A 112,668-nucleotide genomic window follows, 5' to 3' on the forward strand; every position below is an offset into this window, starting at 1 on the left:
CGCCGCCTACGGTGCCACCGACCCGGTGGAACTCGACGGGGTCGGCGGGGCCACCCCCACCACCTCCAAGGCCGCGATCGTCAGCGCCTCGCCCGAGCCCGGCACGGACATCGATTACCTCTTCGCCCAAGTCGGCATCGGCACCGGGTCGGTGGAGTGGACGAGCAACTGCGGCAACTGCGCCACCGGCGTCGCCCTGTATGCGGTCGCGAAGGGCCTGGTACCGATCACCGGGGACCGGACGCGTGTGGTGATGCGCAATTTGAACACCGGCGCGGTGCTCGAAGGGCTCGTGGACACGACCGGTGGTGTGGCGCACGACTTCGGCGAGCAGACCGTACCGGGCACCCGGGCCGGTGGGGTCGCGGTCGGGCTCACCTTCCGCGACCCGGCCGGCCGCACCACCGGCTCCCTGCTGCCCGCCGGGTCGGCCGCGCAGGAGCTGCGGGTCGGTGCCGCGAACCCGGTTCTGGTGAGCATGGTGGACGCCGGGGCACCGGTCGTCCTCGTCGATGCCACCAGTGCGGCACGCACCGGCTCCGAGACCCTGGAGCGGATGCGTGCGGACGCACCATGGCTGCGCACCGTCCGCCATGCCGCCGCACCGCTGATGGGCCTGCTCAACCCGGGCGAGGAACCTGGCGACGCGGTCCCCAAGGTGGGACTGGTCGGCCGGCCGGTGCCGTACACCACAACGCTCGGCGAACGCATCGCCGCCCAGGAGTACGACATCTCGGTGCGCATGCTCACCATGAACGCCCCGCACTCCGCGATCGGCCTGACTTCCGCCGTCGCGGTCGCGGCCGCGAGTCTGCTGGAGGACTCCGTGGTCTCCCGGGCCGCGGGCGGCCCGACCGGCGAGTGGCTTCGCCTGGGCACCCCCGCCGGCGTGATCGCGGTCCGCTGCTCGGACCTGAAGGACGGCCTGCCCGGCCGGGTCACCGTACAGCGGGCGGCACGCCTGCTCGCCGATGCCCGTATCTACGTACCGGAACCAGGACGACCGCAAGCAGCCTGAACCGGAACGGCTTCCGCACCCGGGGCCTGTTCGTACTCCTCCGCCCCGGGGTAACCTCGCGCCCTCGGGGCGCGCCATCCTGTCCCCACCGCACCAAGGACAATGATGTCTACTGAAGTGATCTCCATAGGCGCGCTGCTGGTCATGTTCGTGGTCGGCACCATTCTGCCGATCAACCTGGGCATCCTCGCCTTCGTCGCCACCTTCGCCGTCGGCACCGTCTCGCTCGGCCTCACCGAGGACGAGATCTTCAAGGGCTTCCCGGTGGACCTTTTCGTCACCATCGTCGGGGTCACCTACCTGTTCTCCGTCGCTCGCCGCAACGGCACCATCGACTGGCTCGTCGCCGCGGGAGTACGACTGGTACGCGGCAAAGTGGCGCTCATCCCCTGGGTGCTGTTCCTGGTCGCAGCGACGCTCACGGCATTCGGCACCTTCACCCCGGCCGCCGTGGCGATCCTCGTTCCCATCGCCATGAACTTCGCCTACCGCTACAAGATCAACCCGCTGGTGGCCGGCATGATGGTGATCAGCGGCGGGCACGCGGGGGCCTTCTCTCCCCTCGCCGTCTCCGGCGCCCTCGTACTGGGCCTGGTCGACGACACCACGCTGCACGTCTCACCCGTGACACTGTTCGCCGCCAGCTTCGTCATCAACCTGGTGCTGTCTCTCCTCACCTACGTGTTCCTCGCCAAGCGCCCCGCCCCGCCGGCGGACACCGCACACGAGACGGCTGACGACGAGAACCCCACCACGTCGTCCGGCAGACCCGACTGGCGTCAGTGGCTCACCCTCGCATGCCTGCTCGCGCTGGTGGTCGGTGCGCTCGGCTTCCGGCTGGAGATCGGCTTCCTGGCCCTGGTGGCCGGCGCCCTGCTGTCCCTGGTCGACATGAAACGGCAGGAGAAGGCCGTGGACGGCATCAGCTGGTCCACCCTGTTGCTGGTGGCGGGCATGATGACGTACATCGCCATGCTGGAGAAGGCCGGAATCATCGAGGACATCTCCCACCACGCCGCCGGCCTCGGTGCCCCACTCGTCGTGGCCCTGGTGCTGTGCTTCACCGTAGCCATCACCTCGGCCTTCGCCTCCTCCACCGCAATCCTCACCGCGATCATCCCCCTCGCCGTACCGCTGCTGCTCTCCAGCCACCTCAGTGCCGCCGGTCTCATCGCGGCCCTCGCGGTGTCCACCACGATCGTCGACACCTCCCCGTTCTCCACCAACGGCGCCCTCGTCCTCAGCAACGCCCGCGGTATCGACACCCGCCGCTTCTACCGCCAGATCATCGGCTACACCGGCGGCATCGTCGCACTCGGCCCCATCGTCGCCTGGGGAGCCCTCGTCCTCCCCTGGTCATAACAACAGCAGGGCGACGCAAGGCTGCACCGCGCTCGGCCGGACTCCGCTCGTAGCTCCCGGCCCAGCAAAAATCCGTTGGTGAACCACGGCGACCACTGTTAATCTCCCGGAGGCCGTGCGAGAGAACGAGGAGGTGGTACCCGTGAACGCAGTATCGACGTGGGTGCTCCCCTCCGGGGTCACGGTCGGGCGATAGGTCGTCCGGGAGCGCCGTTCAAGCGCACTCCCGAAAGGCACGGCCATGCACTTCACTTCTGAACAGCGTCTCGACGACGGCGTCCTCGAACGCGAATTCACCCTCGGCGAGATCCCCGGCGTCGTGTGGACGCCTGAATCCTCCGCCCCGGCCCCGCTGATCCTGATCGGCCACCCCGGCAGCTTGCACAAGCGGCTCCCCCGGCTGGTGGCCCGGGCCCGGCACTACGCGGCGGAGTACGGTTTCGCGGTGGCCGCCATCGACGCCCCCGGGTGCGGTGACCGGCCCCGTTCCGCCGCCGACGAGCAGTCCCGCGCCGGCCTCCGCCGGGCGATGCAGGCCGGCGAGCCGGTCGACGAGATCCTCAACGCCTTCATCGTCCCGCTGGTCGAAAAGGCGGTCCCGGAATGGCGGACCACCCTGGACGTCCTCCTTTCGCTGCCCGAGATCGGCGGCCCGGTCGGGTACGACGGGATGGTCGCCATCGGCATCCGGCTGGCGGTGGTCGAACCGCGCATCGCGGCCGCCGCCTTCTTCGGCCAGACTTTCGTGCCCGACACCCTGCGCGAGGAGGCCCGGCAGATCACCGTTCCGCTGCAGTTCCTGATGCAGTGGGACGACGAAGGGATGGAACGCCAGCCGGTCCTGGACCTGTTCGACGCCTTCGGCACCAAGGAGAAGACGCTGCACGCCAATCTGGGCGGGCACGCCGGCACCCCGCAGTTCGAGGTGGACGACGCGGCCCGGTTCTTCACCCGGCACCTGAAGTGAGGCCGGGCCGTCAGGCCGGCAGCACCCCGCGTGCTGCTGATGGCTCCTCAGACGCCGACCGCAGTCAGGTAGTTCTTCGCGGCGGCCGGGTCCATGAACCAGTTGAAGAAGTCGCGCGGGTCGTCGAAGCCGTTGACGAAGCGGGCGGCGATACGGGGGTTGGCGCTCGCCGCGCCGAAGAGCTCCAGGACGTGCTGCGGCGGGGCGCCGAGCATCGCGTTGGTCCAGGTCGTGGCGGACTGCGCGTTGTCCCAGAAGCGGCCGAAGGCCAGCTCCATGAACGCGGCGTCGTACGGGCGCTCGCCGTGGTCCAGGATGCTGGCGAGGTAGGAGGCCGCGCACTTCGAGGCGTTGTTGGAACCCTGGCCGGTAACCGGGTCGTTGAGGACGACGACGTCGGCGAGGCCGAGTACCTGCGCGCCCGAGGGCAGCGTGGCGACGGGCCTGCGGACGGTCGGCGCGAAGCGGCCCGCGAGAGTCCCGTGCTGGTCGGTGAGCGCGACATCGGTGCAGCGCTCGGCCTCCCACGGGACGTACGTCCGCAGCAGCTCCTGGAACTTCGCCAGCTGCTGGTCGGGGGTGAGCCCGTCGAAGCAGTCGAGCGGGCCACCCGGGATGCCCTCGAAGAACATGATGTCGCAGGGGCCGCTGGTGGTGAGACTGGGCATGGTGAAGTACTCGCCCGCACCGGGGATGACGTTGAAGCTGACACCGAGGCGATCGGGCAGCGGCGCCATGCCGGTGACGTACGCCAGGGCCAGTGCGCGCTGCGGAGCGTCGTACGGGGAACGCTCGGCGTCCCGCTCGAACAGCCCGGCGATCTCGCCCTTGCCGGCCGCGACGATCACCAGGTCGGACTCGGCGGCGTAGCGCTCCAGGTCCTCGACGCCGGCCTCCCGGATGTCCAGACGGCCGCCGCGGCGCGCGAACTCACCCAGCCAGATCGGCATTTTGACGCGCTGGTCGACCGAGCGGGCGGTGGCATCGAGGCGGGCATCGAAGGAGAGCGCCCGGCCGCCCTGGCCGTCGGCGATGTTCACGCCGAGCCCGGCGATCGGCGGGCAGGCGTTGCCCCAGAAGTCCAGGCCGAGGTCGCGCTCGTGGGCCAGCGCGGTGCCGAACATGGCCTGGCTGGACATGACCCGGCCCTCGCGGATCTGGTCCCCGGTGCGGTTGGACACAATGGTGACGTCGTAACCGTGGCCGAGGAGGCCGATACCGAGCTGGAGGCCGGCCTGGCCGGCTCCGACGATGGTGATCTTGCGCATGAGGGGGGACCTCCGGGGATTCGGGTTGTGCGGATTTGAGCGGCGCCGTGCGACGTGTGCGGTGCTGTGCGACGTGTGCAGTGCCGTGCGGCGCGTGCAGTGCCGTGCGCTGGTGCACGTTTCGGTGACGTGGCGGCGTCGACGAGTGGGGGTTCGGTTGTGGGGAATGCGGCTGCCCGCCGGAGGGGGGGGCCGGCGGGCAGCCGCGGGAAGCCGGGGCACCCATACGACCGGGGGATGGGTCCTGGGGGCACCCGGCCGGCTAAAGGGGCCCGGCCGCGCGCAGCACGCGCAGTACGCATGCGACGGGCTGTCCGATGGGCCCGGCTCCGCCCGTGACGAGCGGAGTCCGGCCCGGCACTCTCTGCATCGTTGATTCCCTGGCTTCTTCTTGGGTCCGCGGCGGTCGGGGTCAACCTTGGTATGCCATGATCATCTGCACTATCCGGATCACGCGGGTCGCTGTCCCGATCGCGCACCTCGGCGGTGGAGGTTTACATGCCCACTGAAGAGCTCCCCCTCGCAAACCACCAGCAGTTCCATACGGCGGACATTTGGGAGGCGCGGGCCGAGGTCGGCCGCGCCTTCTGTCCGCATGAGCTGCGCATCACCCAGCGCTCGGCGACGCTCGACGCCCGGCTGCACGGCGCGCCCTTCGATCAGACAGGTCTGTACTACCTCGATTACGGAACGGAAGTCCGGATCACACCGGGCGACCTCGAGAGCTTCTTCCTCGTGCAGATACCGCTCGCCGGTTACGCCGAAGTCACCTGCGGCCGCGAGCAGATCATTTCCACCCCCGAACTCGCTTCCGTCCCCTCTCCGACCGGAAAGGTGGATATGCGCTGGGGTGGCGGCAATCCGCAGCTGATCGTGTGGTTCGACCGATCGTCCCTGGAGTCGCACCTGGGAAGTCTGCTCGGCCGCACCGTGCGCCGCCCGATCCTCTTCTCGCTCGGCATGAACCTCACCACACCGAGCTCCCGCTCCTGGCTCAACATCGTCGACCTCATGCGCCGGGAGGCGGAGGGGCCTGACGGCATGACGAGCCAACCCATCGTGACCAAACAGCTCGAATCGCTCCTCATGACCCAGTTGTTGATGGCCCAGCCCAACAATTACACGCCGGCACTGCTCGGCGAGCAGCCACGCGTCGCACCGCCCACGGTCCGCCGCGCCATGGAGGTCATCGAGGGGCACGCCGCCGAGCCGCTCACCGTCGCGGAGATCGCGGAATGCGTCGGTGTCGGCGTACGGGCCCTCCAGGAGGGCTTCCGCCGGCACCTCGACACCACACCGCTCGCCTACCTGCGCGAGGTCCGCCTGGACCGCGTACGCAACGAACTCCTGGCCTCCGACCCGGGCGCCACGACCGTCACCACCGTCGCATCCCGCTGGGGCTTCTTCCACCCGGGTCGCTTCTCGCTCGCGTACCGCCAACAGTTCGGGGAATCGCCTTCGGAGACGTTGCGGTCGTAGGAGGCCCATGGGTCGTTGCCGCCACCGCAAGCAGTCACCCAGCCGGTGCCGGGTTGGCCAGCGCCGTTGTGACGCAGTAACCGATGGGGCCGGCCGTGTCGTACAGGGTGCAGTGGCCGACGGCGATGCCCTCGTCCGCGGTGTGGGCGCCGGCCTCCAGGCCGATCTCGTCGCTGAGTGGCAGTCGGCTCAGGCACAGGGTGTAGTCGGCGTTGATGTAACGAAGCCCCTCGTCGCTCGCGTGGGCCAGCGGGCTCGCGGTGTCGCCGGCGAGTACGGCCCGTACGAGTGGCGACAGCGCTTCCCCGGCCACGAGGGGATGGCGCTCGCGGGTCCAGGCGCGGCGTCGCCCGGCGCCCTGCCACTCCCGCACGGGTCGCAACTCCTCGTCGAACCGCCAGAAGCCGCGCTTCTTCCCGTCCGTGAAGGGCAGTTCGTCCGGCGGGGGCGCGTCCCACGAGCCGGTCGACGGTACGTGGCCGGGCGGCGGGGCGCTGGTGCGCAGCAGTACGGCGCGTACCTGGACGACTGGGACGCCGTCGGCGTGCACGACCGCGTCCGCGATCCGGATGCGCCGACCCTCGCGTATCCGCTTCGTCTCGACCCGGACAGGGGCCTGCGGAGCGGCGCGGAACATGTCGACGGTGAGCCGGGCGAAGTGGAGTCCCTCGTCGGCGTGTTCCCGTTCGAGGGCCCGGGCGGCGAGGCCGCCGAGGAGACGGCTGTGCACGGTGCCCGGTGCCCACCAGCCCCGGGCGTGCGGTGCGGGGACGAGGGTGTCGGGGTGGCGGGGGTCGGGTGCGAAGTACGCCGACCCTTCTTCGGTCTGCGCCACGGATGTTCCCTTCGGCTCGTGCGGAGGTCGTGCGGGCCGTGCCGTGCTCGCCGGCGGCGTTCAGTTGCGCGGGCCTGCCGTGCTCGCCGCGGCGTTCAGCGGATGGAGAGCGGATCGAGTCTGCGGATGAGGGCGATGGTCGTGTCGGCCAGCGCGTCGGCGTCGCGCTTGCGCGAACAGGCCGCGATCTCCCGGCCGGCCTCGCCGGTGATCGTCGTCATCAGGCTGACGACGAGCCGGTCGGCGGGGGCGTCGCCCGCCTTGAGCAGAATGGCGTTCTGCCGGATCCACTCACGGCCGCGCGCACGGCGCATCAGTGTGAAGGCGGGAGGCGCGTCGCCGTCCATCCACAGCCGGACGAGGTCGCGCCGGCGCCAGCAGTCCTCCAGGAACGACCGGGTGCCGACGAGGAAGAGCTCCAGCGGATCCGACTCCCCGGCTTCGCGGGCCCGCGCCACGGCATCGGCGGCGTTGCGTTCGCGGGTGCTCTCGTAGTCCTCCCAGACCGCCACGAACAGCTCGGCCTTGCCACCGAAGTGGTGGTAGAGGCTGCCGACGCTGGAGCCGGCGCGGCGCACCACAGCCGCGACGCTCGCTTCGGTGAAGCCCTGTTCGCAGAAGATTTCACGGGCGGCGTCGAGAAGCACTCTGCGCGTCTGCGCCGTGCGTCCCCACTGCCATGCGCCGCCCTCCTTGGCCGGAGTCTGCTCTGCCTTGCGCGGCATCGGATCGTCCCCTGCTTGCCTGAGTGCCTGAATCTCTGCCAAACCGAATCGGATTTTAGAACTTGCCACCTTTGAGCGCCATGCCCAGGACAGATGTTTTTCCTGGCCCTTGACCGCCTGCGCCGACGCCTCCACATTGAGCACATTCCTAGATTTCGGTTCTAGAAATCGTGTGCGCAGAGCCCGGGACAGGGCTCACGTGCCCAACGGCAGGAAGGGGCAAGCGATGGTCGACTTCTCGCTCTCCGATGAGGAGCGCCAGATCCGGGACACGGTCAGGGCGTTCATCACCAAGGAGGTGATGCCGCTGGAGCAGGAGGTTCTGCGCAAGGAGCGGGCGGGGCAGCCGGGGGTTGCCCCTGAGGTCATCGCCGAACTACGGGCCAAGGCCCGCAAGTCCGGCTTCTGGGGCGTCAACACCCCGGAGGAGTACGGCGGAATGAACCTCGGCGCGGTGATGTCGGCGATCATCGCCATGGAGACCGGCCGGACCTACGTCCCGTTCAGCTTCGGTGGCAGCGCCGACAACATCCTCTACGCCTGCAACGACGAGCAGAAGGAGCGATATCTTCTGCCCACCATCGAGGGTGCCCGCCGTTCCTGCTTCGCCATCACCGAGCCCGGCGCCGGTTCCGACGCCCGCAACATCCGCACCCGCGCCGTACGCGACGGAGACGACTGGCTGATCACCGGCGAGAAGACGTTCATCACCGGTGGCAACGAGGCCGACTTCGTGATGGTGTTCGCGGTCACCGACCGGGAGAAGGGCGCCGACGGCGGCGTCACCTGCTTCCTCGTCGACCGCGACATGGGCTGGACGTCCGAGCCGATACCGACCATGGGGCAGTGGGGCCCGGCCTCGCTCGTCTTCGACGAGGTGCGTGTCCCTGACCGCAACATCCTCGGCGAGGCCGGCAAGGGGTTCGAGCTCGCCATGCGGTGGATCGGCCAGGGCCGCTATCTCATCCCGGCCCGGGCGATCGGCTCCGCCGAGCGGATGCTGCAGATGGCGGTCGACTACGCCCGGACCCGGCACTCCATGGGCCGCCCCATCGCCGACTACCAGGCGATCCAGTGGCAGATAGCCGACTCCCAGGTGGAGATCGAGTCCGCGAAGTGGCTCACCCTCTACGCCGCCTGGCGGGTGCAGCAGGGCCTCGACGCCCGGCACGCCTCGTCCATCGCCAAGCTCAACGGCGCCGTGATGGCCAATCAGGTCGTCGACCGCGTCCTGCAGATCCATGGCGGCATGGGCTACACCAAGGAGCTGCCCATCGAGCGCTGGTACCGCGAGCTGCGGCTGCTGCGGATCTTCGAGGGCACCGACGAGATCCAGAAGCGCACGATCGCCCGCAACCTCCTCAAGGGGCACGTACGGCTGGGGGGAATCGGCGAATGAGTCCCCGGCGCCGCGCGGCGATCGTCGGTGTCGCCGAATCGGACCTCGGCAAGACGCCGCATCTGACCGTACTCTCCCAGCAAGCCCTGGCGAGCAGAGCCGCGCTCGCCGAGGCGGGCCTGTCGCCCGGCGACGTGGACGGGCTGTTCACGGCGGGCAACTGGTCCTGGGCCCCGGCCCTGACGCTCGCCGAGTACCTCGGTATGCGGCCCGACCACCTCGACGGCACCAATATCGGCGGCTCCTCCTTCGAGGCCCACCTCGGCCACGCGACGGCGGCGATCGAGGCCGGGCTCATCGACGTCGCACTGATCACCTACGGCAGCACTCAGCGCAGCGACCGCGCGCGCGGCCGTCCGCGGCCCGCGACGCTGACCGAGCAGTACGAGCAGCCGTTCGGCCTGCCGCAGCCCGTGGGCGCATACGCGCTGGCCGCCGCGCGCTACATGCACGAGTACGGCGTGACGGGCGAGGAGCTGGCCGAGGTGGCGGTGAGCGCGCGGAGGTGGGCGGCCCTCAACCCGCGCGCGTACTACCGCGACCCGATCACCGTGGACGACGTCCTTGCCTCGCCGCTGATCGCGGAGCCGCTGCACAAGCTGGACTGCTGCCTCGTCACCGACGGCGGCGGCGCGGTCGTGGTCGCCGCGGAGGACCGCTGGGCGGACGTGGCCACCCGCCCCGTCGTCGTCCGCGGCCATGCCGAGACCACCACCCACGCGTCGATCTCCCGGATGCCGGACCTCACCGTCACCGGGGCCGCCCGCACCGGGCCGCTCGCGCTGGAGCGCGCCGGGGTGACGCACCAGGACATCGACCTCCTGGCGATCTACGACTCCTTCACCATCACGGTGCTGCTCACCCTGGAGTCGCTGGGGTTCTGCAAGCCCGGCGAGGCCGGCCGGTTCGTCCAAGGCGGCAGTACGGCGCCCGGCGGGGAGCTGCCGATGAACACCAACGGCGGCGGCCTGTCGTACACCCACCCGGGCATGTACGGGATCTTCCTGCTCATCGAGGCCACCCGGCAGCTGCGCCACGACTACCGGGACCAGCACGGCCGCCAGGTCGAAGGGGCGGAGCTCGCGCTCGTCCACGGCACCGGGGGCGTGCTCTCGTCCACCTCGACCGTCGTCCTCTCGGGGAGCTGAGGAGTATGCCGGATATGCGGGACATGCCACTCCTTGTCATGGACGCGGAGTCCAGGCCGTTCTGGGAGGGCGTCGCCCTGGGCGAGCTGCGCCTGCAACGGTGCGGCGACTGCACGCGGGCCGTCTTCCCCGCGCGGGCCGTCTGCCCGCACTGCTTCGGCGAGGGGCTCGAATCCGTAGTCGCGGCCGGCACCGGGACGGTCTACTCCAAGACCGTCGTCCACCGGGCCTTCGGGGCCTTCTCGGAGCAGGTCCCGTTCACCATCGCTCTGATCGACCTCGATGAGGGAGTCCGCATGATGTCCAGGATCGTCGGCGAGGAGCCGGTGGCAATCGGTGACCGGGTACGCCTGCACGTGACGCGGCTCGGCGACGCGTCCGACGCCCCCGAACTCCCCTGTTTCCGCGCGGAGGTAGAGCTTTGATGGCCGCTGCGAAGTCCGGCAGCCCCACCTCGCTGCAGGGCCTGTTCGCCCCGACGTCCATCGCGCTCGTCGGCGCGACCGACAAATCGGGCTGGTCGCTGAGTACATATCAGAACCTGCTCAGCCAGGGCTTCTCCGGCCCCATCCACCTGGTCAACCCCCGCTCGCCGGAGGTGCACGGCCGCAAGGCGCACAAGAGCCTCACCGATATCCGTGAGCCGGTCGACCTGGCGTACGTCATGGTGCCGACGCCGGTCGTACTCGACGTGCTGCGCGAGGGCGCCGAACTCGGCATCCGCAACTATGTCGTGCTCACCGCCGGGTTCGGCGAGACCGGCGCTGAGGGGCGCCGACGCGAGGAAGAACTCCACGCCTTCGTCTGGGAGAAGGGCCTGCACGTACTGGGGCCGAACGGCAACGGCTACGTCAACGCCGCTGCCGGCATCACCCCGTACGGCCTGGCCATCACCCAGCCGCCGCCGGCCGGGCCGGTCGGCGTGGTGCTGCAGAGCGGTGCGCTCGCCAGCGCCGTACTCAACTTCATGCACGCCCGCAACGTCGGCCTGAGCCTGCTCACCTCGATGGGCAACGAGATGTCGCTCAGCGTCACCGACGTCGTCGACCACCTGGTCGACGACCCCGCGACCGAGGTCATCGCCCTCTTCCTCGAAACGGTGCGCCACCCCAAGGAGTTCGCCCGGGTGGCCCGCCGCGCGGCCCGCGCGGGCAAGCCGATCGTCGCCCTGAAGATCGGTGCCAGCCGGCTCGCCTCGCGTACGGCCCAGGCCCACACCGGTGCGCTCGTCGGCGACGACCGCGTCGTCGACGCCGCCTTCCGGCGGCTCGGCGTCCTCCGCGTGCACTCCCTGGAGGAGCTGATCCTCACCGCCGGGCTGCTCGCCCGGACCGGCCCGCTGCCGGGGCCGCGCATCGGAGTGGTCACCCCGTCCGGCGGCGCCTGCGAGATCATCGCCGACCGCGCCGAGCAGGAAGGGCTGGAGATCCCGTCTTTCGCGCCCGGGACCACGGCCCGGCTCAAGGAGGCGGTGCCGGAGTTCGCCACCGTGCAGAATCCCCTCGACGTGACCGGGTACGTACTGGTGGACCGCACCCTCCTCGCACGCGCGCTGGGAACCGTCGCCGCCGATCCCGGCATCGACGCGGTGCTCGCGCTCGTCGACCTGCCGCGCGTTCCGCCGGCCGACCCCGAGGCGGCCCGCGCGTACCTCGGGGCCTTCGCCGAGTCCATCCGGAAGACCGACAAGCCGGTCGTGGTCAGCGGCAACGTCCTCACCGACATCACCGAGACCGGCCGCCGCCTGCAGGAGGAGACCGGCTTCCCGTACATCGCCGGCGGGATCGACCACGCCATGAAGGCACTGGGCGCGGCCGTGCGCTGGTCCCGGTCGCTGCCCGACGTGCTCCGCGAAGAGCCGCCGGCGCCCGTCTCCGCGCATGTCATCCCCGGACAGCCCGGGGAGACGTGGGCGGAGCACAGGGCCGCGCAGGTCCTCGCCGACCACGGTGTGCCCGTCGTCCCCGCCACGCGCACCGCCGACGAGGACGAGGCGGTCGCCGCCGCCGAGCGCCTGGGCTACCCCGTCGTCCTCAAAGCGGCGGCCGACGGCCTCCAGCACAAGAGCGACATCGGCGGCGTCCGGCTGGGCCTTGACGGGCCCGACGCGGTACGCAGTGCCTTCCGGGACGTACGCGACGCCCTGCGGCACAACGGGTACGAGGCCGACCAGGCCGTTCTCGTCCAGCCGCAGCGGACGGGCGGGACCGAGCTCCTCGTCGGCGTGGTCCGCGACCCGGCCTGGGGGCTCACCCTCGCCGTCGGGCTCGGTGGCATCTGGGTGGAGGCCCTCGCCGACACGGCACTGCGGCTGCTGCCCGTCACCCCGGATGAAGTACGCACCGCCCTGGGCGAGTTGCGCGGCGCCAGGCTGCTCGGCGGCGCCCGCGGCACCGAGCCGGCCGACCTCGACATGCTTGCTGATGTGATCACGAGGATAGGCGAGGTGGCGTGCTCCCTCGGGTCGCGCATGGAGTCCCTTGAGGTCAACCCGCTGCTGGTGAAGGGCTCCCGGGTCGAGGCGCTGGACGCGCTCATCACCTGGGCCTGAACCGCCTGCCCCACCCGTACCGCCGCACAGCGCTCTCACCCCCGGGCTGTGCTCGGGGGTTTCCCGAAACGGAAAGGGCAGGAAGAGCAATGAAGCTCTCCTATGCGCGAGTACTCGACGAGTACCCCACCGGCAGACGCCGGATCCGCATCCTCGCCATGGCGGTACTCGCCGTCCTCATCGGCTCCTACGAGGCACAGATCGCCCCGGTGGTGCCGCTCCTCCTCGACGACCTGAACATTTCACTGGGCACCTACGGCACCGTCTCCGCCACGGCACTTGTCGCCGGTGCCGTCGCGTCCGCGATCGGCGGGCGGCTCACCGACACGGTGGGCCGGGTCAAGCTGATCGTGCCGTTGCTGATGCTCACCGCGGTCTGCTGCTTCCTGATGACCACGGTGCACTCGGCGGGTCAACTCCTCGCCGTGCGCGCGGCGTTGTCCGTCGTCGACGGCATGGCGATGGCGGGTACGGCGCCGCTGGTGCGGGACTTCTCACCGCGGATGGGCCGGGCGCAGGCATTCGGCTTCTGGACCTGGGGGCCGGTGGGGGCGAGCTTCCTCTCCGCGACGGTCGCCGGCGCCACCCTGCCGCTCTTCGACAACTCCTGGCGCTCGCAGTTCCTCATCATGGGCGTCGTCTCGCTCATCCTCTCCGTTGTGATCGCGTTCAACATCGCGGACCTGTCGCCCGAACTGCGGGCCCGAATCCAGCAGTCCGAGCAGGAGGCAGTGGTTCCCACCACCCGTGACGAGCCGCCGCGCGTCCGCGACCTGTTCGCACACCGCGCGATCTGGGCCCACGTGGTGGGCATATCCGCATGGCTGACGCTGTACGTCACACTCGTCCTGTACGGACAGACCATGCTCGCGCACAGCTTCCACCTCGAGGTCGCGACCGCATCCGAGGTCATGGCTGCGTTCTGGGTACTGAACATCCTCACCCTGGTGATCGCAGGGCGGGTATCCGACCGGCTGCAGCTGCGCAAGCCGCTGTGCGCCGGCGGCACGGTCGCGGCGGTACTCCTCACCGGATACCTGGCGAGCCTCATGGGCCGCACCGACGTCTCGCATCTGCACATCGCCGTCACCGGCGCGCTCATTGGGGGCGCCATGGGGTGCGCCTACGGGCCGTGGATGGCGAACTTCTCCGAGAACGCCGAGGACGTCGATCCGCGGCTGCAAGGCACCGCGTGGGGCGTGTTCAGCTTCCTGACCAAGGCCATGGCCATCGTGGTGCTCGTAGCCGTGCCCCATGTCGTCGAGACCAGCGGCTGGCGCAACTGGCTGCTGATCGCCGTCTGCTGTATGGCGCTCTTCATCCCCGCGTCCCTGCTCTTCCACGGCCCGTGGCGGACGAGCCACAAGAAGGGTCAGGAGCAGCCCCCTGCCCTCTCGCCGCAGACACCCCACGGGTAGCGACCGGTCGAAGCAGTGTCCAGTCGGACTTTCTCGCGACAGGGCGGCAACCTCAGCGGTCCGTGCGGCGACCAGGGCATGCAGGAGCACCCAGCATTCGATGACGAATGGGGAGACGAGCATGAGACGACCAGTCGCAGTGCGCCTCGGAGTGGCGACGGCCATGGTGGCCCTCGCGGGCGCGACCGGGGTGGGGATGGCCTTACCCGAGGCATCGGCGGCGACCGGCGGTGCCACCGGCTACGCGACCCAGAACGGCGGGACCACCGGCGGGGCGGGCGGGAAGACGGTACGGGCCACGACGGGGACCGCGATCCACACGGCCCTGTGCAACCGGGCCAGTAGCAGCACCCCGATCACCATCGAGGTCGAGGGCACCATCAATCACGGCAACACCGCCAAGGTGTCGGGCGACAGCTGCAACACCGCCGCCGGCGTGATCGAGCTCAAGCAGATCAGCAACGTCACGATCGTCGGAGTCGGCAGCGGAGCCGTCTTTGACCAGTTGGGCATCCACATCCGGGATGCCAGCAACATCATCGTGCAGAACGTGACCGTCAAGAACGTCAAGAAGTCGGGCTCCCCCACGTCCAACGGCGGGGACGCCATCGGCATGGAGAGCGACGTCCGCAACGTCTGGGTCGATCACACCACACTGGAGGCGTCGGGCGGCGAGTCGGAGGGGTACGACGGCCTCTTCGACATGAAGGCCAACACCCAGTACGTGACACTGTCGTACAGCATCCTGCGCAACTCCGGGCGTGGTGGCCTCGTCGGGTCGAGCGAGAGCGACGTCTCGAACGGCTACGTCACCTACCACCACAACCTGTACGAGAACATCGACTCGCGCACGCCGCTGCTGCGCGGCGGCATCGCGCACATCTACAACAACCACTACATGAGCCTCAACGAGTCCGGCATCAACTCCCGGGCAGGGGCACGCGCCAAGGTGGACAACAACTACTTCGAGGACTCCAAGGACGTCCTGGGCACCTTCTACACCGACGCGGCCGGATACTGGCAGGTCAGCGGCAACACCTTCGACAACGTGACCTGGTCCAGCCCCGGCGAGGAGAACAACCCCGCCGGTCCGAACCCGCAGTCCAACACCTCCGTCAGCATCCCCTACTCCTACACCCTCGATAGGGCCGCCTGCGTCCCGGACATCGTGAGCCGGACCGCGGGAGCCGGTAAGGGACTTCAGGTGTCGGACGGCGCCTGCTAGGCGTAGTCGCCCAAGGGCGGCCGGCCCTGGACGCAGCTGTCCGGGGCCGGCCGCACACACGTCAGCGAGCTGATCGACCGGTCACGTCGGCCACCCTCCACAGCTGGTTGGAGCCGGAGTTGGGCTGCCAGGTGGTGACGGCGGCACCGTCGTGGGTGGCCTGGCCGCCGACTTCGAGGAGCCTGCCGGTGGCGGCGTTGACGAGGGTCCAGTTGCCGTTACCGGTCGTCGACATGATCCACTGGGTGGCCGCGTCGCGTCGCCCGGTGTCGGGTTCGAGGACCGGGGTGTCGTCGCGCACGGCCAGTCGATCGCCGCCGGCCGCGTTGGTGAACACGTACCGCGCCTGGTTGTCCGCGCGGTCGCCGTTGATCTGTCGCAGCTGCCAGCGCCGTCCGGTGTCGGACGTACCGCTCCCGCTCTTGACGACGAGCCCGGTGCCGTCGTCGGCGGCGGTGAGCGCCTTGCCGCTCTGCACACCGGTCACCTCATACGTGTGCCCCTTGCGCAGCAGCGCCGCATCCGCCGCGACGCCGGACACCCCGTCGACGACGAACGACGTCACCGACTGCGCGGGCACCGTGAAGGTGGCCTTCTTGTCGCCGACCGGGACGGCCGCGTACCGCTTCAGCTTGCCGTCGGCGCTGGTCACGACCGGTGTGACGGTGGCGTCCGCGGCGATGCTCCGGAACTTCGACAGGTCGACGGTCACCGTGCGGGTGGCCGTGGTCCCGTTGACGTGGACGACGGTGGCGGCATCGCCGGACCGCGAGACGGCGGCGGCGCTGGACGTGTCGTCCGTCTTGATCAGCCGGTCCCCCGGCTTGATGAAGTGCGTGAAGTTACGGGCCGTGTCGAACTTCGTGTTCGTGCGGATCGGACAGCTGTCGAGGGTGTCCTTCGAGGTGCAGCTGAACGGGATCTGGACGCTGCCCCAGTTGCCGCCCTTGCCGGACTCGCCGCCCGGCTTCATGTTGTCGTAGTCCTCGACGGGCTGCCAGAACACCCAGGCACGCGGCTCGAGTTCGCGCAGGTCGTCGACGATGTGCTGGGCGAGGCCGAGTCCGGGCCGCATGTCCGTGAAGGACTGCCCGTCGCCCCAGTCGCCTTCGACCTCGCTCATCCACAGCGGCTTGCCGGCGGCCTTGGCGAGGTCGCGGACGGCGGTGCGGCCGCCGGTGCCGTAGGTGTGGACGTTCAGCTGCCCGACGCGGTCACGCACGTCGGAAGGGTAGCTGTTCCAGTTCGTGGCGAAGATGCCCGGATTGGTCTCGTCCATCGCGGAGATCTCGGCGCCGGCCTTTGCCTTCTTCAGGGCGGGGGCGAGGGCACGTATCACCTTCTTGTGCAGCTCAGGGCCCATGTGGGCGCCTTCCTGCCGGCCGCCGGTCGGTTCGCCGTCGGAGCCGAGTTTGGTGCTCCAGTAGCCGGTGTTGGGTTCGTTGAACGGGTCGACGGTGTCGACCTTGATGCCCTCAGCCTTTTCCAGTCGCTTGGTGGCGCCCGCCACGTAGGCGGCGAAGTCGTCGATGGAATCGGTCTTGAGCTGGTCCTTGTTCGCGTCGAAGCCACCGGAGACGTAACCGCTCTCGGTCATGAACCAGGGCGGTGAGTTGCTGAACGTCTCCCAGCGGTCGACGTCGTCCTTGATCCGGTCGACCCACCAGCGCTGTGTGGCGTCGGCGTCCGGGTTCCAGTCGGCGGGGTCGTCCGCGTTCCACCAGTCGGTGTCGTCGCGGGTGGTGCCCTTCGGCGCCTTCCACCAACCCTCGACGGCGCCTCCTGGCCGCAGGTAGTCCTTGACGTCCGGGGCGTTGCCGCCTCCGATGTTGTAACGGGCGATGTTGAGGGCGAGCCCCTTGTCGCCGAAGAGGAGGTCGGCGAGCTTCTCTCGGATCGGCTCGGGGTAACCGCCGGTGACGTTCGCGAACCAGGCGAGGCTGGTGCCCCAGCCCTGGAACGCCTGCTGCCGGTAGGAGGGGTCGGGCCGGACGGTGACGGATTCGGTCGCCGCGCCGGCCGGCGACGCGGTACCGATCAGTGCGGTTCCGGTGGCGAGTGCGGTGGTGGTGACGATGCCGAGCAGTCGTCTCGTGCGGGTACGGGTGGCCAACGTGTACTCCCAACGCATGGTGATGGGCAGGCGGTTGGTGCTGGGTGATGGTCAGGGTCAGGAGACGGGGAGCCGCAACACTGCGACCTCACGGGGCGGCAGTACGAGTCCGTCTCCGCCGGGTTCGGGGCCCGCGAGAACGTCACCGGTGACGCCCGGCAGCGGCACCGTCTCATCGGTCCGGTTGACCAGGAACAGGTAGCGGTGGCGGTCGTCACGACGCACGGTCAGCTCCACCGCACCACGCGCGGATTCGGGCAGTTCGCTCGTGACGTCCGCCGGGGCGAGCAGCTCGGGCAGGAGGGTCGACAGGCCGTCGACCCCCAGACGTGTGGAGACGTACGCGGCCGACCCGCGGCCCGTAATGCGACGCGTGACCGCCGGGCGGGTGGCGTACGTGCCGGTGCGGTAGCGGGCGAGTACCTCGACGTCGGGCGCGGCGGCGGTGATCCGGTCGGTCCACAGGCTGCCCGTGGTCGCGTTGTCGAGGTCGACGGTGTCGCCGTCGAGCAGCGGCCCGAACTCCTCGATCCGGATGCCGAGCAGCTCGCGCAGCGCCCCGGGGTAGCCGCCGAGCCAGATGTGGTCGTGCTCGTCGACGACGCCGGAGAAATACGTGGTGACGAGGTGGCCGCCGCCCTCGACGTAGCGTGTGAACTCCTTGGCCAGCGCCTGGGGCACCACGTGCAGGACCGGCGCGATCACCACGTCGTACGCGGCGAGGTCGGTGCCGTGGCGGGGCACGACGTCGGCACGGATGCCGAGCCGCAGCAGCGACGAGTACCAGTCCAGGGCCTCGCGATGGTAGTCGAGGCGTGAGGTCGGGTGGGAGTCGTGCTCGCTGGTCCACCACGAGTCCCAGTCGAACAGGACGGCGACGCGGGCGGGTTCGCGGGCGGCACCGGCGACCGGCGCGAGCGCCTTGATCTTCCCTCCCAGCTCGACAACGGAACGGAAGAGGTCACTGTCGGCCCCGGCGTGCGGCAGCATCGCCGAGTGGTACTTCTCGGCGCCGGCGGCGGACTGGCGCCACTGGAAGAAGCAGACGGCGTCGGCGCCGTGCGCGACATGCAGCAGCGAGTCCCGGGCCAGCTCGCCGGGCCCCTTGGGCAGGTTGACGGGCTGCCAGTTCACGGCGCTGGTGGAGTGCTCCATCAGGAACCACGGGCGGTGGCCCGCGACGCCGCTGGTCAGGTTGGCCGAGAAGGACAGCTCGTCGCGGTCCCGCGGCCCGGGCACGACGTAGTGGTCGTTGGAGACGAAGTCGACCTCGCTCGCCCAGTCCGCGTAGTCCATGCCCTTGATGCCGGGCATCACCATGAAGTTGGTGGTCACGGGCACGCCCGGGGTGAGTTCCCGGAGCACCTCGCGCTCGGCGCGCAGATGGTCCTTGAGCGCGTCGGACGAGAAGCGTTTGAAGTCGAGCTGCTGCGTCGGGTTGGGGTGCGATGCGGCCAGCCGCGGCGGCAGGATCTGGTCCCATTCGCTGTAGTGCTGGGACCAGAACGCCGTCCCCCAGGCGTGGTTGAGCGCCTCCAGCGTGCTGTAGCGGCGGCGCAGCCACGCGCGGAAGGCGCTGGCCGCGTCTTCCGAGTAGTCGTAGACGTTGTGACAGCCCAGCTCGTTGTTGACGTGCCAGGCCACGAGGGCGGGGTGGCCGGCGTATCGGGTCGCCAATTGCCGTACGAGACGCAACGCATGGGTGCGGAAGACCGGCGACGTGGGCCGCCAGTGCTGCCGCGCCCCCGGCCACACCGTCTCGCCGTTGGCGGTCACCGGCAGGATCTCCGGGTGCGCGGTGGTGAGCCAGGGCGGCGGGGAGGCGGTCGCGGTGGCCAGGTCGACGCCGATGCCGCCCTCGTGCAGCAGCGCCATGATGTCGTCCAGCCAGCCGAAGTCCCAGGTGGCGGCGGTCGGTTGGAGCCGCGCCCAGGAGAAGATCGCCAGGGAGGCGACGTTGACCCCGGCCTCGCGCATCAGTCGGACGTCCTCCTCCCACACCTCTCGCGGCCACTGCTCGGGGTTGTAGTCGGCTCCGTAGACGAGCCGCGGGGAGCCGTCACCGCCCGTCGCGTACGGGAAGCGGGGCGGGCGCGGAGAGGCGGACGGGATCATGCGGGTCCTTCCGGGGAACGGGACGGCTGACGGGGAGCGGCCTGCCGCTCCTGGTTACTTCTCGACGGTGAAGCCCTGCTCGGAGCCGTACTTGGCGGAGGCGTCGCGCCATGCGTTCAGGCCCTGCGACAGCTTTGTGCCGGAGATGTATGCCTTGCCGACGGTGTCGTTGAAGATCGAGTTGGCGTACACCTGGTAGGGCAGGTACTGCCAGTCCGTGGGGACGTTCTTCGCGGCCTCGGCGAAGACCTTGTTGGCCCGCTGCCCACCGAAGTACGGGAACTCGGTGTTCTGGAACTCCTTGGAGTCCAGGTCCTTCGTGGTGGCCGGGAACGCGCCGTTCTTGATGCGGGTCCGCACGCCGGCGCCGGAGTTGGCGTACTCGACGAAGGCGTAGCCGAGCTCCTTGTTGCTGCCGAGCTCGGGCAGGGCGAGCGAGCTGCCGCCGTTCTCGGAATGGGTGTTCGCGCCCTTGGTCCATTGCGGCAGCGGGGCCACGCGCCAGTCACCGGCGGCGTCCTTCACACCGGAGGCGAAGTTGGCCGGCATCCAGGCGCCGATGGGCAGGGTAGCGATGGTGCCGTCGCCGAGCCCCTTGTACCAGTCGTCTGTCCAGCCGGTGACCGGAGCGAGGAGGTTCTCGTCGATGAGCTTCTGCCAGGTGTCGGTGTACTTCTTGGCTCCGGGGTCGGTGAAGTCGATGCCGACCTTGGTGCCGTCGACCTTGTACGGGTGCGAACCGGCCTGCCACAGCAGGCTGGTGGCCAGCCCCGCGTCACCGACGTCACTGGTGATGTAGGACTTCGGGTCGGCCTTGTGCAGCTTGCGGGCGGCATCGACGTACTCGTCCCAGGTGGTGGGCACCGCGATCTTGTACTTGTCGAAGACCTTCTTGTTGTAGAAGAGGGCCATCGGGCCGGAGTCCATGGGCAGGCCGTAGATGCCGTCGCCGGACTTCACCGAGTTCCAGGGGCCCGCGGAGTAGGAGCCGGCGAGCTTGGCGGCCCCGTACGGCGCGAGGTCGGTGACGGACTTCGTCAGGGCGTACTGCCCCAGTGCGTAGTACTCGATCTGCGCGACGTCGGGGACGCCCTTCTTCGCCGAGATGGCGTTCTGCAGGGCCTTGTACTGATCCTTGTTGGTACCCGCGTTGACCAGCTTGACGTCGACGTTCGGGTACTTCTTCTCGAAGTCGGCGACGACCTGCTTGAGCGTGGGCTCCCATGCCCACACGGTCACAGTGCCGCCCTTCTTCAGGGCCGCCCGCAGGTCTGCCGAACCGACCTGCTTCTGAGCGGAGGTGTCGGCGGCGCCGCCGCATGCGGTCGCGCCGAGGGCCAGGACGCAGCCGACACCTGTGCCGCGCAGCAGGCGGCGGGTGTACTTGGGCATGGTGATGCTTCCGCTTCTTCGAGGTGGTGCACGGATTCTTCGAGGTGATGCGTGGACCGGGGTGAACTGCCCTGCTGCGCCTACTCCTTGACGCTTCCGGCGGCGAGCCCGGACTGCCAGTACTTCTGGAGCAGCAGGAAGGCGGCGATCAGCGGCGCGATGGTGAGCAGTGAGCCGGTGACGACCAGGTTGAAGACGGCTTCGCCGCCGGCCGTGGACGCCTGCTTGTTCCAGCTGTCGAGGCCGAGGGTCAGCGGGTACCAGTCGGGGTTCTTCAGCATGATCAGCGGCAGGAAGTAGTTGTTCCAGGTCGCGACCGTGGTGAAGAGGAGCACGGTGACGGTGCCGGGCGCGAGCAGCGGCAGGGCGACCTGGAAGAAGGTACGCACCTCGCTCGCGCCGTCGATGCGCGCTGCCTCCATCAGCTCGCCGGGGATCGCCTCGGTGGCGAACACCCACATCAGGTAGAGGCCGAAGGGCGAGATCAGAGAGGGGATGACGACCGCCCACGGGGTGTCGGTCAGGCCGAGCTTGCTGAACAACAGGAACGTGGGGACCGCGAGGGCCGTGGCGGGCACGGCGACCGCGCCGATGACGACGGCGAACACGGCACGCTTGCCGGGGAAGTCGAACTTGGCTAGCGCGTACCCGCCGAGGACGGCCAGGAAGGTCGCGCCACCGGCACCCACGACCACGTACAGCGCGGTGTTGAGGAGCCAGCGGCCGAAGACACCGTCGTCGTACGTGAACGTTTGCACGATGTTGTCCCACAGGGCGAAGTCCCCGTCGAACCACAGGCCGAACGAACGGGCCAGCCCCTGCTGGGTCTTGGTGGCGCTGATCAGCAGCCACAGCAGCGGCAGCAGGCTGTAGAGCAGGACGACGCCGGTGAGCACGGTCAGCAGGACGCTGCGCTTGGATCGCCCGGGCGCACGGCGGCGCGGCGGCCGCAGCCGAGGGGTGGCGGTGACCGGCTTCTGTGCGGGCCGGGCGACCGCGGGGGCGGTGCTGCTCATCGGATCACGCTCCCTTGCGCATGCCGCGCAGCTGGACCACATAGGCGACGATCATCGTGATCAGGCCCATGACGATGGCGACGGTCGCGGAGTAGTTCTGCTGTTGGCCGGAGAAGGACAGCGCGTACGTGTAGTAGTTCGGGGTGTAGTCGGTGGTGATCACGTTCGGCGCCAGCTTCTGGAGGATGCTCGGCTCGTTGAAGAGCTGGAAGCTGCCGATGATCGAGAAGATCGTGGCGATGACGAGGGCGCCGCGGATGGCCGGGAGCTTGATCGCCGAGATGACGCGCCACTGGCCGGCGCCGTCGATCTCGGCGGCCTCGTAGAGCGAGTGCGGGACGACGCGCAGCGCGGAGTAGAAGATCAGCATGTTGTAGCCGATGAACTCCCAGGTGACGATGTTGCCGATCGAGGCCAGGAGCAGATCGGGCGAGAGCGGGTCGGGCAGTTTCGCGCCGAACGCGTCGTTGATGTCGCCGACCAGTCCGAAGCGGGTGCCGTACATGAAGCCCCACATGAGCGTGGCGACGACGGCGGGCACGGCGTAGGGCAGGAAGACGGATATCCGGAAGAAGTCCTTGCCGTACAGCCGGCCGCTGTCGAGGGCGAGCGCGACGAGCAGGGCGAGGCCCAGCATGATCGGCACCTGGACGGCGAGGAAGAGCCCGACGCGGGCGACGCCGTCCCAGAACCGGCCGTCCTGCAGGGCCTGTTGGTAGTTGTCCAGGCCCACGAAGGTGGTGCCGCCGATGAGCTGGGTCCGGAAGAGGCTGAGGTAGCCGGAGTACGCGAGCGGCGCGAGGAAGACCAGGGCGAAGACAAGGACGAAGGGGCCGATGAACCCCCATCCCGTCCACGAGCGGCGCGTGCGGCGCACCGGTGGCCCGGCCGGGCGGGGCCGTGCGGCCGCCGGCGGTTGCATCGTTGTCATGTCGTGCCCCTCGCTGGTACTTCCCGGGCCAGTCATCCTCGCCATGTTTGCGTAAACATCGCGGCGCGCACGGTGCCCTGAGCTGGTATGTTTACGCAAACATTCGGACGGCGACATATCTACACCGCCTCGATGACGACGGTCAACAGTTACTGCAGGAACGGACGGCGCGACTGATGAGGGAGACGGTGGGAGCAACGGACAGCGTCCCGGCGCGCGGCGGGGCCGGAACCCGGCGTCGTACACAGAACGCTTCGATGGCGGACGTCGCCCGGGTCGCGGGCGTCTCCTCGCAGACCGTCTCGCGCGTCTCGAACGGCTTCCCCGGCGTGCACGAGGAGACCCGCGAGCGCGTACTCGCCGCGATGCGGGAGCTGGGTTACCGCCCCAACAGCGCGGCCCGTGCGCTCAAGCGCGGCGACTTCCGCACCATCGGCGTCATCACGTTCACACTCTCCACGACCGGCAACGTCCGCACGCTGGAGGCGATCGCCACGTCCGCGGCGGAGGAGGGTTACGCGGTCACCCTGCTGCCCGTGGCGGTGCCGACGCAGGACGAAGTACGCGGCGCCTTCTCGCGGTTGGGCGAACTCGCCGTCGACGCCGTCATCGTCATCATGGAGGTTCACCTGCTCGACTCGGCCCGCCTCTCGCTGCCGCCGCATGTGAAGGTCGTGGTGGCGGACTCGGACGCCGGGGACCGCTATGCGGTCGTCGACACGGACCAGGCGGGCGGCGCCCGCGACGCCGTACGGCACCTGCTCGACCTGGGGCACGACACCGTGTGGCACCTGGCCGGCCCCGAAGGGTCGTACGCCGCCCAACGTCGAACGGCCGCCTGGCGTACGGCACTTGAGGAGGCCGGCCGGGTGCCACCGCCGCTGGTGCACGGCGACTGGTCGGCGGAGTCGGGCTACCGCGCGGGCCTGCGCCTGGCCGAGCGGGACGACTGCACCGCGGTGTTCGCCGCCAACGACCAGATGGCGCTCGGCCTGCTGCGCGCGCTGCACGAGCACGGACGCCGGGTGCCACAGGACGTCTCCGTCATCGGTTTCGACGACATCCCGGAGGCCGGCTCCTTCCTGCCTCCGCTCACCACGGTCCACCAGGACTTCGCCGAGGTCGGCCGCCGCTGCGTCGAGGGAGTGCTGCGGCAGGTCCGCGAGGGCGGCACGGACCGCGGCACGACGCTGGTACCGACGCGGCTGGTACTGCGCGACAGCACGGCACCGCCGCCGGGACAGCCGGCGGCGTGAATTCCTCCGGAAGGACACGCCCCATGACCGGAAGGACACGCCCCATGACACGCCCCATGAGACGACGACGCTCCTCCCGCCCCCTCATTCCTCTCCTCACCGTCCTCGCCGCGCTCTGTGTCACCCTCCTGAGCGCACCGTCGGGCACGGCGCTCAACGCAACGCCCCAGGAAAAGCCTCGGCACATGGACGCGTACGCCGGCTACCTCTTCACCTACTTCACCGGCGAAGGCACCGCGGACGGCGAGCAGATCCGTATGGCCCTCAGCCGCGGCAACGATCCCCTGCACTGGCGGGAGTTGAACGGCGGCAAGCCGGTGCTCACTTCCGACCTCGGCACCAAGGGCCTGCGCGACCCGTTCGTGATCCGCTCCCCGCGGGGCGACAAGTTCTTCCTGATCGCCACGGACCTGCGGATGTACGGAGGCGAGGGCGGCAGCTGGGACCAGGTGCAGCGCACCGGCAGCAAGTCCATCATGGTGTGGGAGTCCACGGACCTGACCCACTGGACCGACCGCCGCCTGGTGCGGGTCGCCCCCGGCACCGCGGGCAACACCTGGGCCCCGGAGGCGTACTGGGACGACCGCCTCGACGCGTACGTCGTCTTCTGGGCCTCCAAGATCTACGCCGAGGACGACCCGGACCACACCGGCACGACGTACAACAAGATGCTCTACGCGACGACGAAGGACTTCCGCACCTTCAGTACGCCCAAGGTGTGGAACGACCCCGGCTACTCGGTGATCGACTCCACGGTCATCAAGGACGGCGACACCTACTACCGCTTCACCAAGGACGAGCGCGATCCCTCGTCAGGCACGCCCTGCTCGAAGTTCATCACCGCCGAGCGCTCCACCGAACTCACCGATATCTCTTACGACTTCGTGGCCGACTGCATCGGCAAGGGAACCGTCGACCGGGGCGAGGGACCGACGGTCTTCAAGTCCAACACAGAGGAGAAGTGGTACCTGTTCATCGACGAGTTCGGCGGTCGCGGCTACGTCCCCTTCGAGACCACCGACCTCACGTCCGGGAAGTGGACACAGTCCACGGATTACCAACTGCCCCCGAGCCCTCGCCACGGCACGGTGCTACCGGTGACCCGCGCGGAGTACGCCCGACTGCTCAGGGCCCTGCCGCCGCGCTCGTGACACGCAAGCTCTCCGCGCGGGCGCGCGCGATCCGCATCACCCGAGAGGCGGCAGTGAGGGGGCTCAACTGCGGGCGCGCTGGGTGACCGCGATGCAGCCGAGCACGATCAGGGCGGTGACGGCGGCGAGGGGAGAGAGCCGCTCCCCCATGAGCAGGACCGACCAGACCAGGGTGATCAGCGGCTGGGCGAGCTGAATCTGGCTCGCCCTGGGCACCCCGATCAGGGCCATACCGCGGTACCACGCGACGAACCCGCCGAACTGGGAAACGGCGGCGATATAGGCCATCCCGACGACCGCCTCGGTGGTCAGATGCACCGGCTCCACCGGCAGGGCCAGGGCGGTGACCAGGGCGGACACGGGAAGAGCAGCGACGACGCCCCAGGCGATGACCTGCCAGCCGGGCATGTGCGAGGCGAGCCGGCCGCCCTGCGCGTACCCGGCGGCGCACACCAGCAGAGCGCCGAAGAGATAGAGGTCGCCGAGGGTCGGCAGGCCGTGGTTCTGCTGAAGGGTGAAGGCGGCCACGGCAACGGCGCCGAGGATGGCGGCCGTCCAGAACATACGCGACGGGCGCCGGCCGGTGAGGGCGGCCGAGACGGTGGCGGTCGCCAGCGGCAGCACGCCGATCACAACGGCCGAGTGCGCGGTGGTGGAGGTCTGCAGGGCGAGCGTGGTCAGCAAGGGGAAGCCGAGGACGCAGCCGCCGGCCACCGTGAGCAGGGCCGGCCAGTGCTGCCGCCCCGGCACCGGCACCCGGGCCCCGTACAGGCAGGCCGCGGCGAGCAGCCCCGCCAGCAGACCTCGTACACCGGTCGCCGTCCACGGACCGAAGCCGTCCAGGGCCCACACGGTGGCCGGGAAACTGAAGGAGAAGGACACCACGCCGAGAGCGGCCAGGAGAGTACCGCTGCGGCGAGCACCACCGCGGGGAGTAGCACTGCTGACCGCTATCGACGAAGACTGAGTAGCGCTATTTTGTACTGTCATGAACAACAGTAGCAGTGTGGCTCAATTGGCCGCGACCTTGCGGAATGAGCTGAACCGCTATCCGGAAGGGGAGAAGCTCCCCTCCAGCAGGGCATTGGTGACGCGGTATCAGGTCAGTCCGGTGACTGTCTCCCGGGCGATCGCGACCCTCGCCGCCGAAGGGCTCGTCACCTCCCGGCCCGGCGCCGGCGTCTTCAAGGCCACCGCGCGCCGTGTCGCGGGCGCGCTCGGCGACGTCTCCTGGCAGGAGGTGGCCCTGAGCGCGGACCCGCCGCACGCCACCGTCGACACGGGCCCCCGCGGCACGGACGCCGCCGGCATCCTGGCCACCCTCACCACCCCGCCGCCCGAGGTCATCGACCTCAACGGCGGTTACCTGCACGCCGCGCTCCAGCCGGAACGGGCGCTGGCCGCCGCGCTGGCCCGGGCCGGCCGCAGGCCCGGCACGTGGTCCCGGCCCCCGGTGGAGGGCCTGACCGAGCTGCGGGACTGGTTCGCGCGCGACATCGGCGGGCCGGGCGGCTCGCTCAACGCCTCGGACGTCCTGATCACCGCCGGCGGCCAGAGCGCCCTCACCACCGCCCTGCGGGCCCTGGCAGCGCCCGGCTCCCCCGTCCTGGTCGAATCCCCCACCTACCCCGGCATGCTCGCCGTCGCCCGCGCCGCCGGGCTGCGGCCCGTGCCGGTACCGGTCGACGCCGACGGTGTACGCACCGACCTGCTGGCCGAGGCGTTCGAGGCGACCCGCGCCCGGGTCTTCGTCTGCCAACCCCTCTTCCACAACCCCACCGGCACCGTCCTCTCCCCCCAGCGCCGCACCGCCGTACTCGACACCGCCCGGGCGGCCGGCGCCTTCGTCATCGAGGACGACTTCGCGCGCCGCCTGGTGCACGCCGACTCCCCGCCCCTGCCGCTCCCGCTGGCCGCCGACGACCCGGACGGTGTCGTCGTCCACGTACGCTCGCTCACCAAGGCGGCCTCCCCCAGCCTGCGCATCGGAGCGCTCTCCGCCCGCGGCCCGGTACTGGAACGGCTGCGCGCCATCCAGGTCGTCGACAGCTTCTTCGTCCCCCGCCCGTTGCAGGAGACCGCCCTCGAACTGGTCGGCTCCCCCGCCTGGGCAAGCCACTTGCGGGCGCTCGCCGGCGCCCTGCGCGACCGCCGCACCGCTGTGCTCACCGCGCTGACCAGCGCGTTGCCCACCCTCGTACCGCACCGGACACCGCACGGCGGCTACCACCTGTGGCTGCGGCTGCCCGACGGCACCGACGAACACGCCCTCACGGCGACCGCCCTGCGCCACGGCGTGGCGGTCACCGCCGGCAGCCCGTACTTCACCGCCGAAGCCCCCGCCCCCCACCTGCGCCTGAGCTACGTCAGCACCCCCGGCACCGCCCAACTGGAGGAAGGCATCCACCGCCTCCACCGGGCCCTCCCCTAGCTTTCCCCCTCAATCAGCCCGGCGGGGGACACACCCTGCGTTCACCACCCATCTCGGTGGACAGGTGATCGCCGACTCACGTAGCTTCCCCAAGCGGCATGGACATGGATACGGGCCGTGCTGGTGGGGGCCCTGGGGAGGGACTCCTCTTCTGAACGGGGGGCGGACACGCCATGCTGTGCTCGAACTGCCACATGGTGACGGCCGTCACCGCGGACGGCCGGTGCGAGGAATGCGCGGCCACGGAACGGGAGCCGGGCGGCACCAGCGGTGCCCCCGCACCGCCGAGACCCGCGGCGAGGACGGCCCGTACGGGACGACTCGGCGCGCTGGCTTCGCCCCTCCGCTCGGCGGCGGTCGTGACCGTACTGCTGGCACTGTGCATCGCAGCGGACGCGTTCGCACTCGCCGCCGGCGGCCGCTACGTCGTCGTACTGAACGACCTGGTCTCCCAGCGATGGGTGTCCCCCGGCCTCCCAGCGGAGCTCGCCGCCGCCGATCGGGCGTACACCTTCTCCGGGAGCCTCTACATCGCACTGCTGCCGATGACCGCGGTGGCGTTCCTCGTCTGGTTCTTCCGCACCAGAATCAACGCCGAGGTCTTCGCCCCCGACGGTCACCGCCGGGGCCGGCTCTGGACACTCGGCGCCTGGTTCACGCCCCTCGTCAATCTGTGGTTCCCCCGCCAGATCGCAGGCGACATCTGGAAGGCCAGCACCCCACCCGACCGCCGGGCCCCGCTCACCTTGCTCAACGCCTGGTGGTGCCTGTGGGTCGCGTCAAAGACCCTCGCCTTCGTCGGCAACTCTCAGCTGGACAAAGCCGAGGAATACCAGGCCCTCAGAACGGCACTCCGCACGGTGTTCGTCTCCGACCTACTGGACGCCACCGCAGCCGCCCTCGCAATCACGGTCGTCTGCCGACTCACGGCCTTGCAGATCGCCCGGATGAGGGGGGTGGGGCTGCTGCCTGCCACCCCGCCACCACCGGCAGTTCAGCACCGGGTTGACGGCTGAGGGAGGCTGCCGCGGTGTTTTCCGACGCTGACGTTGCCGCGCTGTACGACCTGCTGAATCCTTGGGATCCCGATCGCCATGCCGGAGACCGTTTTTACGACGGTCTGGTCATGGCTGCGGATGATGTTCTCGATGTGGGTTGTGGTACGGGCGCGATGTTGCGTCTCGCGCGTGAACAGGGACATCGCGGTCGGCTCGTCGGGCTGGATCCGGACCGGGGTGCGTTGGAGCGGGCCCGGCGGCGGCGCGACGTGGAGTGGGTCGAGGGCACCGCAGCGGATGCGCCGGGCGGAGGCGGGTTCGGGCTGGTGACGATGACCGGGCATGCGTTCCAGTACCTCGTCACCGATGAGGAAGTACGTGCTTCGCTCGCCGCGATTCATGGGGCATTGGGTCCCGGTGGGCGTTTCGCGTTCGAGACGCGGCATCCTCAGGCACGGGCCTGGGAGGGGTGGGATCCGACCGATCCGGATGACGTTGTTGAACTCGTTGTTGAGCTCGTTGGCGGTGTCGGGCGGGGCTTGCGGGTGTGGCATGAGGTCGAGTCCGTCAGCGGCGGGGTGGTGACGTTCCGGGAAGTGGTGGCCGGGGCCGAAGGTGTGGTGCTTCACGTGGAGCATACGCGTCTGCGGTTTCTTGGCGTTGCGGCGCTCAATGGGTTTCTCGTCGAGGCGGGGTTCCGGGTTGAGGGGCAGTACGGCGACTGGCGGCGAGGGGCGCTCACGAGGGACAGCCGGGAGATCGTTACGGTCGCGCGCCGGCAGTGAGGGGTAGTGGTCGTTTGGCGCTGGCCAGGAACGTACGCGGTGCCGGGCGTCGCGGTCCTCCTTGTGCCGGCCGCCCAGTCAGTCACGTCGGGTCAGTGTGGCCTTCAAGGCGTAGACGTCGCTGTAGTTGGAGGGGCCGGTGCGGGTGTCGTTGTAGTGGGCGTTGGCGGAGAAGTAGCTCATGTTCACGGCCAGCGGGTCCTGGACGAGTTCGAGGCGGTACGTGGTGCCCTTCCGCAGGTGCGCCTTGGCGTAGGTCGAGCCGCGTACGGTGTTCCAACTGCCGGAAGTAGGCGGGTGTTGCGGGCGCGTCAAGGGTTACTGCGGCGATGGCCTCGCCCGTGGCGCGCGGGGCGGGACGGAGTGACCGTTCGGCCTACCCTTCGGGCCCCTGGACCGCCCGTCGCAGCAGGGTGAGGAACTGGTCCCGCTCGTCGGGGGAGAACGGTGCGAGCATCTGCTCGCTCACCGCGACGACCTCGGGCGCGAGGCGTGTGGCCAGCTCCCGGCCGCTGTCGGTGATGCGTACCAGCTTGCGCCGCCTGTCGTTGTCGTCCTTGGCGATGTCCACCAGGCCGCGCCGCCGCAGGCGGTCCAGCAGCGGCGCTGCGGTCGACTTGTCGAGATTGGCCAGCGCGCCGAGCGTGCCCTGGTCCATGGCGCCGCGCAGGTGCAGCAGGCTCAGGACCGTGAACTGCGGACCGGTCAGGTCCTGGTGCACCTGCTCGTACCAGAGCCGGGTGTGCACCTGGCTCAGCTGACGGGCCAGGGGGCCGAGCCCGCCGATCGCGGCGAGCAGCAGCCCGGCGTCCGCGTTCTCCTGTGCCATCGCTCGCCGCCGTTCCTCCGTTGTTGATTAGGACGTACACGTACTATACCGTCGGCCAGGTAGGACGTACACGTACTTACTGTGCGTGACGAGGAGGGAAGGTCGGGTCATGACACAACGCGGCAGCGCGCTCAACTTCCGGGATTTCGTGGCGGATTCGCTCGCCGTTGGCGATGCGGTCGACATCCAGCGGCCGGTCAGTCCCACGCTGGAGGTGGGCGCCGTCACCCGGCGCGTCTACGAGACGCGAAGCCCGGCGCCGCTGTTCAGCAATCTCACCGGGGCCGAGCCGGGCTTCCGGATCCTCGGCGCGCCCGCCGGCCTGAGCAGCCTCGACGAGGGGGCCTACGGCCGGCTCGCGGCGCACTTCGGCCTGGCGCGCGACACCACGCCGCGCGAGCTGCTGGAGAAGCTGATCTCCGCGATGCACGCGGAGCCGGTCGCCCCGCGCGTGGTGGAGACCGGGCCCTGCAAGGAGAACGTGCTGACGGGCGACGACGTCGACCTGGAGCGGTTCCCCGTCCCGCTGCTGCACCAGCAGGACGGCGGCAGGTACTTCGGTACGTACGGCTTCCACGTCGTCCGCTCCCCCGACGGGCGGTGGACCAGCTGGTCGGTCAGCCGCACCATGCTGCACGGACGCACCACCCTCGTCGGCCCGGCCATGCCGCAGCAGCACATCGGCATGATCCACGCCATGTGGCGCGAGAAGGGCCTGCCGACGCCGTGGGCCATGGTGCTGGGCGCCCCGCCGGCGGCGCTGGCCGCCGCGGGCATGCCGCTGCCCGCCGAGGTGAACGAGGACGGCTACGTCGGCGCCCTCGCCGGCAGCGCCGTCGAGGTGGTCCGCACGGAGCTGCACGACCTGTACGTACCGGCCAACTCCGAGATCGTGCTGGAGGGTTACCTCAGCCCCGACGAGACCGCCCCCGAGGGACCGATGGGCGAGTACCACGGGTACTCCTTCGCCGGGAGCAAGCAGCAGCCCGTCTTCCACGTCGAGGCGATCACCCACCGCGACGACCCCATCCTGCCGGTCTGCGTGGCGGGCCTGCCCCCGGAGGAGAACCACACCATCTGGGGCACGATGATCTCCGCCGTCAGCCTGGACCTGCTGCGCTCCAGCGGGCTGCCGGTCGACCTGGCCTGGTGCTCGTACGAGGCCGCGACCTGCTGGATCGTCGTGTCCGTCGACATCCGGCGGCTGGCGGAGAGCGGGCTGGGCGAGCGGGAGCTGGCCGACGCGGTGGCCGACGTCCTCTTCGGCTCGCACACCGGATGGCTGGTGCCCAAGGTCCTGCTGGTGGCGAACGACATCGACATCACCGACATCAACCAGGTGGTGTGGGCCATGGCGACCCGCTACCACCCCGGCACCGGCGAGTACGTCTACCCGGAGGCGCCGGGCATTCCGATGGTCCCCTACCTCACCCCGGAGGAGGCGCGCACGGGCAAGGGCGGCAAGTCCGTCACGAGCTGCCTGCTGCCCGAGCACTTCGAGGGCGTCACCAAGGGCGTCACCGCGTCCTTCAGGTACTCCTTCCCCGAGGAGACGCGGCAGCGGGTCGTGGAGAGCTGGGCCGACTACGGGTTCTGAGCACAGCCTCGGGGCAATGCCCGGCGTCGATGTCAGGAGTTGCGATGTCAGGAGTTGCGCGGAGTCACCAGGCCGGATTCGTAGGCGAGTACCACGAGTTGGGCGCGGTCGCGAGCGTGGAGTTTGGTCATGGCCCGGTTGATGTGGGTCTTCGCGGTCACCGGACTGATCACCATGCGGTCGGCGATCCGGTCGTTGGACAGACCCTGCGCGACCAAGGTGACGGCCTCGCGTTCGCGGCTGGTCAGCTCGTCCAGACCGGTGCCGGCGACGGTGGTGAGCGGCCGGGTGAGGTACTGGTTGATCAGCTTGCGGGTGATGGACGGCGCGAGCAGCGCGTCACCGCGGGCGGCGACACGCACAGCGTGCACAAAGTCGTCCGGCACGATGTCCTTGACGAGGAAACCGGCGGCACCGGCGCGCAGCGCGTCCAGGACGTACTCGTCCATGCCGTAGTTGGTGAGGATGACGACGTGCACGGGGGCCAAGGCCGGGTCCGCGGCGATGCGCCGGGTGGCCTCGATGCCGTCGACGACCGGCATCTGGATGTCGATCAGCACGACGTCGGGCAGGTGCTGCTTGGCCAGCGCCAGGCCCTGCTCGCCGTCGGCCGCCTCGGCCACCACCTCGATGTCGTCTTCGAGGTCGAGCAGTGCACGGAATCCGCTGCGAATGAGCGGCTGGTCGTCGACCAGCAGGACACGGATCATGAGGTGTGCTCCACGGGGAGTTCGGCCTGGACGGTGAAGCCGCGCTCGCTGCGCGGCCGCGCGTGCAGCCGGCCGCCGAGGGCGGTGACGCGTTCACGCATGCCGAGGAGCCCCAGGCCGGGCGTCGGCACCGTGTCCGGCGTGGCCTTGCCGTCGTCATCGACCTGGATGGCGAGTGAGTCGGCCCGGTAGTCGATGCGGATCGATGCGGTCGCGGCGCAGGCGTGCCGGGCGGTGTTGGTCAGCGCCTCCTGAACGATCCGGTAGGCGGTCCGGCCCACCGCGGCCGGCACGTCGGTCCGCTGTCCCTCGATCATCAGCGTCGCCTCCAGGCCTGCCCTGCTTGCCTGCTCCACCAGCTCCGGGATGTGGTCGAGCCCGCGGGGCGGGGTGGTGTCGTCATCGCGCAGCGCCTCCAGGGTGGCGCGCAGTTCCCGGGTCGCCTCACGTCCGGCCTCCTGGATCGCCAGCAGGGCCTCGGGTATCCGTTCACCCCGCCTGCGGGCCACGTGGACGGCGACTTCCGACTGCACCTTGATGATCGAGATCTGGTGGGTGAGTGAATCGTGCAGCTCCCTCGCTATGTGCAGCCGCTCCTCATCCGCGCGGCGCCGCGCGGTCTCCTCCCGGGTGCGCTCGGCTTCGTCCGCCCGTTGCTCGGCCTGCCGCAGTGCCTCCCCCGCGGCAAACGCGGCGATCAACCAGGCGATCTCGAGGACGTGTCGGGCCTGTGTCAATGCCTCGCCCGCGGGCCCCTCGTGGAAGACCAGGGCAGTGAGGTGAAGGACGGCCAGCATGGTCACGGATGCCGCCACCGTGACGGCGCGGTGCCCGGCCCGCACCGCGCCGTACACCGCGATCAGGTACGAGACGGCGAGCACGGCAAAACCTGCCGCCTGATATCCCACCGCACACAGTCCGGTGATGGCCAGGACGGTCAGCGGTACGCGGCGACGCGCGGCCAGCGCGAGGCCGCCGGCCGCCAGTAGCGCGTAGCCGAGCACGTCGGGGTCCGTGCCGGGGTGCTCCGTGGACAGCCCGGTGCCCAGCAGCAAGGCCGCCACGCCGAGGGCGATCGCCCAGTCTCTGATGCCGGGCGGGGCGCCGAACCGTCCTTTGGTCATGCGCGCACCTTAGCCGTGTGCCGCTGCTGGCAAGTCCCCCTCGTGGACGAGCGGGCGACTACCGCGCCCGCGGTATCCGCGCGGCTCCTGCCGCGTCCGCGGCAGGCGTCTGCGGCATCGGTGGCAACGCAAAGTGCCTGCGTCTGCGGGACGACCGGCGGTGCGGTCGGCAGACATGCTCAAGGCACAGCCTCAAGGGCACAGCGCAGCCTTGGAATCGCTCTGCGAGAAGAAGGAGAGAGGCATGAACGCATCAGACGTTTTGCTGGCGACTGCCGAGGGCGGAGTCATCGGCGCCGGGCGGACCGGGGCCAACCTGGCCCTCGGGGTAGGGATGGTCGGCGTGGCCCTCGGCCGGCTGGCCCTGGCCCGCGTCGCCGGCCGTATCCGCACCGGCAACGCGCGCACCGGCGCCCTGTCGGCCATGGCGGTGGGGCTGGCCGGCACGGCCCTCGCGGTGCTGCACCTGGCCACCTCCAGCGGCGGTCCCGGCACCGGTAACGGGCTCGTCGGAGCTATCGCGGCCGTCCCGTTGGGACTGATCGCCATCGTCCTCGGCCGCCGGGCGCTGATCCGATCGCGCCGCACCGTGCCGGCCGACTGACCGGCTGACCGGCTGACCGGCTGACCGCAGCGAATCCGGGCGCGGCCGGACGCGGTCAGCCGCGGGCCGCGAGACCGCTCCTGCTGCCGTGGGCAACGGCACGCCCGGCCACGCACTCGGCCCGCCACTGGGCGTCGGCGGCCAGGTCCAGGCCGGTCCAAGCCATCGCGAGCGCGCCGTCGAGCACCGCCTCGTCGGCGGCCGGGCCGGCGGTCTCCTCGGCGAACTGCCGGGTGTGCGGCATCCCTTGGGACCCCAGCACGCCGATCGCGGGGTGGATGGCGGGCAGGGCGTGGGTGATGTTGCCCATGTCCGTGGAGCCGCCCGTGCTCTGCGGTACCGTTCCCGGCTCGGGCACCTCGCGGCCGGCCGCGCCGAGGTTGCGGGCGTAGGCGGCCATCAGCGCGGCGTCGTGGCGCAGGTCCAGGTAGTCGGGCTGGATCGGCCGGACCTCCATCGTGGTGCCGGTGGCCAGCGCGGCGCCGCGGAAGCAGTTCAGTACCCGTTCGCGGAGCCCGGTCAGCTCCTCGCCGGTGGGGGTACGCACCTCGTACTCCAGTACCGCGCGCTCGGGGATGATGTTGGTGCGCTCGCCGCCGTGCCGGACGATGCCGGCGACCCGGTAGCCGTCGCGGAGCTGCTGGCGGAGCTGGCCCACCGCGACCTGGGCGACGACCGCGGCGTCGGCGGCGTTCAGCCCGCCTTCGGGGGCCGCGGCGGCGTGCGAGGCGCGGCCGGCGAAGGTGACCTCGAAGCGGGCCACCGCGTTGCTGGAGCCGCGCGGGTCGACGGCGTCGGTCCGGGAGGGGTGCACCATCATCGCCACCGTCACGTCGTCGAAGGCGCCGCGCTCCAGCATCAGTACCTTGCCGCCGCCCTCCTCCTCGGCCGGGGTGCCGAGCAGCTTCACCCGGAACCCGAGCTCGTCGGCGGCCGCGGCCAGGGCGATGGCCGCGCCCGCGCCGGCGGCGCAGATGATGTGGTGCCCGCAGGCGTGGCCGATCTCCGGCAGCGCGTCGTACTCCGCGCACACCCCGACCGTGAGGTCGCCGCTGCCGTACGTCGCGGTCAGCGCGGTCGGCAGGTCGCACGCCCCGCGCTCCACCGTAAAGCCCGCGTCTTCGAGCAGCGCGGCGAGCCGGCCGGCGGCCCGGGTCTCGGCGAAGGACGTCTCCGGGTCGGCGTGCAGCTCGTGGCTGAGCTCCAGCAGACGGTCCTTGTACGCGTCGAGCCGGGCGGCGACGCGGTCGCGGAGGGCTGGGGCGGCTGCGGGCATGGGAATCCTCCACCGTCGGGATGGGCGTACGGGATGGGCGTACGGGATGGGCGCGCGGGATAGGAAACGAGTCGTTTCCTTTTTGGACGACCCTCTGTGTACACGCTTCTCGTGTCGGTGAACAGGCCCTGGCGAGAAGAACGGCGGAGGGATCTCCGCACGGGGTTACGGCCAGGTGACGTATTTCAGGAACTTGTCGTTTCCTATTGACGGGGCGGCCGCCGTCCCCCGAAATGGGACGCCATGGCGAGCACGCAGCGGCCGGCCGGCCGACCCCGCAGCAAGGACGTCCACGACCGGGTCGTGGCGGCGGCCTCCGAGCTGTTCGCCGAGAGCGGCTACCTCGGCGTGACCATGGACGAGATCGCCGTGCGCGCCAACGTGTCCAAGAAGACCCTCTACCGGTGGTGGCCGCACAAAGCCGCGGTGATCGCCGAGGTGCTCGTCGCCCGCGCTGACGTCCGCACCGTCCCCGACCTCGGCGACACCCGTGCCGAACTGCTCATCGTCTGCGACTACATCGACGACTTCACCCGCGCCAACGACGCCTTCACGCGGCTGTGCCTGATCGAGGCGGCCGCCGACGAGTCTGCCGTCCTGCGGTCCTTCCTGGACATCGTGGCGCACCGCAGGGACCAGGCGCGGGCCGCCGTGCAGCGCGGGATCGCCCGCGGCGACCTGCCGCCGGACGTGGACGCCGACGCGCTGCTCGACCTCTGGAACGGATTCTTCGTCTACCGGCGTTCCTTCCGCCCCGCTCCCGTCCACAGCAACACCGTCGAACAGCTCGTTGACCTCGCCCTGGCCGGACAGGTGCCGCGGCTGCCCGCCGCGGACCCGGCGACCGGCTGACCCCTCCCCTCTCCCCTCCCCAACGTCTCTCCCCTCCTCACGGGCCGGGCCCCGACGGCGCCCCGCCCGTACCCCAGCACGCCTTGGAGACCCCGCCATGCCCAGAAGCGCCTCCCCAGGCAGTACTTCCCCGTCCACCGCCGCCGTCGTCGGCTTCCTCGTCTTCATCGAACTGTGCAGTGGCATCCTGCAGGGCTCCGTGCCCGTCGTGCTACCGCTCATCGGCAACGAACTCCACGTCGGCGCGGGCGACCTGAACTGGGTCAACAGCGTCTTCCTGCTCGTCGCGGGCATCTCCGTGCCGCTGCTCTCCCGGCTCGGCGACATCTACGGGCACCGCCGCATGATCCGCGTCACCATGGTCGCCGTCGCCGTCGGCTCGCTGATCGTCGCCACCGCCGACAGCTTCGCCGTGCTCCTCGTCGGCCGCGCCCTGCAGGGCGTCTTCGCCTGCTGGCTCCCGCTCGACTTCGCGATCGTCCGCGACCGGGTCCGGCCCGAGCGGGCAGGCGCCGCCATCGGAATGCTCGTCGGCGCGCTCACCCTCGGCGCGACCCTCGGCACCCTCGGCACGGGCCTGCTCTCCCGGGCGGTCCACGACGTGCACGGGCTGCTGATGCTCCCGGCCGTCGCCATCCTGCTCTGTCTGCCCGTGGCCTTCCGGCTGATCCCCGAGTCCACCACCCGCGCCCTGTGCCGCATCGACTGGGCCGGTGCCGCACTCCTCAGCGGCGGCCTCGCCGCCCTCATGATCGGCATGGCGCTGGCGAAGAGCGGGGGCCTCGCGCCCACCGTCGCCGCCGTCGGCCTGGGTCTCGTCCTCATCGCGCTGTTCGTCCGCACCGAACTGCGGGCGCCGCAGCCCCTGGTGGACGTGCGGCTGATGGCCCGCCGCAGCATGGCGCTGCTGTACGTACTGAGCTTCCTCACCGGCTGTGTGCTGTACGGGGCGCAGACCGCCAACCCGTCGTTCTTCGCCACCCCGCCCGGCCTGGGCTTCGGCTTCGGCATGGACGCCTTCGGCATCTCCCTGCTCGGCGCCGCGCACGTCATCGCCATGGCGGTCGCCGGTACCTGCGCCGACCGCGCCGTCCGCCGCTTCGGCCCGCAGCACACCCTCGTCGGCGGCTTCGTCCTGGTGACCCTCGGCTACCTCGGCATGGTCCTCGCGCACGGCGCGCCCTGGCAGATGACCGTGTCCGGGATCATCGCGGGCGCGGGCATCGGCACCGCCATCGCGACCCTGCCGGCGCTGCTCATCCGGCATCTGCCCGCCGACCAGACCGGTATCGGCACCGGCATGTACAACACTCTGAAGACGCTGGCCGGTTCGGTGGCGGGCGCGGCCTTCGCCGCCGTCATGAACCACCTCGTACTCGACGTCCCGGGCGCCCGCGTCGCCTCCGAGAGCGCCTACGTCACCGTCTGGGCCTGCTGCGGCGCGCTGGCCCTGCTCGGCACCTGCATCGCCTGGCGCGTGGGTACCGGGGACGGCACGCGGGCCCCCGCACCGAAGCCCGCCGTGGCCGCGGCGGACTGAGTGCGGGAGCCACGGTCGCCGACGTTGCTCGGAGCGGTCTCGCCCGCTTCTACTGGTCGGGCTTGGACCACACGCTTGCCTGGGCCATGACGCCGGTGTTGAAGTTGTTGCTCACCGAGGTAATGGTCAGCACAGCCGTGCGGCCCTCAATCGTGGTGAGGCAGACCACGGCTCCCTTGGTGACCTCGAGCTGCTCGACACCCTGGGTGGATGCGAGATCGGAGCACTCCTGCCGCGTGGGCATCCGCCGCTCCGGCCACAGGGCGAAGCCCGACGCGCTGCCGGTGAGCCGCGGCGGCTCGACGAGTCCCAGTTGGACGTCCGCGGAGTACCCGGGGGTGCGTTCCGGCGGTTTCTTGTCGAGCCGCAGTCCTTCCTCGTTGATCCGCACGGTCCCCGTCCACTGGATGCCGGCGGCCGATGAGGACAGCGACGCCGAGGGCGCCGGGGCTTCCGCGTCCTGCGCCGCCTCCGAAGAGGCGCCCGGCTCCCCCGACGCCGGTCGGGGACTCGTCGATCCGGCCGAGGAAGTCCCCTTCCCCGTGGAACCCGGCGAACCACCGTTCCCGGAGTCGACCAGCCACCAGCCGGCCCCGCCGATCACCGCCAGCACGAGAAGGGCGGCAACGATGAGCCGCGGCCGCCGTCGATCGCCTCGCGGTGGCTCCACGTAGTAATTGTGCTGCGTGTTGTTGTTACCGCTCTGTGCTGCGGCGGGCCCGTGGAAGTCGTTGCCGGACACCCCGCCGTCGCGGCCGCCTGTGTCCCTCATGCCGGTGGCGTGAAGTGATTGACCTGCTGGTTGCCGGTGCCGGCCTGGACCGCGGTGGGGCCGTTGAAGGTGTTGCCCGAGACCGCACCGTTCTCCTGGGTGGGTTCGGTGTACGGCTCCATCAGCGCACGGAGTTCGGCGACCACCTGCCTGCGCTCGCTCTCGCCGAGACCTTCGAGGAACCTGCGGAAGCGGGCCTGCCAGGACTGGCACAGCAGTGTCCGCTCTTCCTCGCTCAGCTCACCGGCCGCCAGATCCGAGGTCGTCCGGTCGAGGCGCTCCAGCTCGGCCTGCTCCCGCCGTGCGTCTCCGCCGCCCAGTAGCCGGGCGAGCCGCGCACGCATCGCCGACCAGGCGTCGGTCCCGGCCGCCTGCAGGATCCCCGTGGCAACCAGGCCTGCCACTTCGTTGAACATGTGTCTCCCCTCCGCGGGTGTGGCACTGCGTTCACACCGTAGCGCCGTCCGGCCATAAGTGACCGGGAAACGCGGGGCGTTGAGGGGAGCGCGCCTCTCGTCGTGCCCGACGAGCCGTTGGCTGCCATGGAACCGGGTGGTGTCATCGCGGATGGGCTGCCGCGCGTCGCGGGGTCGCTGTGGCAGGTGAGCGGCGCGTCATGAGCGCGTAGGCCGCCGATGCCACGACGATGCCGACGGGCAGGGCGAGGTCCACGCCGTTCAGGGCGCGGGCGAGTGGGCCGGTGTACAGGGTGTTCACGCAGAGCGCCGCCGCGGCGGTGCCGGCCGTGAGCGCGAGGGCGCCGGCCCGGTTGACGCCGGCTGTGAACCAGAACGGGCTGCCCGGGGTCTCGTCGGTCAGCCCGGGGCCGTCGTAGCGGTTGCGGCGCAGCAGGATGTCCGTGGCGTAGATCGCCATGCTGGGGCCGAGCAGGACGACGGTCAGCTGGAGGACGTTGCTGACGGTGTCCAGGAAGTCGGAGACGAGCAGCGCGTACAGGGTCAGGGCGACGCCGAGCACCCCGTCGACGAGGACGCTGAGGGAGCGGCGGATGCGGACGCCGACGGCCTGGAGGGCGAGGCCTGAGCTGTAGGCGGTCATGGCGTTGATGGCGATGGTGCCCAGTACCAGGGCGAGCAGGAAGAACGGGGTGAACCAGCCGGGCAGGATCTTCTCCAGGGCGGTCTGCGGGTCGGTCATGTCGACCGCGGTCGCGGCGAACGCGCCGAGCGAGCAGACCACGACGCTGGGCAGGAAGCCGCCGAGTGCGGTCCAGCCGACGATCGCCTTCGGGGACGTCGTGCGGGGCAGGTAGCGCGAGAAGTCGGCGCTGTTGGTGTACGAGAGCGGGCCCGAGGCGATGAGGGTGGTGCCGCCGATGAGGGCCGCCCACAGGCCGCTGCCGGTCAGCGGTTCGGCGGGCCGGTAGCCGAAGTCGGCGTGGCCGATGACGCTGACGGCCACGACGGCGAACGCCGCGGTGAGGACCACGGTGATCGGCAGGTAGAGCTTCATGATCGTGGCGTGGCCGTAGACGCTGATGGCCAGGGTGACCGCGGCGATGGCCATCACGACGGCGATCTTGACGCCGGTGTTCGGCGCGAGGCCGGCCTTCTCGACGAGGGAGAAGGCCGCGACCGCGGCCGCCGCCAGGTTGAGGGCGAGGTAACAGATGCAGATCAGCCAGCCGGTGATCGCGATGTTCACGCGGTTGCCGCGGACGCCGAACATCGCCCGCATGATGACTTCGCTCGGCGTGCCCGAGGCCGGGCCCGAGACGGCCAGCAGGCCGACGGCTACCCAGAACAGGTTGCCGATCACGATCACGGCGAGGGCCTGCCACAGGCTCAGGCCCATGAGTATCAGCGCGCCGCCGACCACCAGGCTCAGGTAGTTGACGTTCGCCGCCGCCCAGACGGCGAACAGCTCCCGGGCCCGGCCGTGGCGTTCCCCTTCGGGAATGTGGTCGATGCCGTGCGCCTCGATGCGGCCCGGCCGGTCCGAAGGCGGTGGTGTCTCATCGGCGCCTCGGGTGTCTGGGTGCGGATCGGGAAGCGTGGACGCCATGGAGCCCTCCGGGGTGCTGGTCATGCCCGCCTGCTTGCTTATTGGTCGCACACTCAATAGCATCCGGGATATGTCGTCAAGCGTTCAGCGCAAGCGAATTCGGAAATCGCCGGCCGACCGACGTGCGGAAATCGTCGGGACGGCGGCCTCCATCGCCCTGACCGAGGGACTGGAGTGCATCACGCTGCGTCGGATCGCCGAAGACCTCGACGTCCGCCCGGGGCTGATCAGTCACTACTTCCCGGCGGTGGAGGACCTCGTGGCCGAGGCGTTCGGTACAGCCGCGACCGCCGAACTCGACACGCTCATCCCGGCCGAGCGGCCCGAGGGAACCCCCGTGCAGCACCTCGCTCGCTTCTTCGCACACGCGACGGGAGAGGCGTTCGACGACATCACCCGGCTCTGGCTCAACGCCCGGCACCTCAGCCGGTACCGGCCCGTGCTGCGCGACCGGGTCGTCGAGCAAGGGACCGCCTGGTGCGGGCGCCTCGAGGGCCTCATCCGCGAGGGCGTGGAACGGGGCCAATTCCGCACCGATGACCCGTACGTGACGGCCGTGCAGATCCTTGTCGTCATCGACGGTCTGGGAGCCACGGCCAACACCCACACCGGCGACGACCCGCCCGCGGTGGCCCGGATGGCCATCACCACCGCGGAACGCGAACTCGGCCTGGAGCGCGGGTCCTTGACCCCGCATGCCGACCGGCCCGCCCACCCGAACTGACCACCTCCCGAGGAGCCGCTGTGCGCCCCCGTCTCGTCCTGCTCTCCGCCCGCCTGCTCGACCCGGTGACCGGCGCGTTCCTGCCGGACACCGCCCTGGCCGTGTCCCAGGACGGGCGGATCGCCGCCCTCGGCGACGACCGTGCGATACGCGCGCTCGCCGGACCCTCCACCACAGTGCTCGACCTGAAGGGCGCCGTGGTGACTCCGGGCCTGGTCGACGGGCACCTCCACCCGGTGTCGGGCGCCGAACTCACCCAGGGCCTGGACCTGTCGGGCTGCGCCGACCTGGACGCCGTACGCGAGGCCCTGGCCCGCGAGGTCCGCACGCTCGCGCCCGGCGCGTGGCTGCGCGGCTGGGGCCTGGACCCGAACGTCTTCGGCGACCGCCCCGTCGAGGCCGCCGCGCTCGCCCCCGTACTGGACGGCGTCCCGGCCCTCCTCCAGCTCTTCGACGCCCATTCCGTGCTGGCCAGCCCGCGCGCGCTCGAACTCGCCGGCGTCGATGGGCCGCGCACCTTCGCGCAGGCCGCCGAGGTCGTCTGCGACGACGCGGGCCGGCCCACCGGCCTGCTCCTGGAGGACGCCGCCTGCGAGCTCGTCGAGCGCGCGGCGCCCCGGCCCACCCACGCGGAGCGCCGCGACCAACTCGCCGCCACCCTACGGGCGATGGCCGCCACCGGACTCACCGGCGGGCACGCGATGGACGCCAACGGCGACAGCCTCGCCCTGTACGCCGGACTCGACGCGGCCGGCGAACTGCCGCTGCGGCTGCGGGTCGCGCCCTGGTGCCAGCCCGGCGCCGACGACGAGGCGCTGCGAGCACTCATCACGCAGCAGGGCACCGGCGGCCGGCTCTGGCGGACCGCGGGCGTCAAGCTCTTCATGGACGGCACCATCGACAACGGCACCGCCTGGCTGGAGCGCCCCGACTGCCACGGCGAGTCCACGCACGCCTTCTGGCCGGACCCGGCCGCGTACACCCACGTCATCGGCGAACTGCACCGCGCGGGCGTGCCCACCGCCACCCACGCCATCGGTGACGCGGCCGTACGGCACGCCCTCGACGCCGTCGAGAAGGCCCGCACCACGGGGGCCGGCCCGGTCCGGCACCGCATCGAGCACATCGAGACCGTGCCCGACGACACCGTGCGCCGCTTCGCCGAGCTCGACGTCATCGCGTCCATGCAGCCCACCCACTGCTGCGACTTCACCCGGGCCGATCACACCGACAACTGGTCCCGCCGGCTCGGCGAGGAGCGTGCGGCGCGCGCCTGGCGCTGCCGCGACCTGTGGGACGCCGGCGCCACGGTCGTCCTCGGCTCGGACTGGCCGATCGCGCCGTACCCGCCGCTCACCGTCATGGCCGGGGCCCGCCACCGCCGCCCCACCCGCGACCTCACCCGGCCCGCGCACGGCCCCGGCCAGGCGCTGACCGCCCTGGAAGCCCTCCAGGCCATGACCGTCAACGCCGCTCGCGCGGCGGGCGAGGAGCAGGAGGCCGGCCGCCTCGCCGTCGGCCACCGCGCCGACCTCACGGCCTTCGCGGACAGCCCGCTCACCACCCCGGCCGCCGACCTGGCCGGCCTCCCGGTCCTCCTCACGGTCCTGAACGGCCACCCGACCCACCGCGCCCCCACCCTCTGACCCGCCCACACGCAGCGGCCCCCGTCCCTCCCAGCGCGGAGGAACGGGGGCCGTGCTGCTGGAATGGGCACGCAGGCGCGCGGCTACAGTGGAATTCCCCTGTTGCGTTCCAACAGCCGGTTCAGCTGCGGTTCGTACTCGTCCGCGATGCGCATGAACTCGTGGTTGTCCTTGCAGAACCGCCGGCCCAATTCAACGACGCGAAGAATACGACGGACCGTGTCGTCCATCTCGTCTCCGGACAGCAGCGTCTCGCACGCATCCAGCCACTCGGTGCCCCGCCGGGTGATGACGGAGAACGCGTGCGGAGACGCCCCGCCGTACCGCTTCGCCACGCCTTGGAGTACTCCCACGGCTTCCAGGGCCCGAGCCCGCAGGGCGGCGTCACCGGCATTGACCGTCGAGCGTCGCAGCCGTATGGCACTCCACGCAGTCAGGACGAAGTGGTCGCTGGCACCGCCCTCGCAGCCCTGAGCCGTTTCCAGGTGGTTCTCGGCGATGCCGAGGTCTCCCCGCTCCAGTTCGTACTCGCCCCGCTGCAGCCAGTAGTGGAAATTGTCGCGCAGCAATTCGTGCACGGTGACGTAGATGTGGCGGACCACCTCAGGGGACAGCCGGAGGGACACCATCAGGGAGTGGTTCAGCAGCCTGATCATGATCCGGCGGTACGGGTCGTCGTTGTCTCGCGATTCGGCCGCGTACTGTGCATAGAACTTCAGCAGGAATTCAATGACGGAGCCCAGCCGGTCAGGGGTCTTCTTGAGTACCGTCTCGACCACCGTGTCGGCGATGGTGCGCTGCCGGCAGCGCAGTGTTCCGTCCGCTGCCCGGGTGAGCAATCGCATGGACACGAGCCGGTCGATCGCCTTCTGCAACGACGGCTTGGGAGCCGACCGCCCGGAGACTATCTGCAGCAGGTCCTCCTGCTCGATGCCGCGTTTCTTGAAGACGATGGCGGATTCGAAGACGCACACCGTCGAATACACCGCGACCTGGTCCTGGGTGAGCTGGCGGTACTCACTGGCGACCTTTTCCTCGAAACGCTCACCGGTGACCACCTGGATCATTGCCGCGAGCAGGCTGCGGTCGCACAGTTCCCGCAGCTTGTCGACCTTCTGCTGCCGCAACCCGTGCTGCTTGAGTATCCCCGGCAGGCCGTGCTGATGCAGTATGTCGACCACTCGCCCGAGATCCTGATCCTTCAAGGGCTCGTCTGCCGATATCCGCCGGGGCCGGAACGACACGTCCAGCTCGTCGGTGCGGGTCGTGCGGATCGCCGCAACAACCAGTGTCCGGCCGCCATTGCTGAGGTCTTTCAGCAGCGAGGCGCCCACTCTTCCGAAGATGTCCACGTCGTCCACGAAGACGGCGTCGGCGGACATGCCATGTGCCTGCGCCTTCAGATTCGGCAGCGGATCGGTCGCCTCACGGTCGATCCAGGCCACCGTTCGGCCGGTCTGGTGCAATTCATACGCGAACTGCATGAGCGCCGTGGTCTTTCCGGACCCGGCTCGGCCTTCCACCAGCACGATCCCATGCTTTTCGTCCTCCGCGGGCAGGGCACCGGCGCGGATGCGGTCGATGATGGAGAGCTTCGCGGCGAATCCGTCCTTGATGTCACCCCACGTCGGATCCTGGCCCTTGAGGAATTCGGCGCTGCCGGAGAGCGCGCTGTCGACGAGAGAGGAGACCAGCTTGATTCCGGAGCGGCGGGCACCGACCTGGAAATCCGCGAGCCGTCGTTTACCCATCTGGAGTACCTCCAGCCCTGGTTGCAATCGCTGGACTGCGAATTCGTGGGGCGGTGCCTGGATGTACGTCAGCCCTGCCTGCCGGAACCGGGCCTGGTCGGCGGCGCTGCCCGGAGAGGTGATGACGAAGCGGGGGAAACGCTCCGCGTCGGTCTGCGGCTGTGCCAGCTCCAGCGCCTGCCACAGCGACCGGCTGCGCGGCGAAGCGGCCATGAAGACCGTGGGGTGGCAGAGCAGCTCGGCCCTGAGTTTGCGGAACCACAGGCTTCGTGACGCCGGGTCCTCGTCCGCGGGAATGCCGAAATCGAGCGAGCCCGCACCACTTGGGTCCCCGTGCATGGCGACCGTCTCGACCGTGGCGTTCCGCGCCATGGGCTTGCTCACCATGGCGTTGACGAACCTGTTGGTCTCCGCCGCGCGAGGGTCGTGTGCGAGCACCGAGGAGAAGATGTCCGTAGCGGTGAAATCGTAGATGCGCCACCAGGGGGCGTGCAGAATGCGGTGCGCGGCCTGGGCGAATACGTCCTCGCTGGTGCGCAGTTCGCCGACGTACTGGTCGACGGCACGGGTGCCCAGACGCTCGAGGGCGGTGGTCCAGATCTCCGGCATGGCGGGCGGCGGATCAGGCATTTCGCCATAAACGGCCTGGGTCAGCCGCTGGTTGAATTCGTCCGTGTCGATGGGTGCACCGTCGCCGTGGATTCCCGAGACGGCGACCAGAATCATCCGGCCGGTGCCGACCTGCCGATAGAACTCATCGAGGACGGCCCCCTCGTCGTATGGTTCCGGCACGAGCGAGGGCGCGGCAGAGCCCGCGGGACGGTTTTTGGCACGCCGTGTCCTGGGCATCGGAACGGGCTGTTCGGCGGGTGGCGCAGCGAGGTCCCGCACCTTCGGGTCTCCGGCGGGAGTGGTTTCCAACCGCAGGAGCTTGTGCTGCCGCATTGCGCCGCGGGAGGGCACGAGCCATCGCTCACCTGACGCGGGCCGTGCGAACTCGCCATCGGCAGCGAGCAGCAGGGTCCGCGGGAGGGCGGTCGCGAGCGCGTCCGGTAACGGAGCGGTGTGACCCGCCACGACGATGGAGAGGTCGTTCGCGCTCGCCCACTGGCCGTAGTCCCCACCGACGGTACGGCTCAGCTGACCGGCGGTGCACGTGGCCAGGTCCGGGGTGGCGCCGGGTACGGCCATGCGGAACACGGTGTTCACCACGGCAATGCCCAGCGACATTCCGTCCTGCGCCAGCCGTACCGCTCCTTCGCCCGGCAGCAGGCCCTGCTGCCACCCGGGGAAAGTTTCGTAGCTCTCGGACCACTCGACGAATTCCGCGAAGGGCGCGTCGCGGATCGCGTCGACGATGTCTTCTTCCTCTCCTCTCCACAGCCCTTGTTCGGTGTCGCTCCAGTACCGCGTGAGCGCTTTGGCGAACATGCTCCGGCCGTCCCCGAGGGGGGCGAGGTCGCCCTGCCACGGCACGGTCACGACCGGGGGGAGGCGTTCGTCGCCGTTTTCCAGGCACTCCAGTAGCACGGTGTCGAGGACGTCGCCGGTCTCGTCACGACTCACCTGCCGCGGGTCGGCGGCACGCGTGCCGAGGACGAAGATGCCGTCGATCCGGTGGCCCGCCCCGTGCAGGGCGCGCACGCTTTCCAGCACGGCCTCCCGCTGGGCGAGTGGTGTGAAGCATAAGAAATGAAATGCCGTGCTCATGCTGTTTTCAGTCCCCTTCGACAGCGATGGCCCGAACGGCCTTCCTGGGTACCATCAACTCCGTTGCGGCGGTTCCGCTCCCGCACTCCTTGGCACTCACCGCGACGCGCACGAAGGGCTTTCCGAGCGAGCCCTTGTCGATGCGGCCGACGATGCGCTGCCCCTTGAGGTCACACACAGTCCGTGCGCTCTTCGCGTACGAGGGCGTGAGGAGTACCGAGCCGGGGACCAGCTCCTTCTCCGGGCCGGAAACGGCGGCCAGCCCGACGGTGACCACGCTGAGGCACAGCGCCGCGACCACCACCCGGTTCGCGTGCCGCTGCCGTTTGTCGACCTGCGCCGCCTCGTCGTCGGCCCGTTGCAGCAAGGCGTTCAGCAGGTCGAGCCGGTCCCGTGCGTGGCTCGGCCCGGCCAGCTTCGTCACCGGCTGCGCCACGGCCCGCAGGTAAAGGACAGCCGCGGACAGCCAGAGCGCCACGGCTACGACCCCCGCCCACCGCGTGAGCAGCGATCGGTCGGCGAGCTGGGTGAACGTCAGGGCCGCGACGATGCCGCCGGCGAACAGGGTGACGGTGGACTGGGCGGACTGGGCTCTGACCCGGGCTTCGCTCCCCGAGCGGACACGGTCGGCGTAGTACGCCTCGCTGGCCGGCCCCAGCACAGCGTCCAGTACGCGTTCGCGCTCGTCGGCGCCGTTCTGCTCCGCAGCGGATTGCGCTGACATCAATCCCCCCGTTGCGCATATGCCAGAAGAGCATCATAGGTGGCACAGCGAGAGGAGGGCAGAGCTGTGACAGAACTCGGGTGATGCCAAAGTCCCTATAGAGCCTCCCGGTTGGGGCTACGCTCCGGCGTCCCTCACTCCCACACCACCACGTTGCGGCGGACCGGGACCGAGCCCGTGTCTTTGGCGAAGAGTTCGGGGGAGCGGGCGCGGACGCGCTCGACGTCGTCGAAGACCGCTCGTAGGTGGGTGCGCATGGCCGAGCGGGCCAGGGTGGCGTCGCCGCCGAGTACCGCTTCGAAGATCTCGACGTGCTGGGCGGCGAAGCCCGTCGGGGTGGCGGTGTCGTAGAGGCCGAGCCGGCGCGCCCGGTCGAGGTGTCCCTTGGCCGAGACCACGGTCGCCCAGGCGCTGCCGTGTCCGCTCAGCCGGAGCAGGGCGTGGTGGAACGCCTCGTCGAGCTCGAAGAAGTCCTCCAGGTCCAGTCCCGGGCGCTCCTGCTCGGCGAGATTGCGCCGCAGCTCCTCGACGATGTCCGCGTCGAGGTCGGCGGGGAGGTCGTCCAGGGCCGCCAGCTCGACGGCCTCGCGCAGGAACTGCGCGTCGGCGACCTTTGCCGGGTCGACGCGCGAGACGAACGAGCCGACCTGCGGGAAGATCTGCACCAGGCCCTCCTGCGACAGCAGGATGAGGCTCTCCCGTACCGGCGTACGGCTCACCCCCAGAGCGGCCGCGAGCTCGTTCTCGGACAGCGCGGCGCCCGGGGGGAGTTCGAGGGTCAGAACCTTGCGGCGCAGCGTCTCGTAGACGGCGCGGCGGCTGGTTCGCTGCCGGTTCGATCGGGCCATGCGCTCATCGTATCGGGGCGCGCAGGCCCGGCCGCCCACGCTGGTCGATCAGTGCTTCCAAAGTATTGCGCACCTGTGCGACCAGTGCTTGTATACCAGTGCTGGTCGACCAGGTGTCGGGCGACGCATGCCCTCCCACCGGCGTGGTGCGTATCCGAAGGAGCGAGATTTCTGTGAGCAAGATCGAGCGTGTCGAGGTGTTCGTCGCCTCGCCGGGGCGGACCTTCGTCACCCTGCGCATCACGACCTCGGACGGCGTGACCGGCCTGGGCGACGCCACGCTGAACGGCCGCGAGCTCGCCGTGGCGAGCTACCTGCAGGATCACCTCGTACCGCTGCTGATCGGCAAGGACCCGGCGCGCATCGAGGACATGTGGCAGTACCTCTACCGGGGCGCGTACTGGCGCGGCGGGCCGGTCACGATGACCGCGATCTCCGCCGTCGACACGGCACTGTGGGACATCAAGGGCAAGGTCGCGGGGCTGCCCGTCTACCAGCTGCTCGGCGGCCGCTCGCGCGCCGGTGTCATGGTCTACGCGCACGCCAGCGGCACGGACACCGCCTCCCTGATCGACGACGTCGAGCGGTTCCTCGGCCTCGGCTACAAGGCCGTGCGCGCCCAGGCCGCCGTCCCCGACGTCGGCGGTACGTACGGGGTGCGCAAGGGCAAGGTCTACGAGCCGGCCGCCACCTCACTCCCCGACGAGCAGCCCTGGGACACCGAGGCGTACCTGCGGTTCGCGCCCACCTATCTGGAGGCGGTCCGCGAGCGCTGCGGCTTCGGCTTCCACCTCCTGCACGACGTGCACCACCGGCTCACCCCGATCGAGGCCGCCCGCTTCGGCAAGCAGGTCGAGGACTGCCGGCTGTTCTGGATGGAGGACCCGACGCCGGCCGAGAACCAGGAGGCGTTCCGGCTCATCCGGCAGCACACGACGACGCCGGTCGCGGTGGGGGAGGTACTGACGTCGATCTGGGACGTGCAGCGCCTGATCACCGAGCAGCTCATCGATTACGTGCGGACGAGTGTCGTGCACGCGGGCGGTATCACGCATCTGCGGCGGATCTTCGATCTCGCCGCGCTCTACCAGGTCAGGACCGGTTCGCACGGGGCGACGGACCTCTCGCCCGTCACCCTCGCCGCCGCCGTCCACCTCGACACCGCGGTGCCGAACTTCGGTATCCAGGAGTACATGGCGCACGCGGACGAGACGGCGGAGGTCTTCCGCAGCGGCGTGACGTTCGCCGACGGGATGCTGCACGTGTCGGAGGAGCCCGGTCTGGGCGTCGAGTACGACGAGAAGGCCGCCGAGCGCTTCCCCTATCAGGCCCGCTATCTCCCCGTGGCGCGGCGCCTGGACGGCTCGGTGCACGACTGGTGAGCGCCGTGACCACGCCTTCGCTGAACCTGGCCGCGCTCGGCCGGATCGCGCCGGAGCTGCGCCCGGCCGTCGACCCCCGCGAGCTGCGCCCCCGCATCGTCCACTTCGGCCTCGGCGCCTTCCACCGCGCCCACCAGGCGATCTATACCGAGAACGCCGCCGCCCGCTCCGGTGAGCCGTGGGGCATCGCCGCCGTCGCCCCGCGCTCGGCGACGACCGCGGCAGCGCTGCGGGCCCAGGACTGCCTGTACTCGCTGACCGAGCTGCGCCCGGCGGACACCGTGACCCGCGCCGTCGGGTCGGTGATCGACGCCCTGGGGATGCGCCCGGACGCCGCGCGGGTCGACGCGCTGCTCGCCGATCCGGACGTCACCGTGGTGACCCTGACGATCACCGAGAAGGGCTACCACCGCAGCCCCGACACGGGCGCGCTGGACGTCGCGGCGCCGCAGATCGCCGCCGACCTCGCGGCGGGCGCCACGAGCGCGCTCACCACCGTCGTGGGACGGCTCGCCGCCGGGCTCGCCGCGCGGATGCGCGCGGGCGGCGCCCCGCTCACCGTCGTCTCCTGCGACAACATGGCCGCCAACGGCGCCGCGCTCGGCCGCGTCGTGCGCGACTTCGTCGCGGCCGCGCCCTGGCCGGACCGGCAGGCCGTACTGGACTGGATGGCGGCCTCGGTCGCCTTCCCCTCGACCATCGTGGACCGCATCGTGCCCGCGACCACCGAAGCGGACCTGCGCGCGGCGCACACCGCGCTCGGCGTGCGCGACGCGCTGCCGGTCGTCGGCGAGCCGTACCGGCAGTGGGTACTGGAGGACTCCTTCGCCGGGCCGCGGCCGCCGTGGGAGCTCGACGGCGCACTGTTCGTACCGGATGTCGTGCCGTACCAGCTCACCAAGTTGCGGCTGCTCAACGGCTCCCACTCGGCGCTGGCCTACCTCGGCGCCGCGACGGGCTGCACCACGATCGCGGACACGATGGCGACCGGCTGGGGCGAGCGCCTCGTCCGTGCCCTGTGCGCCGAGGTCGCCCCGACGCTGCCCGCGGGCGGCCCCGACCCGGCGGCCTACGCGGGCGACCTGGTCGAGCGGTTCCGCAACCCCGGTGTGCGGCACCTGCTCCGGCAGATCGGCTCCGACGGGTCCCTGAAGATCCCGGAGCGGTGGCTCGACGCGCTGCGTACGCTGCGCGCCGCCGCCACCGCCACCCCGGTACTCGAACTCGCCCTCGCGGGCTGGGCGAACGCCACCCGCCCCGCCGACGACGGCGGTCAGCTCTTCGGTACGACGGACCCCTCGGCGGCCGCCCTGGGCCGCTGCTGGCACGAGGCAGCGGACGACGCGGACGCGGTCCGCCGGCTGCTGCGTGTCCTCGGCGCGGCGGACCTGGCCGGGGACGGCGCGCTCGTCTCCGCCGTCGCCGCCCGGCTCCCCGCGCTGCGGGCCGGCCGGATCGAGGTCTGACCCGCCCCGCACGTCCCGAAGTGCAGTAAGAACAACGGAGTTCACCCATGACGGACACCACACAGGCGGAGCCGGACGGCGCCGTCGGAAGAACGACGCGCGACCTCACCAGAGCGGCCGTCTCCGGCTGGCTCGGCACGGCCATGGAGTTCATGGACTTCCAGCTCTACTCGCTGGCGGCCGCCATCGTCTTCAACAAGATCTTCTTCCCCGACGTCAGCCCCGCGATCGGGCTGATCGCCGCCATGGCGACCTACGGGGTCGGCTACGTCGCCCGGCTCGCCGGCGCCCTGTACTTCGGGCGGATGGGCGACCGCATCGGACGCAAGAAGGTCCTGTTCCTCACCATCCTGCTGATGGGCGCGTCGACCACGCTGATCGGCGTGCTGCCGCCGTACGGCATGATCGGCATCCTCGCCCCGATCCTGCTGGTCGTCCTGCGGCTCGTGCAGGGCTTCGGCGCGGGCGCGGAGATCGCCGGGGCCACGGTCATGCTCGCCGAGTACGCGCCCGCCAAGCGCCGCGGCCTGATCTCCTCCCTGGTCTCCCTCGGCACCAACTCCGGCACGCTGGCGGCCTCCGGGCTGTGGGCGGTGCTGCTCGCCGTGCTGAGCGAGGACCAGCTCGTCTCCTGGGGCTGGCGGCTGCCGTTCCTGCTGAGCTTCGCCCTCATGGTCTTCGCGGTCTGGCTGCGCCGGAACCTCAAGGAGAGCCCGGTCTTCGAGGAGCGGGCCGACGTCGTGGACGGGGTGGCGATGTCCCGCACCGAGGCCGCCGCGGCGGTGGCGGAGGCGGCCGTCGAGCCGGAGCGCGAGAGCGTCATCGAAGCGGGCCTGCGGCAGCGCAAGGGCAAGGCGTTCTTCCTCGCGCTCGGCCTGCGGTTCGGGCAGGCCGGCAACTCCGGCCTGGTACAGACGTTCCTCGTCGGCTACATCGCCACCACGCTGGGCGCCGACCGGTCCGTGCCGACCGACGCCATCGTGTACGGCTCGCTGCTGGGCTTCGTCACCGTGCCGCTGGTCGGCCTGCTCGGCGACCGCTTCGGCCGCCGTCCGGTCTATCTCGTCCTCACCGTGCTGACCATCCTGCTCGCGTTCCCGGTGATGCTGCTCATCGCCTCGGGCAGCACGGCCGGGGTGATGGTCGGCATGATCGTCGGGCTCAACGTCGGCGTGCTCGGCCTCTTCTCGCTGGAGAGCGTCACGATGGCCGAACTGTTCGGCGCGCGAACCCGGTTCACCCAGCTCGCGCTGGCCAAGGAGATCGGCGGCATCCTCGCCACCGCCATCGGCCCGGTCGTCGCGGCCACCCTCACCGCCGTCACCGGCAGCTGGTGGCCGATCGCGGCGATGCTGGTCGTCTACTCGCTCATCACCCTTGTGTCCATCGTCCTCGCCCCCGAATCGCGCGGGCGTGACCTGGTGCGTCTGGAGGACGCGGTATGAAGTCGGTTGTCGTGCACGGTCCCGGTGACCTCCGGATCGACGAACGCCCAGAGCCGGTGCCGGGTGCGGGAGAGGTACTCCTCGCCATGGAGTGGGGCGGCATCTGCGGCTCCGACATCGGCTACTGGAAGAACGGGGCGACCGGCACGGCCGCGCTCAAGGACCCGCTCGTCCTCGGGCACGAGGTCGCGGGCCGGATCGCCGCGCTCGGCAAGGGCGTCAGCGGGCTGACGGAGGGGCAGCCGGTCACCGTCCACCCGGCCGAGCCGGTCGGTACCGACCCGCTGCCCGACAGGCTCGCCGGTCGCACCAACCTCTACCCCCGCGTCCGCTACTTCGGATCCGCCGCCCTCCATCCGCACACCGACGGCGGGTTCAGCGAGTACCGCGTGGTCCGCGCGGCACAGATCCGGCCGCTCCCGGAGAACGTGACCACCGAACACGGCGCCCTCGCCGAGCCGCTCGCGGTGGCGATGCACGCCGTGCACCGCGCCGGTGATGTGCGCGGGAAGACGGTACTGGTCAACGGTGCGGGGCCGATCGGCGCTCTGGTGGTGGCCGCCGCGAAGCACCGCGGGGCCGCCGCGGTGCTCGCCGCCGACCTCTCCGCCGCGTCGCTCTCCGTCGCGCGGGCCATGGGCGCGGACGAGACGGTCGACCTCGGCCAGGGCGGGGCCCTCCCGGAGGACGTCGAGCTGGTCTTCGAGGCGTCGGGCGCGGCGGCCGCGCTCGGCCCGGTCCTGCGCGCGACCGCGCGCGGCGGCACCGTCGTCCAGGTCGGCAACCTCCCCGGCACGGCCGTCCCCGCAGCGCTCGGGGACCTCGTCACGCGGGAGATCACCTGGATCGGCTCGTACCGCTTCGTCGAGGAGATCGACGACGCGCTCCTCGCCCTGCATCAGGGCCTGGACGTGTCACCGGTCATCACCCACCGCTTCGGCATCGACCGGGCGGCCGAGGCGCTGGCCGTCGCCGCCGACCGGACGAGCGGCAGCAGCAAGGTCATGCTGCGGCTGGACGCCACACCGCCCGGCTCCGCGTGACCGTTCCGGGCGTGCGGCACCATGGTGGTGCCGCACGATCCGGAACGAAGCGTGAGGAGGTGCGCGGCGGATGCCGCCGGACAGTACGGGACCGGCCCTGTCCGTGCTGGTCGGGCTCCAGGCTTCGGGGAAGACCACCTTCTACGAGCAGCACCTCGCCGGCCGCCACACGCTGGTGAGCAAGGACCGCTTTCCCCGCTCGGCCCGGAACAAGCAGGCACGGCAGATGCGCCTGGTGGCGGAGGCGCTGGCCGCCGGCCGGCCGGTGGTGGTCGACAACACCAATCCGACGCCGGAGGAGTGGGGACCGCTGGTGGCCGTGGGCCACGCCTACGGTGCGCCGGTGACGGCGTACTGGTTCCCCCCGGACCTCGCGGGCTCGCTGCGCCGCAACGCCGCGCGGGAGGGCCGGGACCGCGTCCCCGACGTCGGGGTCCGCGCCACGTGGCAGCGGCTGCGCAGGCCGTCGCCGGCGGACGGGTTCGACACCGTACTGGAGGTGCGGTTCGACGGCCACGGCGGATTCACGGTACGACCGGCCCCCGGCACCCCGCACCCGTGAGACCGCGTGCCGCGCGGGAGATCGCCATGGCGGTGGCCCTGACCACCTGCTCGTAGGCGCGGACCCTGCGGGCGTCCGCGGGGACGACGATGGAGACGGCCGCGACGACCTGCTCGCCCCGGCCCCGGATCGGTACGGCCACGGAGGAGACGGGCGCGGGCCGTTCCCGCTCGAACAGGGCGACGCCGGTGTTGCGCACCTCCGCCAGCCGCCGACGGAGCCGCAGCGCGGCCGACGGCGACTCGGCACGGGCGATCCGCTCCGCGCGTACGTCCGGATCCGCCGCGGCCAGCAGCACCAGCCCGACACCGGTCTCGTGCAGCGGCATCCGGCCGCCCACCCGATAGGCGGTCTCCACGGCGCCGTGTGCCGAGAGCCGCTCCACGAGCAGGGCCTCGTCGCCGTCCCGCACCGCGAGCAGCACGTGCTGGCGCGTGATCTCGTGCAGGTCCTCCAGGTAGGGCAGGGCGACCTCGCGCAGGCCGTGGCTGCGCGGCGCCAGCGAGGCCACCTCGAAGAGCCGCAGCCCGACGACATAACGGCCCTGTTCGTCGCGTTCCAGCGCGCCCCACTGGTGCAGCCGGGCTGCGAGCCGGGAGGCCGTGGCGGACGGGAGGCCCGCCCGGCGGCCGAGTTCGTTGAGTCCCAGTGCGCGGTGTTCGGAGCTGAAGGCCGCGAGCAGGGACAGCGCACGGTCGACGACCGGATCTCCGCTCCGGGGACGCTTGCCGCGCCTGGGCGCTTCACTGCCCTCGCTCACGTGACTCATCGGGTGAGTGTGACGGACCGCTCCACTCAATGGAACACCCGCAGACGCGGTGACGTCGCGTTCGCATGCTGGTGAACGTCGCGCCGCCGACGGCGGGTTCGGGCCGATGCCCGTCCTCGTACCGCCGCGCGGCGCCCCACCACCGAGAGGAGCAGCATGAGCGCGCACACGCCCCTGCCGTCCGGAGCGGACCAGGCACTCGACAGGTTGCAGGCACAGGTACTGGACACCATCGCGGCAGCGGACCCGCGGCGGGCCGAGGTCGTCCGCGCGGCCGTGCGGCATCTGCACGCCTTCGTGCGCGAGGTGCGGCCCACCGAGGAGGAGTGGCTGGCCGGTCTGGACTTCCTCGTCCGGACCGGACACGCGTGCACGGCCACCCGCAATGAATTCATCCTGCTGTCCGACATGCTCGGGCTGACCTCCGCGGTCGACGAGGTCAACCACGCCGGGCCCGCGGAGGCCACGCCCTCCTCGGTCGAGGGCCCCTTCCACTCCCCCGCGCCGCCGCGCCCGCTCGGTGCGTGGATCGCCGAGGGGCCGGAGCGCGAGCGGGGCCGCCCGATGGCCGTGCACGGCCGGGTGACCGACTGCGCGGGGCGGCCGCTGGCGGGCGCGACGGTGGACGTGTGGCAGGCCGATGACGCCGGGCGCTACGACACGCAGGACGCGGCGCAGCCGCCGGGCAATCTGCGTGCCCTGCTCACCACCGCCGAGGACGGGTCGTACTGGTTCCGCAGCGTGCTGCCGAGCAGCTATCCCGTACCCACCGACGGCCCGGTCGGTGAACTCCTGACGGCGCTGGGCCGGCACCCGATGCGCCCGGCCCACATCCACCTGCGGGTGGAAGCCCCGGGGCACCGCCCCGTCACCACCCACGTGTTCGTCGCCGGTGACCCGTACCTCGACTCCGACGCGGCCTTCGCCGTGAAGGACGCACTGGTGGTCACCCCGAAGGACATCAAGGATCCGGGAGCGGCGGAACGGTGGTCGCTCAGCGCGCCCTTCCTCGACTTCGAGTTCGACATCCGGCTCGTCGCCCGGCCGACGGGCACCGCGCAGGCGGAGCCGACGGAGGTGACGCGGTGAAGCTCATCGGTCTGCTGGACGGCCGCGACACGGTCGTCGGAGTCGTGGTCGGGGACCGGGTCACGCCGCTGGCCGAGGTCCGGGACTTCTACGCGGAGCTGCCGAAGTGGACCGCGCGGGCGGCCGCGGTGCCCCGTGGCGAGCGGCCGCTCGCCGAGGTCCGGCAGGCCCCGCCCGTCCCGCCGTCGGCCCGGGTGCTGTGCCTCGGCCTCAACTACCGCGCACACGCGGAAGAGGGGGTGTACGGCGTGCCCGACCACCCGACCCTCTTCGGCCGGTGGACGGCCTCGCTGTCGGTGGGCGAGGTGCCCGTACCGGTACCGGCGAACGAACCGGGGCTGGACTGGGAGGGCGAGGTCGCCGCCGTCGTCGGGTCCCCCCTGGCGGACGCCGACCCCGTGACCGCGGAGTCCGCCGTGCTCGGGTACGCGGTGTTCAACGACCTCACGGCTCGTACCGCCCAGAAGCTCACCGCGCAGTGGACGCTCGGCAAGAACGCCGACCGCAGCGGCCCGATGGGACCGCTCGTCACGGCGGACGAAGTAGGCCCGCTCTCCGCCGGGTTGCGGCTCACCACCCGGGTGAACGGTGAACTCGTACAGGACGGCAACACCCGCGACCTGATCTTCCCCGTCGGCGAGGTGCTCTCCCTGGCCAGCCGCACCTTCACGCTCCAGCCGGGGGACGTCCTGGTCACCGGAACCCCCGAAGGCGTCGGCTACACCCGCACCCCGCCGCGCTTCCTGCGCCCGGGCGACGTGGTCGAGGTGACGGTCGACCGCCTGGGCACGCTGCGCACGCCGATCGTCGGATCGGAGCGGCGATGAGTGAGCACCACTCTGTCCTGATCGCCGGTGGCGGGCCGAGCGGGCTCGCGGTCGCGATCGAGCTGGGCCGTGCGGGCATCCCGTGCTGCGTGCTGGAACCGCGGCGGACCGTGGCCACCGACCGCCCGCGCGCCAAGACCACCAGCGCGCGGACGATGGAGCTGTTCCGGCGCTGGGGTCTGGCCGACCGGGTGCGGGCCGCCGCGCCGCTGCCGGTGTCGTACGCGCAGGACGTGGTGTTCTGCACCGGGCTGACCGGCCGCGAGATCACCCGCTTCCCGAACGCCTTCGCGCTGCACCGTGAGCGCCGCGAGGAGTTCGCCGAGTGCGGCCAGCAGATCCCGCAGCCGGCCGTCGAGGCGGTACTGCGGGAAGCGGTGGCCGAGTTGCCGAACGTCACCTTCCTGGCGGGTCACCGCCTCGTGGCTGCTGAGGACGGGCCGGACGGGGTACGGGCGCGGGTCGCCGGGCCCGACGGCCTCACCCGCACGGTCACCGCCGACTACCTGGCGGGGTGCGACGGCGCGAGCGGCGTGAGCCGGGCCGCCATCGGCGCCCGGTACGAGGGCAGCAGCGGCGCGCTGCCCAACCTCAACATCACCTTCACCGCGCCCGAACTGACCGAACAGGCCCTGTGCGCCCGCGCGGTGCACTACTGGGTACTGGGCGCGGCGGCGGGCGGCATCGTCGGCCGGATGGACCTGGACGGCACCTGGTGGGCCATCGCGCACGGCGTGGACGTACGGACCAATACCGTCGAACCCGCGTCGCTGGTACGGCAGTTGATCGGCGCCGACCTGGACATCCACGTGCACGCCACCGATCCCTGGTCCGCGCGGATGCTGCTGGCCGACCGCTACCGCGGTGAGCGGGTCTTCCTGGTCGGCGACGCGGCACACCTCAACCCGCCCTGGGGCGGCCACGGTTACAACACCTGCGTCGGCGACGCGGTGAATCTGGGCTGGAAGCTCGCCGCCGTACTGCGGGGCTGGGCGGGGCCGGCACTGCTGGACAGTTACGAGCCGGAGCGCCGCCCGGTCGCCGAGCGCACCATCGCCGACGCCGCGGCCCAAGAAGCCCACCTGGCCCACGCCTTCGCCCATGGCGACATCGACGAGGACACGCCGGCCGGAGCCGCGCGCCGGACCGCCGTGGCCGACGCGCTGGAGGCCAAACGAGGCGAGTTCCACAGCCTCGGCCTCGTCCTCGGCTACCACTACGCCGGCTCCCCCGCCGTCGTGGACGACGGCTCCCCGGTGCCCGGTCACCAGCCCCTCGTCTACCACGGCTCGGCCCGCCCCGGCGCCCGGCTCCCCCACCGCTGGCTGCCCGACGGCTCCTCGCTGTACGACCACCTCGGGCCCGGCTTCACCCTGGTACGCCTCGACGAGGCCGCGGACACCGCACCGTTCGTGGCAGCCGCGGCCGCACGCCGCCTCCCGCTCACCGTGCTGGACCTGCCCGGCCTCCCCGATGCCGCCGCCTACGGGGCCGGGCTGCTGCTGGTACGCCCCGACCAGCACATCGCCTGGCGCGGCCCGGACGCCTCCCCGGCCGGGACGGTCCTGGACACGGCACGCGGCGCCACGCCTCAGCGCACGCGATAAGGCTCAGCGCACCAGCCGTTCGACGAACCCCAGCGAGCGGGTGAAGATCTCCGCCACCTGCTCGTCGGACGCCCCGTACCAGCCGTGGTCCGCGCCGGGGACCGTCCACAGGTCGACCGGTGCGCCGGCCGCCTCCAGGCGGGCGGCGAGGGCGTGGCTGTGGCTGCCCGCCACCATGGTGTCCTCGTCGCCGTGCACCAGCAGGAAGGGCGGGGCGCCCGCGTGGGCGTGCGTGACGGGGCTGGCCGCGCGGGCGAGATCGGGCACGGTGGCGGGCGCCGCGCCCAGGAGCGCCGCTTCGGGCGTGGCCGCGTCCCACGGGTCCCAGCCGCCGCGCGCGGTGGTCAGGTCGCTCGGCCCGTACCAGACGACGGCGCCGGCCGGGGCGGGGCCCGCGTGGCCCGGGGCCGAGCCGGTGAGGGCGAGGAGGGAGGCGAGGTGGCCGCCGGCGGACTCGCCCCACACCGCCGTCCGCGCGGTGTCGATGCCCAGCTCGGCGGAGCGCAGCGCGAGCCAGCGCAGGGCGGCGCGCAGGTCCTCCAGGGGTGCGGGGAAGTGCGCCTCGCCGGAGAGGCGGTAATCGACGCAGGCAACCGCGAAGCCGGCGGCGGCGATGCGGGCGAAGGGGCCGGGCTGCCAGTCCCGCAGCCGCATCCCCATGTCGTCCCGCCGGCCGATGCGCCAGGCGCCGCCGTGCACGTACAGCACCAGCGGCAGCGGACCGTCGGCCGGCTCCTCGGGCAGCCACAGGTCCAGCTCCAGAGGGCGGCTGCCCGCGGGGACGGCATAGGGGACGCCGCGCAGCAGCCGGACGCCGGGGGCGCAGTGCGCGGCGGGCGGCAGCGGGGCGACGTCGGGCGCGGGCGCCGCGATCAGCGCGCGCAGCGCGGCGCTCACCGGGTGCGCCACTGGTGGTCGGGCAGGAACCGGACGTCGAACTCCTGCGGGACGGTGCCGAACTTCTCGGGCGCGGGAATCACGGGCGCGTGCGGCAGGCCCATCTGCTCCGCGGGCGCGCCGAGGTTCTCGAAGAACCGCTCGAAGGTGCCGCCGGGGCCGGCCGCGACGCCGACGACCTGGCTGTGGTGCCGCTCCATGCGGTAGGCATGCGTGCAGTTCTTCGGTACGAAGCCGAAGTCGCCGGTGGTCAGCAGCTTCTCCTGCTGCTCGCCCTCGGTGTCCTCCACGAACAGCCGGACGGCGCCGGCGGTGATGTAGAAGACCTCGTGGGTGTCGGCGTGCACATGGGCCGGGATGATGTCGCCCTTGGGGCCCTCGACCGTGAAGAAGTTGAAGGTGTTCTCGGTCTGCTCGCCGCCCGTGTAGATGGTGATCAGGTCGCCGAACAGGTGGGCGCGGTCACCCTCGCCCTTCTCGATGAAGTAGGGCTTGCCCGGTTCGGCGGGAATGCGCGAGGCGCGCCGGTAGCGGGTGGCGTACTCAAAGGTCATCGGCTCTCCCGGAGGCGTACGACTTTCATGTCAGGCAGCCTGACATCGACTACGTCAGGTAGCCTGACATACGTCCGCGCCGGGCCGCAAGCGACCGGCCGCAGGACGCAGACCCACCCGCCACGCCTGCCGTGAGGTACCGATGGACACCAGCCGCAACCTCCCCCAACTGCTCGGCGAGGCCCGCAACTGGTTCGAACAGGCACTGCTGACGGCCATGAGCGAGACCGACGGCGACACCCCGCCGGTCTCCCCCACCCAGCTCCAGCTCTTCGCCGTACTGGACGAGGACGGCACCACCGTGTCCGAGCTGGCCCGCCGAATGGGCGTCACACGGCAGACCGCCCACCAGGCGGTGCACAGCCTGGTCGCCGCCGGCCTGCTGGAGCAGGCACCGCACCCCGCCTCCGCCCGGCAGCGGCTGATCCGCCGCACACCGCAGGGCACCCGCGCGCACCGCCGGGCGCTGCGCGTTCTGGAGCGACTGGAGGAGGAGCTCGCCGAGCGGATCGGCCGCGGAACGGTCGACGCGCTCCGGGCCGCACTGGAAATGCCCTGGGGGGACCCGCCCGCCGGGTGAGCCGGGCCGTCTGCGCGGGGGGGAATACCGGACAGCCCCGCCTTGCTGTAATAAATGCGGATATTGATGGAGCTGTGTCCCCGGGCCCAACATATAGCCCGTGGGGAAGATCGTTCGGCAGAAGCCCCACGGAGCCTTTCGCCGCGAGGCGACCGCCATCGGTATCCGCACCCAGCCGCCTCGGCCGGCCTCCCCCGACCGGTCGGGGCCCCCTCTGTGGCTCTACGCGTCGCCCGATGAGTTCGCGGGGCGTACGTACACCCCTGCCCGGGCCGCCGCCACGGCGGCTTCCGCCGCGCGCTCGGCCGCTCCCTCGTTCAGTGGGTCACCGCTGGCCAGCGCGCGGTAGTAGAGCGGCGCCGAGACCGCGCGGATGACCTCGTGCGGGTCGGTGCCGGCCGGCACCTCACCCCGCTCGACGGCCTGGTGCACACAGGGTGCCCACTCCTCGATGCGCGCGGCGTAGAAGCGGTGCAGCGCCTCGGCCGTGCCCGCCTCGCCGGCGGCCGCGGCGATCACCGCCTTGAACAGCGGGCCCTGCCGCGGATCGGTGAGAGTACGCCGCACGAGGGCGGCGTTGGCCTTGAGGTCGCCGAGCAGCGAGCCGGTGTCCGTACGCGGCAGGGACTGCTCCGCCATGTCGGCCAGCAGATCGGCCACCAGCCCGGCCGGGCTCCCCCACCGGCGGTAGACGGTCGTCCGGCCGACGTCCGCGCGGCGGGCGACATCGGCGAGGTCCAGCCCCGCGAGCCCCCGCTCGGCCAGCACATCACCGGCCGCCGCCAGCACGGCCGCCCGCACCCGCGCCGTGCGCCCGCCCGGACGCACGGTCCCCGGCTGCTCCGCACCCTCACCCGCCATAACGGCACTCCCGTTCCATTAGCTTCCGATCCCTGCTACGGTAACGCTCAGATTAACGGAACTCCTGACCCATTAATGGTCGTGCATCTCCGTTGCCTTCGTCATCTTCGTTGCCTTCATCGCCTTCGTTGCCTTCATCGTCTTTTGCCATCGCGAGAGGATCGATCATGGAATACCGACAGTTGGGCACCTCCGGCCTCAAGGTCCCGGCCCTGAGCTTCGGCACGGGCACCTTCGGCGGACAGGGGCCGCTCTTCGGCGCGTGGGGCACCACCGACGCCCAGGACGCGCGGCGGCTGGTCGACATCGCGCTCGATGCCGGCATCACCATGTTCGACACCGCGGACGTGTACTCGGGTGGCGCGTCGGAAGAGGTCCTGGGCCAGGCCATCAAGGGGCGCCGCGACCAGGTCATCCTGTCGACCAAGGCCGGGCTGCCCATGGGCGACGGGCCGCAGGACGCCGGCACGTCCCGCTCGCGCCTGATCAGGGCGACCGAGGACGCGCTGCGCCGGCTCGGCACCGACCACCTCGACCTCTTCCAGCTGCACGCCTTCGACGCGCACACCCCCGTGGAGGAAGTGCTCGCCACGCTGGACCAGTTGGTGCGGGCCGGGAAAATCCGCTACGTCGGCGTCTCGAACTTCTCGGGCTGGCAGCTGATGAAGTCCCTCGCGGCGGCCGAGAAGTACGGATATCCGCGGTACGTGGCACACCAGGTCTACTACTCGCTCGTCGGCCGCGACTACGAGTGGGAGCTGCTGCCCCTCGGGGTCGACCAGGGCGTGGGCGCGGTGGTCTGGAGCCCGCTCGGCTGGGGGCGGCTCACCGGGAAGATCCGGCGCGGACAGCCGCTGCCGGCCGGCAGCCGGCTGCACGAGACGGCGGACTACGGGCCGCCGGTCGAGGAGGAGAGCCTGTACAGCGTGGTCGACGCGCTCGACGAGATCGCGCGGGAGACGGGCCGTACCGTCCCGCAGATCGCTCTGAACTGGCTGCTGCGGCGGCCGACCGTGTTCTCCGTCATCATCGGCGCGCGGAACGAGGCCCAGCTGCGGCAGAACATCGGCGCCGTGGGCTGGGAGCTGACGGTGGATCAGGTGGCCCGGCTGGACGCGGCGAGCGCGAAGACCGCGCCGTATCCGCACTTCCCGTACCAGCGCCAGGAGGGCTTCGCCCGGCTCAACCCGCCGCCGGCCGGGCTCGCCGCCCCGTTCGCGGCGTGAAGCACCGCCGGGGTCACAGGGGCGCGGTGGGCTGCTCGGCGCGGTCCACCAGGCGCGCCAACTCCACCCGGGACCGCACGCCCAGGACCGCGAAGATGTTGCGCAGGTGGTGGTCGACGGTGCGCGGGCTCACGGACAGGCGCTGCGCGACCTCCCGGTTGGTGGCGCCCTCCGCCACGCAGCGCGCGATCCGCAGCTGCTGCGGGGTGAGGTCGGCGAGCGGTGCCGGGCGTCCGGCTGCGGGGGCCTCACCCGTGGCGCGCAGTTCGGCGCGGGCCTGCTCGGTCCAGGCGCGCGCCCCGCACCCCTCGAAGGCGACCAGCGCGTCCCGCAGCAGCCCTCTGGCCGGGCCGGGCCGGCGTCTGCGCCGCAGCCATTTGCCGTGCAGGAGCAGGGTGCGGGCGCGCTCGAAGTCGTTGGTGGTGTCCTCGTGGTGCGCGCGGGCCGCCTCGTAGTACGCGTCGGCCGCGGCCGCGTCGCGGTCCTCGGTCCCGGCCCCGGAACCGGCCCCGGCACCGGCACCGGCACCGGCTCCCGCGAGCAGCGCGCGGCAGCGGGCCAGTTGGGCGGGGGCCGCGGGGTCGGCGCCGAGAGCGGCCCAGACCGCGAACTCGTCGACGGCGGTACGCGCCGCGTCGGGCGTACCCGCCTGCACCACCGCCTCGGTGTAGCAGGGTACGGCCAACATGCGTACGGCGAAGTGGCCCTGCCGGGGCCCGGGTCGCACGAGGGGGCCGAGCCGGGCGGCGGCCTCGTCCACGCGGCCCGCTCCCAGGTCGGCGCGGGCCAGCGCCCAGCGGGCGAGCGTGGACACCTGGACCAGTCCGTGCGCGCCGGCGACGGCACCGGCCGCCGCCGCGTGCGCGGTCAGCGCGTCGGTGTCGCCCTCGACGGAAGCCACGAGGGCGAGGATCGCGTGCTGGTGGGCCGCGATGTTGGGCTGTCCGGTGAGGTGCGCGGTGCGCAGCCCTTCCTCGGCGTGGACGCGGGCCCGCGGGTGCCGGCCGGCGCGCAACTCCCCGTACGCCAGGTGCTCCAGCGCCTGCGGTACGAGTGTGGTGCGGCCCAGCGCGCGGGCGGCCGCGAGGGCGCGCGCGTTGACCCGGCAGGCCGCCGCGAGGTCGCCGACGACCAGCGCGGCGACCCCGGCCCGCAGCAGCACTTCGGGGTCCTCGGCGCGCCCGGTGCGCGCGAGCAGCCGCCGCAGCGGTCCGATGCCCGCGCCGAGCCGGCCGCTGAGCACGGCGGCCATGCCGGCGCGGTAGTCGTCGAGGGCGCCGACCTCCGCGCCCACCTCCGCGCCGACCTCCACGCCGGCCTCCACGCCCTCCGAAGCGCCTGCTTCCCCGTCTCCCCCGGCGTCGGCGATCGCCTCCACGTACGCGGCGGCGTCGCCCATCGCCCAGGCCGCCTCCGTGGCCGCGAGCCGGGCGGTCAGGGACGCGGCGGTGTCGTGGGGGCGGAGCAGGCCGGCCGCGAGGAGCAGTTCTTCGCGGGCGTCGGCGACCGGGCCGTCGCGCAACGAGAGCAGCCCGTGGACGAGTGCGGCCCGGCCGCGGACCGGCGCGGCGGCGGGCAGCGCACGGACCGGGGCGAGCAGGCCGCGCGCCCGGTCGGGCCGGCCGGCGAGGCGGGCGTGGTCGGCCGCCGCGGTCAGCCGGGCGGCGCGGTCGGCGCCGTGCCCGGTGAGACGCGCCGCGACGGCCAGGGCGACCGCGCGCTCCTCGTGGGAGACGTGCGGTCCGGCGGTCCGCGCGGCGGCGGCCAGCCGCCCGGCGAGGCAGGGTTCGGGCCCGTCGGCCGCCAGGGCGCGGTGCAGCAGGCCGGTCAGCGGGTCCCGGTCGGGCGCGCTCGCCGATGCCAGCAGCGCGTGGGCCGCGCGGCGCCGGGCGAGGGGTACGGCCTCGTACAGGGCCCGGCGCAGCGGCGCGCTGTCGAAGTGGATCCGCTCCCCCTCGGTGCGGACCAGGCCCGCCGTCTCCGCCGGTTCCAGGGCGGCCGCCCCGAGGCCGGCGGCCGCGGCGGCCCGCAGGACGAGGGCCGCGTCGGCGCCGGGCCCGTCGGGGTGCTGTTCCTGCGCGGCGGCGGCCAGCAGCAGGAGCCGGCGGGTGCCTTCGGGCAGGCCGGCCGCGGCGGGCCCGCCCAGCGGGCCGAGCGTCACGCGCGGCACCCCGGCGGCCGCGCGGCGCGGGGCCCGCGTTCTCCCGCACGGCCGCGCGCCGTCGCCGGGCACGGCCCGTACGTACGGCGCGCGACTCGCCGGGGCGGGGGATTCGTTCCGGGCACGGTCTTCGTTCCGGTCACGACCGTCAGGTTACTGGCGTGTAAACGTTCACGGAACCCCTCCGTCCCCTCTGCCCCACGGGGCGGGATCAGGACGTGTGCGGGCAGTTGCCCCGGTACTCCTCGATCGTCAGGCTCGGTCGGGGCAGCGGGCAGAGGAACTGCTCGTAGCGGGTGTCGTTGTCGATGAACCGCTTGAGCCACGAGATGCTGTACTTCGCGATCGTGGTGTTGGGGGTGTTCGGGGTGAGGTGCGTCGCGTTGTTCAGCTCCAGGTACGCCTTGTCGAGCGAGCCGGGCAGGCTCTCATAGAACGGCTCGGAGTGCGTGGCGACCGGGGCTACGGTGTCGCCGTCGGCGCCGACGACGAGCGTCGGGGTCTGGATCTCCGGCCAGGTCTTGTCGAGGTCCCAGCCGGTCAGCGGGATCGCGGCCTGGAGGGACGGACGGCTCTTGGCGGCCTCCAGCGTGCCGCCGCCGCCCATCGAGTGGCCCATGACGCCGAGCCGGCTGCTGTCGATCCGGTCGCGCACCGAGCTGCGGCCGGTCAAGTAGTCCAGCGCGGCGAGGAGTTGGCGTCCGCGGCTGTCGGGCTGGTCGACCGTGGTGTTGGTGTCGATGGTGAACACGACGAAGCCCTGGGAGGCCAGCCGCGGGCCGAGCCAGGCGATGGACGACTGGTAGGCGGTGAAGCCGGGCGAGATGGCGACGGCGCCGAAGGTGCCGTCGCTGGTCGAGGTCGGGTAGTAGATGGTGCCGCCGCCGAAGCCGGTGACGCTCAGCGCGGAGACGCTGGTCTGGGAGACGGCGTACGGGCCGCGGGACGCCTCGATGCTGGAGACGGTGGGCGCGGGGCCGCGCTCGTACGGGTTGCCCGCGGCCCCGGCCGGCCCGGCCTGCGAGGTGAGCAGGGTGCCCGCGGCCAGGAGGCCGGCCAGCCCCCACCGCGTCAGCCGGGTTCTGAGCCGGCTCGTCCCCTGCCGTTCCGGAATGCGCACGGACACGCTGGTGTGCTGCTGCACGACGGTTCCTCTCGGTAACGGTCACTGACGACCGCAACTCTCGTGCCGTGCAGCCCCTTCGCACATCGGCGAAATCACCGGTCTCGGCGACCGGCGGGAACCGGTGGAGCGTCAGCGCAGCCGCCCCGCCCCCGCCCGGTGGTCGACGAGGTCCGGTACGGCGCGCGGGTCGTCCACGCGGGTCCGCAGGGCGGGGGTCCAGCCGGCGCCGGACCGCAGGGGCTCCCCGGGGACCTCCGCGTTGTGCACGGCGATCAGATCGACCGGGCGGCCGTTGACGCGGTTGCCGGCCGCGGTGACCGGCGCGTCCTTCCATTTCTTCAGGACGCGTCCGGCGCCGGTGCCGGACGGCAGGGTGAACGCGTTGTTCTCCGCGACCAGTTGGGACTCGATGCCGATGCCGAGGCTGTAGACGTACGGCGTGTCCGGCCCGGCCGCGTAGTGGTTGTTGTACGCGTCGACCTTGCCGAAGCGGACGCGCGGCGCGCGCTCGACGACGTCGCGGAAGAGGTTGTGGTGCAGGGTGACGCGGAGCCTGCCGCGGTCGGTGGCGGCCGCGCCGTCGCTGTTGCCGATCATCAGGGTCTTGTCGTGGTCGGCGAAGACGTTCCAGGATGCGGTGACCAGGTCGGCGCCGCGCACGATGTCCAGCTCGCCGTCGTGCTGCTGGTACACCTCGCCGTAGTACTCCGGCAGCGAGCTGTCGGGGTGGGCGCCGTCGGTGAAGGTGTTGTGATCGAGCCAGACGTGGGTGGCGCCGGTGACCACCATGCTGTCGTACTCGGAGTTCCAGGCGCCGGTCGCGCCGTCCGTCGGGTCCCACTGCGGGAAGCAGTCCAGCGGGCTCTCGGCGGTGAGGTTGCGGACCACGACGTTGTCGACGTCCTGGATCTGGAGGCTGCCGCCGACGATTCCGGCGTGTTTCCCGACGCCGACGACGGTGGTGTCCGCCGGGACGTACGCCTTGACGGCCGCGCCCTGGTTCCGCTGGGACGCGGCGCGCAGGTCCTCCTGCTCGCCGCTGACCGGGCGGTCGCGGCCCCAGACGGCGGGGTCGTAGTCGGCGAGGTAGCGGGCGAAGTCGTAGCCGTCGGCGGCGAAGGCCGCACAGCCGGCGCCGGTCGCGTCCAAGGTGCCCTTGACCTTGACGATCCTCGGGGCGCCGGGGTCGTCGGCGAGCGCGGCCCGCAGCTCCGCCCAGGTGGTGACCGTGTAGGTGTGCGCGGCGTCGGCGCCCGCGCCGCCGGTGGTCCCGCCGTCCGCCGACGCCCAGCCGTCGTGGGCCGGCAGCACGTCGCGGGGCGGCGCCGCGTGGGCCGGGCCCGCCGTGGTGAGGGCGAGCGCGGCGCAGCCCGCCAGCGTGATGAGGGTGGTGCGCGCGGTCATGCTCCGTGCCCTTCCGGCCAGGTGATCCAGGATGTGGGAATGTCGTCGTCGAGGCGGCGCAGGTCGCCGGGCGCCAGCAGCCGCGTGGCCCGCAGTCCGGCCGCGACCAGGCGGGCGACGGCGATGGCGCCGGGCGGGTTGAAGTGGGTGTTGTCCTGCTCGGCCGGGGTCCAGTTGAAGTACGTCTTCGTCTCGTCGGGGCCGAGTTTCTGCCACAGGGCGAGGGAGCGTTCCTGGATGTCGAGCAGCGGGACGTCCTCCTCGGTGGCCAGGGCCCGCATCGCGGCCGGGTACGCGCCGTGGGTGGGCAGGGCGTTGCCTCCGGCGTCGAACTTCCGGCGCTCCACGGAGGTGAGCAGCACCGGCCGCGCGCCGCGCGCCCGCGCCCCCGTCAGGTACTGCCGCAGGTACTCCTGGTACGTCGTCCAGGGCTCGGTGTACCGGGTGGGGTCCTCGGTCTTCTCGTCGTTGTGGCCGAACTGGACGAGGAGGAGGTCGCCGGGGCGGAGGGCGGTCAGCACCGCCGTCAGCCGCCCCTCGTCGACGAAGCTCTTGGAACTGCGGCCGTTGACGGCGTGGTTGGCGACCGGAACGTCGTGGTGGAGGAAGAAGGGGAGGGCCATGCCCCAGCCGGTCTCGGGTTGGGCGTCGGCGTACTTCTGGGCGGCGGTGGAGTCGCCGGCGAGGTGGAGGGTGGGCATCGGGCGGTGGCCTCCTGGACTGGCGACGGCGGACGGGGCCGCGGCGAGCGCGAGCGGGAGGCCCGCGAACGCCGCGGCCACCTGGCGGCGCGTGACGGTCACTTGCTCTGCTGCTTCCACTCGGCCTGGGCCGCGTCGAACTGCTCGGCGAGGGAGGTCAGGAAGTCCTTCGGTGTCATCTTGCCGAGCAGCACCTTCTGGAAGGCGGGCTCGTTGTCGGCCTTGGAGAGGGTGTTCCAGTCGGGCAGGTAGTACGGCAGGTCGACGATCTTCGTCTTTTCGCTGTTCAGGGCCTCGGCGCCGAGCTTGGTGGTCTCGGACTGCTGCACCCAGTCGTCCTTCGCCGCGTCCAGGTTGGACGGGATGGTGCCGGCCGACTCGCTCCACTTGCTGTTGGATTCGTGGGAGGCCGCGAATTCGATGAACTTCCAGGCGGCGGCCTTGTTCTTGCCGGACTTGAAGAGACCGAGGCCGTCGACCGGGTTGGACACCATCACCCGGGTGCCGTCGTCCAGCGTGGGGTTCGGTATGCCGCGGAACTTCTTCGTGCCGAGCGCCTTCACGTGGTCCTGGTAGGAGCCCATGTTGTGGTTGAGCATGCCGATCTGCCCGCTGTCCCACTGGGCGACCATCTTCGTGAAGTCGTTGTTGATGTCGGCCGCCGGGGTGTTCTTCTTGTAGAGCGCGACGTACTTCTCCAGCGCCGCGACGTTCTTCGGGTCGTCGAGGGTGGTGTGCAGCCCGTCCTTCTCCCAGAAGCCGCTGATGCCGGACTGGCCGTACATCGCGTCCAGCGCCTGGGCGATGGAGCCGGCGCCGCCGCGGATGGTGTAGCCGAACTTGTTGCCACCCTTGTCGGTCAGTTCCGCGGCCGCCTTGTAGAACGCCGACCAGGTGGTGGGCGCGGGCAGGTTCGCGGCCTTGAACAGGTCGGTGCGGTAGTACAGCACGCCGTTGGTCGCGTGCATCGGGACCGTGTAGAGCTTCTTGCCGCCGGCCGCGGACCGGACGCTCTTCACCATCCGCGCGTTCAGCTTCCCGTCGAGCGCACTGTCCTTGATGCGCCCGTCCAGCGGCTCCAGGGCGCCCTGGGCGCTGATGCCGGCGAGCATCGCGGCGCCGATGCCGCCGACGTCGGGCAGGCCGCCGCCCTGGATGGCGGTGTCGTACTTGGACTGCGCCTCGGTCGCGGCGATCCCGACGTAGTCGACGTCGATGTCGGGGTACTTCGCCTCGAAGTCCTTGATGATCTCCTTCCAGACGTCGGTGCGCACCCCGCCGTTGTTGTCCCAGAAGGTGATCGTGCCCTTGCCGGAGCCCTCGGCGCCGGTCTCGCCCGCGACGCCGCTGCCGTCGTCGCCGCAGGCGGTGGCGGTGAGGGCGAGGACCGCTGTGAGGGCGAGCGCCGCGCTCGCGCGGGTCCGTCTGCTGCTGCGGAAGGTGGTCATGGTCGGCTCTTTTCTCGTGATGGGAGCGGGTCAGCCGCGGTACGGGTCCCAGCCGTCCGCGCCGTTCAGGTAGTCGGCCACCTCGTGGCGGGCGGCCTCCGCGTCGCTCAGCTGCGGCCGGTCGGCGGTGACGGCCGCGCCCGGCCCGGCATTCCGGTACTCGCCGAAGCGGGCGTCCCGCCAGGAGAAGCCGCCCATGTCGGTCCACGGCGCGGACTTCACGGCTGCGGGCAGCTCGGTGTCGCGGATGAGGACCTGGCCGATCGCGTCCGGCTCGCCGCCCGGGTGCCAGGGGCGGCCGAGGTGGAAGGTCCCGGCGGGCGCGTCGCTGACGATGCGGGAGTCGGTGATGAGGATGCCGTACGGATTGTTCTTCCAGGTCGAAGCGGCGGCGATGTAGCCGTTGTTGGTGTTCGAGCCGCGGCTCAGCGCCTTGATGACGGAGCGGTCGATGACGGTGGTGGCACGCCCGTAGAGGAAGTCGACGTCGCCCTCGATGTACGCGTCGCGGAGGTAGACCCGGCTGACGGTGTCCAGCTTCGGGCTGTCCGTCATCAGCGTGTCCTGGTTGCCCTTGAAGGCGGTGTCCTCGAAGACGATCCGGTCGCCGGTGGTCTTCATGGCGAGCGCCTGTTCGCTGTTCAGGTCGTGCGCGGCCTCGTCGAAGTCGTTGACGAAGGTGAGGTGACGCCCCGTCACGTCGTGCGCGGCGATCAGCACGGTGGCGCTGCCGGACGAGCCGCCGTACTCGTTGGGCGTGTCGTACACGATCACGGTGTCCGCGCGGTCGTCACCGGTGCCGAGGAGGGTGAGGTACGGCTTGGTGGCCGGGATCCGCACCTGCTCGCGGTACGTACCGGGCGCGAGCGCCAGCGTGACCCGGCCGTCGTTGCCGGCCGGCACCGCGTCGACCGCCGCCTGCACGGTGGGGTAGTCGGCGGGGACATGGAGGACGGTGTCGGTGCCGAGGGTGCGCTGCGGGCCGGAGAACTTCTTCACCAGCGCGGGCACGGCGGCGGCCGGGTCGGGCCGGTAGGGGTAGAAGGCGTGCGGGTCGAAGGCGGTGCCGCGGGTGTCGTGCCGCCCTGTCGTGTTTTTGAGGACCGAGCCGCGCTGCACGAGTTCGGCGGTGTCGTCCGCCTGGTAGGGGTGCTGAACGCCGTCGTAGTAGCTGTTCTCGATCACCATCTTTGTGCGGCCCCGCGCGTAGTTCCCGTACGACCAGACCGGGTCGCCGTCGTCGACCTGCGCGGAGAGGTAGTTGTTGTAGAGGTGTGCGTACGCGCAGTTGTCGGCGGACGGATTGCGCTGCTTGGTGCCGTGGAACCAGTTGTGGTCGATGGTGATCTGCGTCCGGACGTCATCGGTCCAGCCGATGCCGAACGCCTTGTTGTGGGTGTCGAAGCGGTTGTAGGAGACGGTGAGGTACTCGCTGTTCTTGCGGACGTCGAGCAGTCCGTCGCCCATGTGCGTGAACCGGTTGTGGTCGATCCAGACGTGGTGCACCGAGTCCATCTGGATCGCGTCGAAGTCCTGGGTCTTGCCGTCCCAGTCGCCGTCGACGTAGGAGTCGCGGATGGTCAGGTTGCGGATGATGACGTTGTGCGTGCCGGGGTTCAGATGCAGCTCGCCGTGGACGATCTCGCCGCTGGTGCCGACGCCGACGATCGTCTTGTCCGAGGCGACGACGATGTCCGAGCCGAACGGCGCGACCTCGATGGCGGCGGCGACGCGGATGACGTAGGGCTCGTCGGCGGCGGCGTACTTGGCCAGGTCGGCCTGGGTGCGGACGGTGACGACCCGGCCGCCGGCGCCGCCGGTGGTGCCGCCCGCGAGGGAGGCGAAGCCGTGTGGGCGGTCGGCGGAGGCATCGTGGGCGGCGGTGGTGGCAGGTGGCCGGGGTGGTTCGGCGGCCCCGGCGGGGGCCGGCGCCCCCAGGCCCAGGGCCGCCGCGAGGGCGGCCGTGGCGGCCAGGGCTCTGTCCGGCAAGCGCTTGCTACGGAGGTACGGCATGGCGGCTCCCACAGGCGTACGGACAAAAACGGTGGCCTCAGTCGGCCTGATCGCAGGTGAGGCGGAAGTGCGTGAAGAGCGCGGCGCCGGGGCGGCGGGCATCGGCGGGGGCCGTGGCGAAGAGCCCGAGCAGGGCGCCGACCCAGCGCCATGGCGTGGCGGCGAAGACCTGCCCGTACGGCGTCCACCCGTCGCCGGTGTCGGCGGCGAAGCGGCAGCGGGCGCCCGGCCCGACGGCGATCCGCAGCCGGGCCCGGCCGTCCGGCGCGAGCCGTGCATGCGCGGCGTCCCGCTCCCGCTCGGCCACGGACTCCGCGAACCGGTGGACCAGCCGTACGGTGCCGTCCGCCGCGCGCTCCAGCCCGATCCAGCTGAAGGCGTCGCCGAGCACGGTGAGCCCGGCCTTGGCGCCCGGCTCGGTGCTCTCCAGCCGCAGTTCGACCTCGGCGGTGGCGGGGCGTGCGGGCAGCCGCTGGGTGAGGACGTTAGGCAAGCGGCGCAGGTCGTGCGCGTCGGGGGTGCGGACGCAGGTCAGCCGCAGCCCGTCACCACTGTGGGCGGGCGCCCAGCCGGCCGCGGGGTTGGCGGTCCACTGCCACTGGCGGCCGTGGCGCCCGCCGGGGAAGTCGTCGTCGGTGGCCGGCGCGGCAGGCGGCTGCGGCGGCAGCGCCGGCTTCCTGTGCACCCGTACCGGGCTGCCGCACGCGCCGATGACCGGCCAGTCGTCCGCCTCCCACCGCATCGGCTGGAGGTGCGCGAGGCGCCCGTACGCGCCCTGCTCCTGGAAGTGCACGAACCAGTCCTCGCCGGCCGGGGTGCGCACCCAGCCGCCCTGGTGCGGGCCGTTGACGTCGGTGTCGCCCTGGGCGAGGACGACGCGCTCCTCGTACGGTCCGAAGAAGCCGCGCGAGCGGAAGGCGCCCTGCCAGCCCGTCTCCACTCCCCCGGCGGGCGCGAAGATCCAGAACCAGCCGTTGTGCCGGTAGAGCTTGGGGCCTTCGAGCGTGAACCAGCCGGGGATGCGGTCGGCGTCGACGAGGGTGGTGCCCTCGTCGAGCAGCCCGGTGGCGTCGGTCCGCATCCGGTGGCCGGTGAGGCGGTTCTTGATACCGGAGCGGGACTTGGCCCAGGCGTGCACGAGGTACGCGGCGCCGGTCTCCGCGTCCCACAGCGGACAGGGGTCGATCAGGCCCTTGCCCTCCTTGAGCAGGTGCGGCCGGCTCCAGGGCCCGCGCGGGTCCTCGGCGCTGACCTGGAAGATCCCGTGGTCGGGGTCGCCCCAGAAGATCCAGAACCGGCCGTCGTGGTGCCGGATCGAGGGCGCCCACACGCCGCAGTCGTGGCGCGGCACGGCGAAGGCGGCGGCCGGTTCGAGGCGGTCCAGTGCGTGGCCGATCAGGGTCCAGTTGACCAGGTCGCGGGAGTGCAGCAGCGGCAGCCCGGGGGCGCGGCCGAAGCTGGAGGCGGTCAGGTAGTAGTCGTCGCCGACGCGGACGAGGTCGGGGTCGGACCAGTCGGCGGCGAGGATCGGATTGCGGTAGGTGCCGTCGCCGAGGTCGGCGGAGAAGCGGGCGGCGCCAGTGAGCCGGTCGTCGGCCGTCATGCCGTCACCGCCTTCCTGGCCAGCGCGGCGGCCTCGTCGCGGTGCAGGCGGCCGTCGGCGACCACGGTGACGATCCGGCGGACGACGGTGTCGCCCGGGGGTAGCAGTAACCGCTCCTCGTAAGCCAGCGAGGAGCCGACCCCCGGGTAGTCGGTGGTGCGCACGAACCAGGGGTCGCTGCGGGTCGGACCGGTCGCGCCGGCGAAGACCAGCGTCCAGTCCCGGCCCGCGAGCGCCAGCCAGTCGGCGCGGCTCTCGTGCACGGCGGCCTCGCCGTCGGCATCCGCGGTGAAGACGGCCGGGGCCGCGGCTCCTTCAGGCGCGCGCCAGAAGAAGCCGCCGTACGCGGCGCCGGGGCGGCCGTTGGTCGCGGGGCTGCCCAGGGAGAGCGGGCCGGGGGTGGTGTTGGTCAGCGAGAAGGTGAAGTCCAGCGCCCAGGCGGTGTCGGTCAGTTCGGTGGCCGCAACGGTGCGGCGCTCGCGCAGCAGCTCGTGCTCACCCGCGCTCCAGCTCAGCTCCTGCACGAAGCCGTCCGGGTCGCACAGGTTGAAGCCGGTGTGCCGCTGCACGCCGTGGTTGTCGAGCGCGGTCGGCCCGCGGTCGCGTACGTACGTCCGGCCGCCCCAGAAGTTGTGCCCCGCCACGTCCGGGACCGCGACGCCCACGCCGAGGTGGTGCGGGTGGTCGGCGGGCATCAGCGCGGTGACGGGCGTGCCGCGCAGGGTGGTCACGGGGTGCAGGTAGGGGCGCGGCGCGAGCCGGGCGGGGAGGCCTGGCCGGTAGGCGTACCGGGCGACGGGCCGGCCGGTGCAGCACAGGGCCAGGGCCGGAGTGTGATCGGTGACGGTCATCTGGAGCGCGCCTCCTCCGGGAGCGCCCACGCGGCGCCCAGTTCGGAATAGAGGGACAGGGTGTCGGCGCCGGCGGCCACGAGGCCGTCGATGCCGGGGACGACGCGGCGGAGGGTGCTCCCGCCGGCCGTCGTGCCGGTGCCGGGTGCGGTGTGCCAGGCGTCCGGCGGCAGCGCCACCGGGTCCGGGGCGCGCCGGATCGCGTCGAGTACCCGCATGAAGGCGCCGGTGGCGGCGGGCGGTACGAGGAGCGGCGTGCCGCGGGTGAGGTGGTCGGCCAGGTTCTCCAGCAGGTCGGTGCGGCCGTGCACGCTCTCCTCGGGGCCGTGCCCGGTGCGCTGCACCAGGACGCGGTCCTGCTTGTACCAGAAGGTGATCCGGCCCCGGGTGCCGTGCACCACGACGTACGGCTCGGCGGCCGTCTCGGCGCACAGGGTGGCGGCGACCGTGACGCGGCCGCCGTGCGCGGTGGTGACGCGGACGCAGGAGGTGTCGTCGGACTCGATGTCGTGGGCGCGGAAGAGCTCGCTCTCCACGTCCGCGACGTCCTCGGCGGCGGTGCTGCCGTCGAGTGCGAGGGCGGTGGCGACGGCGTGCGCGAGCGGGTTGGTGAGCACGCCGTCGAGCACGTCGGTGCCGCGCAGCCTGCGCCGTCCGGCCCAGGGCGCGCGGTGGAAGTACGCCTCGTCGCGCACCCAGGCCCCGGCCGCGCCGATGCCGGCCGGCTCGCCGATGGCGCCGTCGGCGACCAGGTCGCGGATGGCGGCGACGGCGTGCGAGCCGAGCGACTGGAAGCCGATGTTGCAGGCCACGCCGGCCGCCGCGATGCCGTCGGCCAGCCGCCGGTATTCGGTGTACGAGGGCGCCGGCGGCTTCTCGACGAGCAGGTGGACGCCGCGCCGGGCGGCGGTCAGCGCGAGGTCGGCGTGGGTGGGGATGGGGGTGCAGAGGACGGCGATGCGGGCGCCGGTGACGGCGAGCAGGGTCTCGAAGTCGTCGGACTGCGCGACGGGGCCGAGCCCGTCGAGTTCGGCGGCGGTCAGCGGGGCCAGGTCGCAGACCCCGGCGAGGCGGACGCGGCCCTGCCCGGCCAGCCGGCGAATGTTGGCCAGGTGCCAGCGGCCGTGGCCGCGGGCGCCCACGAGGACGACCGACAGCGGTTCTTCCGTACCGGGCCCGCTCATCCCTTCACCGCCCCCGCGCTGAAGCCGGTGATCAGCCACTTCTGGATGTACGCGAAGACGATCACGACGGGCACCGCCGCGATGACGCCGCCGGCGGCCAGCGCGCCGAGGTCGACGCTGTCCGCGCCCATCAGGGTGTTCAGACCGACGGGGATGGTCTGCTTCTCCTGGTTGCTGAGGAACATCAGCGCGAAGAGGAAGTGGTTCCAGGCGTGCACGAAGGCGAACGAGCCGACGGCGACCAGGCCGGGCCGCAGCAGCGGCAGTACGACCGTGCGGAAGGCCCGGAAGCGGCCGCAGCCGTCGACCCAGGCGGCCTCCTCCAGGGAGTACGGCACGTTCCTGATGAAGCCGCTGATCAGGATCATCGAGAGCGGCAGCTGGAAGACGGTCTCCGCGATGACGACGCTGCCCAGCGAGTTGATCAGCTGGAGCTGGGCGAAGATCTGGAACAGCGGCACCAGCAGCAGCGCTCCGGGCACGAACTGGGAGCACAGCAGGGCCAGCATGAAGCCCTTCTTGGCGCGGAAGTCGAAGCGGGCGAGCGCGTAGCCGCCGGCCAGCGCGACGACCGTGGTGAGCACCAGGGTGGCCACGGCGATGAGCACGCTGTTCTGGAAGTACGTCGCGAAGCTGCGCTCGGTCCACACCTTCGCGAAGTGCTCGAACGTGATCGGCCAGGGCACCAGCGAGGTGGAGCCGGCCGGGCGGAGCGCGAAGAGCAGGATCCAGTAGAAGGGGACGAGCGTGAAGAGGAGGTAGAGCGCGAGCGGGAGGTGGGTCTGCCAGCGCGGTGCCTGGTCCCAGGCGCGGCGGCGCTTGACACTCACCTGCGCGGTTCGCACGTGCGCGGTACTGACTTGGGCGGTGGTCACTTGTCGCCTCCTCCGAACTTGCTCAGCCGCAGGTAGACCATCGAGCAGCAGAGCAGGATGACGAACGCGACGGTGGTCAGCGCGGACGCGTAGCCGAAGTTGTGGGCGTCGACGGAGGTGTTGGCGATGTACAGCGGCAGGGTGGTGGTCTCGCCCGCCGGTCCGCCGCCGGTCAGGGTGTAGAGCAGGTCGACGTTGTTGAACTCCCACACCGCGCGCAGCAGCGTGGAGAGGATGATGGCGTCCTTCAGGTGCGGCAGGGTGATGTGGACGAACTGCCGCAGCCGGCTCGCGCCGTCCACCTCGGCCGCCTCGTAGAGGTCCTTGGAGACGGACTGCAGGTCGGCGAGGATGAGGATGGCGAAGAAGGGCACCCCGCGCCAGAGGTCGGCGACGATCGCGGCGGGGAAGACGGTGGCGGTGTCCGAGAGCCAGGAGGTGCCGTACTCCCCGATCCCCGCGTCGGCGAGGTAACGGCTGAGGCCGGTCTGGGAGTTGTAGAGCAGTACCCAGATCGCGGAGGTGAGGACGCCGGAGACGGCCCACGGCGAGAAGACCAGCGCGCGGGCCAGTGCCCGGCCCGCGAAGGTCTGGTTGACGATCAGGGCCAGGGCCAGGCCGAACAGCAGCTGCAGCCCGACCTCGACGACGACCCACTTGAGGCTGAAGGTCAGCGTGCCCCAGAACTGGGGGTCGCTGGTGAAGATCTCGGTGAAGTTGTCCAGCCCGGCGAAGCCGTTCCGCCAGGGCTTGGTGGGGTTGTAGTGCTGCAGCGAGGTCCAGAAGACGCTGAGCACGGGGTAGGCGATGAAGCCCAGCATCAGCAGCCCGGCGGGCGCGATCAGCAGGTACGGCAGCCGGCGCGGGGTCGCTCCGGTGCCGCGGCGGGGTCTGGCTCTGGGCGGTGACTCGGCCACGGCTGCGGCTTGGGCCATGACTCTTTCTCCGTTCTCGGGAACGTTCGATGGCCGGCCGTACGGTCGTCCTGCCGTACGGGCGGTGCGCGGCGGCGCCGGAGGAGGGCGGCTCAGCGCCTGTGTCTAAACCCCGGTCGGATAGCGCGCGTCGTCTGGTGCGTGCTATCGCAAGGCGCCGGAAGGTCCTCGTAGCGGAGCTACTAGGGCCTTTTGGCAACGCCGCGAGAGTGCGTGCCAGGCGGCGGGCGCCCGGCCGGGGTTTAGACACAGGCGCTCAGCCCGCGTACGGGTCCGGGACCTTGCCGGGGCGCGCGAGGAAGGCGAAGTCGCAGCCGGTGTCGGCCTGGGTGATCTGTTCGGTGTACAGCGCGCCGTACCCGCGCTCGTACCGCTCGGGCGGCGGGGTCCAGTCGGCGCGGCGGCGCGCCAGCTCCGCGTCCGGTACGTCGAGCCGCAGCGTGCGCGCCGCGACGTCGAGGGTGATCGGGTCGCCGGTGCGTACGAGGGCGAGCGGGCCGCCGACGTACGACTCGGGCGCCACGTGGAGCACGCACGCGCCGTAACTGGTGCCGCTCATCCGGGCGTCGGAGATCCGCACCATGTCCCGCACGCCCTGTTTGAGCAGGTGGTCGGGGATCGGCAGCATGCCGTACTCGGGCATGCCCGGGCCGCCCTTGGGCCCGGCGTTGCGCAGTACGAGCACGTGGTCGGCGGTGATGCCGAGCGACGGGTCGTTGATGGTCCGCTGCATCGTCCGGTAGTCGTCGAAGACGACCGCGGGCCCGGTGTGCTTCAGGAGCTGCGGCTCGGCGGCGATGTGCTTGATGACCGCGCCGTCGGGGCAGAGGTTGCCGCGCAGGACGGCGACCCCGCCCTCCTTCGCGACCGGGTTGTCGCGGGTGCGGATCACGTCGTCGTCGTGGACCAGCGCCCCGGCCAGCTGCTCGCGCAGCGTCGGGTGGGCGACGGTGGGCCGGTCCAGGTGGAGCAGGTCGGTGATCCGGGAGAGGAAGCCGGGCAGGCCGCCGGCGAAGTGGAAGTCCTCCATGAGGTACGGGCCGCCGCCGGGGCGGACGTTGGCGAGCACCGGCACCGTGCGGGCGATCCGGTCGAAGTCGTCCAGGGTCAGCCGTACTCCGGCGCGTCCTGCCATCGCGATCAGGTGGATCACGGCGTTGGTGGAGCCGCCGAGCCCGAGGACGGTGGTGACGGCGTCCTCGAACGCCTCGGCGCTCAGCAGGTGCGACAGCCGCACGGCCCGGCGTACGAGGTCGACGATCCGCATCCCGGACGCGGCGGCCATCCGGTCGTGCCCGGAGTCCACGGCGGGGATGCTCGACGCGCCCGGCACCGTCACGCCCAGTGCCTCGGCCGCGGCCGTCAGCGTGGACGCCGTCCCCATGGTCATGCAGTGCCCCGGCGAACGGGCGAGCCCGCTCTCCAGCTCGGCCATTTCGCAGTCGCCGATGAGGCCCGCGCGCTTGTCGTCCCAGTACTTCCACATGTCGGTGCCGGAGCCGAGGACTTCGCCGCGCCAGTGGCCCGGGAGCATCGGCCCGGCGGGCACGAAGACGGCGGGCAGGTCGACGCTGGCGGCGCCCATCAGCAGCGCGGGCGTGGACTTGTCGCAGCCGCCGAGCAGCACCGCGCCGTCCACCGGGTACGAGCGCAGCAGCTCCTCGGTCTCCATGGCCAGCATGTTGCGGTAGAGCATCGGGGTCGGCTTCTGGAAGGTCTCGCTCAGGGTCGAGACGGGGAATTCGAGCGGGAAGCCGCCGGCCTGCCACACGCCGCGCTTGACGGCCTGGGCGCGGTCGCGCAGGTGGGAGTGGCAGGGGTTGATGTCGGACCAGGTGTTGAGGATCGCGATGACCGGCTTGCCGAGGTGTTCCTCGGGCAGGTAGCCGAGCTGCCGGGTGCGGGCGCGGTGGCTGAAGGAGCGCAGCCCGTCCGTGCCGTACCACTGGTGGCTCCTGAGCTCCTCCGGGCGTCTCATATCGGCCATCCGGCGGCGAGGGCGGCGACCTCGGCGCGCGCGTCCTCGGGCAGCGGCCTGCTCGGCGGGCGGACGTCGCGGCGGCACAGCCCGAGCGAGGCCAGGGCTTCCTTGACCACGGTCACGTTGTCGGCGGAGCCGTTCGCGCCGCGCAGCTCCTCGAAGCGGCGGATCTGCTCCCAGACCTTCATGGCGGCCGGGTAGTCGCCGGAGCGCAGGGCCCGGAGCATGTTCAGGGAGATCGCCGGGGAGACGTTGACGAGCCCGGAGGTGAAGCCGGTCGCGCCGGCCGAGAAGTACGAGGGGGCGTACGGCTCGGCGAGGCCGGCGATCCACACGAAGCGGTCGAGGCCCGCGTCCCGCGCGAAGGCGGCGAAGCGTGCCGCGTCCGGCACGGCGTATTTCACGCCGATGACGTTCGGGCAGGCGTCGGCGAGTTCGGCGAGCCGCAAGCCGCTCAGCGCCGCGTTGCGCAGGTACGGGACGACGCCCAGCTCGGGCACGGCCTCGGCGATCGCCCGGTGGTAGTCGACCCAGCCGCCCGCCGAGACGTAGGGGTGGACGGGCTGATGGACCATCACCATCTGTGCGCCGAGGTCGCGGGCGTGGCGCGCGGAGGCGATGGCGGTCGGCACGTCGTGGCCCACGCCGACGAGGATCGCGGCCCGCTCCCCCGCCTCCTCGACCGTCAGCTCGGTGACGGCGCGCCGCTCGTCGGGGGTGAGGGCGTAGTACTCGCCGGTGTTGCCGTTCGGCGTCAGGGTCCGCACCCCGGCGTCGAGCAGGCGGCGCAGCACCGCTCGGTGCGCCGCGGTGTCGAGCGAGCCGTTCCCGGTGAACGGGGTCACCGGGATGGCCACGACGTCGGCGAGCGCCGCCCGCTGGGTCTCGTATGCGGCCGCTGTCATGCCTGCGCTCCCTCTGCGGTGGGGGCCTCGTCCGCCTCGGGGAAGGCCCGGGCGACGAACGAGGCGATGTGGTCGTGCACCGCGCGGGCCGCGCCGTCGGCGTCACCGGCCGTGACCAGCCGGAGGATCTCCTCGTGCTCGGTGGCCTCCCGCTCCCAGGACGGCACGGCCGCCCAGGCGACGGTCGAGACGAGCGCCGCCTGGTCGCGGACCTCGTCGAGCATCCGGGACAGCAGCGGGTTGCCGCAGGGCAGGTACAGCGCGCGGTGGAAGTCGCGGTTGGCGAGCGACCGGTCCGCCGGGTCGGCGGCGTCGGCGGCGCGTGCCAGGGCCGTGCGGGCGTCCTCGACAGAGGCGGCGCTGCGCACGGTACGGCGGACCGCCTCCGGCTCCAGCAGCAGCCGCACGTCGTAGACCTCGCGCGCCATGGTCGCGTCGACCATCCGCACGGTGACGCCCTTGTACTGGCTCATGACCACGAGTCCGGTGCCGGCGAGGGTCTTCAGCGCCTCGCGCACCGGCGTCTTGGAGACCCCGTACTGGGCGGCGATCTCGGTCTCCACCAGTGGCTGGCCGGGGCTCAACTGCCCGGTGAGGATGCGGTGTTTGACCGCTTCGAGCACGTACTGCGTGCGGGAAGGGATCGGGGCGGGGGCGAAAGTCATGGCGGCCGCTCTCAGTTCTCGTATCTCGCGCATCACGTCTCATATACGACGTATGAAGTACGACGCGATGAAGCTAGAGCCCCACAGGAGGTTCGTCAACGCTTCTGACACAAGAACTCGTGAGAGAACGGCCGCCACGGACGATCTGACGGAGCGTCGGGTCAGTTGTACGAGATGTCGGACGCGGAGTAGCGGCAGTACGTGCCGTCCGGGCCGCTGCCCGTTTCGACCGGCTCGTCACCGTTGTCGTTGCCCGTGTAGCGCACGCACGGCTTGATCTTCTTGCTGCTGTCGCCGTGGATGCGGACGCTCTTCAGCGTCGCGGTGTCCCCGTAGTTGGTGTTGATGCCGACCAGGGACTTGCCCGGGGCCGTCACGTCCACGTCGCTGACGCTGATGGTGCGCTTGTACTGGGTCGAGCAGTTGCCGCAGCTGCGCACGAGCTTGCCGAAGTCGGAGACCTGGAAGCCGCTGATGTTCAGCTTGCCCGCGCCGTTGAACTGGAAGACCTTGTCGTCCGCCTTCATCGCGCCGCCGCCGGTGACCGTGTACGTCGCGCCGGAGGAGGTGCCCTTGAAGGTGGCGGCATCCTCGCCGACGTCCTCCCACCACACGTTCTGCAGCGTGCAGGTGCCCGAGCAGTGCACGCCGTCGGCGGCCGGGGAGCCGATGACGACGTTCTTGAGTACCGCGCCGTCCTTCAGTTTGAAGATCGGGTCCTGGCCCTCCTCCTGGCCGTCGCCGCCCAGGTCACCGCTGCCGTAGTAGCGCTTGAGGCCGCCGTCGTAGGTGCCGGACACCTCGATGGTCTTGCTGACCGCCTGGCTGCCGCCGGGCGTCGGCCAGGCGGCAGCGGCGCCCGCGCTGCTCAGCGTCGTGCTGGTGACGAGGGCCGCGCCGGTCAGCCCGAGCGCGGCGATCCCGCCGGCCACGGCCCTGCGGCGGTTGAGCGACCTGCGGTGGCGGCCGGCGGACCGCTTTTCTGCTGATGTCATGTCCCGTTTCCTTCGGTGGGGGTGAGACTTGCGTCGTCTGGTCGCCACCGGAGGCGGAAGGGGTTGCCGGGCCGGAAGAGGTTTTTTCAGCGGCCGTGCGGGGCGAAGTCGCCACGTACTGCCAGCTGTTCACCGCCTGACCGTGCGGAGGCCGTGTAGGTGTCGGCGCCGGCGTCCCGGCCGCCGCGGGCGTGGTCGTACTGCCCCGCGAAGACGTGCGTGCCCGCGGGCACCGTCCGCCCCCGCTTGAGCCGCCAGCGGTACACGAGGAAGCCGTCCTCGGTGTCCGTACGGAAGGTGAAGTCGCCCTCGGGCAGCGTGCGCCAGGCGCCGGTCGATGTCACCCCGCCGGTGCGCGCGATCCGCAGCTCCACGGTGAGGGAGGTCAACGGCGCCGTTGTCTTCAGGGTGACGTTGCTCTGGGCCCAGTACGTGTTGCTGTGCGGGTCGACGGAGCCGTCGCTCCAGAGCGGACCGTCCTCGGTGCGGAGACCGCGTGGCGGGGTGCTGGGTGCGGGCGGGGGACTGTGCGTGGGCGGGGCGCTGTGCGCGGGTGGGGCGAGGGGGCCGGGCCGGTCGCCGCCGTCCTGCCCGCGCAGTACCACGGACGCGCCGTAGCCGCCCGCCGCCAGGACCGCCGCGACGGCCGCCGTGGCGCCCGCGACGCGCAGCCACGGCGCCGCCCCGCCGGACCGCCGCGGGTCCGGCGTCCCGGTCGCCGCCATGCCGCGCTCGACCCGGGCGAGCATCCGCTCCCGGTCCGGCCGGTGCGCCGCGGCGGCCTCCCGCAGCCGCCGGCGCAGGTCGTCGTTCACGCACGCCCGCCGATCAGTTCCGTAGTGGTACGGGGGCCCAGCAGCCGTTCCAGCTGCGCCATCCCCTTGGACGTCTGACTCTTCACCGTACCGACCGAAATGCCGAGGGCGAGCGCGGTCTCCCGCTCGGACAGATCGAAGGCGTGCCGCAGCACGACGCAGGCCCGCTTGCGGAACGGCAGCGTGCGCAGCGCCTGCTGGACATCGACCACGGCGGGCACGTCCGGCGCTTCGGCGTGCTCGGAGCACTGGGCCCAGAACAGGGTGATGCGGCGGCGCTCGCGGATCGCGCTGCGGATGTGGCTGCGGGCCAGATTGGCCACGACGCCCCGGGCGTACGCGGCCGGGTGGTCGGCCGCCCGGACGCGGTCCCAGCGGCGCCAGAGGGCGACCAGCGCGTCGGCCGCCAGGTCGTCGGCCCCTTCGGCGTCCCCGGTCAACAGCCGTGCGAGCCGGGCGAGTTCGGCGTGGTGGCGCTCGAAGAACGCGCGGAACTCCGCGGCGGCGTCGGCGCATTCGACCGCTGGTCCGTCCACGGATCCGGTCACCCACCCCTGCGTTGCGTTCGGCATTTCGGCCACCCATCGGAAATTCGAACACAGGCTAGGGGCGCCGCGATGGCCTGACAAGCGGCGGCAACCCTTGGGGGCCCGGCGCCCACCTCGGTGCAACGGACAACCCCCGTACCGCAGGAGGCACCATGCAGCATCCGCACACCGTCCCCCGCCGGCGCAGACTCCGCCGCGCCCTGGTCACCGCCGCCGTGACCGGCGCGCTCGCCGCGGCGGGGCTCGCCGCGCTGCCGGGCACCTCGGCCGCCGCCACCGCCCGCCAGGCGGAGAAGCTGGACCGCGGCGTGGTCAGCGTCCACACGAGCAGTGGCAACCTGATCAGCTGGCGGTGGCTGGGCACCGACCCGGACGCCGTCTCCTTCAACGTCTACCGGTCCGGTACGAAGGTCAACTCCACCCCCGTCACCGACTCCACGAACTATTTCCACGCCGGCGCCCCCGAACAGGCCGACTACACCGTCCGCGCGGTCGTCGACGGCAAGGAGCAGGGCGACTCCGTGCATGCCGTGCAGTTCCGCGCCGGGTACAAGGACGTGCCGATCACACCCCCGGCGGGCGGCACGACCCCGGACGGCGTGGCGTACACCTACGAGGCCAACGACGCGTCGGTGGGCGACCTCGACGGTGACGGCGCGCTGGACTTCGTCCTGAAGTGGCAGCCGACGAACGCCAAGGACAACTCCCAGTCCGGCTACACCGGCAACACGATCGTCGACGGCATCAAGCTCGACGGCACCCGGCTCTGGCGCATCGACCTCGGCCGCAACATCCGCTCGGGCGCGCACTACACCCAGTTCCAGGTCTACGACTACGACGGCGACGGCAAGGCCGAGGTCGCCATGAAGACCGCGGACGGCACGGTCGACGGTCAGGGAAAGACGATCGGCACGGCCTCCGCCGACCACCGCAACGGCAGTGGATACGTGTTGTCCGGGCCCGAGTACCTGACCATGTTCAACGGCCGCACGGGCGCCGCGATGGGCACGACCGACTACGTGCCCGCGCGCGGCAACGTGGCGTCCTGGGGCGACAGTTACGGCAACCGCGTGGACCGCTTCCTCGCCGGAACGGCGTACCTGGACGGCTCCCGGCCCTCGCTGATCATGGCGCGCGGCTACTACACCCGCAGTGTGATCGCCGCCTGGGACTGGCGCGACGGCGCCTTCACCCGCCGCTGGACCTTCGACACCGACTCCTCCACCAACAAGGGCAAGGGCTACGACGGCCAGGGCTCGCACAGTCTCTCCGTCGGTGACGTGGACGGCGACGGCAAGGACGAGGTCGTCTACGGCGCGATGGCGGTGGACGACAACGGCAGCGGCCTGTGGACCGCGAAGACCGGGCACGGAGACGCCCAGCACCTCGGCGACCTCGACCCGGGCACGCCGGGCCTGGAGTACTTCAAGGTCTCCGAGTCCAGCGGTCAGCCCGCCGAGCTGTACCTCGACCCGAAGAGCGGCGCGGTCCGGTGGAAGCTCGCCGCGTGCTGCGACAACGGGCGCGGCGTGGCCGGCGACATCTGGTCCGGCAACGCGGGCGCCGAGATGTGGTCGGCCTCCGACACCCAGGTACGCGACGAGGCGGGCGCCGCCAAGGGCCGCGAGCCGTCCTCGGCCAACTTCCTCAGCTGGTGGGACGGTGACACCACCCGCGAACTCCTCGACGGCACGCACATCGACAAGTACGGAACGGACGGCGACACGCGCCTGCTGACCGGTGCGTCGGTGTCCTCGAACAACGGCACCAAGGCGACGCCGGTGCTCTCCGGCGACCTCCTCGGCGACTGGCGCGAGGAGGTCGTCTGGCGCACCTCCGACAACCGCAACCTGCGGATCTACGCCACGCCCCACGAGACCGGCACGAAGATCACCACGCTGCTCCACGACACCATGTACCGCACCGGCCTGGCCTGGCAGAACTCCGGTTACAACCAACCGCCCCACCCCAGCTTCTTCTTGGGCGGCGGCATGGCGACGCCGCCGCGCCCGCTGATTCAGACCCCCTGACCTCAGCCGGGCATCCGGTCACCCAGCAGTGCCAGGTTTTCGATGGCGGCGAGGCCGTACAGCGCTGTGTCGTTCGTGTAGACCCAGTTGGCCTCGCTGCCGGGGACGAGGGTGACCGGCCCGGTGACCTTTTCCGTCTTCCAGGGCGCGGATTCCTGGTAGCCGTCGGAGTGGTAGAACTTGTCCCACGCGCGCCGGGCGAGCTTGTCGTCGTCCGTGCGGTGCGCGGCGTAGGCGTCGAGGCGCGAGTGGCCCTGGAAGAGGATCAGGCTGCCGAAGTCGGCACCGTAACGGGCCTTCTGCTCGGCCTTGGTGGCGTTGAAGTAGCGGCAGTAGTCGAGGTACGCCTTCTCGAACTTCTCGTTGTCGACCAGGTCGATCAGCTCGGCGCACAGTTCGTTGAGGCCGAAGACCGCGGAGAGGTGGGAGACGCTGACGGCCGGCTTCTCGGCGACGGCGAACTTCCCCGTGTCCAGGTCGTACAGGCCGCTGCCCTGCACGAAGCCGTTGGGCTGCGCCGCGATGGTCTCCATGGTGGACAGCACCCGGGCCTTGGCCTTCTCCCACTTGGGGCCGCGGCGCTCCCACTCGGTCAACCAGGCCGAGACCAGGCCCGACCAGTCGGTGCCGAAACCGATGGAGAGGGCGTGCCGGTCGGGCTTGTAGTCGGGGTCGGGGCGTACCTTGCGCTGCGGATCGAGGACGAGGAACGTCTCGTCGGAGTCGACGTTGGCGTGCATCAGGTCGCCGACCCGCTCGTCGGCGGTGAGGAAGTAGTAGAAGCGGCGGTAGGTGGTGTTGGCGATGCGCTGCTGCTTGGCGCTGTCGGCGTAGTGCTGGACGCCGTGCCGGGTGCCGAGCCCGGCCCATTTGCCGAGGTGGTAGACGTCGACCTCGCCGGTGTGCCGGGTCATGGCCTCGGCGAAGCGGAAGATGTCCGCGCGGCCCGAGCGCAGATAGGCGTACCAGAGCCAGAGGTCGGGCGAGAGTTCGGAGTTGTCCCAGGCGTAGCCGCCCACGTCGTAGCGCCACTGGTGGCGGGCCGGGTCGTAGGAGTGCATCACGTCGCCGTAGTCCCAGAAGCCGTACCAGCGCCGCATCTCCACCTGGTCCTTGTAATAGGTGAAGAGGAAGTCGAGATGGTCCTCGATCTTCGCCTTGGCAGGCGTGGTGCGGTCGGGCTCGGAGTAGAGGCCGGGACCGAAGACGCCGGCGGTGATGAACTGGCGTGGCGGCGCAGCCAGTTGGGGCAGCCGGCGGACCGTTTCCACCTGGCGGGCCAGCGCGTCGGCGGCGGGCGTGGCGTCGTGGGCCCAGAAGAGGAGTTCGCTGGTGCGGGCGATGCCGTACGGGGTGCCGAACTCCGGCTCGTAGTCCTCGTAGGTGATCTCCAGCCCGTTCAGCTGCTTCTCGTACGTGTCCTGGCCCATGCCGTCGTGGTAGAAGCGCAGGTCCATGGGCTGGGCCTCGGGCGACCAGAGCCAGAGGGTCACCTCGGCCTCGTCGGTCTGAGCACCCCGGATGTCGAGCCCGGCCGGGTGCTTCTCCCAGAAGTCGCGCAGCCCGAAGCCGAGCCCGCCGCTCGCGCCGCCGACGTAACCGAAGCCGGAGGCGCGGCGGCCGCCGCCCGCCGCGATCCAGCCGTGGCCCTTCTTGGTGCGCTTGCGCACCGTGAACCCGTCGGCGGAGAGCTGCGAGAGCGTGTAGTCGCCCCACTCGGGGATGAGCTGCAGCCGGCTGGTCACCCGCTGGTCCCAGGTGGCCGGGTCTGGCAGCTTCTTCCCCTCGAACTGGGCGGCCTGCACGGCGGCCCCCGGGTCGCGGCGCAGCCCTGTGACGCCCTTGACCGCCTCGCGCAGCAGTCCGGTGCCGTCGCCGCCGATGCGGATGTGCCGGTCGTACGTCTCGTCGCGCATCGGCACGGTGAAGCGCACGCCCAGCCCGCGGATGAAGTCCCCGCTCGCCTTGCCGGGCTCCTGGGTCCCGTCGTACGTGATCGTGTGCACCATGCGGAAGGAGTCGGCGCCCGCGTAGAAGTACAGGCGGATGGAGAAGGGCAGCCAGGAGCGGTGGCCGCGGCGGTGCGTGCCGTCGATGCGGACGACCGCCCGGACCAGCCCGTCCTGTTCGACCGTCACCTCGCCGATGGCGCTCTCGAAGCGCTCGTACTTCTGGGTGCCCTGGTCGCCGTCCTCGAGCTCGCCCTGGCGCAGCAGCACCAGCCGGCCGTCCTTGGCGATCTCGGTGGCGCCCCGGCGGACGGACTTCACGAGCGTGGCGCCGCTCGTGCCGATCCGGGCGGTGAGGACGCCGGTCGCGACCTCGACGGTGCCGCCCTTGCGGTCGACGGTGACCTTCTTGGCGGGCGCTGCGGGGGTACCGGCCTTCAGGGTGTACTTCTCGGCGGCGGACTGCGGTCCGATCGCGTGCGCGGTCCACTTCAGCGAGCCGTCCGGCCAGTACGCCAGCGGCCAGGTCTGGACGGGGACGGACGCGCCGCCGTCGTCGGTGAGCGTGAACGTCTGGTCCTTGGCGTACGCGCCCTTCGGCCACGGCACGCCGAGCGTCGAACCCGGCGCCGCGCCGAGCCCGCCGTCCTCCAGCCAGCTCAGCTCGACGGGGCCGCCCGCGGCCTGCTTGCCGGCCGGGCCTGCGGCGTGCGCCGGTGCGCTGCCGAGCGCCCAGCTGAACTGGGCGGCGGCGCCGGCGACCGCGGCCGCCTTCAGGAGGGCTCTGCGGGGGATCGGGGACATCGTTGTTCCTTTCCGTTGGCTGGTCGAGATCAGTGGTGACGCCGCGCGTACCGCTCCTCCACCGCGAGCGCCGCCGCGGTGAGGGCGCCGAGCACCGGGACGGCCAGCGGCGGGCTGAACCAGGCGGAGAGTGCCACCACGGCCACCCCGCCCACCAGGAGGAACGAGCCGGCCGGGTCGAGGACCGTGCGCCGGCCCGCGGCGGCGAGCAGCGCCCGCCAGGACGCCCCCGGCTCCCAGACGGCGGCCGCCCGCAGCCCCGCAACGGCGGCCCCGCACAGCGCGAGGAGGCCTGCCGCGCCCACGAGCGGCCCGCCGGGCACCCCGCCGCGTACCGCCGCCAGGTCCAGCCACGCCAGCCAGCAGGCGACCCAGCCGCCGAGACCGACGAGCCAGCCCCGGCGGGCCGCAGCGCGGACATCGGCCGCGAACTCCCGCAGCCCGGAGGGCTCGTGCGCAAGGTGGCGCCGCAGGTGGCGGGCGCCCGCCGCGAACGCCGCCGGATACGTGACCAGCGGCAGCGCGGCCAGGCCGATCCACACCCCGGTCAGCAGCGCCTCGGCGAAGAGCCCGAACCGCTCCCGGAACGGCGACTCCCCGGCCTTCCCTCGCGTCGCCGCCGTGCGTGTCCCGCTCGCCGTCGTCATGGCCGGCCCTCAGCCCTTCAGCCCGGACGTGGCCATGCCGTCGATCAGGTACCGCTGGAAGGCGAGGAAGAACGCCAGCACGGGCAGCAGCGCCACCAGCGCCATCGCGATCATGCCGCCGTAGTTGGCCACGCCCTCCTGGTCCCGGAACATCATCATGCCGAGCGAAACGGTGTACTTGGCGGGCTCGTTGAGGTAGATCAGCGGGCCCATGAAGTCGTTCCAGGCGTTGATGAACGTGAAGATCGCGCTGGTGATGAGGGCCGGGCGGCACAGCGGCAGCACGACCGACCAGTAGATCCGCAGGTGCCCGCAGCCGTCGAGCCGCGCCGCCTCGTCCAGCTCGCGCGGCAGGCCGCGCATGAACTGCACCATCAGGAAGACGAAGAACGCCTCGGTGGCCAGGTACTTCCCGAGCAGCAGCGGTACATAGGTATTGATCAGCCCGAGCTTCTGGAACATGACGTACTGCGGGATCAGCAGCACGTGGTACGGCAGCAGCAGCGTGCCGATCATCAGCGTGAACATCAGCCCGCGCCCGGCGAACCGCACCTTGGCGAACGCGTACGCCGTCAGCGAGGCGGAGAAGAGCACACCCACGACGGAACCCACCGCATAGAACAGCGAGTTGCCGAAGAAGGTGGTGATCGGGATGTCGGCGATGCCGTCGGCCAGGCCGCGGAAGTTGTCGAGCACGGGCCGGACCGGGAACAGCTCCAGGCTGCCGACGATCTCCTTGCTGGGCTTGAACGCCGCGCCGATGACCCAGACCACCGGGTAGAGGACGACCGCGAGGACCGCCAGGGCGCCGAGGTGCCAGGCGACACCGGAGCGCGTACGGGACGTGCCGACAGCGCTCATCGGGCCGCCTCCTCGTAGTGGACCCACCGCTTCTGCGACCAGAACAGCACCGCCGTCACCAGCGCCACGGCGAGCAGCAGCATCCAGGCCATCGCGGAGGCGAAGCCCATCTGGGCCTCCTTGAAGCCCTTCTGGTAGAGGTAACAGGTGTAGACAAGGGTCGAATCGGCGGGGCCGCAGCTGGTGTTGGAGACGACGTACGCCGAGCCGAAGATCTGGAATGCGTGGATGGTCTCCAGCAGGACGTTGAAGAACAGCACCGGGGAGATCATCGGCAGGGTGACGCTCCAGAACCGCCGCAGCGGCCCGGCGCCGTCCACCGCGGCCGCCTCGTACAGCTCGCGCGGCACCTGCTTGAGCCCCGCCAGGAAGATCACCATGGGCGCGCCGAACTGCCACACCGTGAGCGCCGCCAGGCAGTACAGCACCCACTCCGGGTCGCCGACCCAGCCGCCGACGTGCGTGCCGAGCAGCGACTGCGCGCGGTCCACGAGCGCGCCGTCGGAGAAGAGCGCGCGCCAGACGAAGCCGACGGTGACGCTCGCGCCGATGAGCGAGGGCGCGTAGAACGCCGCACGGTAGAAGCCCTGGCCGCGCCGGCTCCGGGCGAGCAGCAGCGCCACGCCGAGCGCCAGCAGCAGCTTCAGCGGCGTGCCGATGACCACGTACTTGGCGGTGACCTCGACCGACTTGCGCCACCGGGGGTCGGCGAACATCTTCGTGAAGTTGTCCAGGCCGATCCACGACGGGGTGTTGAAGAGGTTGTAGTCGGTGAAGGCGAAGTAGAGCGAGGCGATCATCGGGCCCGCGGTGAGCAGCACGAATCCGGCAATCCAGGGGGACAGGAAGAGGTAGCCGGCGAGATTGTCGCGGCGGCCGCGGCGCCGCACGGCCGCGGGGTTACGGGGCCGGGCCTGCCGCAGGCCCGGCGGGGAGTCCTTGACGAGCGTCACTGGTGTCTCCCTCAGCCGGCCAGCGCGGTCTTGGCCTCGGAGAAGAACTGCTGGATGGCGTCGGCGACCTTCGTCTTGCCCAGCCCCATGTCCTCCCCGATGCGCAGGAAGGCGGCCTCGACGGTGTCGGCGCCCGCGGGGTGCGGGGTGACCGGCCCGAGGACGCCGGCCGCGGCCGTCCGCTCCTCGTAGGCGGCGATCGACTTGTTCACCGGGTCGGTCGGTTCAAACGCTTCGTACTGCGCCTTGGTGGCGAGGACGCCCCGGTCGTAGCCCATGATCCGGCCGACTTCGGGGTCGTGCACCATGAAGTCGATGAACTGGGCGACCTGCTGGGGGTACTGGGTGCGGGCCGAGGCGCTGAGCATCAGTGACGCCAGGTACTGCCCGGTCTTCTTGCCGTCGGCGCTCGGGACGGGCGCCAGCCCGTACGTGCTGTCCCCTTCGGAGGAGTACCGCACCGAGAAGTTGTCCCAGGTGAACTCCGAGGCCGCGAGGCCGTCCGAGAGCGCCGACTTGGGCTTGAGCTGCACGACCTTCTTGGGGTCCGCGAGCAGTCCCGAGCCGACCCCGCTGCGGGCCTCGGTCCACCATTCCCGCAGGTCGGCCTCGTCGAAGCCCAGCCCGTTCTTCGTGAAGAACGCCTTGCCGTGCTGGCGCAGGTAGAGGTCGTAGAGGTACATCACGTTGTAGTAGCCGGTGTCGCCGGCCCGGTGCTGGGTGTCGCGGATCTTCTTCAGCGCGGCGAAGTACTGCTTCCACGTCCAGCCCTGCTTCGGTGCGACGCCGGCCTTCGCGAAGACCTTCTCGTCGATGACGAGGGACATCGTGTTGGAGCCGACCGGCACGCCGAGCAGCTTGCCGTCGACCTCGCCGGCCTTCTCCAGCCCGGACCGGAAGCCCGTCATCTTCAGGCGGCCCGCGTCGACCTGCTGCTTCAGGTCGAGCAGCACGCCCCGCTCTTCGTACTTGCGCAGGAAGGCGATCGCGTTCTGGAACACGTCCGGTGGATTGCCGCCGGCGGCCTGGGTCTGGAACTTCTCCCAGAACGCCACGTAGTCCTGGAAGTCGGTCTTCACCTTGATCTTGGGGTGTTTCTTCTCGAAGAGCCTGATGCTCTCGTTGATCCGCTTGGCGCGGTCGTCGGCGCCCCACCATGCGTACCGGATCGTGACGGTCCCGTCCGCCGATCCCCCGCCGGTGCCGCAGCCCGCCGCCGTCAGACCGAGGGCGGCCACCGAGCCACCCGTGATCTTGAGCAGGCCGCGCCGGTCAACTCTTCCGCTGGCACGCACAGTCCGTCCTCCGCACGTATCCCGGTGTCCCGAGTCCGTTCATTGAATCGTTCAAGGAAAGCGCTTGCTGCACAAGGTAAGGAGAGACCCTGCTGCGGTCAACGGGTTGGACTGAAGTGATGAATCGATTCACACACGGACTATTCACTGTCCGAGGCCGCCGCCCAGCCGATAGGACTCCTCCATGGACTCCAAAGACACTTCCGACAGCGCCGCCTTCCCTCGCCAATTCGCCCGCACCCGCCGCTTCTCGCTGGGCCTGCCACGGAACTTCACGCTCTCCCCCGACGGGCAGCGCGTCCTGTTCACCCGCACCGGGGGCGGCCGGGACCCGATCGGCCGGCTCTGGCTGCTGGCGGACGGCGCCGAGCGGCTGCTCGCCGACCCGACGGCGCTGGTGGGCGGCGGGGGCGAGGTACCGGAGGAGGAACGGCTGCGCCGCGAGCGGGCCCGCGAGCGCTCCGCCGGTGTGGTGGCGTACGCCACCGACCGCGCGGCGCGCCTCGCGGTCTTCGCGCTGGGCGGCGCCCTGTGGGCGGTGCGCACGGACGGCGGCGCACCCTTCTCCGTACCGGCAGCGGGACCCGTCGTCGACCCGCGCCCCTCCCCCGACGGCCGGCACATCGCCTATGTGACGGGCCGTTCGCTGCACATCGTGGAGGTACCGGACGCGGTGGCCGGTGCGGGTGCCGCCGGCCGGGACCGGCAACTGGCCGCCACCGAGGGCCCGGAGATCAGTTACGGGCTCGCCGAGTACTGCGCGGCGGAGTCCATGGGCCGGCTGCGCGGCCACTGGTGGTCGCCGGACGGCGCGCGGCTGCTCGTCGCGCGGGTGGACACCACACCCGTACACCGGCGGTGGATCAGCGACCCGGCACACCCCGACCGGCCGCCGCGCGCGATCCGGTACCCGCTGACCGGCACGGACAACGCGGACGTGAGCCTGTGGGTGTACGGCCTGGACGGCAGCCGTACGGAGGTGGTGTGGGACCGGGCGGCGTACGAGTACCTGGCCACCGTCGGCTGGGACGCGCACGGCCCGCTCATCGGGGTGCAGTCCCGGAACCAGCGCACGCTGCGCACCCTCGCCGTGGACCCGGACACCGGCGCGACCTCGCTCCTCGACGAGCGGACCGACCCCGCCTGGGTGGAGCTGGTGCCCGGCACGCCCGCCAGGACCGCGTCCGGCGCACTCGTGCGCACCCACGACGTGGCCGGCACCCGGCACCTCGCGGTCGGCGGCAAGGAGGTCACGCCGGCCGGCCTCCAGGTGCGCGAGGTGCTGGGCACGGAGGGCGAGCGGGTGTACTTCACCGCCTCCGACGACCCCGTGGAGACGCACGTGTGGTGCCACGATCCGGAGGCGACCGGGCCGGTGCGGCTGAGCGAGGGCCCCGGGACGCACAGCGCCGCGATCCGCGGCGGCACGGCGGTGTTCCACGGGCTGACCCCGGAGGGGCCGTACGCGGAGGTCCGCCGGACGGACGGGACGGAGACCTCCGCGGTGGCCGCCATCCGCTCCCTCGCCGAGGACCCGGTCGTCACCCCGCGCCCACGCCATCTCGTCCTCGGCACCCGGCAGTTGCGGGCCGCGCTGTACCTTCCCTCGTGGTACGAGCCGGGTGCGGGCCCGCTGCCCGTACTGCTCGACCCGTACGCCGGACCCGGCATGCAGCTGGCGGTCGCCGCGCGCGGCTGGGCCGCCTGTGTCTCGCAGTGGTTCGCCGAGCAGGGCTTCGCCGTGCTGGTCGCCGACGGGCGCGGCACGCCGGGGCGCGGCCCGGAGTGGGAGAAGGCGGTACACGGCGACCAGCTGACGCCCGCCCTGGAGGACCAGGTCGACGCGCTCCACGCGGCGGCCGAGCAGTTCCCGGACCTCGACCTGGACCGGGTGGTGATCCGCGGCTGGTCCTTCAGCGGGTTCCTGGCCGCCGCCGCGGTGCTGCTGCGCCCGGAGATCTTCCACGCGGCGGTGGCCGGTGCCGCGCCGACCGACCAGCGGCTGTACGACACGTACTGGAAGGAGCGCTTCCTCGGCCACCCCGCCGAGGAGCCGCAGAACTACGAACGGTCCTCGCTGGTCGGCCGGGGACATCTGCTGCGCCGCCCGCTGCTGCTGATCCACGGCCTCGCGGACGACAACGTCACGCCCGCCAACATGCTGCGGTTCTCGGCCGAACTGCTCGCCGCGGGTCGCCCGCACACGGTCCTGCCGCTGTCCGGCGCCACCCACGCCCCGGCCGACGACCGGGTGAACGAGAATCTCCTCCTGTTCCAGCGCGACTTCCTCCGGGACGCGCTCGCGCCTGGCCGGAACCCCGCCGGAACCCGGCCGCCCGGTCGGGGGCCCGGTCACCGCGCTTGAGCCGCGGTCACGCGCCCTGAGAAGGTGCGGCGCGTGGAACTGCGCCATCTCACCGGGTTCGTGGCCGTCGCCGAGGAACTGCACTTCGGCCGGGCCGCGGAACGCCTGCACATCGCCCAGTCCCCGCTCAGCCAGCAGATCCGGCTGCTGGAGCGGGACCTGGGCGCCGCCCTCTTCGACCGCACCACCCGCTCGGTACGGCTGACCGCGGCCGGCCAGGCCCTGCTGGAACCGGCCCGCAACCTCCTCGCCGACGCGGCCGCCGTGCGCCGTACGGTGCAGGCGGTCAGCCTCGGCGAGGCGGGCCGGGTCACTGTGGGGTACGCGGGCGCCAGCAGCTACGCGGCACTTCCGCCGCTGGCCCGCGCGGTCACCTCCGAATACCCCGGCATCGAGCTGTCCTTGCAGGGCCAGGTCTACTCCGGCGAGGCGCTCGGCCGGATCACCGACGGCACCCTGGACCTCGGCTTCGTCTCGCTCCCCGTGCGCCGCGGCATCCTCTCCCGGGTCGTCCGCGTCGAGCGGCTGGTCCTGGCGCTGCCGGACACCCATCCGCTGGCCGCGCGGGACGCGGTCGACGTCGCCGCGCTGGCGCGGGAGCGCTTCGTGACCTTCCCCGCCGCGCGCGGCTCGGCGGTGCGCGACGCGCTGGTGCACGCCTGTCACGCCGCCGGCTTCTCGCCGCGCGTCGCCCAGGAGGCACCGGACTCCTACAACCTGCTGGCGCTGGTCGGGGCCGGGGTGGGCGTGGCGCTGGTGGTGGAGTCGGCGCGCCACATCCGTCTGGAGCACGTGGTCCTGCGCCCACTGGCCGGCGAGGTGGCCCCGCTCCCGATCGCCCTCGCCTGGCGCGCGGGCAACGAGTCGGCGGCCCTGCACAACGTGCTGAAGGTCGCGGAACGGGTACTGCCGACACCGGGCGAGTACGTGCCGTAAGCGCCTGTCCTGAAGCCCGCGTCCGAAGCGCCCTGGTGGCGGGCGATTGTCCTCGATCGCGTCTCAATGGGGTGGCGAATACATCTTGGACAGCGCTCGCCGGCTCCTGCGAAGGTGATCCGCGTCTCGTCATGCCGCGCGGATCACTTCAAGGCACCAGGAGACCCGTATGCCGAACTTCGCCGACCAGGACCCCGCCCTGCGCCCGCTGCTGGACCGGGTACTGTCCGCCGACGACCGCGCCCGCATCGAACCCCTGATCACGGAACTCGGGGCACTCGCCGCCGGTGAGATCGACCGGCAGGCGGCGCTCGCCGACGCCCATCCGCCCCGGTTGCGTTCCTACGCGCCCGACGGCGACCGCATCGACGAGATCGAGTACCACCCCGCCCACGACCGGCTCGCGGAGATCGCGTACGAACGCTTCGGGCTCGCCGCGATGTCGCACCGCCCTGGCGTCCACGGCCACCCCGCCCGCACCCCGCATACCGTCAAGTACGCGCTGTCCTACCTCTACGTGCAGGCCGAGTTCGGCATGGCCTGCCCGCTGTCCATGACCGACTCCGCCGCCCGCGTGCTGCGCCTCTTCGACCCCGAGCGGTACGCCGCCGAGATCGACGCGCTCACCTCCACCGACCCCGCGACGCGCGCCACCGGCGCGATGTTCATGACCGAGAAGCAGGGCGGCACGGACGTCGGACGCACCGAGACCGTCGCCACCGACGAGGGCACGCATTGGACGCTCACCGGGAAGAAGTGGTTCGCCTCCAACCCCGGCGCGGACATCGTGCTCACGCTCGCGCGGGTGCCGGGGCAGGGCGAGGGCACGCGCGGGCTCGGCATGTTCCTGGTACCGCGGCTGCGCCCGGACGGCACCCGCAACGCGGTCCGCATCGACCGCCTCAAGGACAAGCTCGGCTCGCGCTCCATCGCCAGTGGCGAGGTCACCCTGGACGGCGCGTACGCGACCCCGGTCGGCGAACTCACCCGCGGCTTCCGGCAGATGGCCGAGATGCTGAACGTCTCCCGGCTGTCCAACGCGATGCGCTCCGCCGCCCTGATGCGCCGCGCGGTCCGCGAAGCGGTCGCCCACACCCGGGAGCGGGTGGTCTTCGGTACGCCGCTGTTCGAGCAGCCCCTGATGCGCGTGACGCTGCTGCCGATGCTCCTCGACGCGGAGGCGGCGCTCGCCCTGGTCCTGGAGGCCGCGGCCCGCCTCGACGCGGCCGACGCGGGCGACGCGGCCGCCCGGGACCTCGTACGCGTCCTCACGCCGCTCGCCAAGTACACGGTCTGCAAGCGCGCCCGTACCGTCACGGGCGAGGCGATGGAGATCCGCGGCGGCAACGGCTACATCGAGGACTGGGTGAACCCGCGGCTGCTGCGCGACGCCCACCTCGGCTCCATCTGGGAGGGCTCCTCCAACGTCATCGCACTGGACGTGCTCCGCTGTCTGCGCCGCGACTCCGCGCATCACACCCTCGCGCGGGCGTACGGGGACCGGGCACGCGCCGTTCCCCTGCCCGCCGGGAAGCGGCTGGCCGTCCGCTGGGAGGAGCTGGCGGCCCGCGGCAACCGGCTGCTGGCGAGCCCGGCGGACGAGCAGGAGATGCGCGCCGGGCGGTACGCGGAGGAGCTGACGCGCACCGTGATGGGGACACTGCTGCTGGAACAGGCGGCGTACGAGTGCGAGGCGCCCGCGCCGAACGGGCGGGCCCTGCTGGCCGCGCACGCCTATCTCGCGCTGCTCGCCGACCCGGACGCGCTGCCGCGCACCGCCCTGGCCCACCTGGACGCGCTGGCCGACGGCGGCGAGGTGCCGATCGCGGTCGCGGCGGCGGAGGCGGATGGTGACGCGGATGGGGATGCGGATGCGGAAGCGGGATAGGCGGGCACGACCACCCTTTCGGCCGACCCGTTGAACACCGGAGGCCACCGGTCCGTATGGAACCTTCACAAGGCGAAGGGACACACCGGGACCGGGACCTCTGGAGGCACCATGAACTCACCATCACAAGAACCTGCCGGATCACAGAAGCCACAGAAGCCTGCCGGATCACAGGAACGTGCCGGCACCGCCCGGCGCACGGTCGTCGCCGCGGCGGGCGCGGCGGGCCTGTCCGCGGCGCTCGCCGCGTGCGGGGGCGGAGGGGGCGGCGGGTACGGTTCGTCGTCCTCCTCAGCCTCGTCGGGCTCGCCGTCGTCCGGCGGGTCCCCGTCGTCCGGTGGGTCTTCGTCGTCCAGTGGCTCGCCGTCGTCCGGTGGCTCGGCGGCCCCCTCCAAGAGCGGCGGCGCCACCGGCGGCTCCGCCAAGGCGCTGGCCAGGACGTCGGAGATCCCCGCCGGCGGCGGGAAGATCTTCAAGGCGCAGAAGGTCGTGGTGACCCAGCCCGAGAAGGGCGACTTCAAGGCGTTCTCGGCGATCTGCCGGCACGCGGGCTGCATCGTGGGCGACGTCAGCGGCGGCACGATCAACTGCCACTGCCACGGCAGCAAGTACGCCATCGCGGACGGCAGCGTGCGGCACGGCCCGGCGACCACGGGCCTGCCCTCCGTACCGCTGAAGGTCCGGGGCGGCGAAATCGAACTGTCCTGAGCCCCTGCTCACCGCGCCCCCTTCTCACCGCAGTCTCGGCGACCGCTTCCAGCAGGTCAGCACCGCGTCCGTGGAGGTGACGGTGGCGACCAGGGAGAGCGTGTTCCGCACCATCGCCGGGGTGTACTCGGCAGGCACCCCGGCGATGGCGTCGGCAGGCACCACCGCCGTGTAGCCGAGGTTGACCGCGTCGAAGACGGCGTTCGGTATCGCCACGTTCGCCGAGACGCCGACGACCACGACGTTGCGGACGCCGAGGTTGCGCAGCAGCGCGTCCACCTCCGTACCGGCGATCGGCGACAGACCGTGCAGCCTGCGCACGATCAGGTCGTCCTCGGACACCGGCACCGGGTCGGCGATCCGCACCGCGGTCGTCCCTGTGAGCTGCTGTACGGGCAGCTGCCCGGCGGCGCGGAAGAGGCGGGCGTTGCCGTTGGAGCCGCGGCCGTCGGGCCGGCGCTCGGCGACCGCGTGCAGGACCTGGACGCCGGCCTCGTGCGCGGCGGCCGTCAGCCGCGCCACCTTGGCGAGCGCGCCGGACGTACGGGCGGCCTCGGCCAGTTCGGGCAGCGCGCTGTCCGGGCCGACGACACCGTTCTGGCACTCGACGGTGAGCAGCGCCGTGGTCCCGGGGTCGAGCTGCTCGACGAGCTGGGCGACCTGGGCGTCCGTGGGCATGGGGATACCTCCTGGGAGGGGGGATGGTGAGGGGGGACGGTGAGGGGGGATGGTGGGGGGGGATGCTGGGGGGGGATGGTGGGGGGGATGGTGGGGGGGGCGTGGTGGCGGTGGTCCGGGCGTCCATTGCGTTCGTCGGTCGAAGGGCTCATGATTCCTGACACCCATGGTTCCTGACACCCGGTCAGGTGACCAGGGAGCGACCGGGGAGGTGGCCGCGGATGGCGGCAGCGGCAGGGCAGCGCAGAGGACGCCGGATCATGATGAGCCCGCAGGAGCTGGACGCCTTCCTGGCCCGGCAGCGGACCTGCCGGATCGCCACGGTGGGGCCGGACGGCGCGCCGCACGTCGGCGCGTTGTGGTTCGTCTGGGACGGCACCGCGCTGTGGCTGTACTCCCTCACCCGCAGCAGGCGTTGGGCCCACCTCGTCAAGGACCAGCGGGTCGCGGTCGTGGTCGACGACGGCCACGAGTACGGCGAACTGCGCGGCGCCGAACTGTCGGGCAGCGTGGCGTTCGTCGGCGAGGCACCGCGGCACGGCGAGCCCTGCCCGGAGCTGGCGGCGCCCGAGAAGCTCTTCGCGGCGAAGTACTTCGGCCTGGAGACGATGCCGCACGACGGCCGGCACGCCTGGCTGCGGCTCACGCCGGAGGCGGTGGCGTCCTGGGACTTCCGCAAGATTCCGGGGTGAGCGGGAGGGGCAGTCGGGCGGCCGTCGCCGAGGGCCCGGTTATTTCTCCGGCGCCCCGGCCTCTCCGTCCTCGCCGGCCTCGCCGGCCTCCGGGGTCCAGGTCAGCAGCCGTACTTCGGCGACCGTGCGGAGGTGGCGGCGCATGGCCGCCGCCGCGGCCTTCGGGTCGCCCGCCCGGACGGCCTCCAGAATCCGCCGGTGCTGCGCGAGCGACCGCTTGGGGCGGCCGGGCTGGCGCAGCGATTCGTTGCGGCTCTCGCCGATCTGCTCGGCGATGGAGCGCATGAACTCGGCGAGCAGCGCGCTGTGCGCGGCCGCGGTGACGGCGGCGTGGAAGCGGCGGTCGCCCTCGACGCCCGGGCCGCCGTCCTCGACGTCCTTCGCCATATGGGCCAGGGCGTCGTCGAGGGCGGCGAGGTCGGCGTCCGTACGGCGGCGGGCCGCCAGTTCGGCGAGCTTGGTCTCCATGGCCTCGCGCGCTTCCAGGACGTCCGGCAATCGGCGGCGGCGCTCGACCAGGCGCTCGACCGGCTCCGCCGCGTCGAGGGTGTCGCGCACCAGGTAGGTGCCGCCGCCGTGCCGCACCTCCACCAGGCCCTGCACCTCCAGCACGACGATCGCCTGCTTCACGGACGCCCGGCTGACGCCGAGCCGCTGGGCCAGCTCGCGCTCCGCCGGCAGGCGGTCGCCCGCGCCCAGCCCGTCTTCGACGGCGTACTGGCGCAGCCGCTCGACCACCTGCTCGTAGAGCCGCGGCCTGGCCATCGGCCGCAGAGCCTCGGACATCGGTTGGCCCCCCTCGATCGGTTCCCGCGACACTTGTCGCTGCAAGAGCCGCGACATATGTCGTGACGTGCGGTCGTGACGTGCGGTCGTGACGTACGTCGTGACAAGAGTATTGACGCACTCCGTCGCCGACCAGCAAAGTGGCTCAGCCATAAGTGGCTCAGCCACTTTGCCAATGCGCCACCCGGCCATTGTCGTCCACGAACGGAGCCGCAGATGTCGCCGGAAGTGCTCTCGATACTCGTGCTCGCGGTGATCTTCGTACTGGCCACGACCCGCTCCATCAACATGGGCGCGCTGGCGTTCGCCGCGGCGTTCGGCGTGGGCACGCTGGTCGCGGGGATGGACGCGGACGAGATCTTCGCGGGCTTCCCCGGCGACCTGTTCGTGGTCCTGGTCGGCGTCACGTACCTCTTCGCCATCGCCCGCGCCAACGGCACCACCGACTGGCTGGTGCACGCCTCCGTACGACTCGTCGGCGGCCGGGTCGCGCTGATCCCCTGGGTGATGTTCGCGGTCACCGGCGCGCTCACCGCGATCGGCGCGGTCAGCCCGGCGGCGGTGGCGATCGTCGCGCCGCTCGCACTCGGCTTCGCGGCGCAGTACGGCATCAAGCCGCTGCTCATGGGCGCACTGGTGGTGCACGGCGCGCAGGCCGGCGGCTTCTCGCCGATCAGCATCTACGGATCGACGGTCAACGGCATCGTCGCCCGCGAGCACCTCCCCGGCAGCCCGCTCGCCCTCTTCGCCGCCAGCCTGGTCGTCAACCTCCTCATCGCGGCGGCCCTGTTCGTCGCCCTGGGCGGCCTCCGACTCCCTCGTACGGGTGGCGGAAGCGCCAAGGAGAGCGGCGCCACGCGTGCGGGTGGCGGAAGCGGTGCGGAGAGCGCTACGCGTACGGGTGGCGGGAGCGTTGCGGGCAGCGCCACGCGTACGGGTGGCGGAAGCGGTGCGGGCAGCGCCACGCGTACGGGTGGCGGGAGCGTTGCGGGCAGCGCCACGCGTACGGGTGGCGGGCAGCTCACCGAGAGCGCCACGCGTGTGAGTGGTGAGCGGGACGGGGCCGCGGCTGGTGCCCTCGCCCTTACGCCGGCCCGGATCGCCACCCTCGTCGCCCTGCTGGCGCTGGTCGTGGCGGTGCTCGTCCTCGACCTGGACGCCGGCCTCACCGCGATCACCCTCGCCGTCGTCCTCAGCGCCGTCTGGCCGCAGGACAGCAAGGCCGCCGTCGCGGAGATCACCTGGCCCACCGTGCTGCTGATCTGCGGCGTCCTCACCTACGTCGGCGTCCTGGACCACATGGGCACCATCACCTGGGCGGGTCAGGCCGTCGGCGGCATCGGCATTCCGCTGCTGGCCGCCCTCCTGCTGTGCTACATCGGCGCGCTGGTCTCCGCCTTCGCCTCCTCCGTCGGCATCATCGGGGCGCTGATCCCGCTGGCCGTGCCGTTCCTGGCGCAGGGGTCGATCGGGGCCGTGGGCATGGTCGCGGCGCTCGCGGTGTCCGCCACCGTCGTCGATGTGAGCCCGTTCTCGACGAACGGCGCGCTGGTGCTGGCGAACGCCAAGAATGTCGACCGGGACGGTTTCTTCAAGCAGTTGATGGTGTACGGAGCCCTCGTGGTCGCGGCCGTACCGGCGCTGGTCTGGCTGGCGCTGGTGGTCCCGGGCTTCGGCTGATACCCGCAGGTACCCGTGGACCTCGGGTATCCAGGAACGGGTGCCCCGAGTACCCGAACAGCAAGAGAACGAAGGAGTTTCGGTGAACGAGCTTTTCCCGGCGCTGCGGACAGCGTCCTCCCGTACCGCACTGCGTTTCCAGGACCGCGCGCTGACCTACGGGCAGCTCGCCGCGGCCGCCGGCGCGCTCGCGGAGCGGATCGGCGCCGAGCGGCGGGTGGCGGTGTGGGCCACGCCCACGCTGGAGACCTCGGTCGCGGTCGTCGCGGCGCTGCTCGCGGGGGTACCGGCGGTACCGGTCAATCCCAAGATCGGCGAGAGCGAGCTGGCGCACATCGTGTCCGACAGCGCGCCCACCCTCGTCCTGGCCGAACCGGACGTCGAACTCCCCGGCGCGCTCGCGGCACTGCCCCGTGTCGACGTGAACCCGTACGAGGCGGACGACGAGGCCGAGCCGCCGGCGGAGCCGGGCGCCGAGGCCCCCGCCGTGATCGTGTACACCTCCGGCACCACGGGCCGGCCGAAGGGCGTGGTCATCCCCCGACGGGCCATCACCGCCACGCTCGACGCGCTGGAGGAGGCGTGGGAGTGGACAGCGGACGACGTGCTCGTCCACGGGCTGCCGCTGTTCCACGTCCACGGGCTGATCCTGGGCATCCTCGGCCCGCTGCGGCGCGGCGGCACGGTGCACCACCTCGGCCGTTTCTCCACCGAGGGGGTGGCGCGCGAGCTGGGGGGCGCGGGCACGATGCTGTTCGGCGTGCCGACCATGTACCACCGGCTGGCCGCCGAGGCGGGCGAGAACCCGGCGCTCGCCAAGGCGCTGGGCGGCGCCCGGCTGCTGGTCTCCGGCTCGGCGGCGCTGCCGCTGACGGACCACCAGAAGATCAAGGCGGCGACCGGCGCGCGGGTCGTCGAGCGCTACGGCATGACCGAGACGCTCATGAACACCGCGGTACGGGCCGACGACACCTCGGCCCCGGGGACGGTCGGGGTGCCGCTGCCCGGCGTACAGGCGCGGCTGGTCGACGAGTCCGGTACGGCCATCGAGGAGAGCGACGGCGAGACGGTCGGCGAGATCCAGGTCCGCGGCCCGAACCTCTTCGTCGAGTACCTGAACCGGCCGGACGCGACGGCCGAGGCGTTCGACGGGGGCTGGTTCCGTACGGGGGACATGGCCACCCGGGACGCGGCCGGGCGCTACCGGATCGTCGGGCGCAAGGCCACCGACCTGATCAAGAGCGGTGGTTACAAGATCGGCGCGGGCGAGATCGAGAACGCCCTGCTGGAACACCCCGGCGTCGCGGAGGCCGCGGTGACGGGCGAGCCGGACGAGGACCTCGGCGAGCGCATCGTGGCCTGGATCGTCCCCGCGACCGACGCCACTGACGGCGCACCGACCGCCCAGGACCTCATCGACCACGTCGCCACCCAACTCGCCCCGCACAAGCGCCCCCGCATCGTCCACTACCTCGACGCCCTCCCCCGCAACGACATGGGCAAAATCCTCAAGCGGGGCCTCCATGCGTAGGGACAGGACGGAGGACCTGGGCCAGTCTGCGGGGTCGGCTCGGGGGGCGCCTGGTGGGTGGACTGCGGGGTCGCCTGGGGGTCCTTCCGGGGGGCCGGCTGCGGGGTCGTCCGCGGATCGGTTTGCGGATTGGGCTGGGGGCTCGCCTGCGGATCGGTCCGGGGGTTCGTCCGCAGATCCGTCCGCCGGCGCGCCCACGGGTTCGTCCACGGACCCGTCCGGGGTTTCGTCCTCCTCCTCATCACCATCATCCTCATCCTCGTCCTCGGACCGGGGGGCTGCTCGACTCGCCGACGGGCTCCCCGCTCGCGTCGGCGACGGCGGGCTCTCCGCTCGGCTCTCCGCCCGGGAGGTGCTCGCGCAGGTAACGGACGCGGGCACCTTCCAGCCGCTCCCCGGCTCGGAACCTGCCGGGCCCCCGGGAGCGGCGGAGGCCGACAGCGAGGGGACAGCGGAGCCCCGGCCCGATGGGGCAGGGGAACCCCGTCCCGAAGGGGCGGCCGAGGGAGCGGCGGGGACTCCGGAGGCGCCGGCCGAGGGGCCGGCAACGGCCCCGGGCCCACTCGACGACGGCCCCCTCCACTGGGACGGCTACGGCACCGCACGCGCCCGCGCCACGCAGTCGACCGGCGAACGCGAGTCCGTCGTCTGCGGCACCGCCGCCATCGGCGGCACCCGCACCGTCGTGATCTCCTTCGAGTTCCGCTACCTGGGCGGCTCGCTCGGCCGGCACACCGGCGACCGCCTAGAGGCCGCGTACACCCGGGCTCGCGAACTCCGCCTCCCGGTCGTCTCCTTGATCGCCACCGGCGGCAGCCGCATGCAGGAGGGCATGCTCGCCCTCACCCAACTGCAGCGCATCGCCGGGCAGTCCACACTCAACCGCGCCGCCGGACTGCCGCAGCTCGCCGTGCTGCGCGACCCGACGACCGGCGGCGGCTGGGCGACGCTCGGCGCGGGCGCGGACGTCGTCCTGGCACTGCCCGGCGCCCAGGTCGGCTTCGCCGGCTCCCGCGTACGCCCCGCCGACGCCGATCCGTCCGCGTACACCGCCGAAGGCCAGCTGGCCACCGGGCACGTCGACGCCGTCGTGCCGCCCGACCGGCTGCGCGGCGCGCTCGCCCGCTGGCTGCGGCTGCTGACCACGACCGACGAGGAGACGGCCCCCGTACCGGCCGCGCAGGGCACGGGCGACCCGCCGGACTCCGGCTGGACCGCCGTACAACGGACCCGCGCCCCCGAACGTCCGCGCGCCGACGCGTACTTGGACACGTACTTCGACTGGCGCGAGGACATCAGCGGCGACCGCTGCGGGGGCATCGACGACGGCGTGCGCTGCGGCTTCGGCCACCGGGCCGGCCGTACGGTCGCGTACGCGGCCCAGTGCGGCACGGCCACCCGCCCGGCCGGCTTCCGCACCGCCGCCCGGCTCGTACGCCTCGCCGACCGCCTCGGCATCCCCGTCCTCACCCTCGTGGACACCCCGGGCGCGGCCAACGACGCGGCGGCCGAACAGTCCGGCGCGGGCGCCGCCATCGCTGACCTCTTCGCCGCCATGGCCGCAGCCCGTACGCCGCTGACCTCGCTGCTCATCGGCGAGGGCGGCTCGGGCGGCGCACTGGCACTGGCCGCACCGGGCCGCCTGTGGGCTACCCCGGACAGCTACTTCTCCGTCATCGCCCCCGAACTGGCCACCGCCATCCTCAAACGCCCCCCGTCCGAAGTCCCCCGCACAGCCGACCAACTCCACCTACGCCCCCAGGACCTGATGTCCCTGGGCCTGATCCGCGGCATCGTCCCAGCCAACTAACCCCACCGCACCGGCTCCCCAGGCCCCCTTCCCCATCCCACCCGCGCGCCGGCCACCGCACGGCCCCCGGCGCGCGGGCTCATAGCGGCACGGCAGCACGGTGGCGCGGCGGCGCCCCGGCCATCTGGCCCCGCCCGCCGTGCGGCGCGCCCCCTTATCGGGCCCGGCCGTCCACACCTCCAGCCCCGACCACATCTCCAACCAACCCCCTGTCACATTTCCAACCCCGCGCCCACCTCCCTCAACGCCGCGACCGCCGCGCGGATCGACGGGCGGCGATCCGCGTCGGCGCGCCAGATCGCGTACACGTGCCGCCGCATCGGATGCCGTACGGGCACCACGCTCACCCCCTCCGGAACCGGCCCCCGCCCCAGCCGCGGCGCCACCGCTACGCCGAGCCCCCTCGCGATCAGGGCGAGCTGCGTGCCGTGCTCCTCGGCCATGTGCGCGATCCGCGGCTCGATCCCCTTGCTGCGCAGCGTGAACATCAGCCAGTCGTGGCAGAACTCGCCCTGCGGCCAGGAGATCCACGCGTCCTCCGCGAAGTCCTCCAGCTCCACCGTGCGCCGCCCCGCCAGCCGATGGTCCGACGGCATGGCGACATCCGCCGAATCATCCAGCAGCGGAGCCTTCGCCAGCCCCTCCGGCATCGGCAACGGACGGTTGTACCAGTCCAGTACCACCCCCAGGTCGATGTCGCCCCGCACCACCGCCCGTACCGAGTCCGCCGGCTCCATCTCCCACAGCCGCGCGCGCAACTGCGGGTGATCGGCGACCAGCGCGGCGAGGGCATCCGGGAACAGCCCACGCGCCGCCGTGGGGAACGCCCCCATCCGCAGCTCACCCACTGCCTGCCCGCGGTGCGCCTCCAGCTCGGCCTCGGCCAGCTCGACCTGCGAGAGGATGCGCGCGGCGTGCCCGGCGAGCAACCGGCCCGCGTCCGTCAGCCGTACGCCCCGCCCGTTCTTGGCCAGCAGTTGCTGCCCCGTCTCCCGCTCCAGCTTCGCCAGTTGCTGTGAGACGGCGGAGGTGGTGACGTGCAGCCCCTCGGCCGCCGCCCGTACCGACCCGTGCCGCGCCACGGCGCTGAGCGTCCGCAGCCGCTCCATGTTCAACATATAAGGAATGCTAAGCGATGCACCCCAGGAATTCTCACTTGTGCTACGCAGTACAGACAGACGATCGTGTACGCCATGAGCTCCACCACCGCCACCTCCTCATCCCGGTCCACCACAACACCCAGCCCCGCAATGCCGGCCGCACCGCGGCCCGCCATCGACTGGCGCATCCGATTCGCCGTCCTGGCGCTGATCTGGGGATTCAGCTTCCTGTTCATCAAGGTCGGCACGCAGGGCTACGCCCCGCTGCACGTCACACTCGGCCGCATGATCTTCGGAACGGCCGTACTGGTCGCCGTGCTCGTCGCCAAGCGGGACCGGCTGCCCCGGACCCTCCGGACCTGGGCTCACCTGGCGGTGGCCGCCCTGTTCCTCAACGCCCTCCCCTTCTCGCTCTTCGCGTACTCCGAACTGACCATCCCCTCCACCCTGGCCGGCATCTGCAACGCCACCTCCCCGCTGTGGGGCATGGCCCTGTCCGTCGTGGCACTGTCCGAGGACCGCCCCACCCGCCGCCGCGTCGCGGGACTCGGCCTCGGGTTCCTCGGCGTGCTGACCGTTCTCGGCGCCTGGCAGGGCTTCTCCGGCACGGATCCGCTGGGCACGTTCATGGCGCTGGGCGCCTCGCTCTGCTACCCGATCGGCTGGATCTACGTCCGCCGCACCCTCGCGGGCAGCAAGAACTCGAGCCTCTCCATGTCCAGCGCCCAACTGATGCTGGCCACGCTGCAACTGGCCGTGGTGACCCCGTTCTTCACCTCCCTCCCGACCTCGTTCCCCCTCGTCCCCCTGCTGGCGGTCATCGCCCTCGGCGCCCTCGGCACCGGCTTCGCCTTCCTCCTCCAGTACGGTCTGGTCGCCGAGGTCGGCCCCACCACCGCGCAGATGGTCACGTACTTCATCCCGGTCATCGCCACCGCCGCCGGCGTCGCCGTCCTGGGCGAACACCTCAGCTGGAACACCCCCGTCGGCGCCCTGATCGTCCTCGCCGGCGCCGCCCTCACCCAAAGCCGCCCCCGCCGTCGCCCCTGACCGCCCGCCACCGGCTCACCGGCCCACCGACCGAGCGACCTGGCGACCTGGCGACCTGGCGACCTGGCAATCGGCATCCACCGCCCGGACAATTACGTCGCCCACACCTCCATCTCCCGTTAGCCTCACTCCCTATGAGCACCCTGCTGACGATCCATGACGTGCCCGTCCTGATCTGCGCCTCCGAGGACGGGCAAGTCATCGCCGACGAACGCGATGTCCTGGATCTCATCGGCAACGCCAGCTACCAGGGCGCCCAGTGGGTCGTCATCCCCGCCGAGCGGCTCGACGAGCGGTTCTTCCAGCTGCGCACCCGCGTCGCCGGCGATATCGTCCAGAAGTTCGTCAACTACCGCATGGGCCTCGTCGTCCTCGGCAACATCTCGCGCCATACAGCGGCCAGTTCAGCTCTGCGGGACTTCATCCGGGAATGCAACCGCGGACGGCAGACCTGGTTCCTCACCGACCATGACGAACTCCAGCAGCGACTGAAGAACTAGAAGAACCGGCGGGCGCGACCGAACAATCCGGCAGCACCCTGCGGACCCGCAGCCGCCACAGCCCCCCAGCGGCCCCGGCCCGTCGCACCGGCCACTCGCACCGCACCGCCCGGCCGTACTGCCCAGCCGTACCGGCCACTCGTACCGCCCAGCCGTACCGGTCGGTCGTACCTGCCAGCCGTACCGGTCAGTCGTACCGGCGGGCCTCCCCCCGCAGGCACGCGGCCGCTATGGCCTCGGCGAGCGGCTCCGTGTCGCCGTGCGAGAGGGTGGACACGGTGATGCGTATGCCGGGCGAGGAGTCCATCCGGAACCGGGCTCCGGCCGCCACCGCCCAGCCGGCGTGCAGCAGTCGCGACACCGTGCCCGTCTCCTCGGGGACCGGCACCCACACGTTCATCCCGCTGCAGCCCTGCGCCGCGACGCCGCGGTCCGCCAGGGCCCGTATGAGATCGTCGCGGCGACGCCCATAGGACGCGGCCACCTCGCTCGGGTCCACGGCATCCGTCTGCCAGAGATGGATCAACGTGTCCTGGAGCAGATGACTGACCCACCCCGGGCCCAGGCGCTGCCGCCCGCGCACCCGGTCCACCGTGACGGCATCGCCGGTGAGGACCGCCAGCCGCAGGTCCGGCCCGTACGCCTTGGCCGTCGACCGCACCATGACCCAGTGGTCGGTCACCCCCGCCAGCGGATGCAGCGGGACGTCGACGATGTGATGGCCGTGGTCGTCCTCGATCAGCAGCACGGTCGGATACTCGGCCAGCAGCGACCGCAACTCCTCGGCGCGCGCCGCGCCCACCGCCGCTCCGGTCGGATTCTGCGCGCGGTCCGTGACGATCGCCGCCCGCACCCCGAGCGCCAAGGCCCGCTCCAGGTCCGTGGGCAGCGGCCCGTCCTCGTCCATCCCCACCGGGACGGGGCGCAGCCCCAGCGCCGGGATGAGATCCAGCAGGCTCCCCCAGCCGGGATCCTCGACCGCCACCGCGTCCCCGGGCCGGAGATGCGCGGCGAGCACCCGCTCGATGGCGTCGAGCGAGCCGGAGGTCACGGCGACCGGACCGGCCGGCACACCATCGGCATCCAGCGCGGCCCGCGCCCGGCCGGCCAGCTCCTCGTCGACCAAGGGCGCGCCGTACAGCGTCGGGCGGGCCGTGGCGCGGTCCGCGGCCGCGGCGAGCGCCGGCCCGAGCGCGGGGAGCAGCGCGGGGTCGGGATTGCCGTCGGACACATTCCGCACGCCCGGCGGCACCTCGACCCGGAGCGCCTCGCGCGGTGTACTCGTCGGCCGTGGACGCACCCGGGTGCCGCGTCGGCCCCCGGTCTCGACCACTCCGCGATCGCGCAGCGTCCGGTACGCGGACGCGACCGTATTGGGATTCACCTCTAGGTAGACGGCCAACTCCCGCATGGGGGGCAGGATTTCGCCTGGTAGGAGCTCGCCCGCACCGATGGCTCGCTCGACGCTGGCGGCAATTTCCGATGCGCGCCGCCCTTCGATCCGATACTCTCCTAGCACAAACTTGATTATGCACTAGAGCAATGGAGTTGGCAAGATGCCCGAGCCCGTGTCCTCCACAACGTCCGACGCCGGCCCCGAGTTCGCCACCGCCGCCGAGGCCGGTGCCGCCGCCAAGACCGGTGCCGGTGACGGCTCCCCCACCGCCTACGCCCCGAGCGGGCGCACGGTCCCGACGCGGTCCGCCGACCGCGCCGCGTACGACCACGACACCGTCCATTCCATCCTCGACGCCGGATACGTCTGCCACCTCGGCTTCGTGCGCGACGGCGCCCCGGTCGTCCTGCCCACGCTCTACGGCCGCGTCGGCAGCCGCCTCTACCTCCACGGCTCCACCGGCTCGCGGCCACTGCGGATGGCCGGCCAGGCGGATCCCGGCCTGGAGGTGTGCGTGACCGTCACCCACGTCGACGGCCTGGTCCTCGCCCGCTCCGCCTTCCATCACTCCATCAACTACCGCAGCGTCGTGGTGCACGGCACCGCCCACCAAGTCACCGACCCGGAGGAGAAGACCGCCGCACTCGACGCGCTCGTGAACCACGTACTGCCCGGGCGCGCCGCCGACTCCCGCCCCGGAAACACCAAGGAGCTGGCCGCCACGGCCGTCATCCGGCTCGACCTGACGGAGGTCTCCGCCAAGATCCGTACCGGCGGGCCGAACGACGAGCCCGAGGACCTCGCCCTCCCCCACTGGAGCGGCGTCATCCCGGTGACGCCCACATACGGCGCCCCTATACCGTCCGACGACCTGGCCCCCGGCGTCGCCCTGCCCGCCTACCTCCAGAACCTCTGAGGTCCGCCATGCTGATCCATCCCTGGGACGCGCCGTCCGACGACACCGAATGGCAGAGCTGGCTGGCCGGCCACGATTTCGGCCAGCTCGCGGGCAACGGCCTGCCCGGCGATCCGCCGTGGGTCCAGCCGCTGCACTTCGCGTACGACGCCGGGCACTACGAGGTGGTCACCCACCTCGCCCGCCCGAATCCCCTGTGGCCCGCGCTGGAGGCCGACCCTTCCGTCGTGCTCAGCGTCGTCGACGACTACACCTTCATACCCGGCCCCTGGCAGGCCACCGAGGACGTCCCGCCCGAGCACGGCGTGCCCACGAGCTTCTATGCGGCAGTCCAGCTCCGCTGCACAGCTCACATCGTGGACGACCCGGAGGAGAAGGCCGAGCTGCTGCGTCGCCAGATGGCGCACTTCCAGCCCGCGGGCGGGTCGGCCCCGGTGACAGCCGACGGCCCGCCGTACGGCCGCATGTTGTCGGGCATCCGCGCGCTGCGCCTCGAAGTGACGGAGGCGCGCGCGAAGTTCAAGTACGCCGGGAAGAAGAGCAGGGAGGTACAGGAACGCATCGCACAGCGACTGGCCGACCGCGACGGCCCCCGAGACGCCGCGGCCCGCTCCCACCAGCTGCGCCGCATGGCGGCGGGAGACCGCTGACGGGGAGATCACCGCGGTCGGCCGAGACCGGCTCGATGAGCGGATCGCGGGCGGGTGGCCGCCCGCGAGGCGACCGGCGCCTTACGTACCGGGCGTGCCCGCTGTACCGGCCGACAAGGCGGCTTCCTGGTGCGCCTCGTCATCGTGCTGCGACGCCACGTCCCGGGGCGCCTTGGGCGTGGTGGACTGCGCGATGAACGCACCGGTCAGCACCACCGCGCCGCCGATGATCTGCGGCGCGGACAGGTGCTCGCCCAGCAGCACCCAGGCCAGTACGGTGGCGATCACCGCCTCCAGGCACGCGACCACGCCTGCGACCTGCGGCGACAGCCGGCGGATGGAGATCACGCCGGTGAGGTAGGCGAGCACCGTCGCCAGCAGTACGAGCCACGCCAGGAGCAGCACGGCGGGAACACTCGTGCCGTTCATGTCCGCGCTGCCGACGAGCACCGACCAATCCATGGTCCAGGGGCGCGCGACCGCGGTCAGTACGACAGCGCCGAAGAGCAGGCCGTACGCAATCACGCCGAGCGGGTGGGTGGCGTCGTCGCCGTCGCCATCGCCGCCGTGGTCGGAGAGGACGAAGTACCCTACCTGGCAGCACGCCGCGCCCAGCGCGAGCGCCAGCCCGAACACGTCGAAGCTCAGCCCGGCCCACACCTCCACGACGCAGGCGAGGCCGCCGACGGCGAGGACGGCACCGGCCGCGGCGGCGCGGCTGACGGGCCGGCGCTGCACGAACCGCACCCAGCCCAGGACCAGGGCCGGTGCCAGGTACTCGATGAGCAGCGCGACGCCGACCGGGATCCGGGACAGCGCGGCGAAGTAACACGCCTGGACGCCCGCGACGGCGAGCAGTCCGAACCCCGCCAGCAGCGCGGGGCGGCGGCGCAACAGGGCGCGGTGGCGCCAGGCGACGGGCAGCATGACGAGCGCGGCGCCGGCACTCCGCAACCAGGTGACGTGCAACGGTTCCAGACCGGCTGCGATCAGTGGTTTGGCGGCCACGCCCGATCCGCCGAAGGCCAACGCCGACAGCAGGGCCAGACCGAGGCCGAAGCCTCTCCCCCTGCCCCTCTGGCTCGATTCCGTCCCCGAAGTCGCGTGCATCGGGCCATGATGACAGGGGGGGTCAGCAGCGTCATCACCGATACCCCTGTCGCGAGGCGGGGCAGCGGGGCTGAAGGGAGTACGAGGGTCAGAGGGCGGCGCAGTGGACGGTGCGGCGACGGTTCGGTGACGGCACCGCGCCGTGCGGGAATTACCGCTCGTCCTCCATCATCGCGTCCTCCATCATGGCGTCCTGCGTCTGCCCGTCCAGGCGTGCCGCGAGCTGCGCCGTGTCGATCGAGGCCCGGCGCAGTACCTCGACGGCACGGCATTCCGTGTCGTCCACGAGCGCGGCCAGCAGATCGAGGCATTCGGCATGGACGGCGTAGCGGGCGTGCGCGCGGTCCCGCGCGCCGTCCATGGCAGCCGCAGCAGCCGGTGACCAGCCCGGGACGCCGCCCTCGGCCACCATCGGCACCGCCCCGGAGTCCTCCACCGTGCCGTACCACTGCCGTCCGTAACCGATGCTGCGCTGGACGAGGTAGCCGAGGAGGCGTGCGATCCGGCCGCCCTCGGGGTCGACCATCTCCCGTACGGCGGGGTCGGATTCGAGGAGGCCGTGCAGGAGGTGAGCCGTGTCCACCTGCCGGTCCCCGTCGCGCGTGGCCCGCCTGCGGGCAGCCGACAGCACCGACGCGAGCTGAGCGGTCAGGCAAGCGTCGAGGTCCTCCGGCGACGGACCCCCTCCGCTGTTGTACGCAGTACGGTTTTGCACAGAACCCACCCCACCAGCCTCTTGCTACCGGAACATCCCCGGGAGGGAGCATTTGCGCATCCCACCGTGGTTGGGTACGCGAGAACGAAATCTCATCCCTACGGAGGATATGACCGGCGCGGGAGGGGTGATCAAGGCTGCGACAGAGGCACGGACGCGCGCCCCCTGCAGTACCTGATGGCCCATCAGTATTGAACCTTGCGCCTCCGGCGGCTACCTTCCGCGGCACCACTCAGGACTCGCCTGACCCCACGCACACTCGGACCCGTCCGGTTCCGAATCGAACCGGACCGGACCGGACGCTTCCCGGTCAGGCCCAGTCACCGACCGGACGGCCTCCCGGGCCGTCACCAAGGGGTGCCCGCATGGCCGATGTCACCGCCCAGGCACGCATAGAAGCACCGGCGGAGAAGATATGGGACCGCCTGACCGATTTCGACGGCTACGACCAGTGGAATGCCACCCACACCAGCTTCCCCGAAGGGGGTCCGGCGACGCTGGAGCCAGGGGTCAGCTACGCCGAGAACATGAAGCTCATGGGCTTTCCGGCCGAGGTGACCTGGACGGTACGGGCCGCGGAGCCCGCCCGCCTGCTCGACATTCAGGGCAAGGGCCCGATGGGCGTAACCCTCGGTATGCGGTATGCGCTCGTACCGGAGAGTGAGGCGACGGCCGGGGCGCGGGCCGGCACCACGACCGTACGGATCGACGGCTCGTTCACCGGCGCGGCCGTGTCGCTGATGGCCGGCAAGCTCAAGGACTCGGCGACGTCCGCACTCCAGGAG

At 71.6% G+C, this 112,668-nt stretch carries 95 protein-coding genes and 2 pseudogenes (2 of these 97 only partly in view); 45 read left to right on the forward strand and 52 right to left on the reverse strand.

The features are described 5' to 3' along the window. The 3 genes from ACZ4MH_RS02485 to ACZ4MH_RS02495 form a co-directional block, all read left to right on the forward strand. Positions 1–1,018, forward strand: partial view of a PrpF domain-containing protein gene (locus ACZ4MH_RS02485; RefSeq protein ID WP_351587005.1) — the 3' portion only. The gene continues 104 nt to the left of window position 1, outside the view; only the last 1,018 of its 1,122 coding nucleotides appear in the window; the start codon falls outside the window, past its left edge; the stop codon is at positions 1,016–1,018. Positions 1,019–1,120: 102 nt separating this feature from the next. Beyond that, the gene (locus ACZ4MH_RS02490; RefSeq protein ID WP_467753830.1) at positions 1,121–2,380 is read left to right on the forward strand and encodes an SLC13 family permease; all 1,260 of its coding nucleotides are present in this window, start codon (positions 1,121–1,123) and stop codon (positions 2,378–2,380) included. 241 nt (positions 2,381–2,621) lie between these two features. Further along, positions 2,622–3,347, forward strand: a complete 726-nt coding sequence (locus ACZ4MH_RS02495) for a dienelactone hydrolase family protein (protein ID WP_351587009.1) — start codon at positions 2,622–2,624, stop codon at positions 3,345–3,347. Between the two features lie 47 nt (positions 3,348–3,394). On the opposite strand, the gene ACZ4MH_RS02500 is transcribed toward ACZ4MH_RS02495, so the two are convergent. After that, positions 3,395–4,615, reverse strand: a complete 1,221-nt coding sequence (locus ACZ4MH_RS02500; protein WP_351587011.1) for a styrene monooxygenase/indole monooxygenase family protein — start codon at positions 4,613–4,615, stop codon at positions 3,395–3,397. A gap of 498 nt (positions 4,616–5,113) precedes the next feature. Between ACZ4MH_RS02500 and ACZ4MH_RS02505 the strand changes: the two genes are divergently transcribed. Next, complete coding sequence (locus ACZ4MH_RS02505; RefSeq protein ID WP_351587013.1) at positions 5,114–6,094, forward strand: AraC family transcriptional regulator; 981 nt, start codon at positions 5,114–5,116, stop codon at positions 6,092–6,094. A 34-nt stretch (positions 6,095–6,128) separates the two neighbouring features. Here ACZ4MH_RS02505 and ACZ4MH_RS02510 read toward each other — a convergent pair whose 3' ends face one another. Beyond that, positions 6,129–6,929 carry an acyl-CoA thioesterase domain-containing protein gene (locus tag ACZ4MH_RS02510; RefSeq protein ID WP_351587015.1) on the reverse strand — a complete coding sequence of 267 codons (801 nt, stop codon included), beginning with the start codon at positions 6,927–6,929 and terminating at the stop codon, positions 6,129–6,131. Positions 6,930–7,024: 95 nt separating this feature from the next. Next, the gene (locus ACZ4MH_RS02515) at positions 7,025–7,798 is read right to left on the reverse strand and encodes a TetR/AcrR family transcriptional regulator (protein ID WP_351587017.1); all 774 of its coding nucleotides are present in this window, start codon (positions 7,796–7,798) and stop codon (positions 7,025–7,027) included. 82 nt (positions 7,799–7,880) lie between these two features. Here ACZ4MH_RS02515 and ACZ4MH_RS02520 point away from each other — a divergent pair, with 82 nt between their 5' ends. The 6 genes and pseudogenes from ACZ4MH_RS02520 to ACZ4MH_RS02545 form a co-directional block, all read left to right on the forward strand. Beyond that, positions 7,881–9,053, forward strand: coding sequence for an acyl-CoA dehydrogenase family protein (locus ACZ4MH_RS02520; protein ID WP_351587019.1), 1,173 nt, complete (start codon positions 7,881–7,883; stop codon positions 9,051–9,053). Then, positions 9,050–10,201, forward strand: a complete 1,152-nt coding sequence (locus tag ACZ4MH_RS02525) for an acetyl-CoA acetyltransferase (protein ID WP_351587021.1) — start codon at positions 9,050–9,052, stop codon at positions 10,199–10,201. The genes ACZ4MH_RS02520 and ACZ4MH_RS02525 overlap by 4 nt, the downstream gene beginning before the upstream one ends. Positions 10,202–10,215: 14 nt before the next feature. After that, positions 10,216–10,626, forward strand: a complete 411-nt coding sequence (locus ACZ4MH_RS02530) for a Zn-ribbon domain-containing OB-fold protein (RefSeq protein ID WP_351587023.1) — start codon at positions 10,216–10,218, stop codon at positions 10,624–10,626. Further along, positions 10,626–12,752 (forward strand): acetate--CoA ligase family protein, encoded by a 2,127-nt coding sequence (locus ACZ4MH_RS02535; protein ID WP_351587025.1) that lies wholly within the window; start codon positions 10,626–10,628, stop codon positions 12,750–12,752. Before ACZ4MH_RS02530 ends, ACZ4MH_RS02535 begins: the two co-directional genes overlap by 1 nt. 89 nt (positions 12,753–12,841) lie before the next feature. Further along, a complete protein-coding gene (locus tag ACZ4MH_RS02540) occupies positions 12,842–14,170 on the forward strand; it encodes an MFS transporter (protein WP_351587027.1) in 1,329 nt (442 codons plus the stop codon). Positions 14,171–14,291: 121 nt separating this feature from the next. Further along, a pseudogene (locus ACZ4MH_RS02545) lies at positions 14,292–15,392 on the forward strand (pectate lyase family protein); the annotation flags it as partial. 64 nt (positions 15,393–15,456) lie between these two features. Here ACZ4MH_RS02545 and ACZ4MH_RS02550 read toward each other — a convergent pair. From ACZ4MH_RS02550 to ACZ4MH_RS02570, 5 genes are all read right to left on the reverse strand, one after another. After that, entirely contained in the window at positions 15,457–17,508 is a 2,052-nt protein-coding gene (locus tag ACZ4MH_RS02550) for a glycoside hydrolase (RefSeq protein WP_351587029.1), read from the reverse strand. Positions 17,509–17,565: 57 nt separating this feature from the next. Then, positions 17,566–19,623: a beta-galactosidase gene (locus tag ACZ4MH_RS02555; protein WP_351587031.1), complete on the reverse strand. Its 2,058-nt coding sequence runs from the start codon at positions 19,621–19,623 to the stop codon at positions 17,566–17,568. A gap of 54 nt (positions 19,624–19,677) precedes the next feature. Then, positions 19,678–21,015 carry an ABC transporter substrate-binding protein gene (locus tag ACZ4MH_RS02560; protein WP_351587033.1) on the reverse strand — a complete coding sequence of 446 codons (1,338 nt, stop codon included), beginning with the start codon at positions 21,013–21,015 and terminating at the stop codon, positions 19,678–19,680. Between the two features lie 80 nt (positions 21,016–21,095). Further along, entirely contained in the window at positions 21,096–22,031 is a 936-nt protein-coding gene (locus tag ACZ4MH_RS02565; protein ID WP_351587035.1) for a carbohydrate ABC transporter permease, read from the reverse strand. A gap of 4 nt (positions 22,032–22,035) precedes the next feature. Then, positions 22,036–22,962 carry a carbohydrate ABC transporter permease gene (locus ACZ4MH_RS02570; protein WP_351587037.1) on the reverse strand — a complete coding sequence of 309 codons (927 nt, stop codon included), beginning with the start codon at positions 22,960–22,962 and terminating at the stop codon, positions 22,036–22,038. A 257-nt stretch (positions 22,963–23,219) separates the two neighbouring features. Between ACZ4MH_RS02570 and ACZ4MH_RS02575 the strand changes: the two genes are divergently transcribed. Together ACZ4MH_RS02575 and ACZ4MH_RS02580 are read left to right on the forward strand one after the other, a co-directional pair. After that, positions 23,220–24,218 (forward strand): LacI family DNA-binding transcriptional regulator, encoded by a 999-nt coding sequence (locus tag ACZ4MH_RS02575; RefSeq protein ID WP_351587039.1) that lies wholly within the window; start codon positions 23,220–23,222, stop codon positions 24,216–24,218. A gap of 56 nt (positions 24,219–24,274) precedes the next feature. After that, positions 24,275–25,357, forward strand: a pseudogene (locus tag ACZ4MH_RS02580) (glycoside hydrolase family 43 protein); the annotation flags it as partial. A 75-nt stretch (positions 25,358–25,432) separates the two neighbouring features. Here ACZ4MH_RS02580 and ACZ4MH_RS02585 read toward each other — a convergent pair. Further along, positions 25,433–26,254 carry a DMT family transporter gene (locus ACZ4MH_RS02585; protein ID WP_351587041.1) on the reverse strand — a complete coding sequence of 274 codons (822 nt, stop codon included), beginning with the start codon at positions 26,252–26,254 and terminating at the stop codon, positions 25,433–25,435. A gap of 103 nt (positions 26,255–26,357) precedes the next feature. On the opposite strand from ACZ4MH_RS02585, the gene ACZ4MH_RS02590 reads away from it, so the two are divergent. The 3 genes from ACZ4MH_RS02590 (at position 26,358) to ACZ4MH_RS02600 (ending at position 29,583) form a co-directional block, all read left to right on the forward strand. Continuing rightward, the gene (locus tag ACZ4MH_RS02590; RefSeq protein WP_351587043.1) at positions 26,358–27,800 is read left to right on the forward strand and encodes an aminotransferase-like domain-containing protein; all 1,443 of its coding nucleotides are present in this window, start codon (positions 26,358–26,360) and stop codon (positions 27,798–27,800) included. A 173-nt stretch (positions 27,801–27,973) separates the two neighbouring features. After that, a complete protein-coding gene (locus ACZ4MH_RS02595) occupies positions 27,974–28,816 on the forward strand; it encodes a DUF4328 domain-containing protein (protein WP_351587045.1) in 843 nt (280 codons plus the stop codon). A 14-nt stretch (positions 28,817–28,830) separates the two neighbouring features. Then, positions 28,831–29,583 carry a class I SAM-dependent methyltransferase gene (locus tag ACZ4MH_RS02600; protein ID WP_351587047.1) on the forward strand — a complete coding sequence of 251 codons (753 nt, stop codon included), beginning with the start codon at positions 28,831–28,833 and terminating at the stop codon, positions 29,581–29,583. Between the two features lie 78 nt (positions 29,584–29,661). Here the strand turns inward: ACZ4MH_RS02600 and ACZ4MH_RS02605 are convergent, their stop codons facing one another. Together ACZ4MH_RS02605 and ACZ4MH_RS02610 are read right to left on the reverse strand one after the other, a co-directional pair. Then, positions 29,662–29,898, reverse strand: coding sequence for a hypothetical protein (locus tag ACZ4MH_RS02605; RefSeq protein WP_351587049.1), 237 nt, complete (start codon positions 29,896–29,898; stop codon positions 29,662–29,664). Between the two features lie 61 nt (positions 29,899–29,959). Next, positions 29,960–30,412, reverse strand: coding sequence for a MarR family winged helix-turn-helix transcriptional regulator (locus tag ACZ4MH_RS02610; protein ID WP_351587051.1), 453 nt, complete (start codon positions 30,410–30,412; stop codon positions 29,960–29,962). A 109-nt stretch (positions 30,413–30,521) separates the two neighbouring features. On the opposite strand from ACZ4MH_RS02610, the gene ACZ4MH_RS02615 reads away from it, so the two are divergent. Then, positions 30,522–32,009 carry a UbiD family decarboxylase gene (locus ACZ4MH_RS02615; protein WP_351587053.1) on the forward strand — a complete coding sequence of 496 codons (1,488 nt, stop codon included), beginning with the start codon at positions 30,522–30,524 and terminating at the stop codon, positions 32,007–32,009. A 47-nt stretch (positions 32,010–32,056) separates the two neighbouring features. Here ACZ4MH_RS02615 and ACZ4MH_RS02620 read toward each other — a convergent pair whose 3' ends face one another. Both ACZ4MH_RS02620 and ACZ4MH_RS02625 read right to left on the reverse strand, forming a co-directional pair. Then, positions 32,057–32,719 carry a response regulator transcription factor gene (locus tag ACZ4MH_RS02620; protein WP_351587055.1) on the reverse strand — a complete coding sequence of 221 codons (663 nt, stop codon included), beginning with the start codon at positions 32,717–32,719 and terminating at the stop codon, positions 32,057–32,059. Beyond that, complete coding sequence (locus ACZ4MH_RS02625) at positions 32,716–33,843, reverse strand: sensor histidine kinase (RefSeq protein ID WP_351587057.1); 1,128 nt, start codon at positions 33,841–33,843, stop codon at positions 32,716–32,718. The genes ACZ4MH_RS02620 and ACZ4MH_RS02625 overlap by 4 nt, the downstream gene beginning before the upstream one ends. 244 nt (positions 33,844–34,087) lie before the next feature. Between ACZ4MH_RS02625 and ACZ4MH_RS02630 the strand changes: the two genes are divergently transcribed. Further along, a complete protein-coding gene (locus ACZ4MH_RS02630) occupies positions 34,088–34,447 on the forward strand; it encodes a DUF6223 family protein (RefSeq protein ID WP_351587059.1) in 360 nt (119 codons plus the stop codon). Positions 34,448–34,502: 55 nt separating this feature from the next. Here ACZ4MH_RS02630 and ACZ4MH_RS02635 read toward each other — a convergent pair whose 3' ends face one another. Beyond that, positions 34,503–35,723 (reverse strand): amidohydrolase, encoded by a 1,221-nt coding sequence (locus ACZ4MH_RS02635; RefSeq protein ID WP_351587061.1) that lies wholly within the window; start codon positions 35,721–35,723, stop codon positions 34,503–34,505. A gap of 243 nt (positions 35,724–35,966) precedes the next feature. Here ACZ4MH_RS02635 and ACZ4MH_RS02640 point away from each other — a divergent pair, with 243 nt between their 5' ends. Then, the gene (locus ACZ4MH_RS02640; RefSeq protein WP_351587063.1) at positions 35,967–36,575 is read left to right on the forward strand and encodes a TetR/AcrR family transcriptional regulator; all 609 of its coding nucleotides are present in this window, start codon (positions 35,967–35,969) and stop codon (positions 36,573–36,575) included. Between the two features lie 97 nt (positions 36,576–36,672). Next, positions 36,673–38,115, forward strand: a complete 1,443-nt coding sequence (locus ACZ4MH_RS02645) for an MFS transporter (protein ID WP_351587065.1) — start codon at positions 36,673–36,675, stop codon at positions 38,113–38,115. Positions 38,116–38,164: 49 nt separating this feature from the next. Here the strand turns inward: ACZ4MH_RS02645 and ACZ4MH_RS02650 are convergent, their stop codons facing one another. From ACZ4MH_RS02650 to ACZ4MH_RS02660, 3 genes are all read right to left on the reverse strand, one after another. Further along, positions 38,165–38,887: a hypothetical protein gene (locus tag ACZ4MH_RS02650; protein ID WP_351587067.1), complete on the reverse strand. Its 723-nt coding sequence runs from the start codon at positions 38,885–38,887 to the stop codon at positions 38,165–38,167. Beyond that, positions 38,884–39,303 (reverse strand): hypothetical protein, encoded by a 420-nt coding sequence (locus tag ACZ4MH_RS02655; RefSeq protein WP_351587069.1) that lies wholly within the window; start codon positions 39,301–39,303, stop codon positions 38,884–38,886. The genes ACZ4MH_RS02650 and ACZ4MH_RS02655 overlap by 4 nt, the downstream gene beginning before the upstream one ends. 142 nt (positions 39,304–39,445) lie before the next feature. Continuing rightward, positions 39,446–40,912 (reverse strand): purine-cytosine permease family protein, encoded by a 1,467-nt coding sequence (locus tag ACZ4MH_RS02660; RefSeq protein WP_351587110.1) that lies wholly within the window; start codon positions 40,910–40,912, stop codon positions 39,446–39,448. A gap of 70 nt (positions 40,913–40,982) precedes the next feature. Between ACZ4MH_RS02660 and ACZ4MH_RS02665 the strand changes: the two genes are divergently transcribed. Beyond that, positions 40,983–41,636, forward strand: a complete 654-nt coding sequence (locus tag ACZ4MH_RS02665; protein WP_351587112.1) for a TetR/AcrR family transcriptional regulator — start codon at positions 40,983–40,985, stop codon at positions 41,634–41,636. Positions 41,637–41,656: 20 nt separating this feature from the next. Beyond that, positions 41,657–43,282, forward strand: a complete 1,626-nt coding sequence (locus ACZ4MH_RS02670) for an amidohydrolase (protein ID WP_351587071.1) — start codon at positions 41,657–41,659, stop codon at positions 43,280–43,282. Positions 43,283–43,365: 83 nt separating this feature from the next. Here the strand turns inward: ACZ4MH_RS02670 and ACZ4MH_RS02675 are convergent, their stop codons facing one another. The 3 genes from ACZ4MH_RS02675 to ACZ4MH_RS02685 all read right to left on the reverse strand — a co-directional run bounded on the left by ACZ4MH_RS02675 (position 43,366) and on the right by ACZ4MH_RS02685 (position 48,315). Continuing rightward, on the reverse strand, positions 43,366–46,689 hold the full coding sequence (locus tag ACZ4MH_RS02675) for a P-loop NTPase (protein WP_351587073.1): 3,324 nt from the start codon (positions 46,687–46,689) through the stop codon (positions 43,366–43,368). Positions 46,690–46,750: 61 nt separating this feature from the next. Beyond that, entirely contained in the window at positions 46,751–47,467 is a 717-nt protein-coding gene (locus ACZ4MH_RS02680; protein ID WP_351587075.1) for a hypothetical protein, read from the reverse strand. A gap of 134 nt (positions 47,468–47,601) precedes the next feature. Then, on the reverse strand, positions 47,602–48,315 hold the full coding sequence (locus tag ACZ4MH_RS02685) for a GntR family transcriptional regulator (RefSeq protein ID WP_351587077.1): 714 nt from the start codon (positions 48,313–48,315) through the stop codon (positions 47,602–47,604). Between the two features lie 173 nt (positions 48,316–48,488). On the opposite strand from ACZ4MH_RS02685, the gene manD reads away from it, so the two are divergent. The 5 genes from manD to ACZ4MH_RS02710 all read left to right on the forward strand — a co-directional run bounded on the left by manD (position 48,489) and on the right by ACZ4MH_RS02710 (position 54,213). Beyond that, positions 48,489–49,697, forward strand: coding sequence for a D-mannonate dehydratase ManD (gene manD / locus ACZ4MH_RS02690; RefSeq protein WP_351587079.1), 1,209 nt, complete (start codon positions 48,489–48,491; stop codon positions 49,695–49,697). 5 nt (positions 49,698–49,702) lie between these two features. Further along, the gene (locus tag ACZ4MH_RS02695) at positions 49,703–51,163 is read left to right on the forward strand and encodes a mannitol dehydrogenase family protein (protein WP_351587081.1); all 1,461 of its coding nucleotides are present in this window, start codon (positions 49,703–49,705) and stop codon (positions 51,161–51,163) included. Between the two features lie 47 nt (positions 51,164–51,210). Next, positions 51,211–52,608: an MFS transporter gene (locus ACZ4MH_RS02700; protein WP_351587083.1), complete on the forward strand. Its 1,398-nt coding sequence runs from the start codon at positions 51,211–51,213 to the stop codon at positions 52,606–52,608. Beyond that, a complete protein-coding gene (locus ACZ4MH_RS02705; protein ID WP_351587085.1) occupies positions 52,605–53,651 on the forward strand; it encodes an L-idonate 5-dehydrogenase in 1,047 nt (348 codons plus the stop codon). The genes ACZ4MH_RS02700 and ACZ4MH_RS02705 overlap by 4 nt, the downstream gene beginning before the upstream one ends. A 70-nt stretch (positions 53,652–53,721) precedes the next feature. After that, complete coding sequence (locus tag ACZ4MH_RS02710) at positions 53,722–54,213, forward strand: ATP-binding protein (protein ID WP_351587086.1); 492 nt, start codon at positions 53,722–53,724, stop codon at positions 54,211–54,213. Here the strand turns inward: ACZ4MH_RS02710 and ACZ4MH_RS02715 are convergent. Then, positions 54,176–54,982, reverse strand: a complete 807-nt coding sequence (locus ACZ4MH_RS02715; RefSeq protein WP_351587088.1) for an IclR family transcriptional regulator — start codon at positions 54,980–54,982, stop codon at positions 54,176–54,178. The genes ACZ4MH_RS02710 and ACZ4MH_RS02715 overlap by 38 nt on opposite strands. Before the next feature lie 156 nt (positions 54,983–55,138). Here ACZ4MH_RS02715 and ACZ4MH_RS02720 point away from each other — a divergent pair, with 156 nt between their 5' ends. From ACZ4MH_RS02720 to ACZ4MH_RS02730, 3 genes are read left to right on the forward strand one after another with little or no spacing between them, the layout of a single operon-like run. Next, complete coding sequence (locus ACZ4MH_RS02720) at positions 55,139–56,071, forward strand: dioxygenase family protein (protein WP_351587090.1); 933 nt, start codon at positions 55,139–55,141, stop codon at positions 56,069–56,071. Continuing rightward, positions 56,068–56,898, forward strand: coding sequence for a fumarylacetoacetate hydrolase family protein (locus ACZ4MH_RS02725; protein WP_351587092.1), 831 nt, complete (start codon positions 56,068–56,070; stop codon positions 56,896–56,898). The genes ACZ4MH_RS02720 and ACZ4MH_RS02725 overlap by 4 nt, the downstream gene beginning before the upstream one ends. Then, positions 56,895–58,505 (forward strand): FAD-dependent monooxygenase, encoded by a 1,611-nt coding sequence (locus ACZ4MH_RS02730; protein WP_351587094.1) that lies wholly within the window; start codon positions 56,895–56,897, stop codon positions 58,503–58,505. The genes ACZ4MH_RS02725 and ACZ4MH_RS02730 overlap by 4 nt, the downstream gene beginning before the upstream one ends. A 3-nt stretch (positions 58,506–58,508) precedes the next feature. On the opposite strand, the gene ACZ4MH_RS02735 is transcribed toward ACZ4MH_RS02730, so the two are convergent. Then, positions 58,509–59,402, reverse strand: a complete 894-nt coding sequence (locus tag ACZ4MH_RS02735) for an alpha/beta hydrolase (protein WP_351587096.1) — start codon at positions 59,400–59,402, stop codon at positions 58,509–58,511. Further along, complete coding sequence (locus tag ACZ4MH_RS02740; RefSeq protein ID WP_351587098.1) at positions 59,399–59,956, reverse strand: quercetin 2,3-dioxygenase; 558 nt, start codon at positions 59,954–59,956, stop codon at positions 59,399–59,401. Before ACZ4MH_RS02740 ends, ACZ4MH_RS02735 begins: the two co-directional genes overlap by 4 nt. Positions 59,957–60,098: 142 nt before the next feature. Between ACZ4MH_RS02740 and ACZ4MH_RS02745 the strand changes: the two genes are divergently transcribed. Beyond that, on the forward strand, positions 60,099–60,536 hold the full coding sequence (locus ACZ4MH_RS02745; protein ID WP_351587100.1) for a MarR family winged helix-turn-helix transcriptional regulator: 438 nt from the start codon (positions 60,099–60,101) through the stop codon (positions 60,534–60,536). Positions 60,537–60,758: 222 nt separating this feature from the next. Here the strand turns inward: ACZ4MH_RS02745 and ACZ4MH_RS02750 are convergent, their stop codons facing one another. After that, on the reverse strand, positions 60,759–61,397 hold the full coding sequence (locus tag ACZ4MH_RS02750; RefSeq protein WP_351587102.1) for a TetR/AcrR family transcriptional regulator: 639 nt from the start codon (positions 61,395–61,397) through the stop codon (positions 60,759–60,761). A 167-nt stretch (positions 61,398–61,564) separates the two neighbouring features. On the opposite strand from ACZ4MH_RS02750, the gene ACZ4MH_RS02755 reads away from it, so the two are divergent. Next, positions 61,565–62,623 (forward strand): aldo/keto reductase, encoded by a 1,059-nt coding sequence (locus ACZ4MH_RS02755; RefSeq protein ID WP_351587104.1) that lies wholly within the window; start codon positions 61,565–61,567, stop codon positions 62,621–62,623. A gap of 13 nt (positions 62,624–62,636) precedes the next feature. Here ACZ4MH_RS02755 and ACZ4MH_RS02760 read toward each other — a convergent pair whose 3' ends face one another. From ACZ4MH_RS02760 to ACZ4MH_RS02840, 17 genes are all read right to left on the reverse strand, one after another. Beyond that, positions 62,637–64,784 (reverse strand): LuxR C-terminal-related transcriptional regulator, encoded by a 2,148-nt coding sequence (locus ACZ4MH_RS02760; RefSeq protein ID WP_467753852.1) that lies wholly within the window; start codon positions 64,782–64,784, stop codon positions 62,637–62,639. A gap of 211 nt (positions 64,785–64,995) precedes the next feature. After that, complete coding sequence (gene bdeA, locus ACZ4MH_RS02765; protein WP_467753909.1) at positions 64,996–65,904, reverse strand: bis(hydroxyethyl) terephthalate hydrolase; 909 nt, start codon at positions 65,902–65,904, stop codon at positions 64,996–64,998. Positions 65,905–66,039: 135 nt separating this feature from the next. Further along, on the reverse strand, positions 66,040–67,314 hold the full coding sequence (locus ACZ4MH_RS02770) for a pectate lyase family protein (protein WP_351599755.1): 1,275 nt from the start codon (positions 67,312–67,314) through the stop codon (positions 66,040–66,042). Continuing rightward, complete coding sequence (locus tag ACZ4MH_RS02775) at positions 67,311–68,117, reverse strand: rhamnogalacturonan acetylesterase (RefSeq protein WP_351599754.1); 807 nt, start codon at positions 68,115–68,117, stop codon at positions 67,311–67,313. Before ACZ4MH_RS02775 ends, ACZ4MH_RS02770 begins: the two co-directional genes overlap by 4 nt. Further along, positions 68,114–69,463, reverse strand: a complete 1,350-nt coding sequence (locus tag ACZ4MH_RS02780) for an ABC transporter substrate-binding protein (protein WP_351599753.1) — start codon at positions 69,461–69,463, stop codon at positions 68,114–68,116. Before ACZ4MH_RS02780 ends, ACZ4MH_RS02775 begins: the two co-directional genes overlap by 4 nt. Before the next feature lie 30 nt (positions 69,464–69,493). Beyond that, entirely contained in the window at positions 69,494–71,476 is a 1,983-nt protein-coding gene (locus ACZ4MH_RS02785) for a pectinesterase family protein (RefSeq protein WP_351599752.1), read from the reverse strand. A gap of 37 nt (positions 71,477–71,513) precedes the next feature. Further along, positions 71,514–73,079 (reverse strand): glycoside hydrolase family 43 protein, encoded by a 1,566-nt coding sequence (locus ACZ4MH_RS02790; RefSeq protein WP_351599751.1) that lies wholly within the window; start codon positions 73,077–73,079, stop codon positions 71,514–71,516. Next, positions 73,076–73,930, reverse strand: coding sequence for a DUF6807 domain-containing protein (locus ACZ4MH_RS02795; protein WP_351599750.1), 855 nt, complete (start codon positions 73,928–73,930; stop codon positions 73,076–73,078). Before ACZ4MH_RS02795 ends, ACZ4MH_RS02790 begins: the two co-directional genes overlap by 4 nt. Then, complete coding sequence (locus ACZ4MH_RS02800) at positions 73,927–75,114, reverse strand: Gfo/Idh/MocA family protein (RefSeq protein WP_351599749.1); 1,188 nt, start codon at positions 75,112–75,114, stop codon at positions 73,927–73,929. The genes ACZ4MH_RS02795 and ACZ4MH_RS02800 overlap by 4 nt, the downstream gene beginning before the upstream one ends. Beyond that, entirely contained in the window at positions 75,111–75,989 is an 879-nt protein-coding gene (locus ACZ4MH_RS02805; RefSeq protein WP_351599748.1) for a carbohydrate ABC transporter permease, read from the reverse strand. The genes ACZ4MH_RS02800 and ACZ4MH_RS02805 overlap by 4 nt, the downstream gene beginning before the upstream one ends. Then, positions 75,986–76,924: a carbohydrate ABC transporter permease gene (locus tag ACZ4MH_RS02810; protein ID WP_351599747.1), complete on the reverse strand. Its 939-nt coding sequence runs from the start codon at positions 76,922–76,924 to the stop codon at positions 75,986–75,988. Before ACZ4MH_RS02810 ends, ACZ4MH_RS02805 begins: the two co-directional genes overlap by 4 nt. 256 nt (positions 76,925–77,180) lie before the next feature. Beyond that, on the reverse strand, positions 77,181–78,902 hold the full coding sequence (gene araD / locus ACZ4MH_RS02815; protein ID WP_351599746.1) for an L-arabinonate dehydratase: 1,722 nt from the start codon (positions 78,900–78,902) through the stop codon (positions 77,181–77,183). Next, positions 78,899–79,810, reverse strand: a complete 912-nt coding sequence (locus ACZ4MH_RS02820) for a dihydrodipicolinate synthase family protein (protein ID WP_351599745.1) — start codon at positions 79,808–79,810, stop codon at positions 78,899–78,901. Before ACZ4MH_RS02820 ends, araD begins: the two co-directional genes overlap by 4 nt. Continuing rightward, positions 79,807–80,475 carry a GntR family transcriptional regulator gene (locus ACZ4MH_RS02825; RefSeq protein WP_351599744.1) on the reverse strand — a complete coding sequence of 223 codons (669 nt, stop codon included), beginning with the start codon at positions 80,473–80,475 and terminating at the stop codon, positions 79,807–79,809. The genes ACZ4MH_RS02820 and ACZ4MH_RS02825 overlap by 4 nt, the downstream gene beginning before the upstream one ends. 161 nt (positions 80,476–80,636) lie before the next feature. Further along, positions 80,637–81,470, reverse strand: a complete 834-nt coding sequence (locus ACZ4MH_RS02830; protein WP_351599743.1) for a pectate lyase — start codon at positions 81,468–81,470, stop codon at positions 80,637–80,639. Between the two features lie 86 nt (positions 81,471–81,556). Continuing rightward, positions 81,557–82,285, reverse strand: coding sequence for a hypothetical protein (locus ACZ4MH_RS02835; protein WP_467753860.1), 729 nt, complete (start codon positions 82,283–82,285; stop codon positions 81,557–81,559). Continuing rightward, positions 82,282–82,821: a SigE family RNA polymerase sigma factor gene (locus ACZ4MH_RS02840; protein WP_351601846.1), complete on the reverse strand. Its 540-nt coding sequence runs from the start codon at positions 82,819–82,821 to the stop codon at positions 82,282–82,284. Before ACZ4MH_RS02840 ends, ACZ4MH_RS02835 begins: the two co-directional genes overlap by 4 nt. A 164-nt stretch (positions 82,822–82,985) precedes the next feature. Here ACZ4MH_RS02840 and ACZ4MH_RS02845 point away from each other — a divergent pair, with 164 nt between their 5' ends. Beyond that, positions 82,986–84,863, forward strand: coding sequence for a rhamnogalacturonan lyase (locus tag ACZ4MH_RS02845; protein ID WP_351601843.1), 1,878 nt, complete (start codon positions 82,986–82,988; stop codon positions 84,861–84,863). A gap of 2 nt (positions 84,864–84,865) precedes the next feature. On the opposite strand, the gene ACZ4MH_RS02850 is transcribed toward ACZ4MH_RS02845, so the two are convergent. The 5 genes from ACZ4MH_RS02850 to ACZ4MH_RS02870 are packed head-to-tail and all read right to left on the reverse strand — an operon-like array spanning position 84,866 to position 91,372. Further along, positions 84,866–87,616, reverse strand: a complete 2,751-nt coding sequence (locus ACZ4MH_RS02850; protein WP_467753867.1) for an exo-rhamnogalacturonan lyase family protein — start codon at positions 87,614–87,616, stop codon at positions 84,866–84,868. Between the two features lie 29 nt (positions 87,617–87,645). After that, on the reverse strand, positions 87,646–88,263 hold the full coding sequence (locus ACZ4MH_RS02855; protein ID WP_351593106.1) for a hypothetical protein: 618 nt from the start codon (positions 88,261–88,263) through the stop codon (positions 87,646–87,648). A gap of 9 nt (positions 88,264–88,272) precedes the next feature. Further along, entirely contained in the window at positions 88,273–89,124 is an 852-nt protein-coding gene (locus ACZ4MH_RS02860) for a carbohydrate ABC transporter permease (RefSeq protein WP_351593108.1), read from the reverse strand. Then, positions 89,121–90,077 (reverse strand): carbohydrate ABC transporter permease, encoded by a 957-nt coding sequence (locus ACZ4MH_RS02865; protein WP_351593111.1) that lies wholly within the window; start codon positions 90,075–90,077, stop codon positions 89,121–89,123. Before ACZ4MH_RS02865 ends, ACZ4MH_RS02860 begins: the two co-directional genes overlap by 4 nt. An 11-nt stretch (positions 90,078–90,088) precedes the next feature. Continuing rightward, complete coding sequence (locus ACZ4MH_RS02870) at positions 90,089–91,372, reverse strand: ABC transporter substrate-binding protein (RefSeq protein ID WP_351593114.1); 1,284 nt, start codon at positions 91,370–91,372, stop codon at positions 90,089–90,091. Positions 91,373–91,556: 184 nt separating this feature from the next. Between ACZ4MH_RS02870 and ACZ4MH_RS02875 the strand changes: the two genes are divergently transcribed. From ACZ4MH_RS02875 to ACZ4MH_RS02890, 4 genes are all read left to right on the forward strand, one after another. Further along, positions 91,557–93,737: a S9 family peptidase gene (locus tag ACZ4MH_RS02875; RefSeq protein WP_351593117.1), complete on the forward strand. Its 2,181-nt coding sequence runs from the start codon at positions 91,557–91,559 to the stop codon at positions 93,735–93,737. Between the two features lie 33 nt (positions 93,738–93,770). Beyond that, on the forward strand, positions 93,771–94,673 hold the full coding sequence (locus ACZ4MH_RS02880) for a LysR family transcriptional regulator (protein ID WP_351593120.1): 903 nt from the start codon (positions 93,771–93,773) through the stop codon (positions 94,671–94,673). A gap of 169 nt (positions 94,674–94,842) precedes the next feature. Beyond that, entirely contained in the window at positions 94,843–96,561 is a 1,719-nt protein-coding gene (locus tag ACZ4MH_RS02885) for an acyl-CoA dehydrogenase family protein (RefSeq protein WP_351593123.1), read from the forward strand. Between the two features lie 111 nt (positions 96,562–96,672). Beyond that, positions 96,673–97,269, forward strand: a complete 597-nt coding sequence (locus ACZ4MH_RS02890; RefSeq protein ID WP_351593126.1) for a Rieske (2Fe-2S) protein — start codon at positions 96,673–96,675, stop codon at positions 97,267–97,269. A gap of 24 nt (positions 97,270–97,293) precedes the next feature. On the opposite strand, the gene ACZ4MH_RS02895 is transcribed toward ACZ4MH_RS02890, so the two are convergent. Then, positions 97,294–97,947 carry an isochorismatase family protein gene (locus ACZ4MH_RS02895; RefSeq protein WP_351593129.1) on the reverse strand — a complete coding sequence of 218 codons (654 nt, stop codon included), beginning with the start codon at positions 97,945–97,947 and terminating at the stop codon, positions 97,294–97,296. A gap of 221 nt (positions 97,948–98,168) precedes the next feature. On the opposite strand from ACZ4MH_RS02895, the gene ACZ4MH_RS02900 reads away from it, so the two are divergent. After that, positions 98,169–98,639 (forward strand): pyridoxamine 5'-phosphate oxidase family protein, encoded by a 471-nt coding sequence (locus ACZ4MH_RS02900; RefSeq protein ID WP_351593132.1) that lies wholly within the window; start codon positions 98,169–98,171, stop codon positions 98,637–98,639. Between the two features lie 39 nt (positions 98,640–98,678). Here the strand turns inward: ACZ4MH_RS02900 and ACZ4MH_RS02905 are convergent, their stop codons facing one another. After that, positions 98,679–99,425: a FadR/GntR family transcriptional regulator gene (locus ACZ4MH_RS02905; RefSeq protein WP_351593135.1), complete on the reverse strand. Its 747-nt coding sequence runs from the start codon at positions 99,423–99,425 to the stop codon at positions 98,679–98,681. A gap of 216 nt (positions 99,426–99,641) precedes the next feature. Here ACZ4MH_RS02905 and ACZ4MH_RS02910 point away from each other — a divergent pair, with 216 nt between their 5' ends. From ACZ4MH_RS02910 to ACZ4MH_RS02920, 3 genes are all read left to right on the forward strand, one after another. Continuing rightward, positions 99,642–101,105 carry an SLC13 family permease gene (locus ACZ4MH_RS02910; protein ID WP_351593138.1) on the forward strand — a complete coding sequence of 488 codons (1,464 nt, stop codon included), beginning with the start codon at positions 99,642–99,644 and terminating at the stop codon, positions 101,103–101,105. 82 nt (positions 101,106–101,187) lie between these two features. Continuing rightward, a complete protein-coding gene (locus ACZ4MH_RS02915) occupies positions 101,188–102,636 on the forward strand; it encodes an acyl-CoA synthetase (RefSeq protein WP_351593141.1) in 1,449 nt (482 codons plus the stop codon). A gap of 352 nt (positions 102,637–102,988) precedes the next feature. Further along, on the forward strand, positions 102,989–104,446 hold the full coding sequence (locus ACZ4MH_RS02920) for a carboxyl transferase domain-containing protein (RefSeq protein ID WP_351593143.1): 1,458 nt from the start codon (positions 102,989–102,991) through the stop codon (positions 104,444–104,446). A gap of 212 nt (positions 104,447–104,658) precedes the next feature. Here the strand turns inward: ACZ4MH_RS02920 and ACZ4MH_RS02925 are convergent, their stop codons facing one another. Then, positions 104,659–105,564 (reverse strand): LysR family transcriptional regulator, encoded by a 906-nt coding sequence (locus ACZ4MH_RS02925; RefSeq protein ID WP_351593146.1) that lies wholly within the window; start codon positions 105,562–105,564, stop codon positions 104,659–104,661. 75 nt (positions 105,565–105,639) lie between these two features. On the opposite strand from ACZ4MH_RS02925, the gene ACZ4MH_RS02930 reads away from it, so the two are divergent. Continuing rightward, complete coding sequence (locus ACZ4MH_RS02930) at positions 105,640–106,596, forward strand: DMT family transporter (protein ID WP_351593148.1); 957 nt, start codon at positions 105,640–105,642, stop codon at positions 106,594–106,596. Between the two features lie 134 nt (positions 106,597–106,730). After that, positions 106,731–107,096 carry a DUF4180 domain-containing protein gene (locus tag ACZ4MH_RS02935; RefSeq protein ID WP_351593151.1) on the forward strand — a complete coding sequence of 122 codons (366 nt, stop codon included), beginning with the start codon at positions 106,731–106,733 and terminating at the stop codon, positions 107,094–107,096. Positions 107,097–107,283: 187 nt separating this feature from the next. Here ACZ4MH_RS02935 and ACZ4MH_RS02940 read toward each other — a convergent pair whose 3' ends face one another. Beyond that, positions 107,284–108,615 carry an aminotransferase class I/II-fold pyridoxal phosphate-dependent enzyme gene (locus ACZ4MH_RS02940; protein ID WP_351593154.1) on the reverse strand — a complete coding sequence of 444 codons (1,332 nt, stop codon included), beginning with the start codon at positions 108,613–108,615 and terminating at the stop codon, positions 107,284–107,286. Between the two features lie 37 nt (positions 108,616–108,652). Between ACZ4MH_RS02940 and ACZ4MH_RS02945 the strand changes: the two genes are divergently transcribed. Further along, positions 108,653–109,408 (forward strand): pyridoxamine 5'-phosphate oxidase family protein, encoded by a 756-nt coding sequence (locus ACZ4MH_RS02945; RefSeq protein ID WP_351593157.1) that lies wholly within the window; start codon positions 108,653–108,655, stop codon positions 109,406–109,408. An 8-nt stretch (positions 109,409–109,416) separates the two neighbouring features. Continuing rightward, a complete protein-coding gene (locus ACZ4MH_RS02950) occupies positions 109,417–110,058 on the forward strand; it encodes an FMN-binding negative transcriptional regulator (protein WP_351593160.1) in 642 nt (213 codons plus the stop codon). An 81-nt stretch (positions 110,059–110,139) separates the two neighbouring features. Here ACZ4MH_RS02950 and ACZ4MH_RS02955 read toward each other — a convergent pair whose 3' ends face one another. Beyond that, positions 110,140–111,168 carry an EamA family transporter gene (locus ACZ4MH_RS02955; protein WP_351593163.1) on the reverse strand — a complete coding sequence of 343 codons (1,029 nt, stop codon included), beginning with the start codon at positions 111,166–111,168 and terminating at the stop codon, positions 110,140–110,142. A 151-nt stretch (positions 111,169–111,319) separates the two neighbouring features. Beyond that, on the reverse strand, positions 111,320–111,883 hold the full coding sequence (locus tag ACZ4MH_RS02960; RefSeq protein ID WP_351593166.1) for a Clp protease N-terminal domain-containing protein: 564 nt from the start codon (positions 111,881–111,883) through the stop codon (positions 111,320–111,322). Positions 111,884–112,248: 365 nt separating this feature from the next. Between ACZ4MH_RS02960 and ACZ4MH_RS02965 the strand changes: the two genes are divergently transcribed. Then, positions 112,249–112,668 carry the 5' portion of a type II toxin-antitoxin system Rv0910 family toxin gene (locus tag ACZ4MH_RS02965; RefSeq protein WP_351593169.1) on the forward strand. Its footprint extends 33 nt past the window's final position, so 420 of the gene's 453 nt are visible here — the first part of the coding sequence; it begins with the start codon at positions 112,249–112,251; its stop codon lies off the right edge, out of view.

This window comes from Streptomyces sp. NPDC026301 (assembly GCF_055567935.1).

Excerpts from the sequence above, each read along its gene's own strand:
- ACZ4MH_RS02955 (WP_351593163.1), bottom strand. The coding sequence starts at position 111,168 with ATGCACGCGACTTCGGGGACGGAATCGAGCCAGAGGGGCAGGGGGAGA.
- ACZ4MH_RS02855 (WP_351593106.1), bottom strand. The coding sequence starts at position 88,263 with ATGACGACGGCGAGCGGGACACGCACGGCGGCGACGCGAGGGAAGGCC.
- ACZ4MH_RS02935 (WP_351593151.1), top strand. The coding sequence starts at position 106,731 with ATGAGCACCCTGCTGACGATCCATGACGTGCCCGTCCTGATCTGCGCC.
- ACZ4MH_RS02800 (WP_351599749.1), bottom strand. The coding sequence starts at position 75,114 with ATGAGCGGGCCCGGTACGGAAGAACCGCTGTCGGTCGTCCTCGTGGGC.
- ACZ4MH_RS02640 (WP_351587063.1), top strand. The coding sequence starts at position 35,967 with ATGGCGAGCACGCAGCGGCCGGCCGGCCGACCCCGCAGCAAGGACGTC.
- ACZ4MH_RS02575 (WP_351587039.1), top strand. The coding sequence starts at position 23,220 with ATGGCGGACGTCGCCCGGGTCGCGGGCGTCTCCTCGCAGACCGTCTCG.
- ACZ4MH_RS02930 (WP_351593148.1), top strand. The coding sequence starts at position 105,640 with ATGAGCTCCACCACCGCCACCTCCTCATCCCGGTCCACCACAACACCC.
- ACZ4MH_RS02685 (WP_351587077.1), bottom strand. The coding sequence starts at position 48,315 with ATGGCCCGATCGAACCGGCAGCGAACCAGCCGCCGCGCCGTCTACGAG.
- ACZ4MH_RS02820 (WP_351599745.1), bottom strand. The coding sequence starts at position 79,810 with ATGACAGCGGCCGCATACGAGACCCAGCGGGCGGCGCTCGCCGACGTC.
- ACZ4MH_RS02610 (WP_351587051.1), bottom strand. The coding sequence starts at position 30,412 with ATGGCACAGGAGAACGCGGACGCCGGGCTGCTGCTCGCCGCGATCGGC.
- ACZ4MH_RS02720 (WP_351587090.1), top strand. The coding sequence starts at position 55,139 with ATGAGCGCGCACACGCCCCTGCCGTCCGGAGCGGACCAGGCACTCGAC.
- ACZ4MH_RS02950 (WP_351593160.1), top strand. The coding sequence starts at position 109,417 with ATGCTGATCCATCCCTGGGACGCGCCGTCCGACGACACCGAATGGCAG.
- ACZ4MH_RS02755 (WP_351587104.1), top strand. The coding sequence starts at position 61,565 with ATGGAATACCGACAGTTGGGCACCTCCGGCCTCAAGGTCCCGGCCCTG.
- ACZ4MH_RS02715 (WP_351587088.1), bottom strand. The coding sequence starts at position 54,982 with ATGAGTCACGTGAGCGAGGGCAGTGAAGCGCCCAGGCGCGGCAAGCGT.
- ACZ4MH_RS02750 (WP_351587102.1), bottom strand. The coding sequence starts at position 61,397 with ATGGCGGGTGAGGGTGCGGAGCAGCCGGGGACCGTGCGTCCGGGCGGG.
- ACZ4MH_RS02710 (WP_351587086.1), top strand. The coding sequence starts at position 53,722 with ATGCCGCCGGACAGTACGGGACCGGCCCTGTCCGTGCTGGTCGGGCTC.
- ACZ4MH_RS02785 (WP_351599752.1), bottom strand. The coding sequence starts at position 71,476 with ATGCCGTACCTCCGTAGCAAGCGCTTGCCGGACAGAGCCCTGGCCGCC.
- ACZ4MH_RS02860 (WP_351593108.1), bottom strand. The coding sequence starts at position 89,124 with ATGAGCGCTGTCGGCACGTCCCGTACGCGCTCCGGTGTCGCCTGGCAC.
- ACZ4MH_RS02795 (WP_351599750.1), bottom strand. The coding sequence starts at position 73,930 with ATGACCGTCACCGATCACACTCCGGCCCTGGCCCTGTGCTGCACCGGC.
- ACZ4MH_RS02885 (WP_351593123.1), top strand. The coding sequence starts at position 94,843 with ATGCCGAACTTCGCCGACCAGGACCCCGCCCTGCGCCCGCTGCTGGAC.
- ACZ4MH_RS02540 (WP_351587027.1), top strand. The coding sequence starts at position 12,842 with ATGAAGCTCTCCTATGCGCGAGTACTCGACGAGTACCCCACCGGCAGA.
- ACZ4MH_RS02740 (WP_351587098.1), bottom strand. The coding sequence starts at position 59,956 with ATGACCTTTGAGTACGCCACCCGCTACCGGCGCGCCTCGCGCATTCCC.
- ACZ4MH_RS02780 (WP_351599753.1), bottom strand. The coding sequence starts at position 69,463 with ATGACCACCTTCCGCAGCAGCAGACGGACCCGCGCGAGCGCGGCGCTC.
- ACZ4MH_RS02625 (WP_351587057.1), bottom strand. The coding sequence starts at position 33,843 with ATGACCAAAGGACGGTTCGGCGCCCCGCCCGGCATCAGAGACTGGGCG.
- ACZ4MH_RS02705 (WP_351587085.1), top strand. The coding sequence starts at position 52,605 with ATGAAGTCGGTTGTCGTGCACGGTCCCGGTGACCTCCGGATCGACGAA.
- ACZ4MH_RS02890 (WP_351593126.1), top strand. The coding sequence starts at position 96,673 with ATGAACTCACCATCACAAGAACCTGCCGGATCACAGAAGCCACAGAAG.
- ACZ4MH_RS02770 (WP_351599755.1), bottom strand. The coding sequence starts at position 67,314 with ATGACCGCGCGCACCACCCTCATCACGCTGGCGGGCTGCGCCGCGCTC.
- ACZ4MH_RS02650 (WP_351587067.1), bottom strand. The coding sequence starts at position 38,887 with ATGAGGGACACAGGCGGCCGCGACGGCGGGGTGTCCGGCAACGACTTC.
- ACZ4MH_RS02505 (WP_351587013.1), top strand. The coding sequence starts at position 5,114 with ATGCCCACTGAAGAGCTCCCCCTCGCAAACCACCAGCAGTTCCATACG.
- ACZ4MH_RS02490 (WP_467753830.1), top strand. The coding sequence starts at position 1,121 with ATGATGTCTACTGAAGTGATCTCCATAGGCGCGCTGCTGGTCATGTTC.
- ACZ4MH_RS02790 (WP_351599751.1), bottom strand. The coding sequence starts at position 73,079 with ATGACGGCCGACGACCGGCTCACTGGCGCCGCCCGCTTCTCCGCCGAC.
- ACZ4MH_RS02620 (WP_351587055.1), bottom strand. The coding sequence starts at position 32,719 with ATGATCCGTGTCCTGCTGGTCGACGACCAGCCGCTCATTCGCAGCGGA.
- ACZ4MH_RS02850 (WP_467753867.1), bottom strand. The coding sequence starts at position 87,616 with ATGTCCCCGATCCCCCGCAGAGCCCTCCTGAAGGCGGCCGCGGTCGCC.
- ACZ4MH_RS02875 (WP_351593117.1), top strand. The coding sequence starts at position 91,557 with ATGGACTCCAAAGACACTTCCGACAGCGCCGCCTTCCCTCGCCAATTC.
- ACZ4MH_RS02595 (WP_351587045.1), top strand. The coding sequence starts at position 27,974 with ATGCTGTGCTCGAACTGCCACATGGTGACGGCCGTCACCGCGGACGGC.
- ACZ4MH_RS02655 (WP_351587069.1), bottom strand. The coding sequence starts at position 39,303 with ATGTTCAACGAAGTGGCAGGCCTGGTTGCCACGGGGATCCTGCAGGCG.
- ACZ4MH_RS02700 (WP_351587083.1), top strand. The coding sequence starts at position 51,211 with ATGACGGACACCACACAGGCGGAGCCGGACGGCGCCGTCGGAAGAACG.
- ACZ4MH_RS02555 (WP_351587031.1), bottom strand. The coding sequence starts at position 19,623 with ATGATCCCGTCCGCCTCTCCGCGCCCGCCCCGCTTCCCGTACGCGACG.
- ACZ4MH_RS02830 (WP_351599743.1), bottom strand. The coding sequence starts at position 81,470 with ATGACATCAGCAGAAAAGCGGTCCGCCGGCCGCCACCGCAGGTCGCTC.
- ACZ4MH_RS02910 (WP_351593138.1), top strand. The coding sequence starts at position 99,642 with ATGTCGCCGGAAGTGCTCTCGATACTCGTGCTCGCGGTGATCTTCGTA.
- ACZ4MH_RS02945 (WP_351593157.1), top strand. The coding sequence starts at position 108,653 with ATGCCCGAGCCCGTGTCCTCCACAACGTCCGACGCCGGCCCCGAGTTC.
- ACZ4MH_RS02660 (WP_351587110.1), bottom strand. The coding sequence starts at position 40,912 with ATGGCGTCCACGCTTCCCGATCCGCACCCAGACACCCGAGGCGCCGAT.
- ACZ4MH_RS02630 (WP_351587059.1), top strand. The coding sequence starts at position 34,088 with ATGAACGCATCAGACGTTTTGCTGGCGACTGCCGAGGGCGGAGTCATC.
- ACZ4MH_RS02905 (WP_351593135.1), bottom strand. The coding sequence starts at position 99,425 with ATGTCCGAGGCTCTGCGGCCGATGGCCAGGCCGCGGCTCTACGAGCAG.
- ACZ4MH_RS02825 (WP_351599744.1), bottom strand. The coding sequence starts at position 80,475 with ATGACTTTCGCCCCCGCCCCGATCCCTTCCCGCACGCAGTACGTGCTC.
- ACZ4MH_RS02845 (WP_351601843.1), top strand. The coding sequence starts at position 82,986 with ATGCAGCATCCGCACACCGTCCCCCGCCGGCGCAGACTCCGCCGCGCC.
- araD (WP_351599746.1), bottom strand. The coding sequence starts at position 78,902 with ATGAGACGCCCGGAGGAGCTCAGGAGCCACCAGTGGTACGGCACGGAC.
- ACZ4MH_RS02525 (WP_351587021.1), top strand. The coding sequence starts at position 9,050 with ATGAGTCCCCGGCGCCGCGCGGCGATCGTCGGTGTCGCCGAATCGGAC.
- ACZ4MH_RS02745 (WP_351587100.1), top strand. The coding sequence starts at position 60,099 with ATGGACACCAGCCGCAACCTCCCCCAACTGCTCGGCGAGGCCCGCAAC.
- ACZ4MH_RS02570 (WP_351587037.1), bottom strand. The coding sequence starts at position 22,962 with ATGACAACGATGCAACCGCCGGCGGCCGCACGGCCCCGCCCGGCCGGG.
- ACZ4MH_RS02900 (WP_351593132.1), top strand. The coding sequence starts at position 98,169 with ATGGCGGCAGCGGCAGGGCAGCGCAGAGGACGCCGGATCATGATGAGC.
- ACZ4MH_RS02520 (WP_351587019.1), top strand. The coding sequence starts at position 7,881 with ATGGTCGACTTCTCGCTCTCCGATGAGGAGCGCCAGATCCGGGACACG.
- ACZ4MH_RS02535 (WP_351587025.1), top strand. The coding sequence starts at position 10,626 with ATGGCCGCTGCGAAGTCCGGCAGCCCCACCTCGCTGCAGGGCCTGTTC.
- ACZ4MH_RS02895 (WP_351593129.1), bottom strand. The coding sequence starts at position 97,947 with ATGCCCACGGACGCCCAGGTCGCCCAGCTCGTCGAGCAGCTCGACCCC.
- ACZ4MH_RS02565 (WP_351587035.1), bottom strand. The coding sequence starts at position 22,031 with ATGAGCAGCACCGCCCCCGCGGTCGCCCGGCCCGCACAGAAGCCGGTC.
- ACZ4MH_RS02730 (WP_351587094.1), top strand. The coding sequence starts at position 56,895 with ATGAGTGAGCACCACTCTGTCCTGATCGCCGGTGGCGGGCCGAGCGGG.
- ACZ4MH_RS02665 (WP_351587112.1), top strand. The coding sequence starts at position 40,983 with ATGTCGTCAAGCGTTCAGCGCAAGCGAATTCGGAAATCGCCGGCCGAC.
- ACZ4MH_RS02560 (WP_351587033.1), bottom strand. The coding sequence starts at position 21,015 with ATGCCCAAGTACACCCGCCGCCTGCTGCGCGGCACAGGTGTCGGCTGC.
- ACZ4MH_RS02590 (WP_351587043.1), top strand. The coding sequence starts at position 26,358 with ATGAACAACAGTAGCAGTGTGGCTCAATTGGCCGCGACCTTGCGGAAT.
- ACZ4MH_RS02635 (WP_351587061.1), bottom strand. The coding sequence starts at position 35,723 with ATGCCCGCAGCCGCCCCAGCCCTCCGCGACCGCGTCGCCGCCCGGCTC.
- ACZ4MH_RS02495 (WP_351587009.1), top strand. The coding sequence starts at position 2,622 with ATGCACTTCACTTCTGAACAGCGTCTCGACGACGGCGTCCTCGAACGC.
- ACZ4MH_RS02645 (WP_351587065.1), top strand. The coding sequence starts at position 36,673 with ATGCCCAGAAGCGCCTCCCCAGGCAGTACTTCCCCGTCCACCGCCGCC.
- ACZ4MH_RS02680 (WP_351587075.1), bottom strand. The coding sequence starts at position 47,467 with ATGTCAGCGCAATCCGCTGCGGAGCAGAACGGCGCCGACGAGCGCGAA.
- ACZ4MH_RS02615 (WP_351587053.1), top strand. The coding sequence starts at position 30,522 with ATGACACAACGCGGCAGCGCGCTCAACTTCCGGGATTTCGTGGCGGAT.
- ACZ4MH_RS02925 (WP_351593146.1), bottom strand. The coding sequence starts at position 105,564 with ATGTTGAACATGGAGCGGCTGCGGACGCTCAGCGCCGTGGCGCGGCAC.
- ACZ4MH_RS02530 (WP_351587023.1), top strand. The coding sequence starts at position 10,216 with ATGCGGGACATGCCACTCCTTGTCATGGACGCGGAGTCCAGGCCGTTC.
- ACZ4MH_RS02500 (WP_351587011.1), bottom strand. The coding sequence starts at position 4,615 with ATGCGCAAGATCACCATCGTCGGAGCCGGCCAGGCCGGCCTCCAGCTC.
- ACZ4MH_RS02810 (WP_351599747.1), bottom strand. The coding sequence starts at position 76,924 with ATGGCCCAAGCCGCAGCCGTGGCCGAGTCACCGCCCAGAGCCAGACCC.